The organism is Streptomyces sp. NPDC048600 (genome assembly GCF_055587025.1).
The window spans coordinates 326143-413647 of record NZ_JBVJGZ010000005.1 but is presented as its reverse complement, the minus strand read 5'-3'; the positions used below and the strand labels follow the sequence as shown (position 1 = coordinate 413647).

The 87505-nt window shown below is 72.7% G+C and carries 80 protein-coding genes; 42 read left to right on the top strand and 38 right to left on the bottom strand.

Translation table 11 applies throughout. The features are described 5' to 3' along the window. The 4 genes from ACZ6SQ_RS09920 to ACZ6SQ_RS09905 form a co-directional block, all read left to right on the top strand. The coding region (locus tag ACZ6SQ_RS09920) for an extracellular solute-binding protein (RefSeq protein WP_469558717.1) at positions 1-911 on the top strand (911 nt) is incomplete at its 5' end. Positions 912-925: 14 nt separating this feature from the next. After that, positions 926-1924, top strand: coding sequence for a carbohydrate ABC transporter permease (locus tag ACZ6SQ_RS09915; protein ID WP_386383950.1), 999 nt, complete (start codon positions 926-928; stop codon positions 1922-1924). Positions 1925-1955: 31 nt separating this feature from the next. Continuing rightward, positions 1956-2795 carry a carbohydrate ABC transporter permease gene (locus ACZ6SQ_RS09910; protein ID WP_386383956.1) on the top strand — a complete coding sequence of 280 codons (840 nt, stop codon included), beginning with the start codon at positions 1956-1958 and terminating at the stop codon, positions 2793-2795. Positions 2796-2982: 187 nt separating this feature from the next. Continuing rightward, entirely contained in the window at positions 2983-4353 is a 1371-nt protein-coding gene (locus tag ACZ6SQ_RS09905; RefSeq protein ID WP_469558713.1) for a GH1 family beta-glucosidase, read from the top strand. A 40-nt stretch (positions 4354-4393) separates the two neighbouring features. Here ACZ6SQ_RS09905 and ACZ6SQ_RS09900 read toward each other — a convergent pair whose 3' ends face one another. Further along, positions 4394-5413 (bottom strand): LacI family DNA-binding transcriptional regulator, encoded by a 1020-nt coding sequence (locus ACZ6SQ_RS09900; protein ID WP_469558710.1) that lies wholly within the window; start codon positions 5411-5413, stop codon positions 4394-4396. A gap of 235 nt (positions 5414-5648) precedes the next feature. Between ACZ6SQ_RS09900 and ACZ6SQ_RS09895 the strand changes: the two genes are divergently transcribed. The 3 genes from ACZ6SQ_RS09895 (at position 5649) to ACZ6SQ_RS09885 (ending at position 11652) form a co-directional block, all read left to right on the top strand. Next, positions 5649-7835: a galactose-binding domain-containing protein gene (locus tag ACZ6SQ_RS09895; protein WP_469558708.1), complete on the top strand. Its 2187-nt coding sequence runs from the start codon at positions 5649-5651 to the stop codon at positions 7833-7835. Between the two features lie 129 nt (positions 7836-7964). Continuing rightward, a complete protein-coding gene (locus ACZ6SQ_RS09890) occupies positions 7965-10124 on the top strand; it encodes a discoidin domain-containing protein (protein ID WP_469558705.1) in 2160 nt (719 codons plus the stop codon). Positions 10125-10275: 151 nt separating this feature from the next. Next, complete coding sequence (locus tag ACZ6SQ_RS09885) at positions 10276-11652, top strand: GH1 family beta-glucosidase (protein WP_469558756.1); 1377 nt, start codon at positions 10276-10278, stop codon at positions 11650-11652. A 33-nt stretch (positions 11653-11685) separates the two neighbouring features. On the opposite strand, the gene ACZ6SQ_RS09880 is transcribed toward ACZ6SQ_RS09885, so the two are convergent. Further along, complete coding sequence (locus tag ACZ6SQ_RS09880; RefSeq protein WP_469558702.1) at positions 11686-12135, bottom strand: alpha/beta hydrolase; 450 nt, start codon at positions 12133-12135, stop codon at positions 11686-11688. Continuing rightward, positions 12136-12456 carry a hypothetical protein gene (locus ACZ6SQ_RS09875; protein ID WP_469558699.1) on the bottom strand — a complete coding sequence of 107 codons (321 nt, stop codon included), beginning with the start codon at positions 12454-12456 and terminating at the stop codon, positions 12136-12138. A gap of 122 nt (positions 12457-12578) precedes the next feature. Between ACZ6SQ_RS09875 and ACZ6SQ_RS09870 the strand changes: the two genes are divergently transcribed. Next, a complete protein-coding gene (locus tag ACZ6SQ_RS09870; protein ID WP_469558696.1) occupies positions 12579-13031 on the top strand; it encodes an iron chaperone in 453 nt (150 codons plus the stop codon). A 16-nt stretch (positions 13032-13047) separates the two neighbouring features. On the opposite strand, the gene ACZ6SQ_RS09865 is transcribed toward ACZ6SQ_RS09870, so the two are convergent. Next, entirely contained in the window at positions 13048-14175 is a 1128-nt protein-coding gene (locus tag ACZ6SQ_RS09865; protein ID WP_469558694.1) for a sulfite oxidase, read from the bottom strand. 159 nt (positions 14176-14334) lie between these two features. On the opposite strand from ACZ6SQ_RS09865, the gene ACZ6SQ_RS09860 reads away from it, so the two are divergent. Next, positions 14335-14952, top strand: a complete 618-nt coding sequence (locus ACZ6SQ_RS09860; RefSeq protein ID WP_469558692.1) for a TOPRIM nucleotidyl transferase/hydrolase domain-containing protein — start codon at positions 14335-14337, stop codon at positions 14950-14952. Between the two features lie 90 nt (positions 14953-15042). Next, positions 15043-15654, top strand: a complete 612-nt coding sequence (locus tag ACZ6SQ_RS09855; RefSeq protein ID WP_469558689.1) for a hypothetical protein — start codon at positions 15043-15045, stop codon at positions 15652-15654. 51 nt (positions 15655-15705) lie between these two features. Here the strand turns inward: ACZ6SQ_RS09855 and ACZ6SQ_RS09850 are convergent, their stop codons facing one another. Together ACZ6SQ_RS09850 and ACZ6SQ_RS09845 are read right to left on the bottom strand one after the other, a co-directional pair. Then, positions 15706-16527, bottom strand: coding sequence for a dioxygenase family protein (locus tag ACZ6SQ_RS09850; RefSeq protein WP_469558687.1), 822 nt, complete (start codon positions 16525-16527; stop codon positions 15706-15708). A gap of 37 nt (positions 16528-16564) precedes the next feature. Continuing rightward, complete coding sequence (locus ACZ6SQ_RS09845) at positions 16565-17494, bottom strand: helix-turn-helix transcriptional regulator (protein ID WP_469558684.1); 930 nt, start codon at positions 17492-17494, stop codon at positions 16565-16567. 265 nt (positions 17495-17759) lie between these two features. On the opposite strand from ACZ6SQ_RS09845, the gene helR reads away from it, so the two are divergent. Next, positions 17760-19910, top strand: coding sequence for an RNA polymerase recycling motor ATPase HelR (helR, locus tag ACZ6SQ_RS09840; protein WP_469558682.1), 2151 nt, complete (start codon positions 17760-17762; stop codon positions 19908-19910). Positions 19911-19976: 66 nt separating this feature from the next. Next, entirely contained in the window at positions 19977-20426 is a 450-nt protein-coding gene (locus ACZ6SQ_RS09835) for a DUF6174 domain-containing protein (protein WP_469558679.1), read from the top strand. A 33-nt stretch (positions 20427-20459) separates the two neighbouring features. Here the strand turns inward: ACZ6SQ_RS09835 and ACZ6SQ_RS09830 are convergent, their stop codons facing one another. From ACZ6SQ_RS09830 to ACZ6SQ_RS09820, 3 genes are all read right to left on the bottom strand, one after another. Continuing rightward, positions 20460-21131, bottom strand: a complete 672-nt coding sequence (locus ACZ6SQ_RS09830; RefSeq protein WP_469558677.1) for a DUF2278 family protein — start codon at positions 21129-21131, stop codon at positions 20460-20462. A 171-nt stretch (positions 21132-21302) separates the two neighbouring features. Then, positions 21303-22070 (bottom strand): CbtA family protein, encoded by a 768-nt coding sequence (locus ACZ6SQ_RS09825; RefSeq protein WP_469558675.1) that lies wholly within the window; start codon positions 22068-22070, stop codon positions 21303-21305. 16 nt (positions 22071-22086) lie between these two features. Then, the gene (locus ACZ6SQ_RS09820; RefSeq protein WP_386383920.1) at positions 22087-22308 is read right to left on the bottom strand and encodes a CbtB domain-containing protein; all 222 of its coding nucleotides are present in this window, start codon (positions 22306-22308) and stop codon (positions 22087-22089) included. A 372-nt stretch (positions 22309-22680) separates the two neighbouring features. Between ACZ6SQ_RS09820 and ACZ6SQ_RS09815 the strand changes: the two genes are divergently transcribed. After that, positions 22681-23274 (top strand): histidine phosphatase family protein, encoded by a 594-nt coding sequence (locus ACZ6SQ_RS09815; RefSeq protein ID WP_469558672.1) that lies wholly within the window; start codon positions 22681-22683, stop codon positions 23272-23274. 80 nt (positions 23275-23354) lie between these two features. Here the strand turns inward: ACZ6SQ_RS09815 and ACZ6SQ_RS09810 are convergent, their stop codons facing one another. The 4 genes from ACZ6SQ_RS09810 to ACZ6SQ_RS09795 form a co-directional block, all read right to left on the bottom strand. Further along, complete coding sequence (locus ACZ6SQ_RS09810) at positions 23355-24023, bottom strand: DUF305 domain-containing protein (protein WP_469558671.1); 669 nt, start codon at positions 24021-24023, stop codon at positions 23355-23357. An 89-nt stretch (positions 24024-24112) separates the two neighbouring features. After that, complete coding sequence (locus ACZ6SQ_RS09805) at positions 24113-24535, bottom strand: DUF6153 family protein (protein WP_469558669.1); 423 nt, start codon at positions 24533-24535, stop codon at positions 24113-24115. Between the two features lie 77 nt (positions 24536-24612). Then, entirely contained in the window at positions 24613-26169 is a 1557-nt protein-coding gene (locus ACZ6SQ_RS09800; RefSeq protein WP_469558668.1) for an SMI1/KNR4 family protein, read from the bottom strand. Between the two features lie 119 nt (positions 26170-26288). Beyond that, on the bottom strand, positions 26289-26534 hold the full coding sequence (locus ACZ6SQ_RS09795; protein WP_469558753.1) for a LysE family transporter: 246 nt from the start codon (positions 26532-26534) through the stop codon (positions 26289-26291). 111 nt (positions 26535-26645) lie between these two features. On the opposite strand from ACZ6SQ_RS09795, the gene ACZ6SQ_RS09790 reads away from it, so the two are divergent. Next, positions 26646-27569, top strand: coding sequence for a LysR substrate-binding domain-containing protein (locus ACZ6SQ_RS09790; protein ID WP_469558666.1), 924 nt, complete (start codon positions 26646-26648; stop codon positions 27567-27569). A 101-nt stretch (positions 27570-27670) separates the two neighbouring features. Here ACZ6SQ_RS09790 and ACZ6SQ_RS09785 read toward each other — a convergent pair whose 3' ends face one another. The 4 genes from ACZ6SQ_RS09785 to ACZ6SQ_RS09770 all read right to left on the bottom strand — a co-directional run bounded on the left by ACZ6SQ_RS09785 (position 27671) and on the right by ACZ6SQ_RS09770 (position 32700). Further along, on the bottom strand, positions 27671-29398 hold the full coding sequence (locus ACZ6SQ_RS09785) for an ATP-binding SpoIIE family protein phosphatase (RefSeq protein WP_469558664.1): 1728 nt from the start codon (positions 29396-29398) through the stop codon (positions 27671-27673). A gap of 126 nt (positions 29399-29524) precedes the next feature. Next, complete coding sequence (locus tag ACZ6SQ_RS09780; protein WP_469558662.1) at positions 29525-30205, bottom strand: class I SAM-dependent DNA methyltransferase; 681 nt, start codon at positions 30203-30205, stop codon at positions 29525-29527. A gap of 82 nt (positions 30206-30287) precedes the next feature. Next, on the bottom strand, positions 30288-31016 hold the full coding sequence (locus tag ACZ6SQ_RS09775) for an RNA polymerase sigma factor (RefSeq protein ID WP_469558659.1): 729 nt from the start codon (positions 31014-31016) through the stop codon (positions 30288-30290). Positions 31017-31191: 175 nt separating this feature from the next. Further along, positions 31192-32700: a flavin-containing monooxygenase gene (locus tag ACZ6SQ_RS09770; protein WP_469558656.1), complete on the bottom strand. Its 1509-nt coding sequence runs from the start codon at positions 32698-32700 to the stop codon at positions 31192-31194. A gap of 124 nt (positions 32701-32824) precedes the next feature. On the opposite strand from ACZ6SQ_RS09770, the gene ACZ6SQ_RS09765 reads away from it, so the two are divergent. Continuing rightward, positions 32825-34042, top strand: a complete 1218-nt coding sequence (locus ACZ6SQ_RS09765; RefSeq protein ID WP_469558654.1) for a PucR family transcriptional regulator — start codon at positions 32825-32827, stop codon at positions 34040-34042. 184 nt (positions 34043-34226) lie between these two features. Here the strand turns inward: ACZ6SQ_RS09765 and ACZ6SQ_RS09760 are convergent, their stop codons facing one another. Further along, positions 34227-34463, bottom strand: coding sequence for a hypothetical protein (locus tag ACZ6SQ_RS09760; protein ID WP_469558651.1), 237 nt, complete (start codon positions 34461-34463; stop codon positions 34227-34229). Between the two features lie 311 nt (positions 34464-34774). Here ACZ6SQ_RS09760 and ACZ6SQ_RS09755 point away from each other — a divergent pair, with 311 nt between their 5' ends. Continuing rightward, positions 34775-35428, top strand: a complete 654-nt coding sequence (locus tag ACZ6SQ_RS09755) for a class I SAM-dependent methyltransferase (RefSeq protein WP_469558649.1) — start codon at positions 34775-34777, stop codon at positions 35426-35428. A gap of 47 nt (positions 35429-35475) precedes the next feature. Here the strand turns inward: ACZ6SQ_RS09755 and ACZ6SQ_RS09750 are convergent, their stop codons facing one another. Then, positions 35476-37866, bottom strand: a complete 2391-nt coding sequence (locus ACZ6SQ_RS09750) for an ATP-binding cassette domain-containing protein (protein ID WP_469558646.1) — start codon at positions 37864-37866, stop codon at positions 35476-35478. 277 nt (positions 37867-38143) lie between these two features. Next, positions 38144-38755: a hypothetical protein gene (locus tag ACZ6SQ_RS09745; protein WP_469558644.1), complete on the bottom strand. Its 612-nt coding sequence runs from the start codon at positions 38753-38755 to the stop codon at positions 38144-38146. Positions 38756-38789: 34 nt separating this feature from the next. Between ACZ6SQ_RS09745 and ACZ6SQ_RS09740 the strand changes: the two genes are divergently transcribed. From ACZ6SQ_RS09740 to ACZ6SQ_RS09690, 11 genes are all read left to right on the top strand, one after another. Beyond that, positions 38790-39221, top strand: a complete 432-nt coding sequence (locus tag ACZ6SQ_RS09740; RefSeq protein WP_469558641.1) for a hypothetical protein — start codon at positions 38790-38792, stop codon at positions 39219-39221. A gap of 97 nt (positions 39222-39318) precedes the next feature. Next, on the top strand, positions 39319-41493 hold the full coding sequence (locus ACZ6SQ_RS09735) for a hypothetical protein (RefSeq protein WP_469558640.1): 2175 nt from the start codon (positions 39319-39321) through the stop codon (positions 41491-41493). 233 nt (positions 41494-41726) lie between these two features. Beyond that, positions 41727-43073, top strand: a complete 1347-nt coding sequence (locus ACZ6SQ_RS09730) for a 6-phospho-beta-glucosidase (RefSeq protein WP_469558637.1) — start codon at positions 41727-41729, stop codon at positions 43071-43073. Between the two features lie 138 nt (positions 43074-43211). Beyond that, a complete protein-coding gene (locus ACZ6SQ_RS09725) occupies positions 43212-44171 on the top strand; it encodes a GlxA family transcriptional regulator (RefSeq protein WP_469558634.1) in 960 nt (319 codons plus the stop codon). A 222-nt stretch (positions 44172-44393) separates the two neighbouring features. Further along, on the top strand, positions 44394-45392 hold the full coding sequence (gene gap / locus ACZ6SQ_RS09720; protein WP_386383875.1) for a type I glyceraldehyde-3-phosphate dehydrogenase: 999 nt from the start codon (positions 44394-44396) through the stop codon (positions 45390-45392). Between the two features lie 1008 nt (positions 45393-46400). Then, positions 46401-47576 (top strand): sensor histidine kinase, encoded by a 1176-nt coding sequence (locus ACZ6SQ_RS09715; protein WP_469558631.1) that lies wholly within the window; start codon positions 46401-46403, stop codon positions 47574-47576. Then, entirely contained in the window at positions 47573-47974 is a 402-nt protein-coding gene (locus tag ACZ6SQ_RS09710) for a roadblock/LC7 domain-containing protein (protein WP_386383871.1), read from the top strand. The genes ACZ6SQ_RS09715 and ACZ6SQ_RS09710 overlap by 4 nt, the downstream gene beginning before the upstream one ends. Beyond that, the gene (locus ACZ6SQ_RS09705) at positions 47971-48348 is read left to right on the top strand and encodes a DUF742 domain-containing protein (protein ID WP_386383870.1); all 378 of its coding nucleotides are present in this window, start codon (positions 47971-47973) and stop codon (positions 48346-48348) included. Before ACZ6SQ_RS09710 ends, ACZ6SQ_RS09705 begins: the two co-directional genes overlap by 4 nt. Continuing rightward, entirely contained in the window at positions 48323-48916 is a 594-nt protein-coding gene (locus tag ACZ6SQ_RS09700; RefSeq protein ID WP_469558626.1) for a GTP-binding protein, read from the top strand. The genes ACZ6SQ_RS09705 and ACZ6SQ_RS09700 overlap by 26 nt, the downstream gene beginning before the upstream one ends. A gap of 10 nt (positions 48917-48926) precedes the next feature. Next, the gene (locus ACZ6SQ_RS09695) at positions 48927-50273 is read left to right on the top strand and encodes a cytochrome P450 (RefSeq protein WP_469558623.1); all 1347 of its coding nucleotides are present in this window, start codon (positions 48927-48929) and stop codon (positions 50271-50273) included. 353 nt (positions 50274-50626) lie between these two features. Beyond that, entirely contained in the window at positions 50627-51748 is a 1122-nt protein-coding gene (locus tag ACZ6SQ_RS09690) for a tryptophan dimethylallyltransferase family protein (RefSeq protein ID WP_469558619.1), read from the top strand. Positions 51749-51817: 69 nt separating this feature from the next. Here ACZ6SQ_RS09690 and ACZ6SQ_RS09685 read toward each other — a convergent pair whose 3' ends face one another. Continuing rightward, positions 51818-53110: a flavin-containing monooxygenase gene (locus ACZ6SQ_RS09685; protein ID WP_469558750.1), complete on the bottom strand. Its 1293-nt coding sequence runs from the start codon at positions 53108-53110 to the stop codon at positions 51818-51820. A 229-nt stretch (positions 53111-53339) separates the two neighbouring features. Here ACZ6SQ_RS09685 and ACZ6SQ_RS09680 point away from each other — a divergent pair, with 229 nt between their 5' ends. Continuing rightward, positions 53340-53852, top strand: coding sequence for a GNAT family N-acetyltransferase (locus ACZ6SQ_RS09680; protein WP_469558617.1), 513 nt, complete (start codon positions 53340-53342; stop codon positions 53850-53852). Between the two features lie 80 nt (positions 53853-53932). On the opposite strand, the gene ACZ6SQ_RS09675 is transcribed toward ACZ6SQ_RS09680, so the two are convergent. Then, the gene (locus tag ACZ6SQ_RS09675; RefSeq protein WP_469558615.1) at positions 53933-54178 is read right to left on the bottom strand and encodes a hypothetical protein; all 246 of its coding nucleotides are present in this window, start codon (positions 54176-54178) and stop codon (positions 53933-53935) included. Between the two features lie 273 nt (positions 54179-54451). Between ACZ6SQ_RS09675 and ACZ6SQ_RS09670 the strand changes: the two genes are divergently transcribed. Both ACZ6SQ_RS09670 and ACZ6SQ_RS09665 read left to right on the top strand, forming a co-directional pair. Continuing rightward, positions 54452-55405: a LysR family transcriptional regulator gene (locus ACZ6SQ_RS09670; protein ID WP_469558613.1), complete on the top strand. Its 954-nt coding sequence runs from the start codon at positions 54452-54454 to the stop codon at positions 55403-55405. Positions 55406-55532: 127 nt separating this feature from the next. Further along, positions 55533-56894, top strand: a complete 1362-nt coding sequence (locus ACZ6SQ_RS09665) for an alpha-lytic protease prodomain-containing protein (protein WP_469558609.1) — start codon at positions 55533-55535, stop codon at positions 56892-56894. 127 nt (positions 56895-57021) lie between these two features. On the opposite strand, the gene argG is transcribed toward ACZ6SQ_RS09665, so the two are convergent. Continuing rightward, positions 57022-58467, bottom strand: coding sequence for an argininosuccinate synthase (gene argG, locus ACZ6SQ_RS09660; RefSeq protein WP_386383855.1), 1446 nt, complete (start codon positions 58465-58467; stop codon positions 57022-57024). Positions 58468-58557: 90 nt separating this feature from the next. Between argG and ACZ6SQ_RS09655 the strand changes: the two genes are divergently transcribed. Together ACZ6SQ_RS09655 and ACZ6SQ_RS09650 are read left to right on the top strand one after the other, a co-directional pair. Then, on the top strand, positions 58558-58845 hold the full coding sequence (locus ACZ6SQ_RS09655; protein WP_469558607.1) for a hypothetical protein: 288 nt from the start codon (positions 58558-58560) through the stop codon (positions 58843-58845). Positions 58846-58861: 16 nt separating this feature from the next. Further along, positions 58862-59176 carry a DUF6191 domain-containing protein gene (locus ACZ6SQ_RS09650; protein ID WP_386383851.1) on the top strand — a complete coding sequence of 105 codons (315 nt, stop codon included), beginning with the start codon at positions 58862-58864 and terminating at the stop codon, positions 59174-59176. A gap of 13 nt (positions 59177-59189) precedes the next feature. On the opposite strand, the gene ACZ6SQ_RS09645 is transcribed toward ACZ6SQ_RS09650, so the two are convergent. From ACZ6SQ_RS09645 to ACZ6SQ_RS09635, 3 genes are read right to left on the bottom strand one after another with little or no spacing between them, the layout of a single operon-like run. Then, positions 59190-59798 (bottom strand): hypothetical protein, encoded by a 609-nt coding sequence (locus tag ACZ6SQ_RS09645; protein WP_469558605.1) that lies wholly within the window; start codon positions 59796-59798, stop codon positions 59190-59192. Positions 59799-59840: 42 nt separating this feature from the next. Further along, positions 59841-60845 carry a hypothetical protein gene (locus tag ACZ6SQ_RS09640; RefSeq protein ID WP_469558604.1) on the bottom strand — a complete coding sequence of 335 codons (1005 nt, stop codon included), beginning with the start codon at positions 60843-60845 and terminating at the stop codon, positions 59841-59843. Beyond that, positions 60842-62509 (bottom strand): serine/threonine-protein kinase, encoded by a 1668-nt coding sequence (locus ACZ6SQ_RS09635; RefSeq protein WP_469558602.1) that lies wholly within the window; start codon positions 62507-62509, stop codon positions 60842-60844. The genes ACZ6SQ_RS09640 and ACZ6SQ_RS09635 overlap by 4 nt, the downstream gene beginning before the upstream one ends. A 244-nt stretch (positions 62510-62753) precedes the next feature. Here ACZ6SQ_RS09635 and ACZ6SQ_RS09630 point away from each other — a divergent pair, with 244 nt between their 5' ends. Next, on the top strand, positions 62754-66128 hold the full coding sequence (locus tag ACZ6SQ_RS09630) for a pyruvate carboxylase (RefSeq protein ID WP_469558599.1): 3375 nt from the start codon (positions 62754-62756) through the stop codon (positions 66126-66128). On the opposite strand, the gene ACZ6SQ_RS09625 is transcribed toward ACZ6SQ_RS09630, so the two are convergent. After that, entirely contained in the window at positions 66118-66321 is a 204-nt protein-coding gene (locus tag ACZ6SQ_RS09625) for a hypothetical protein (RefSeq protein ID WP_469558596.1), read from the bottom strand. The two genes, ACZ6SQ_RS09630 and ACZ6SQ_RS09625, sit on opposite strands and share 11 nt — an antisense overlap. A gap of 189 nt (positions 66322-66510) precedes the next feature. Next, on the bottom strand, positions 66511-68556 hold the full coding sequence (locus tag ACZ6SQ_RS09620; protein ID WP_469558593.1) for a discoidin domain-containing protein: 2046 nt from the start codon (positions 68554-68556) through the stop codon (positions 66511-66513). A gap of 262 nt (positions 68557-68818) precedes the next feature. Between ACZ6SQ_RS09620 and ACZ6SQ_RS09615 the strand changes: the two genes are divergently transcribed. Then, positions 68819-69430 carry a hypothetical protein gene (locus ACZ6SQ_RS09615; RefSeq protein ID WP_469558590.1) on the top strand — a complete coding sequence of 204 codons (612 nt, stop codon included), beginning with the start codon at positions 68819-68821 and terminating at the stop codon, positions 69428-69430. Between the two features lie 57 nt (positions 69431-69487). On the opposite strand, the gene ACZ6SQ_RS09610 is transcribed toward ACZ6SQ_RS09615, so the two are convergent. Both ACZ6SQ_RS09610 and ACZ6SQ_RS09605 read right to left on the bottom strand, forming a co-directional pair. Continuing rightward, the gene (locus ACZ6SQ_RS09610) at positions 69488-70168 is read right to left on the bottom strand and encodes a TetR/AcrR family transcriptional regulator (protein WP_469558588.1); all 681 of its coding nucleotides are present in this window, start codon (positions 70166-70168) and stop codon (positions 69488-69490) included. A gap of 121 nt (positions 70169-70289) precedes the next feature. Then, on the bottom strand, positions 70290-70688 hold the full coding sequence (locus ACZ6SQ_RS09605) for a DUF4440 domain-containing protein (protein ID WP_469558586.1): 399 nt from the start codon (positions 70686-70688) through the stop codon (positions 70290-70292). A gap of 190 nt (positions 70689-70878) precedes the next feature. Between ACZ6SQ_RS09605 and ACZ6SQ_RS09600 the strand changes: the two genes are divergently transcribed. Then, entirely contained in the window at positions 70879-71292 is a 414-nt protein-coding gene (locus ACZ6SQ_RS09600) for a VOC family protein (RefSeq protein WP_469558584.1), read from the top strand. Between the two features lie 22 nt (positions 71293-71314). Here ACZ6SQ_RS09600 and ACZ6SQ_RS09595 read toward each other — a convergent pair whose 3' ends face one another. Next, positions 71315-72247, bottom strand: a complete 933-nt coding sequence (locus ACZ6SQ_RS09595; RefSeq protein ID WP_469558582.1) for a phosphotransferase family protein — start codon at positions 72245-72247, stop codon at positions 71315-71317. A gap of 161 nt (positions 72248-72408) precedes the next feature. Continuing rightward, on the bottom strand, positions 72409-73293 hold the full coding sequence (locus ACZ6SQ_RS09590; protein WP_469558747.1) for an aminoglycoside phosphotransferase family protein: 885 nt from the start codon (positions 73291-73293) through the stop codon (positions 72409-72411). A gap of 318 nt (positions 73294-73611) precedes the next feature. Here ACZ6SQ_RS09590 and ACZ6SQ_RS09585 point away from each other — a divergent pair, with 318 nt between their 5' ends. The 3 genes from ACZ6SQ_RS09585 (at position 73612) to ACZ6SQ_RS09575 (ending at position 77603) form a co-directional block, all read left to right on the top strand. Continuing rightward, positions 73612-74994 carry a hypothetical protein gene (locus ACZ6SQ_RS09585; RefSeq protein ID WP_469558579.1) on the top strand — a complete coding sequence of 461 codons (1383 nt, stop codon included), beginning with the start codon at positions 73612-73614 and terminating at the stop codon, positions 74992-74994. Positions 74995-75105: 111 nt separating this feature from the next. Continuing rightward, a complete protein-coding gene (locus ACZ6SQ_RS09580; RefSeq protein ID WP_469558577.1) occupies positions 75106-76347 on the top strand; it encodes an AAA family ATPase in 1242 nt (413 codons plus the stop codon). Next, positions 76344-77603 carry a vWA domain-containing protein gene (locus ACZ6SQ_RS09575; protein ID WP_469558574.1) on the top strand — a complete coding sequence of 420 codons (1260 nt, stop codon included), beginning with the start codon at positions 76344-76346 and terminating at the stop codon, positions 77601-77603. The genes ACZ6SQ_RS09580 and ACZ6SQ_RS09575 overlap by 4 nt, the downstream gene beginning before the upstream one ends. Positions 77604-77690: 87 nt before the next feature. On the opposite strand, the gene ACZ6SQ_RS09570 is transcribed toward ACZ6SQ_RS09575, so the two are convergent. Together ACZ6SQ_RS09570 and ACZ6SQ_RS09565 are read right to left on the bottom strand one after the other, a co-directional pair. Then, complete coding sequence (locus ACZ6SQ_RS09570; RefSeq protein ID WP_469558571.1) at positions 77691-78083, bottom strand: hypothetical protein; 393 nt, start codon at positions 78081-78083, stop codon at positions 77691-77693. After that, positions 78083-78316, bottom strand: coding sequence for a DUF7737 domain-containing protein (locus ACZ6SQ_RS09565; RefSeq protein ID WP_469558568.1), 234 nt, complete (start codon positions 78314-78316; stop codon positions 78083-78085). The genes ACZ6SQ_RS09570 and ACZ6SQ_RS09565 overlap by 1 nt, the downstream gene beginning before the upstream one ends. A 119-nt stretch (positions 78317-78435) precedes the next feature. On the opposite strand from ACZ6SQ_RS09565, the gene ACZ6SQ_RS09560 reads away from it, so the two are divergent. Together ACZ6SQ_RS09560 and ACZ6SQ_RS09555 are read left to right on the top strand one after the other, a co-directional pair. Continuing rightward, the gene (locus ACZ6SQ_RS09560; RefSeq protein ID WP_469558566.1) at positions 78436-80343 is read left to right on the top strand and encodes a glycoside hydrolase family 5 protein; all 1908 of its coding nucleotides are present in this window, start codon (positions 78436-78438) and stop codon (positions 80341-80343) included. 241 nt (positions 80344-80584) lie between these two features. Then, positions 80585-81562 (top strand): DMT family transporter, encoded by a 978-nt coding sequence (locus ACZ6SQ_RS09555; RefSeq protein WP_469558563.1) that lies wholly within the window; start codon positions 80585-80587, stop codon positions 81560-81562. A gap of 41 nt (positions 81563-81603) precedes the next feature. On the opposite strand, the gene ACZ6SQ_RS09550 is transcribed toward ACZ6SQ_RS09555, so the two are convergent. Next, positions 81604-83256, bottom strand: coding sequence for a cellulase family glycosylhydrolase (locus ACZ6SQ_RS09550; protein WP_469558560.1), 1653 nt, complete (start codon positions 83254-83256; stop codon positions 81604-81606). Between the two features lie 228 nt (positions 83257-83484). Between ACZ6SQ_RS09550 and ACZ6SQ_RS09545 the strand changes: the two genes are divergently transcribed. Further along, complete coding sequence (locus tag ACZ6SQ_RS09545) at positions 83485-84078, top strand: TetR/AcrR family transcriptional regulator (protein WP_469558557.1); 594 nt, start codon at positions 83485-83487, stop codon at positions 84076-84078. Between the two features lie 77 nt (positions 84079-84155). Here the strand turns inward: ACZ6SQ_RS09545 and ACZ6SQ_RS09540 are convergent, their stop codons facing one another. Further along, positions 84156-84656: a PaaI family thioesterase gene (locus tag ACZ6SQ_RS09540; RefSeq protein ID WP_389323561.1), complete on the bottom strand. Its 501-nt coding sequence runs from the start codon at positions 84654-84656 to the stop codon at positions 84156-84158. 95 nt (positions 84657-84751) lie between these two features. On the opposite strand from ACZ6SQ_RS09540, the gene ACZ6SQ_RS09535 reads away from it, so the two are divergent. Beyond that, complete coding sequence (locus ACZ6SQ_RS09535) at positions 84752-85219, top strand: winged helix-turn-helix transcriptional regulator (protein ID WP_469558553.1); 468 nt, start codon at positions 84752-84754, stop codon at positions 85217-85219. Positions 85220-85319: 100 nt separating this feature from the next. Here the strand turns inward: ACZ6SQ_RS09535 and proC are convergent, their stop codons facing one another. Both proC and ACZ6SQ_RS09525 read right to left on the bottom strand, forming a co-directional pair. Next, positions 85320-86147, bottom strand: coding sequence for a pyrroline-5-carboxylate reductase (gene proC / locus ACZ6SQ_RS09530; RefSeq protein ID WP_469558550.1), 828 nt, complete (start codon positions 86145-86147; stop codon positions 85320-85322). A 255-nt stretch (positions 86148-86402) separates the two neighbouring features. After that, positions 86403-87293 carry an NAD(P)-dependent oxidoreductase gene (locus ACZ6SQ_RS09525; protein WP_469558547.1) on the bottom strand — a complete coding sequence of 297 codons (891 nt, stop codon included), beginning with the start codon at positions 87291-87293 and terminating at the stop codon, positions 86403-86405. Positions 87294-87505: the final 212 nt, after the last annotated feature.

The following is an 87505-nucleotide window of genomic DNA, read 5'->3' as shown; positions in this document are numbered from 1 at the left end:
CCGCCCTCGCCTCCACCGGCGCCCCCGGCCAGGACCCCGCCGCCGTCCCCCTCTACTCCATGGCCTACGCCCTCTACTACAACAAGCAGATCCTCGCCGACGCCGGCATCACCGAGCCCCCCACCACCTGGGACGAACTCACCGCCGCCGGAAAGAAGATCCAGGCCGACGGCAAGCAGGTCCTCGGCGCCGAAGGCGCCAACCCCTCCGAGAACGTCCACCACGTCTTCACCTTCGCCAAACAGCACGGCGCCGACTTCTTCACCCCCGACGGCAAGCCCGACTTCACCAACCCCAAGATCGTCACCGCCGTCAAGCAGTACGTCGACCTCATGGCCACCCACCAGGCCATCCCCGCCGGCAACGCCGAATACGCCCAGAACCAGTCCGTCGCCGACTTCGCCACCGGCAGGACCGCCTTCCTCCTGTGGCAGTCCGCCTCCGCCAACCTCAAGTCCCAGGGCATGAACGAGGACACCTACGGCATCGCCCCCGTCCCCGTCCAGAACGGCACCCCCGGCACCGGCACCCAGACCAACTCCATGGTCGCCGGCATCAACCTCGCCGTCTTCAAGAACAGCCACAACCCCGACGGCGCCACCCAGCTCGTCAAATTCCTCACCAGCGACACCGAACAGAAGATCCTCAACCAGGCCTACAGCAGCATCCCCCCGGTCCGCACCGCCCAGGAGGACCCCGCCTTCAACACCCCCGCCAACGCCGTCCTCAAGCAGACCCTCGCCACCAGCGCCGCCGCCCTCCCCCAGGTCGCCGACGAATCCCAGTTCGAGACCGCCGTCGGCACCGCCGTCAAGGAACTCTTCGCCGACGCCGCCGCCGGCAAGAAGACCACCGACGCCACCGTCAAGGCCGCACTCGACAAGGCCCAGCAGCAGATGCCGAACAGCTGAGAGCGAAGCCCTCCATGACCACTACCGTCACCCCCCGAGAGCACGGGGCGAAGACGGTGCGGCCGCGGAAGCGTCCCGGAGCGAAGGGGAACGCCCCTCGCTCCGGGCGGCTGCGCCGCATCGGACTGCCCTATCTGCTGCTCCTGCCCGCACTCGTCTTCGAACTCCTCGTGCACCTCGTGCCGATGCTGATGGGCATCGTCATGAGCTTCAAGGAGCTCACCCAGTTCTACATCCGCGACTGGGCCGCCGCGCCCTGGTCCGGTCTCGACAACTTCAAGATGGCGGTGGACTTCGACGCCCCCGTCGGCGAGGCGCTGCTGCGGTCCTTCTGGACCACGTGCCTGTTCACCGTCTGCTCCGTGGGCCTGTGCTGGCTGATCGGCATGGCCGCCGCGGTCTTCCTCCAGGAGCAGTTCCGCGGCCGCGGCCTGCTGCGCACCCTGTTCCTCGTGCCGTACGCCCTGCCGGTCTACGCGGCCGTCATCACCTGGGTGTTCATGTTCCAGCACGACAACGGCCTGGTGAACCACGTCCTGCACGACCAGCTCGGCCTCACCGACGAGCCCTCGTTCTGGCTGATCGGCGACAACGCGTTCTGGGCGCTGCTGACCGTCTCCGTGTGGAAGGGCTGGCCGTTCGCCTTCCTGACCCTGATGGCCGGCCTCCAGAACATCCCCCGGGACATGTACGAGGCCGCGTCCCTGGACGGGGCGGGCATGTGGAAGCAGATCCGCCACATCACCCTGCCGGCCCTGCGCCCGGTCAACCAGGTGCTCGTGCTGGTGCTGTTCCTCTGGACGTTCAACGACTTCAACACGCCGTACGTGCTGTTCGGCAAGGCGGCGCCCGAGTCCGCCGACCTGATCTCGGTGCACATCTACCAGACGTCGTTCCAGACCTGGAACTTCGGCACGGGCTCGGCGATGTCCGTCCTGCTGCTGCTGTTCCTGCTGGTCGTGACCGGTGTCTATCTGCTCGTCACCAACCGAGGAAGGAAGGCCGGTGTCTGACACCACGCAGCAGAAGGCCGTCCGCTCGCCGATGGCCGCCCCGCGGTCCTTCCTGTGGAGCCGGCGGATCTTCCTCACCCTGCTCACCGGGTTCGTCCTGCTGCCCGTGTACGTGATGATCTCCAGCTCGCTGAAGCCGCTGCGGGACGTCTCGGGGAAGTTCCAGTGGATCCCGTCGGAGCTGACCATCAGGCCGTACTTCGACATCTGGGAGACCGTTCCGCTCGCGGACTACTTCGTCAACTCCCTGATCGTCTCGGTCGCGGCCACGGTCTGCTCGGTCGTCATCGCGATCTTCGCGGCGTACGCGGTCAGCCGGTACAACTTCCGCGGCAAGCAGGTCTTCACGGTCACCGTGCTGTCGACGCAGATGTTCCCCGGCATCCTCTTCCTGCTGCCGCTGTTCCTCATCTACGTCAACATCGGCAACGCCACCGGCATCGCGCTGTTCGGCTCCCGGGGCGGGCTGATCCTGACCTATCTGACCTTCTCGCTGCCGTTCTCGATCTGGATGCTGATCGGGTACTTCGACTCGATCCCGCGCGATCTGGACGAGGCCGCCAAGGTCGACGGCTGCGGCCCGCTCGGCGCGCTGTTCCGGGTGATCGTCCCGGCGGCGGTGCCCGGCATCATCGCGGTCTCGGTGTACGCGTTCATGACCGCCTGGGGCGAGGTGCTGTTCGCCTCGGTGATGACCAACGAGACCACCCGCACCCTCGCCGTCGGTCTCCAGGGCTACTCGACGCTCAACGACGTGTACTGGAACCAGATCATGGCCGCCTCGCTCGTCGTCAGCCTGCCCGTGGTCGCCGGGTTCCTTCTGCTCCAGCGCTACCTGGTCACCGGTCTGACCGCGGGTGCCGTGAAGTAGCACGGCCGCACGGCCCGGTCCTGCCGTGCGGAGACCCGGCCGGGCGCCGCGGGGCCGGGCCGGGGCCCGCACCGCCCCTGCCCCGCGCCGCGGGCAGCCGGCCGGCCCGGCCCTCGGCGGGAGCGCTCCCGCCGGGTGCGGCGCACCCCTTTCCCCTGCTTCTGCTCGCCTTTCTGAGAGGTTCTCCGTGTCCGATTCCGCAGCCCCGTTCGACCTCGACCTGGCCGCTTTCCCGGCGGACTTCACCTGGGGCACCGCGACCTCCGCCTACCAGATCGAGGGCGCGGTGGCCGAGGACGGCCGTGCCCCTTCCATCTGGGACACCTACTCGCACACGCCCGGCCGCGTGGACAACGACGACCACGGCGATGTGGCCTGCGACCACTACCACCGCTGGCCCGAGGACATCGCCCTGATGAAGGAGCTCGGCGCCGGCGCCTACCGGATGTCCATCGCCTGGCCCCGGGTCCTGCCCGGCGGTGACGGCCCGGTCAACGCGGCGGGCCTGGACTTCTACGACCGGCTGGTGGACGGCCTGCTCGAGGCGGGTATCTCCCCCTCCGTCACGCTGTACCACTGGGACCTCCCCCAGGCGCTCCAGGACCGCGGCGGCTGGCCCGAGCGCGACACCGCCGAGCACCTCGCGGCGTACGCCTCCGTCGTCGCGGAGCGCCTCGGCGACCGCGTCACCCAGTGGGCCACCCTGAACGAGCCGCTGTGCTCGGGCTGGATCGGTCACCTGGAGGGCCGGATGGCCCCCGGACTGACCGACCTCACGGCCGCCGTGCGGGCCTCCTACCATCTGCTGCTGGCCCACGGCCTGGCCGTGCAGGCGGTCCGGGCCGCCGCGCCCGGCGCGCAGATCGGTCTGGTGACCAACCACTCCACGGTCGAGCCGGCCTCCGCGAGCCCCGAGGACGCGGCGGCCGCCGTCCGGCTGGACGGCCACACCAACCGCTGGTGGCTCGACCCGGTCTACGGCCGCGGCTTCCCCGCCGACATGCGCGAGCTGTACGGCGTGGAGCTGCCCGAGCGCGCGGGCGACCTGGAGATCATGGCCACCCCCACGGACTGGCACGGTCTGAACTACTACTTCCCGTCCGTGGTCACCGACGACCCGCAGGGCCCCGTGCCGTACGCCCGTGAGGTGCGCGTTCCCGGCGTGCCGCGCTCCGGCATGGACTGGCCGGTGGACGCCGCCGGTCTGGAGGGCATGCTGATGCGCCTGACCGAGGACTACGGGGTGCGCCGCCTCTACGTCACCGAGAACGGCTCGGCCTACCCCGACACCGTCGCCGCCGACGGCAGCGTGCACGACCCCGGGCGCACCCGCTACCTGGAGGAGCACCTGGGCGCCTGCGCCCGCGCGATCCGCAAGGGCGCCCCGCTCGCCGGCTACTACGCCTGGTCCCTGCTGGACAACTTCGAGTGGGCGTACGGCTACGACAAGCGCTTCGGCCTGGTCCACGTCGACTACGCGACGCAGAAGCGCACCGTCAAGAGCAGCGGCCGCCGCTACGCGGACATCGTCCGGGCCCACCGCGGCGCCGCCTCCTGAAACCCCTGACCGGGGCGCGACACGGTCAGGGGCGCCCCGGTCAGGCCGACTCCCGCACCACCAGCTCCGGCTGGAACACCACCGAGGCACCCGCCTCGGTGGTGCCGTGCAACTGCTCCACGAGCAGCCGGGCCATCGCCGCGGCCATCTCCTCCACGGGCTGGCGGACCGTCGTCAGGGCGGGGCGGCACTCGGTCGCGGCGCTGGAGTCGTCGAAGCCCACCACCGCCACGTCGCCGGGCACCGCGACGCCCTGCTCGCGCAGATACTGGCAGGCGCCCTGTGCCATCAGGTCGTTGGCCGCGAACACCCCGTCCAGTGCGGGGTGTTCGCGCAGCAGCCGGGCCATCGCGCGCCGCCCGCTCGCCACCGTGAACAGCCCCTTGACCACGGGTACGTCGCTCACCCCGGCCGCGGCCAGGGCCTGCCGGAAGCCGTCCAGGCGCTGCCGGGCGGCCGGCGCGGAGTCGGGGGCGCCGATGGTGGCGAGGCGACGGCGGCCGCGGGCCAGCAGATGCCGGGCGGCGAGCCGGGCGCCCGCCGCGTTGTCCAGGTCGACGTAGCCGGTGCGCAGCCCCGCCGCAGGGCTGCCGAACAGCACGGTCGGCACGCCCGCGGCCACCAGCATCCCCGGCATCGGGTCGTCGACGTCGAGCGAGACCACCATGGCTCCGTCGGCGGCACCCTGCCCCAGATACTCCACCGCCTGTCTCCTGGCCTGCTCCGACTCGGCCACCAGCAGGACGGGCTGGACGCCCCGCTCGCGCAGGAAGCCGAGCGCGCCGTCCACCACGCGCCCGAAGAACGGGTCGGCGAAGACCCGCGCGGCGAAGGCGTCGCCCGTCGCGGAGAGCACCAGGGCCACCGCGCCCGTACGGCGCGTCACCAGTGACCGGGCCGCCTGATTGGGTGTGTACCCGGTGCGCTCGATGGCCAGCCGCACCGCTTCCTGGATCTCCGGGTCCACATTGCGCACACCGTTGACCACGCGCGACACCGTCGCCCGCGACACCCCGGCCTCGCGCGCGACGTCCTCCAGAGTCGGTCCCCTCTTCGCCACCCAGGCACTTTAACGCCCTGTCGCCGTCCGGGTACGCGCGGATGCCGCCCGAGCGCCGCGATGTGGATCTTGTCGGCGCCATGGCCTGATCCGGACGGCGCCCCCTAGATCCCTGAAGACTTAAAGCAAGCCAAAAGAAAAGTGCCGCACGAACCTTGACCGGCCACCGACAGGGCGGGCAAGGTTCCGGGAGAGCGCTCTCCCCGTTTCCGTTGTGTAAAAAGAGGAGCCCCCCATGCTTCCAGTCGGGACGCCGCCGGTCTTCCGGCGCTCCACCCCGGCAGCCAGACGCGCCGCCGCAGGCGCTCTGGTCTCGACCCTGGTCGGCACCCTGCTCGCGCTCGGTCCGACCACCCCGGCCGGTGCCGCCGAGACCCTGCTCTCCCAGGGCCGCACCGCCACCGCGTCCTCCACGGAGGGCACCTCCTTCGCGGCCTCCGCCGCCGTCGACGGCAATCTCACCGGCACCCGGTGGGCCAGCCAGTGGAACGACAACCAGTGGTTCCAGGTCGACCTCGGCCAGAGCGCCGCCGTCAGCCGCATCGTCCTCACCTGGGAGGCGGCGTACGGCAAGGCCTATGACATCCAGCTCTCCGACAACGGCACCGACTGGCGCACGGTCCGCTCCGTGACCGCAGGCGACGGCGGCACCGACGACCTCACCGTGTCGGGGACCGGCCGCTACGTCCGGTTGCAGGGCATCACCCGAGGCACCGGATACGGCTACTCCCTCTGGGAGTTCCAGGTCTACGGCGGCGGGGACACCGTCCCGCAGCTGCCCGGCGGCGGCGACCTCGGCCCCAATGTCCACGTGATCGACCCGTCGACGCCCAACATCCAGGGCCAGTTGGACGCGGTGTTCCAGCAGCAGGAGTCGGCCCAGTTCGGCAACGGCCGGCACGCCTTCCTGTTCAAGCCGGGCACCTACAACAACCTCAACGCCCAGATCGGCTTCTACACCCAGATCGCCGGTCTCGGCCTCAAGCCGGACGACACCCTGATCAACGGCGACATCACCGTCGACGCGGGCTGGTTCAACGGCAACGCCACGCAGAACTTCTGGCGTTCGGCGGAGAACCTCGCGGTCAACCCGGTCAACGGCACCGACCGCTGGGCGGTCTCCCAGGCCTCCTCGTTCCGCCGGATGCACGTCAAGGGCGGCCTCAACCTCGCCCCGGACGGCTACGGCTGGGCGAGCGGCGGCTACATCGCCGACTCCAAGATCGACGGCCAGGTCGGCAACTACTCGCAGCAGCAGTGGTACACCCGGGACAGCTCCATCGGCGGCTGGTCCAACTCCGTCTGGAACCAGGTCTTCTCGGGCACCGTCGGCGCCCCGGCGACCGGCTTCCCCGAGCCGCGCTACACCACGCTGAACAACACCCCCGTCTCGCGTGAGAAGCCGTTCCTCTACCTCGACGGCACCGAGTACAAGGTCTTCGCCCCCGCGCTGCGCACCAACGCCCGCGGCACGACCTGGGAGTCGGGCACCCCGCAGGGCCGGTCCATCCCGCTGAGCAACTTCTACGTGGTCAAGCCCGGCACCTCCGCGGCCACCATCAACCAGGCCGTGAACCAGGGCCTGCACCTGCTGTTCACGCCCGGCGTCTACCACGTCGACCAGACGATCCAGATCAACCGGGCCGACACGATCGTGCTCGGCCTCGGTCTCGCCACGATCATCCCCGACAACGGCGTGACCGCGATGCGGGTCGGCGACGTCGACGGCGTGCGGCTGGCCGGCTTCCTGATCGACGCCGGACCGGTGAACTCCGACACCCTGCTGGAGGTCGGCCCGCAGAACGCGAGCGCGGACCACACCGCCAACCCCACCACCGTCCAGGACGTCTACATCCGCATCGGCGGCGCGGGCGCGGGCAAGGCGACCACCAGCATGGTGGTCAACAACGACGACACGATCATCGACCACACCTGGGTCTGGCGTGCCGACCACGGCGAGGGCGTCGGCTGGGAGACCAACCGCGCCGACTACGGCGTCCGGGTCAACGGTGACGACGTGCTGGCCACGGGGCTGTTCGTGGAGCACTTCAACAAGTACGACGTCGAGTGGTACGGCGAGCGCGGCCGCACGATCTTCTTCCAGAACGAGAAGGCGTACGACGCCCCGAACCAGGCCGCCATCCAGAACGGCGCCACCAAGGGCTACGCGGCCTACCGGGTCGACGACTCGGTGAACACCCACGAGGGCTGGGGCCTGGGCAGCTACTGCTACTACAACGTCGACCCGACGATCCGTCAGGACCACGGCTTCAAGGCACCGGTGAAGCCCGGCGTGAAGTTCCACAGCCTGCTGACCGTCTCGCTGGGCGGCAACGGCCAGTTCAACCACGTCATCAACGACACCGGCGCCCCCACCGAGGGCACCGCGACCGTCCCGTCGACCGTCGTCAGCTTCCCCTGACGGTCCGCCAGGTCACACACCCCACTGGTGTGACCTGACTCCCCGACTCCTTCCCGGGCGGCGGTCCAGTCCCCGCTGCGCCGCCCGGGAGGGAAGACCCCCACGCGCTTCCCTCCCTCAGGAGCCGTCATGAACCCCACCACTCCCCTCGGCGTGCGACGCCGGACGGCCGGCTCGCTCATCGCCCTGGGCGCCCTGCTCGCCGGGTCCTTCACCGCCGCCACGGCCACCCCGGCCGACGCCGCCGAGACCCTGCTCTCCCAGGACCGCACCGCCACCGCCTCCTCCTCCGAGGGCGCCTTCACCGCCTCCGCCGCCGTCGACGGCGACCTCACCGGCACCCGCTGGGCCAGCGGTTGGAGCGACGACCAGTGGCTCCAGGTCGACCTGGGCCGCACCTCCGAGGTCAGCCGCGTCTCGCTGCGCTGGGAGGCCGCGTACGGCAAGGCGTACGACATCCAGCTCTCCGACAACGGCACCGATTGGCGCACGGTCCGCTCCGTGACCGCAGGCGACGGCGGCACCGACGACCTCACCGTCTCCGGCAGCGGCCGTTACGTGCGGCTCAAGGGCATCACCCGCGCCACCGGATACGGCTACTCCCTCTGGGAGTTCCAGGTCTACGGCGGCGACAGCGGCCCCGCTCCCGGCGGCGCCGTGCGCGTCACCGGCGGCCAGGGCGCCTGGCAACTGACCGTCGGCGGTCAGCCCTACACCGTCAAGGGCGTCACCTGGGGCCCCGCGATCGCGGACGCCGGACGCTACATGCCCGACGTGCGGTCCATGGGCGTCAACACCATCCGCACCTGGGGCACCGACGGCGGCACCAAGCCGCTCCTGGACTCCGCGGCCGCCCACGGCATCCGTGTGATCAACGGCTTCTGGCTCCAGCCGGGCGGCGGCCCGGGCTCCGGCGGCTGCGTCGACTACGTCACGGACACGACGTACAAGAACAACTCACTCGCCGAGTTCGCCAAGTGGGTCGAGACCTACAAGTCGCACCCGGCCACCCTCATGTGGAACGTCGGCAACGAGTCGGTGCTCGGCCTCCAGAACTGCTACGGCGGCGCCGAGCTGGAGGCGCAGCGCAACGCGTACACGGCCTTCGTCAACGACGTCGCCAAGAAGATCCACTCCATCGACCCCGACCACCCGGTGACCTCCACCGACGCCTGGACCGGCGCCTGGCCGTACTACAAGCGCAACGCGCCCGACCTGGACCTGTACTCGATGAACGCCTACGGCGACATCTGCGGGGTGCGCCAGGACTGGGTGGACGGCGGCTACACCAAGCCGTACATCATCACCGAGACCGGCCCGGCCGGCGAGTGGGAGACACCGAAGGACGCCAACGGCGTGGCCGAGGAGCCCACCGACGTGCAGAAGGCGGAGGGCTACACCCGTGCCTGGAACTGTGTCACCGGCCACCGGGGCGTCGCCCTCGGCGCGACCGTGTTCCACTACGGCACCGAGCACGACTTCGGCGGCGTCTGGTTCAACCTGCTGCCCGACGGCCTCAAGCGACTGTCGTACTACGCGGTGAAGAAGGCGTACTCGGGCTCGACCGCGGGCGACAACACCCCTCCGGTCATCAGCGACATGACCGTCACCCCGACCGGATCGGCGTCGGCGGGAGGCGAGTTCACCGTCCGCGCGAGCATCGCCGACCCCGACGGCGACGCCGTCACCACGAAGATCTTCCTGAGCGGCAACTACGCCAACGGCGACAAACGGCTCGTCGAGGCACCCCACCGCGCCCTGGGCGGCGGCGCGTTCGCCGTCACCGCGCCGGACAAGCTGGGCGTCTGGAAGGTCTACGTCCAGGCCGAGGACGGCCGCGGCAACGCGGGCATCGAGACCAAGTCGGTCCGGGTCGTGGCCCCGCCGGTCACCGGCACCAACCTCGCCCTCAACCGGCCCACCACCGCCTCCTCCTTCCAGCAGTCCTACGGCGACTGCCCCTGCCCCGCCACCAACGCCACCGACGGCAACCAGAACACACGCTGGGCCAGCGACTGGAGCGACCCGCAGTGGATCCGGACGGACCTGGGCTCCGTGCGGTCCCTCCGCACGATCCAGCTGGTGTGGGACCCGGCGTACGCCCGCTCCTACGAGGTCCAGGTCTCCGACGACGGCAGCACCTGGCGCACGATCCACAGCACCGCCGGCGGAAACGGTGACATCGACACCGTCGACGCGGCGACCCAGGCCCGCTACGTACGGCTCCAGCTCACTGCGCGCGGCACCGGCTGGGGCTACTCGCTCCACGAGTTCGGCGTCTACGGCTGATCCCGCCCCACCGGCTCTCCCGACCCTTCCCCGCGTCGGCCCGGACGTCCCTGACGGCGTCCGGGCCGACGCCTTGCCCCGAGGAGTGTGACCGTCCTTGACCACGACCGCCCCGTCCAGCGGCACCGGCAGCGCCGACGAGGAGTCGCTGATCGCGCGCCTGCCCCCGGACTTCCGCTTCGGCGCGGCGACCTCCGCCTTCCAGATCGAGGGCGCGGCCGACGAGGACGGCCGTACGGCGTCCATCTGGGACACCTTCTGCCGCGTCCCGGGCGCCGTCGCGAACGGGGACACCGGCGACCTCGCCTGCGACCACTACCACCGCATGCCCGAGGACGTGGCCCTGCTCGCCGGTCTCGGCCTGGACTCCTACCGGTTCTCCGTGTCCTGGCCCCGGGTCCAGCCCGGCGGCCGGGGCCCCGCCAACCCGGCGGGCCTGGGCTTCTACGACCGTCTGGTCGACGAACTCCTCGCGCACGGGGTGACACCGTGGCTGACCCTGTACCACTGGGACCTGCCGCAGGAGCTCCAGGACGCCGGGGGCTGGCCGGCCCGGGACACCGCGTTCCGCTTCGCCGACTACGCCGAGCTGGTCCACGAGCGCCTCGGCGACCGGGTCGAGCACTGGACGACGCTCAACGAGCCGTTCTGCTCGGCCGTGCTGGGCCATGTCGAAGGCGTGCACGCCCCGGGCGGCCGTTCCCTCGGCGAGGGGGTGCGGGCGGTCCACCACCTGCATCTCGGTCACGGGCTCGCGGTACAGAGGCTGCGCGCCGCCGCGAAGCGCCCGCTGGACCTCGCCGTCACCCACCTCCTGGGCACCGGCGACCCCGCCACCGCGCACCCGGCGGACGTGGCGGCCGCCCGCCGCGCCGACGCCTTCGGGTTCCGCTTCTACCTGGACCCGATCCTGCGCGGCGGCTACCCGGCCGACCTGATCGGCGACCTGGCCGCGCGCGGCATCGAGATCCCCGTCCGTGAGGGCGACCTGGAGACCATCGCCACTCCCGTCGACACCCTGGGCGTCAACTACTACCGCTCGATGCGGTTCTCCGGCACCGACGAGCAGGGCGCCACCACCGACGCCGAAGGCCTCCCGGTCACCCGCGCCCTCCCCCACGGCGGTCTGCCCCTGACCGGCCTCGGCTGGGAGGTGATGCCGCACGACCTCACGGCCCTGCTGCTGCGCGTCTCCCGCGACTACCCCGGCGTCCCCATGGTCGTCACGGAGAACGGGGCGGCGTACGAGGACCGCCCCGACGCGCACGGGTTCGTCGAGGACACCGACCGCACGGCCTATCTGTCCGCCCACCTCGCCGCCGTCGCCCGCGCCCACGCCCGAGGCGCCGACGTACGCGGCTACTTCGCCTGGTCCCTCCTCGACAACTTCGAGTGGGCGTACGGCTACGACCAGCGCTTCGGCCTGGTCCGCGTCGACTACGCCACACAGCGGCGCACCCCGAAGCGCAGCGGGCTATGGCTGGGCGAGACGGCACGGCGGTCTCGCGCCCGGCGGGCCGCCGACTGACCGGGCGCCGTCAGGAGCTCGCGCAGAAAGCCGTCAGAGGAGCTCGCGCAGAAAGAAGCCGACCGCGTCCGCGCCCACCCGCACGCGTGCGGTCGGGTCCGCGGGTTCGGGCTCGATGAAGTCGTCGTGGCGCACGGCGGGCCCGACCGAGCGGCCCCGGGCTCCGGGGATGTGCTCCATGTACGGCCCGGTGTCGGGCTCGTACGGGGCGATCGTGTCGGCGCCGCCCCAGCGCACCTCCACCGGCACACGCACCGCCCGCAGGCTCTCCGCCGTCAGAATCCCCCCGTTGCTGGGCGCGACCTGGAACACGGCACGCACCCGCGGGTCGGACAGGTCGGCCGCGGCAGTGGCCAGGAGGGTGTCGAGTTCCTCCGGCGACCACCCGGCCGCCGTCCTCAGCAGGGCCTCCTGAAGGCCGGGCGAGAACCCGGTGGCGCCGACCGGTCCCAGCGGCCGCTCGGAGGCCAGCACATCGAGCACCTAGGACAGGTCACGGGGCCGCTCCCAGAGGAAGCAGAAGCCCTCCGGCTCGTAGCCGTCGACGAAGTTGTTGCCGTGGTGGTCGACGGCGGCCACCCGGAACCCCACCTCGACGAGCGGGCCGACCAGCCATTCCATCGCCCCGCCGGAGCCACCGGTGGCGTGCGAGACGAGGACCAGCGGCGCGGGCTCGGCGACCGGACGCGGCGGCTCCCAGACATACAGCCGGACGGGACGGGCACGGCCCGGCTCGCGAAGATCGCGGCGCGAGTTGTCGTGGAGGGGTCGCGTCCACGTCGCCGCCGGTCCGATGATCGTCATGGCCACAGCGTAGGGCGGCCCGGCGGACTCGGTGGTGCTTTCCGTGGTGACCACGGATGCCGCCTCCCGCCGCACGCGAGAGGCTGTGAGCACCAAGGACGGACCACAACGAGGGAGACACGATGAGCGCCGCCGAGAAGGGCACGTACGAGGGGTTCACGGCCGAGGAGCGGGCCGCGATGAAGGAGCACGCCCAGGAGGCGAAGAAGGCCGCGCGCCGCGGCTCCCGCGCGGAGAAGGAGGCCGAGGCGGCCCGGGACGTGCTGGCGAAGATCGCCGAGATGGAGGGCCAGGACCGGGTCCTGGCCGAGCGCGTGCACGCCCTGGTCACCGAGAACGCCCCGCAGCTCGCGCCGAAGCTCTGGTACGGCATGCCCGCCTACGCCCTGGACGGCAAGGTCCTCTGCTTCTTCCAGAGCGCCGCGAAGTTCAAGGCCCGCTACGCCACGCTCGGGTTCAACGACCCGGCGCAGCTGGACGACGGCTCCATGTGGGCCACCACCTTCGCGCTGACCGACGTGACCGACGAGGTGGCCGGGCGGATCGCGGAGCTGGTGAAGCGGTCGGTGGGCTGACGGCCGTACGGCGGCGTCAGGGGGCGGGGAGGCAGTGGACGACGTGCCGGTGCACCTCGTTGTTGGCGAAGCCGCCGCGGTTCCACGGAGGCCGGTCGGGCTGCCGGTTGCCGCGTGCGTCGGTGGCCCGCGCGCCGAGCAGATGCCGCCCCGGTTCGGCGGTCCAGCTCAGCCGCCACCGGCGCCAGGCCCAGCGGTGCGCGCTGCCGGCGGGCGGGGGCTCCAGCTCGGCGGGCCGCCAGGTGGCGCCGTCGTCCGTGGTCACCTCCACGGCGGTGACGGGCGCCCGCCCCGACCAGGCGCGCCCCTCCAGCTCGACGGGGCCCGGCCGGACGACCCGGGCCCGTGACATGAAGTCGGGGAACCCGGGCGGCAGCAGCAGGGCGCGCGGCGCGATCCGGGTGACGGCCTCGCCCTCGTCCCCGGCCTCCCGCCGCAGCCGGTAGGCCACGGCCTGCTGGAAGCCGGTGAACGGGGTACCGCTGACGGTGACGGCGCGCAGCCACTTCACATGGGCCATGCCGTACCAGCCCGGCACGATCAGCCGCAGCGGGTGGCCGTGCTGGGGCGGCAGCGGAGCCCCGTTCATGCTGTGGGCGACGAGTACGTCGTCCTCCTCGCCCAGGGCCACCTCCAGGGGCAGCGCACGCCGGTAGTCCTGCTCGACACCGCGTTCGACGCCGTGGTCCGCGCCGGTGAACACCACGTCCACGGCGTCCTCGGCGACACCGGCCTCGGTGAGCAGGTCGCGCAGCGGAACCCCGGTCCAGTCGGCCGTGCCGACGGCGTCCGTCAGCCAGGGCTGGCTCACGGGCCGGGGAGACAGCAGGGCGCGGCCGTTGCCCGCGCACTCCAGGGTCACGCGCCGGGTGACGGCCGGGCGGGCCCGCAGCTCGGCGAGATCGAGGGTCAGGGGGTGGCGTACCCGGCCGTCGACGGTCAGGGTCCAGGTCCGGTCGTCCGCGGCCGGGATGTCGTAGTGGGTCAGGACGTAGTGCAGTCCCGGTGGGGTGACGTCGTAGCGCAGGGCTTCGAGCGGCAGTCCGTGATTGCGTGCGGCCAGGGCGAGTTCCTCCCGGCTGATGCCTTCCTCCGGGCCGGCCGTCCGCGCGGGAGCGCTGACGTCGCTGAGACGCTGCCCCATGCGTCAAGTCTGCGCCCGCCCGGCCGGGGTCCACCACCGCACGGGCCGGCGCGGGCCGTCCGGTCACGCGGGGTGCGCGACGTGGTCGGGGCCGGTCCGCCGCCTCCGGCCTGCGGAAATCCCTGGCGCGGCCGGGTGGGCAGGCCCGAGACTCGTCCCATGGCGGATATGAGGTCGTTCGGGGAAGCGGTCGTCGCGTGGGCAGCGGGCGGGCCGGGCGACCGGGCGCGCGAGCTCGCCGGACAGCTGGAGGTCCGCACGGTCGTCCTGCTCGAGGGGCCGAGCGACGCCGCGGCGGTCGACGTCCTCGCCGCCCGGCGCGGCCGGGACCTCGCCGCCGAGGGTGTCTGTGTGCTGTCGATGGGCGGCGCGATGAACGTCGGCCGTTTCGCCGGTCTCCTCGGCCCGACCGGCCTGGGGCTCGCGCTCACCGGCCTGTGCGACGAGGCGGAGCGCGGCTACTACGCCCGCGGCCTGGACCGGGCGGGTGCGGCGGACCGGCGGTTCTACGTCTGCACGGCGGATCTGGAGGACGAGCTGATCCGGGCGCTCGGCGTGGACCGGGTGACAGAACTGGTCCGCGCGGAGGGCGAGGTCCGCCCCCTGGAGACCTTCCTGCGCCAGCCCGCCCAGCAGGGCCGCCCCGCCGGCCAGCAGCTGCGCCGCTTCTTCGGTACGAAGAAGGGCCGCAAGATCCGCTACGGCTCGGTCCTGGTCGAGGCGCTCGACCTCGACGCCGTACCCGAACCGCTCGACGGGTTGCTCGCGGGTCTGTGAGCGGAGCGCACATCCGCGCCCCGATCCCGGGTCCGGGTCCGGGTCCCCTCAGGGTCCGGGTCCGATCCGATTCCGTAGCACAATCCGTCCATGGGAACCGACATCCACGGGTTCGTCGAGTACCGCGCCAAGGCCGGGTGGCGGACCGGCGGTTCGCTGGCCGCCCTCGGGATGGGCCGGGACTACGACGGGTTCGTCTGCCTGTTCGGGGTGCGGGACTTCGGCTGCCGGTGGCGACCGGTCGTCGGGCAGCGGGGGCTGCCCGACGACGTGTCGGACGTGGTCCGGGCGGAGCACGCGTCATGGGGTGACGCCGCGTTCGGAGCCACGTGGCTGGGGTGGGACGAGGTGCTCGGCGTCGACTGGGACGAACCCTCGCTGCCCCGGGGAGCCGGAGTCTCGCGCTACCGCCGCGAGCCCGACGGAACGCTGCGGCTGCTCCGTCGGCACGACTGGAGCCGGGCGTTCGGCCGGGCCAGCGGGGTCGACACCCTGACCACCGACCCGGACCTGGCCGGTGAGCTGTGGGACGAGGGTGCCGAGTGGGACACCGGCGGCACCGTGTTCCGCGTCGAACGGGCCCGCCGCCGCGACATGGTCCCCGCCGACGGCCCCTGGGGTCCCGTCTGGGACGTCATGCGCACCCTGGCCGGGAGCCACGGCGACGCCCGGGTCCGTCTGGTCGTCTGGTTCGACGAGTAGACGGACGGGCGTACGTCCGGGCTCCCGGCCGGGACCCGCTCCCCCTCGGGGTCAGGCGGCCTGCCACAGGGCAGGCACGTACGGGGGTTCCCAGCCCGGCTGGGCCGTGTGGGTCTGGAGGCAGAGGTACGTGCGGCCCCCGTAGGTGACGCGGTCGCCGCCGCGGTACGTGGCACCGACGGTCCATGTACCGCCCGGCGTCGGGGTGGGGCTGGGTCCGGGGCCGGGGTCCTGGGGTACGGGGAGGACGAAGTCGAAGGCGGCTTCCCGGCCGCCGCCGCCCGCGTCCCGTACGGCCATGATCAGCCGCGGGTCGAAGATCGTGTCGGTGTTGTTGCGCGGCTCGTTCGGGAAGTACAGCTGCGTGGTCAGCACGGGCCGGTTCGGCGCCTGGACCTTGACGTGGATGTGCCGGGTACGGCCGGGGTAGAGGCCGGGCACGATCGTGGTCAGGGCGAAGGAGCCCCGCGAGTCGGTGAACTGATGGCCGCGCAGCCGGAACCCGGTGTTGTCGTAGGCCCCGTTGGTGTCGGCCTGCCAGAAGTCCACCAGGGCGCCGGCGATCGGACGGCAGGCGAGGCCGAAGACATAGCCGGAGACGGTCAGCCGCGTGCCGGGCATGCCCGGCTCGAGGAGGCTGGTGCGCTGGGGCGAGCGGGGCTTGAAGTAGGGGCCCTCGGTCTGCGACGGAGTGGGGTCGTCGCCGTCGTCGCAGGGCGGGGTGAGCTCGGGCGAGGAGCCGGTCTCGGCGAAGGTGCGCGCCAGCGCCGGGCCGCCGAGCATGGCGGCGGGTATGGCGGCGGTCGCCGCGAGTGCCGCGCGCAGCACGGTCTTTCGGGGGATCGCGCGTTCGGGGTTCGTCTCGCTGTCCATTGCTGCTCCTTGTGGGGGCGGAGGATCGGCAACGAACCTAGGCGTGCGGCCTGGGAGCTTCGATGGACGGATGACGGCGGCTGTGGTGTTTTCGGAAGGCGCCGGGGCTGGTGCCCGTCTCCCTGCGGAAGAAGCGGCTGAAGTAGGCGGGGTCGGCGAATCCGGTGCGCGCCGCGACCTGCCGTACGGACAACTCGGTGTGGGCGAGCAGCTGTTGGGCCTGGTACGCGCGGGCCTCGATCAGCAGCCGGCCCGGGCTGCGGCCGGTCGCCGCCCGGACGGCCTGGGTGAGGTAGCCGGGCGTGACGCCGAGGTGTCCCGCGCACTCCCTCACCGTCCAGCCCGCCGCCTGGGGGCCGGCGATCAGCCGTGTGAAGGCGTCGGCCAGGGCGGTCGGCCGGCCGGGCGACGGCGGACGCTCGCCGACCCGTCCGGGCAGCCGGTCGGCGCGGACGACGAGGACGTGCAGCAGCGACCGCAGTACGCTCTCGAAGCCGGGGTCGCGCCGCCGGTGCTCCCCCACCAGCTCGGCCATCAGCCTCCCCGTGCGCGCGTCGTCCTCGGGGTCCAGCGCGAACCAGCAGCGCTCGCCCAGCCGCCGCAGCACCTCGCGGTCCTCGGGGTGGTCCACCAGGAAGTCGTCGGTGAACAGCACGAGCGTGCCGTCCAGGTCGCGGCCGCCCTCCCAGTGGTGCACCTGCCCGGGGCTGATCACGGCGAGGTGCGGCGGGCGTACCGGCCAGCGGGCGAGGTCGACCACGTGCGTGCCGGAGCCGGCGGTGACGTGCACGATCTCGTGGAAGGTGTGCCGGTGCGGGTCCTCGGCCCGCGACAGCGGGCCCACCTCGTCGAAGGACCCCGCGGCGAACGGCGCTGCGCCGGGGACGACCTCGAGGCGGTGCAGGGGCACGTCCCCGGGCGGCGGCTCGGGACAGGGAGTCCCCGGTAAGACGGTGGTGGCACGCATCGGCTCTCCTCGCCACGACAGGTACAGACCAATCGGCAAGGTTCACACGATCCCACGCCGCGCCCTCGCGGGAAACGGCCCCGAACTCGCGGGAAACGACCCCAAAAAGAAACGGCAAGGAGTGATCCACTCCTTGCCACTCTCAACGTATAGCGCACGGGGGGACTTGCCGCAAGGCCCCCGTCCTGCCGCACAATCACAGGCCGAAGACCACAAGCTGTGCGAAGAGGAGTTCCACGAGTTGCGTTCGCTGTCGTCAGGAATCGTGTCCGGCGCCGGGTCCACCGGCCCCTTCGACCTGCCCGGCCGGCTCGCCGCGAAGGCCGACCCGACCCTCGTCGCCGAGGACGAGAAGCACTTCGCGGCCGTCGCGGAGAGTCTGGAGCAGGCGATCGCCGACGCCTCGCACCAGCTCGACCTCGTGCTGAGGGCGCCCGGCGGGGTGGGCCGGGCGGCGATGGACCGGGACGCCGAGGTGCACCGGCTCGCCGGACGGCTGAGGGCCCTGCGCCGCTTCGGGCTGGATCTGTGCCTCGGGCGGATCGTCGGCGCCGACGACGCCGAGCCCCTCTACATCGGACGGCTCGGCCTCACCGACAGCACCGGACACCGGCTGCTGGTCGACTGGCGCTCCCCCGCCGCCGAGCCCTTCTTCGCGGCCACCCACGCGAACCCCATGGGTCTGGCGAGCCGCCGCAGGTACCGCTGGAGCGGCGGTCTGATCAAGGACTACTGGGACGAGGTGTTCACCGCCGACGGCCTCGACCGGCACGCGGCCCTCGACGACCAGTCGGCGTTCATCGCCAGCCTGGGCGGCAACCGGTCCGCCCGGATGCGGGACGTGCTCGGCACCATCCAGGCCGACCAGGACGCGATCATCCGGGCCGGTTCGAAGGGCGCTCTGGTGGTGGACGGGGGGCCGGGCACGGGCAAGACCGTCGTCGCCCTGCACCGCTCCGCCTATCTGCTGTACTCCGACCCCCGCCTCGGCCACCGCAGGGGCGCCGTGCTGTTCGTCGGCCCGCACCAGCCCTACCTGGCGTACGTCGCCGACGTGCTGCCCAGCCTCGGCGAGGAGGGCGTGCAGACCTGCACGCTGCGCGATCTCGTGGCGGAGGGGGCCCGGGCGGGCGGCGAGAGCGACCCGGAGGTGGCCCGGCTGAAGTCGTCCGCCGCCATGGTGAGGGCGATCGAGCCGGCCGTCCGGTTCTACGAGGAGCCGCCCACCGAGGGCATGACGGTCTCCACGCCCTGGGCGGAGATCCGGCTCGATCCCGAGGACTGGGCCGAGGCGTTCCGCGCGCCCGCGCCGGGTACCCCGCACAACGAGGGGCGTGACCAGGTCTGGGAGGAACTGGTCACGATCCTGCTGGACAAGGCCGGCGGAAAGGTCCCGGCCGATCTGTTCCGCCGGGCGCTGCTGCACGATCAGGAACTCGTCGACACCCTGGACCGCGCCTGGCCGCTGCTGGAGGCCGCCGACCTGGTCGGGGACCTCTGGACGGTCCCGGCGTATCTGCGGCTGTGCGCTCCCTGGCTCGACCGGGACGAGGTGCGCCGGCTCCAGCGCGCCGAGCCGCAGGCCTGGACGGTGTCGGACCTGCCGCTGCTGGACGTGGCGCGGCAGCGGCTCGGCGACCCGGCGGCCACCCGGCGCAGACGGCGGCGCGAGGCGGCGCTCGCCGCCCAGCGTGAGCGCATGGCCGGCGTCATCGCGAGCGTCCTCGCGGCCGACGACGACGGCGAAGGCGCGGTGACCATGCTGATGGGGGACGATCTCCAGAACAGCCTGGTCGACGAGGCCGCGCTGCCCGCCGAGCGGCCCGACCTGCTCGCCGGGCCGTTCGCGCACGTCGTCGTGGACGAGGCCCAGGAACTCACCGACGCCGAGTGGCAGATGCTGCTCCAGCGCTGCCCGTCCCGCAGCTTCACGATCGTCGGGGACCGGGCCCAGGCCCGGCACGGCTTCACCGAGTCGTGGCGGGAACGGCTGGAGCGGGTCGGTCTCGACCGGGTCGACATCACCTCGCTCGGCATCAACTACCGCACCCCTCGGGAGGTCATGGCGGAGGCCGAGCCGGTCATCCGGGCCGTGCTCCCGGACGCGAACGTGCCCACCTCGGTGCGGAGCAGCGGGCTGCCGGTCGTCCACGGCTCCGTGACGGAACTGGACTCGGTCCTCGGCACCTGGCTCGAGTCCAACGCCGAGGGTGTCGCGTGCGTCATCGGCGATCCCACGTTCCGGGACACACCTCGCGTCCGTTCGCTGACGCCGGAGCTGTCCAAGGGGCTGGAGTTCGATCTCGTGGTCCTGGTCGACCCCGAGCGGTTCGGCGACGGCGTCGCGGGAGGCGTCGACCGCTATGTGGCGATGACCCGCGCCACGCGGCAGCTGGTCGTCCTCACGAGTTCCTGAGCCACCCCGAACGTTCGGCGGCGGTACGGCGTCACAGGTGCAGTCGAGATCGAAAGGGACTCCGCCATGACCCCCGTACCCCGCCGTGCACTCGCCGTTCTCGCCGCCGCACTGCTGGTCGGGTCGCTGTCCGCGTGCGGCGGCGACGGACAGGAGGCCGCGTCGCGGCCGCACTGGTCCGAGCCGGCCTCGTACGCGTACACCCTCAATTCCGGTATGGGGGAACGCGCGTTGATCGGACGCTTCCGGATCACGGTCGAGAACCACGAGGTCGCGCACGCACGCGGCCTCGACGACAGCGGCCGGCGTCTGGTCGCGAACTCCCCCGGCCAGGTGCCCACTCTCGGCGACCTCCTGAAGGAGCTGGACCGGGCGCGCGGCGAGGGCGCCGACACCGCGGAGGCCGAGTACGCCCCCGACGGCCGCCCGGAGCACATCACCCTGGACTGGGACACGAACGCGCTCGACGACGAGGCGGAGTACGTGATCAGCGGCTACGAGCCGGTGACCGGGTAGGTTCGCCCGGCACGCTGCTGTCGTCGCCCGCGGTCACATCACCGGGTGGCCCGCGTTGTCCGTGTGGTCGGCCTGGCTGGAGAACTTGTTCAGGAAGACGTCGTAGCGGCCGTCGGGGCGGCGGGAGAGGGTGGCGCCGTCCTGCCAGATGCCGTTCTCGTCCCACCACGGGGAGCCGGCCGGATCGCCCTGGTTCTGGTGGACGTTGTGCATGCCGAGGTCGCCCTCCGGATCGTCGGTGAACGGCTCCCCGAACACCAGCACCCGCCGGCCGGGCACCAGCATCGGTTCCAGTGCCGCGGCGGCGTCGACGTTGGAGCCCGCGTGCCAGGGCCGGGCGCCGAACAGGTCGAGGAGGTCCTGGAGCCAGGACGGGGGACGACGCTGGAACAGCACGCCCGAGCGGTCCACGAGCGCGGGGTGCCGCAGATAGTCCAGCGCTCCGGAGCCGGGCGCGGACACGAGGTCGTGGTACCCGGCCGCGAGGGTGGCGACCGGTCCGAGGGCGCCGGCGTTCAGGGTGAACGTCTTCCACTGCACGCCCACGTTGGACTTGTGGCTGTCGACGTCCACGGCGCAGTGGTAGCGCCCGCCGGGCGCGTCCACCTCGATGTTGACGTGGAACCAACGGCCCTGGTTGTCGGCCTGGTCGCGGTAGTGGCGGTGGAGTGTCCCGGACAGCACACCGTACTTTTCGAAGGGCATGCGGCCAGTGAACCCGTGGCCCGGCGGGCCGGGCGCGATCCCCTGCGGGTGTCCCCTCCGGGTGACCCGAATGGGTCCCTGAACGGAACACCGGCACAGGGAACGCCTGGACCGGGCGGGCGCGCCCCCGGCCGGTCCGGGCGTGGGCGCCGTGCGCGGCGCCCTGGTGTGTCAGGCGACCGGGGCGGACAGCTCCGCTCCGCGACCGGCTGTCGCGGTGGCGGGCCTCGGCTCCAGCACGCGTTCGGCGAGGGGACCGAAGAGCAGGCCGAGCGTCGCCCAGAGGATCACCTGGACTCCGAGGGAGGCCATGCGGAACTCCCACAGATCGGTGGCGGGGAAGCCCTTGGGAGCGTTCTCGCCGGACGGCAGGAACACCATGGCCACGGTCACGGCCGCCACGAAGGCCACCGCGGCGGCGATCGAGGCGTTCCAGTTGCCCCAGGCCGGGGCGAGGCGGCGGCCCAGCAGGACCGCCGCCGCGCCGAGCAGGACGCTCAGCGCGATCATCAGGAAGTACAGCGAGGTCCGCTGCCCGATGGTGTCGGGGTTGCCGACGGCGGGCGGCTGCGCCGGGAACTTCAGGGTGGGCACCAGGTAGACGGTGAGGAAGGCGGCCAGCGCGGTCAGCGCCGCCGTGGCCCGGGGACCGAAACGGCCTATGCGGCCCAGCGCGAAGCAGAACGCCAGGGCGGCGATGCCGCCGACGGCCACGCCGAAGACGAGGACGCCGGTCGCCAGTCCCGCGGTCGACTGCATCGACCTGCTGACCAACTCCTCCCCGCCGTGGGCGTGGTGGGAGTTCGCCTCCTCGAAGGCGATCGCCGCGTCGACCGGACCCTCGCCCACCACATAGGCGAACGCGAAGGCCAGTACGCCGGCGCAGAGGCCCGCGAGCATGCCGCGTACCAACAGGGCACGCACGATTGCGGAGTTCATCGGTGTGCGCTCCCCGTCAGTGGCAGGGGAAGCCGAGCAGGTGACGGCCGTCGTGCACCCACTCGTGCACACCCTCACCGGAGAAGACCGCGAAGGCACCCTGCTCGGCGCCGACGAAGTAGAGCAGGACGAGCATCAACAGGCCGAAGAACACGGCCCAGGGCAGGACGGCCCGGACGGGCAGCGGAGCCGCGGCGGGCAGGGCGGCGGGGGCAGGGGCGGCAGTGGACTGCGCCATGGCGAGACCTCCTCGGGAACACGCGTCCCGTGTCTGTGGAGCACTCGACGACGGCTTCGGGTCTGACTCACCGCCATCCTCCCGCCCCCGGTGGGGAGCAGGAGCCTGCGGCACACAGTGGCGCGACCGTGCCGGGTTTGCACCGGACTTCCGAAGCGCCGTCGTCTTCTGTTGTCGCCCAGATCGTAGAGGCAAGGGGCCCTTCAGCCAACATGGCGTGCGCCACCTACGATGGGTCGGCCCCGCGCCCGTCCGGCACGGCCCGGCCGTGCCCGATTTCGGTCCGTCCGGGCCCGGTTCCGTTCGGCCGGGCTCGATTCGGTCCGGTCCGGGTGGGCCCGGACCGCCGCCGATCCGGTCAGGAGGTCCCGCATGACGATCCGGCTCACGCTGCTGTGTGCCGCGGCGCCCGCCGGGCGGGAAGTGCGCTTCGCCGATTCCCCGCCGGACGAGGGGGCGCTGAGGCACGCCCGTGCGACGGCCGCGCATCTGTCCGCCCCCGGCCTGCGCCTGTGCGCGCCCTCGCTGCGGTGCCGTCGTACCGTCGAGGCGTTCGGCTGGGAGGCCGTGGCCGTCGAACCGGCCCTGCGGGACATGGAGATGGGCCGCTGGCTCGGCCGTACGCCCGAGGAGGTCGCGACCGCGGATCCCGCCGGGTTCGCGGCCTGGCTCGGCGACCCCTCGGCCGCGCCGCACGGCGGCGAGTCCGTGGCCGAGGCGTGCGGCAGGGTCGCCGCGTGGCTCGACGGGCTGCCGTCCGACGCGGGGCGGGTGGTGGCGGTGGTCGAGCAGGCCGTGGCGCGGGCCGCGGTCGTCCACGCGCTGGCCGCGCCGCCCGAGTCGTTCTGGCGCGTGGACGTGCCGCCGCTCGGCGGCGTCCGTCTCACGGGCCGGGCGGGGCGGTGGAATCTACGGCTGGACGGTGCCGTCGCCGCTCCGCCCTCCGCAGGCGGGGACGGCGGCTGAGCCACGGGGCGGGACGGCCGCCCGGACCTCTCGGGGTGTCCTCGAGGCACGGGCGGCCGGTAGGCAGTCGGTGACGCGGATCAGAGGCGCTCGAGGATCAGCCGGAACTTCTCGACCTCGGCGGACTGGCTCTCGACCACATCCGCGGCGAGGTTCTTCGCCGTGGCGTTGCGGCCGTTCTTGCGCTGGTCCTCCGCCATGGTGATGGCACCCTCATGGTGCTCGATCATCAACTCGGCGAACATCCGGTCGAAGGCGGTGCCCTGGGCGGCCCGGAGCTTCCGCATCTGATCGGCGGACATCATGCCGGACATCCCGGAGTGGTCCGAGGCGCCGGAGCCGTGGTGCATCCCGGGCATGCCCTGGTCGGCGGACTCGGGCCTGCCCCAGGCCTTCAGCCAGGCCCGCATGGTCCGGATCTCGGGGTCCTGGGCCTGTTCGACGGCGGTGGCCAGGGTCTTGATCTCCGCGTCGGAGGCCCGGCCGTCCGCGAGCCGGGCCATCTCCAGCGCCTGCTGGTGGTGCGGGATCATCGCCTGCGCGAACGTGACGTCGGCGTCGTTGAAGGCGCCGGGCGCCCGGGTGCCGGCCGCGGTCGGCGTGACGGAGGCGGAGGCGGAGCTGTCGCTCCCGTGGTGAGTGCCCTCCGTGTCGCCGTTGCCGCAGGCGGAGAGCAGCAGCCCGCCGGCGAGGACGGCGGCCACGATCGCCGCACGGCGGCGGCTCGGGGCAGGGGTGTGGACGGTCATGTGCGAAGTACCTCTTTCGTTCAGGTCTGTTCGGTGGGTGCGGAACGCGCCGGGTGCGCGGGCAGGACGGGCCCGCGCCGCGGTCGGGCCTATATCCGCAGTACCGAGAGCTGAGCGAGGAGGGGTATGGAGGGTGGCGGGGCGGAGCGCCGCCAAACGGCCGGGGCCCGGGCGAGCAGTGCCGCCAGGCCGTCCCTGCGGCCGGCCGCCGCGCACAGGAACAGCCCGAGCAGCCATCCGGTGAGCACGGCCACGCAGACGGGCAGCACGTCCATCACCGTCACGGGCTCGTCCGCCGACGGCGTACCCGGAGCCGGGTCGTCGGCCGCCGCCGCCATGCCGTCGTGGTGCGCGGCGGACGCGGCGTGGTGGACGCCGCTCGCAGCGGGGCCGGACGAGTGCTCCGGGTGGCCCAGGGTGTGCATGGCGAACACGCCGAGGACGAGCGTGGCGATGAGCAGGAGGTACCCGAAGGCTCCTCCCAGGCGCAGTCGCGTGCTCGTCTCCGACATGCCGTCATGCTACAAAGCCGCCTCCAGGACCGCCGCCGGGCACCCCCGGGCGAGAACGACGTCGTCTCCTCTGCCCCTCACAGCCTGCCGTCGACGGCAAGGGCCCCTTCCGTGTCCAGGCCGAGGCGGGCGGCCCAGGCCAGGGCCTCCTCGAAGCTCGCGTCCTTGTCCGCGAGCCGGGCCGCGGCGAGGGCGGACGGGGCCTTGGCCTCGTCCAGGACGGTCGCCCACTGGTCGGCCGTCAGGGCGAGGTAGCGCAGGCCGGTCAGGTCGGCGAGCGTGGCCGGGTCCGTGGTCTCGGCCGCCGAGAGGTCGAGCCCGCGCAACTGCGGCACGCTCCGCAGGGGCGCGAGGGCGAGGGGCGCGGTGGTGGTGAGCTCGAGGGAGGAGAGGTGGGGGTGATCCGCGAGCGGGGACAGGTCGCCCTCCGCGAGGGTGACGCGCAGGGACTCCACCGGCAGGGTGCGCAGCGGCGTCAGGTCGGTCGTCGTCGAGCGGTTGAGGTGCAGACGGCGGAGGCGGGGCGCGGCGGTCAGGGGCGCGAGGTCGACCGTGCCGGTGGCGTCGTTGACATGGATGGCCTGGAGGGCCGGCGGCACCTCGTCGGGGACGGCGCCGATGATCTGCCGGGTGCCGGAGCCGTCGCCGGGTTCGAGCAGGGTGAGGTAGTCGCCGTCCCGTTCGTAGCGGCCCTGCTCCAGGAGTTCGAGGGAGCGGCCGAGGAGTGCGGTGATCGAGTCGGCGACGTAGGCGGGGCCCTCGTCGTAGTCACGTCCGGTTCTGATGATCTGACCGGGGCGCCCGTCGCGAGCGGGTGCCGTGTCCACGGCCAGGTAGTTGCCGTCCTCGCTGGTGGCGAAGCGCAGCCAGCCCGGGTGGGCGCCGCAGCGGCGCACGGTGTCGGCGGGTGCCGTGTCGAAGACGACCGCCTTCCATTCCAGGTCCCAGCCGTACCAGGGCCGCTCCCCCGCGCTCCAGTCGACGTGCTCGGCGACCAGGCCGCGCAGCGGGAGCCAGAGGTTGTCGGCGATCAGATAGCCGCTGTCGTGCCCGGCGGATTCGCCGTCGGCGATCAGGTAGAGGGCGCGCAGGTCCGCGGGCAGCGGGCGGCCGAGGCGCCGCTCCGCCTCGGCCAGCTCGGCGGCCGTGGCGGGCGGGTTCAGTTCGTCACGGCGGCCGAGGATCTCGGCGCGCCGGTCGAGATAGGCGTGGAAGCGGGCCACGGCCAGGTCCGGGTCGCCCGAGGGCGGTGCGGTTCCGGCCTCCTGGGACAGGCCGGGCTGGGGCAGCCGGTAGTCGGGGTCCAGGACCGCCTGGAAGCCGCTCATCCCTCCGGTGACGCAGGCGACGGCGTCGTGGAAGGCGGTGAGCCGGAACTCGCCGGAGGCCCGGCAGCGTATCTCCATGCTCACCGGCTCCCAGCCGCGCTCCTCCCGCAACACCTCGGCCAGGGCCATCAGTTCCGTGTGCGGGTTGGGCAGGCTGGGGCCCCACGAGGTGCCGCGCGGGGCGTAGCCGCCCGTCACCGAGGAGCCGCCGCGTCCCGCGCGGGCGTGCATGACCGCCTCGGTCCAGCCCTGCGGGGCCTTCGCGACGATCGCCTCGACGATGGGCCGTACCGCCTGCTCGACCATGAGCCGCTCCCGTGCTGTTGACGCCGATGTTGATCAACATCATCGCAGGCGGCACTGACAACGCGTCGGCGGCTTCGGACGGTTCAGACGGTGCAGGCGGTTCAGACGGTTCAGACGGTTCAGACAGCGGATGTCGCCACCGCCGGGCCGAAGCCGATCAGGACGGCACCGGTGATCCGCCCGAGAGCCCTGCGGGGGCGCGGCCCGTGCAGCACCGGACCCGCCCTGTCCAGCAGCAGTACGCAGGTGCCGAGCCAGGCCACGCTGAGGACGACGTGGAGGAGGACCAGGAGCGTCATGGCCCAGGCGGCGGGGAGCCGGGGCTGGGCCAGGGTGGGCAGCAGGCCGGTGTGGAAGACGGCGATCTTCGGGTTGAGTTCAGCCTCGTACGGCGGACTCCCATCGGTCCAGCGGACGTTTCCGGCCTATAGTCGTCGGGGGAACCGAAGATTCAGCATGCCACCGCGAGGACGGCCGTGTTCGATCTGCACCGACTGCGTCTGCTGCGCGAGCTGAAGCACCGCGGCACCCTGGCCGCCGTGGCCTCGGCCCTTTCCTACGCCCCGTCCTCCGTCTCCCAGCAGTTGGCACAGCTGGAGGCGGAGGTGGGGGTGCCGCTGCTGGAGCCGGTCGGGCGGCGGGTGCGGCTGACCGAGCAGGCGGAGATCCTGGTCGCCCACACCGAGGCGGTGCTGGAGCGGCTGGAGCGGGCGGAGGCCGACATCGCGGCGTCGCTGACGGAGCTGACCGGGACGGTGCGCATCGCCGCGTTCCAGACGGCCGCGCTGGCGCTGGTCCCCACCGCGCTGGGGGTGCTGCGCGACGAACACCCCCGGCTGCGGGTCCAGGTCACCCAGGAGGAGCCGGAGAGGGCGCTCCCCGCGCTGCTGGCGCGGGACTTCGACCTGGTCGTCGCCGAGGAGTACCCGGGCGGCCCACGCCCTCGGCCCGCCGGGCTGGAGGAGGCGGAGCTGCTCGACGACTCGCTGCACCTCGCCCTGCCGGGCGACGGCCACGGGAAGGTCCCCGACGGCCCGTCGGCGGCGCTGCGTTCGGTGGCGGGCGGCCCCTGGGTGATGGAGCCCGAGGGCACGGCCGCCCGTCACTGGACCATGAACGTGTGCCGCGACGCGGGCTTCGAGCCGGACGTACGGTTCGAGACCACGGATCTGCTGCTGCATGTGCGGCTGGTCGAGCTGGGCCACGCGGCGGCGTTCCTGCCGGGCCTGGTCTGGGCCGGGCAGCCGCCGACCGTCGTGCTGCGCCGGCTGCCCCGGGGGCAGCGCGTCCGGCGCGTCTTCACGGTCGTACGGCAGGGGCGCGGCCGGCATCCGGCGGTCGTGGCGTGCCGGGACGCGCTGCGGCGGGCGGCGCGTTCCGTGGAGGAGTGGCCGGACTGAGGCGCGTGGCCGGTGGCGAAGGGCCGCGCTGGTCGGGCCCGGCGGAGGGGTTCCCGGCTCCGGGTCACCTCCGGCGCGGAAGCCGGCCGAGTCCGTTCGGGTCACACCCGGCGCAGGAGCCTGCCCGGTGCGGGTCCTGGCAGGCGCTGCTCGAACCAGACGATCTTGCCGCCGCTGACCCGGGTGACACCCCAGCGCAGGGCGAGCTGGTCGACGAGGAACAGGCCGCGGCCGCCCTCGTCGTCGAGCCGGGCGTGGCCGAGCCTGGGCAGTTGCGGGGAGTCGTCCCGGACCTCGACGCGCAGCACGTCGGTGCGCAGCAGCCGCAGGGTGAGCGGCCGGGTGGTCACGCGTATGGCGTTCGCGACGACCTCGGTGACCAGCAGCTCGGTGGTGTCGGTGAGGGGGTCCAGGCCCCACCGGTTCAGGGTCCTGCGGGCGAGGCGGCGGGCCTGGCTCGCGGTGCGCGGATGCGGGGTGAGGTACCAGTTGGCGGCGGTCTCGGGCCGCAGTCCCTCGAAGCGCGCGGCGAGCAGGGCGACGTCGTCCTCGCGGTCGCCCTCCTCCAGGGTGCCGAGGGCGGCCTCGCACAGCGGTTCCAGGGAGGGTGGCCCGTCGGTGCCGAGGGCGCGCAGCCGGTGGCGCAGCCGGGTCATGCCGGACTGGATGTCGGAGCCGCGGGACTCGACCAGGCCGTCGGTGTAGAGCAGGAGGGTGGAGCCGGTGGGAGCGGGCATCTCGGTGGTCTCGAAGTCGCCTCCGCCGACGCCGATCGGCACCCCCGACGGGAGGGTGAGGATCTCCGCGCTGCCGTCGCGGTGCAGCAGCAGTGGGGGCGGGTGCCCGGCGTTGGCCGTCAGCAGGCGCCGGGAGACGGGGTCGTAGACGGCGTAGAGGCAGGTGGCGAGGTGCTGGCTGCCCAGGCGGCCGGCCTGTTCGTCGAGGTGGTGCAGGACCTCGTGCGGGGGGAGGTCGAGCCCGGCCAGGGTCTGGACGACGGTGCGCAGCTGCCCCATGATCGCGGCCGAGGTCAGGGAGTGGCCCATGACGTCGCCGATGACGAGGGCGACCCGGTTGCCGGGCAGGGATATCGCGTCGTACCAGTCGCCGCCCACCTCCGCGGTCCGGGAGGCGGGCAGATAGCGGCTGGCCAGCCGGACGCCGACGAGCGCGGGCAGCGAGGGCGGCAGCATGGTGCGCTGGAGGGTGTCGGCGACGGACGCCTCCTGGCCGTGCAGCAGCGCCTTGTCGACGCCGAGCGCGGCGTGCGTGGCGAGCTGGGAGGCGACCAGGAGGTCGTCGGCGGTGTAGGCGTGGCGGCCCCGGTTGCGCAGCAGGGCGAGGCTGCCGAGGACGTGGTGGCGGCCGCGCAGGGGGGCGATGATCATCCGCCGTCCGGGGGGCGCCTCCTCGGCGAGGTCGGCGGAGGCCAGCAGCTCGGTGGCCGCGGCGGCGCAGCCGGGACCGTTGGCGAACACCGGGCGTCCGGCGCGCAGCAGCTTGGCCAGCGGGCCGGACAGGACGTGGGAGGGGGGCTCGGCGGTGGGTGCCGGGGTCCGGTGGACGGTGTGCAGCTTGAGCTGGGGCGGGCTCTCGGGCGGTCCGTCGTCGAGCGGCAGCGGGTCGTACAGGTGGACGACGGCCAGGTCGGCGAAGAGCGGCACCGCCGCCCGGCACAGCTCGGCCAGCGTCTCTTCGACGCTCAGCCCGCGGGCTATCCGCCGGGTGGCGGTGTCGAGGTAGCGCAGCCGGCCGGTGCCGGCGTCGCCCAGGGGACGCCCGCTCCGCTCCCGCCGGCCGCGGCCGGAGCCGTACCGCGCGCCGATCATCACAACACCGCCGTGTCTGCCTGTGTGCACGGACTTCCGTCCGCCGGTATCAGGCCGAGTGCCCCTTCGGCCCCGGCCGCATCTGCTGACATCGGTACGTGCTCTCCCGCACCCCGGTCCGCCCTCTCAGTCGAGTCTCGTGCAGCGCAGGAAGATCTGCTCCTCCGGAGGGACGTCGGAGCTCTCCGGCGCGTAGGTGTACGAGGACTCCTCCTCGATCCGGAAGCCCGCGGACTCGACGACCTCGCGCAGGGTGTCGCGCAGATATCCGGTGACGCGGATGGTGGTGCCGAGGAAGGGGATCGCGAAGTCGTCCAGGTCGGCCTCGACCATGGAGACGACGAGGCGACCGCCCGGCCGGAGCAGGCCGTGGATCGTCTCCAGCGCGAGGGGGATCTCTGCGCGCGGCAGCATCAGCAGAGAGAAGAAGGCCGCGACGCCGTCGAAGCTGCCGAGGTCGACCGGGCCGCCGGAGCGCAGGTCGGCGATGTCCGCGCGGTGGAACAGGGCGCCGGGCACATTGCGCCGGGCCAGCTCCACCATGGCGTCCGAAAGGTCGACGCCGACGACCTCGCAGCCCGCGTCGGCGAGCTGTCGTGCGGTCGGCAGGCCGGTGCCGCAGCCGAGGTCCAGCACCCTGGCCCCGGACGGCAGCCGTCCGACCAGCCATTCGGCGGACTGGACCTGCCCCTCCTTGTGCGGGAAGGCCTCGTCGTAGCGGTCGCCGATGGCGTCGAAGGCCTCCGCCTGACCCGTTCGGTCGACCTTCAGGCCGTCGTACCCGACTCCCTCACCGGCACCGCTCACGCTGCGTCTCCCTTGGGCTAAGGCTTCGATCATCCTTGCACAGCGGACCCCGCCGCGGCGGGGTCTCGGGGGAGAAAGAACGTCAACCGCCGATGTGAACGAACACCCCGACGAGAACGGCGAGAAGCACCAGCGCCGCGGCCACCGAACGGGTCATCAGCCGCAGCCGCCGCTCGCTGCTCGCGCGCACCGACCGCGGATGCGCGAGGGTGGCCGCCGCCTCCTGCCCGACCCTCGCCCGCAGCGCCTTGCGGGCCGCCTCCGGGGTGGCGGCGAGTGCCGTACGGGCGTGCCGCAGTCTGCCGCGCACGGCGGCGGTGCTGGCCTCGGACTCGGCCGCTGCCTCGAAGACGGTGAGCCCGATACCGTCGCAGAGCACGGCGGTTCGGCGGTGTCGCGGGGGCAGTTCCAGCAGCGCGCCCAGCACCGGATCGGCCGGTGCCGGGCCGGGGCGGCCGGGGAGCCGGCGGAAGCGGTGCCAGGGCGACAGCGCGTAGTCGTAGGTCCGGGCCCGGGTCCAGCCGACGGGGTCGGGGTCCCTGGCGACCTCGGGCCAGTGCTCCCAGGCCTGCCGGAAGGCGTGCTCGACCGACTCGAAGGCCAGCCGGCGGCAGCCGGTCAGCAGATACGCCTGATGGACCAGCCCGGGGGCGGCGTAGACATAGAGCGCGTCGAACGCGGACTCGGGCGTGAGCGGCGCGGGAGCCGTCGCGGGCGCCGTCCCGGCGGTGTCGTGCAGGGCGCGCAGCAGGGTCAGACGCGTCGTGCTCCCGGAGCCGCCGCCTCGTTCCGTGGATGGGTTGGCGTACATGAGGCTCCCCTGTGTGACCGGCGTGAACGTCGGGCGGCAGCCCACGGCCCGAGCAGAACCGTCCCTGCTGCTGCACGCACGGCTACCCCAACGCGCGTTCCCGACGCGGGGTGGCGCGGGCGCGGAGTGGATCACACGGTCAGGCGAACGATCGAACCCACGTCCCCCGGCGCGCTCAGCGGGCCGGTTCCAGGGGGTGCGCGGCGTCGGCCCTGCTGAAGCGCAGTTCGGGGTCGGTGACGCTGTCGGCGCGCAGCAGCTTGATGTCGTCGCGGTAGCTCATGGAGGTCAGCCACGGCATCCGGTCGCCCTGGCGGGGCAGTTGGTCGACGACACGCTGGACGTATCCGGCGCCGAAGTCGAGGAACGGCCGGGTCGGCATCTCCGGATCGGCGGGCTCGGGGCGGCAGATGTCGAGGCCGTGGGCGTCCATGTGGGCCAGCAGACGGCAGAAGTGCTCGCAGAGCAGGCCGATCTTCAGCGTCCAGGAGGAGTTGGTGTAGCCGATCGCGTAGGCGAAGTTGGGCACGCCCGAGACCATCATGCCCTTGTAGGCGATCGTGTCGGACACCCGCACCGGGCGTCCGTCGACGGTGATCGGGATGCCGCCCAGCGCCTGTACGTTGAGCCCGGTGGCGGTCACCACGACGTCCGCCTCCAGTTCGCGGCCGGAGTCGAGCAGGACGCCCTTCTCGGTGAAGGTCCGGATCCGGTCGGTCACGATCGAGGCGCTGCCGTCCTTGAGCACCTTGAACAGGTCCCCGTCCGGCACCGCGCACAGCCGCTGGTCCCACGGGTCGTACGGCGGGTTGAAGTGCTCGTCGACGGGATAACCCTTCGGCAACTGGCGGGCGTTGACCCAGCGGATGATCCGGCGGGCGGCCTTCGGGTTGCGCCGGCAGAAGGCCCAGACGGCCCGCTGCTGGGCGATGTTCTTGCGGCGGGCCAGGGCGTAGCCGCGTTCGTCGCCGAAGGCCTTGCGCAGGGCGCCTGCAATCAGGTCCCTGCGCGGCACCGGCATGACGTAGCTCGGGGTGCGCTGGAGCATGGTCACGTGTGCCGCGGTGCCGGCCATCGCGGGGACCAGGGTGACCGCCGTGGCGCCGCTGCCGATCACCAGCACCCGCTTGCCCGTGTGGTCGAGGTCCTCGGGCCACTGCTGCGGATGCACGATCGTGCCGCCGAAGCGCTCCCGGCCCTCGAAGTGCGGGGTGAACCCCTCCTCGTAGCGGTAGTAGCCCATCGCGCAGAACAGCCAGGAGCAGGTCAGCGTCGTGCGCTCGCCGGTGCCGGCGCGCTCGACCTCGACCGTCCAGCGCGCCCGCTCGGTCGACCACGAGGCGCCGAGCACCTTGTGCCGGTAGCGGATGTGCGGGTCCAGTCCGTTCTCGCGCACGGCCTCGTGCAGATAGGACAGGATCCGCGGGGCGTCCGCGATCGACTCCTTGTCCCGCCAGGGCTTGAACTCGTAGCCGAAGGTGTGCAGATCCGAGTCGGAGCGGATGCCCGGGTAGCGGAACAGGTCCCAGGTGCCGCCGCAGTCGGCGCGCGCCTCCAGGATCGCGAAGCTCTTGCCCGGCAGTTCGGTCCGGAGATAGCGGCCGGCTCCGATGCCGGAGATCCCGGCGCCGACGATCAGGACGTCCAGATGCTCGACGGCGGGCTCGGTGGAGGCGGAGGACATGGGGCGGCTCCCGGTCGGCGGCGATCAGTTCCCCCATGGTGGAAGCCCCGCCCCCACAGGCATAGGAACAATCTGCCCCGGATTTCCTCCGGACTGGTGCACAGTGCACTGTTACCTTGAGCGCATGTCGTGGAGCACGCCCTCGCCCAGGATCCGGAGCCTGATCCGCCAGGGGGCCGAGATCGCCCTCAACCCCCGGCCGGAGTGGCTCGCCGAGCTGGACGCGGCCACCCTGGCCGGGGAGACGCGGAAGCCGATCGCCGCCGACCCCGTGCTGTCGGCCGGGATGCGGCGGGCCAACCGGGCCAATCTGCTCCAGTGGGCCGCCGCCAACGTCAGCGCCCCGGGCGCGCCCGTGCCCGCGAACGACGGGGAGCTGCCCCTCGTCACCGCCCGGGACATCGTGCGGCACGGACTCGACGAACCCGCTCTCGACGCCTTCCGCGCCGGGGAGAGCGTCGCGGTCCGGGTGTGGACGCAGATCGCGTGCTCGCTCACCGACGACGCCGAAGAACTGCGCGAGCTGCTCGACGTCTCCCTGCGTTCCATCTCCGCCTTCGTCGACGCCTCCGTCGCCGTGCTCTCCGCGCACATCCGCGCCGAGCGCGTCGAACTCGCCGGCGGTACGCACGCCGAACGCAGGCACATCGTCACCCTGCTGCTGGACGGGGCGCCCATCACACCCCAGCGGGCCGAGGCGGGACTGGGCTACCCGCTGGACACCACGCACACCGCGGCCGTCATCTGGGCCGACGACCTGGACGCGGACCTGCGCCGGCTCGACCGTGCCGCCGAGGCCCTCGCGTCCGCCGCCGGCCGGGCCCGTCTGCTCAGCGTCACGGCCAGCGCCGCCACCCGCTGGGTGTGGATCGACGCGCCCCTCGATCCCGCCGGGGTCCGGGCGGCCATCGGCCAGCTGCCCGTCGCGCGCATCGCGCTCGGCTCACCCGCCTCCGGCGTCAACGGCTTCCGCCGCAGCCATCTCGACGCCCTCACCACCCAGCGGATGCTCGCCCGGCTCGCCTCGGCCCAGCGCCTCGCCTCCCACGACGAGGTCGAGCTCGTCGCCCTGCTGTCCCAGGACCTGGAGGGCGCCGACCGCTTCGTCAGACGCACCCTCGGCGACCTGGACGGCGCGCCCGCCGACATCGTCGACGCCGTCCGGGTCTTCCTCGCCGAGCAGTGCAACGCCTCCCGGGCCGCCCTGCGGCTGTTCACCCACCGCAACACCCTGCTGCGCCGCCTCAACCGCGCCGACGAGCTCCTGCCGCGCCCGCTCGCCGAACACACCCTGGAGGTCGCCGCGGCGCTGGAGATCCGCCACTGGCGCGGCCACGACTGACCGACAGAGCGGCCCGGGTCGCCCAGCGCCGCGCGGGCCGCCGCGAGCGTCCCGGCGGGCAGTCGGGCGACGCAGTCGAGAGGGCGCAGGGTGTGTTCAAGGGCGTACGCCGAGCAGAGCCGCCCGGTCGCCGTACGCGGCGGCGAACCGGGTACGGGGCGGTCGAGGGCGTGCCTCCACCGTCTCAGCCCCGGCCGAAGAAGTCGGGCGGCTGCACCGGGCGCGGCAGCGCGGGTCCGCGCGGCGGACGGGGCACCTCGCGGCCCTGGGCCCGCCACAGCGCGACGAGTTGGGCGTAGATCGGCGTGTCCGTGTGCGCGGACCTCTCGTTCCTCTCGGTGTCCCCGGCGTCCGTCGCGCCCTCGGGGCTGCTTCCCGGCGCGGGACGCTCCTCGGGGGTGTCGGCTCCGTTCGACGTCATGCCCGGCACTCACGCCCCTCTCTCCGGGTCTCTGCGATCCTTACGACTTAACGTTTCTTCAGGCGCGTTTCGTGCGCCCTGTCCCCGTGCCGATGCGATGTCGCCCATGGCGCTCATGCCTGCCCAGCGCGGCCGGTGCGCATCCTCCGCCGTGGAGGTGAAACGGCGTACACGCGGCGCGCTCGGTGGCATACCGGTGGCATGTGCGCCCCCTCGGCGGGGTCACCGTCCGCCGCACGGTCCAGGTGCGTGCCCGCGCCGGTCCGGGTGCTGCCACTGATGGGGCCGGGAAGGCGTAGCAGGATGGCCCGGTGACCGAACCCTCGTATCTCGCCGCGATCAGGGAGTCGTACGACACCGTCGCCGCCGACTACACCGCACGCGTCAAGTCCCCCGACGAACTGGACCCCTTGTCGCGCGGCATGCTGGCCGTCTTCGCCGAGCTCGTGCGGGGCGACACCCGAGGGCCCGTCACGGACCTCGGGTGCGGTCCCGGAAAGGTGACGGCCCATCTGGCCGCCCTGGGCGTCGAGGTGTTCGGAGTCGACGTATCGCCGCGGATGATCGATCTGGCCCGAACGGCCCATCCCGGTCTGCGGTTCGACGTCGGCTCGATGACGGCGCTGGAGCTCGACGAGGGTGAACTGGGCGGCGTACTGGCCTACTACTCCACCCATCACACGCCGCCGGACGAACTTCCCCTGGCCTTCGCGGAGTTCCGGCGTGTCCTGGCCCCCGGAGGGCACCTGCTGCTCTCCGGCCACGCGGGCGGCGGTGAGACCCTGCGCCCGGAACGGGCCTACGGCGGTCGTCCGGTGTCGTACACGTCCTATCTGCTGCCCGCGGACACGATCGCCGGGCTGCTGGAGCGGGCGGGGTTCGAGGTCACGGCACGTCTGGTGCAGCCGGCCGGTGAATCCGGCAGGCGGCAGTTCGCCACTTTCCTCGCCGTCGGGCGGGGTTGACGCGGTGGAGGCGTGGCCGGGCGGGCGGCCACGCCTCCGTGGTGCGGTCAGGCGCCCACGTAGTCCGCGAGGTGCTCACCGGTGAGGGTGGAGCGGGCCGCGACCAGGTCGGCGGGCGTGCCCTCGAAGACGATCCGGCCGCCGTCGTGACCGGCGCCGGGGCCGAGGTCGATGATCCAGTCCGCGTGGGCCATGACCGCGGGGTGGTGCTCGATCACGACGACCGACTTGCCCGAGTCGACCAACCGGTCGAGCAGTCCGAGCAGTTGGGCGACATCGGCCAGATGCAGGCCGGTGGTCGGCTCGTCCAGGACGTAGATCCCGCCCTTCTCGGCCATGTGCGTGGCGAGCTTCAGCCGCTGCCGTTCACCGCCGGACAGCGTGGTCAGCGGCTGGCCGAGGGTGAGGTAGCCGAGGCCGACGTCGGCGAGCCGCTGGAGGATCTTGTGGGCGGCGGGGATGCGGGCCTCGCCGGAGCCGAAGAACTCCTCGGCCTCGGCCACCGGCATCCCGAGCACCTCGCTGATGTCGCGGCCGCCGAGGTGGTACTCCAGGACCGAGGCGTCGTAGCGCCTGCCCTCGCAGTCCTCGCAGACGGTGGACACCTCCGCCATCATCGCGAGGTCGGTGTAGATGACCCCGGCGCCGTTACAAGTGGGGCAGGCACCCTCGGAGTTGGCGCTGAACAGCGCGGGCTTGACGCCGTTGGCCTTGGCGAAGGCCTTGCGGATCGGCTCCAGCAGCCCGGTGTACGTGGCCGGGTTGCTGCGCCGGGAGCCGCGGATCGCGCCCTGGTCGACGAAGACCACGCCCTCCTCGCCGGGGATCGAGCCGTGCACCAGGGAGCTCTTGCCGGAGCCCGCGACGCCCGTGACGACGGTCAGGACGCCCAGCGGGATGTCCACGTCCACGTCCTGGAGGTTGTGCTCGCTCGCCCCTCGGATCTCCAGCGCGCCGCCGGGCTCGCGCACGGCGTCCTTCACCGTGGCCCGGTCGTCGAGGTGGCGGCCGGTGACCGTCTCGCCGGAGCGCAGGCCCTCCACCGTGCCCTCGAAGCAGACGGTGCCGCCCCCCGTGCCGGCGCCGGGGCCGAGGTCGACGACATGGTCGGCGATGGCGATGGTCTGCGGCTTGTGCTCGACGACGAGGACGGTGTTGCCCTTGTCGCGCAGGCGCAGCAGCAGGTCGTTCATCCGCCGGATGTCGTGCGGGTGCAGGCCGGTGGTGGGCTCGTCGAAGACGTAGGTGACGTCGGTGAGGGAGGAGCCGAGATGGCGGATCATCTTCACGCGCTGCGCCTCGCCGCCCGAGAGGGTGCCGGCCGGCCGGTCCAGGGAGAGATAGCCGAGGCCGATCTCGGCGAAGGACTCCAGCGTGTGCCGCAGCGACTGGAGCAGCGGGGCCACAGAGGACTCCTTGAGGGTGCCGACCCATTCCGCGAGGTCGCTGATCTGCATCGCGCAGGCGTCGGCGATGCTGATGCCCTTGATCTTCGAGGCGCGGGCGCCCTCGGCGAGCCGGGTGCCGTCGCACTCGGGGCAGGTCGTGAAGGTCGTCGCCCGCTCGACGAAGGCCCGGATGTGCGGCTGGAGGGCGTCGAGGTCCTTCGACAGCATCGACTTCTGGATCCTCGGGATCAGCCCCTCGTAGGTGAGGTTGATGCCGTCGACCTTGATCTTGGTGGGCTCCTTGTGGAGCAGGTCGTGCAGTTCCTTCTTGGTGAACCTGCGGATCGGCTTGTCCGGGTCGAAGAAGCCGCAGCCGCGGAAGATCCGGCCGTACCAGCCGTCCATGGTGTAGCCGGGGATGGTGAGGGCGCCCTCGTTGAGCGACTTGGAGTCGTCGTAGAGCTGGGTGAGGTCGATGTCCGAGACGGTGCCGCGGCCCTCGCAGCGCGGGCACATGCCGCCGGTGCGGCTGTACGTGGCCTTCACGGCCTTCTTGTCGCCGACGGCGATCGCGCCGCTGCCGCGGACCGAGGGCACGTTGAAGGCGTAGGCGCTGGGCGGGCCGATGTGGGGGGCGCCGAGGCGGCTGAAGAGGATGCGCAGCATCGCGTTGGCGTCGGTGGCGGTGCCGACGGTGGAGCGGGGGTCGGCGCCCATCCGCTTCTGGTCGACGATGATCGCGGTGGTCAGGCCGTCCAGGACGTCGACCTCGGGGCGCGCGAGCGAGGGCATGAAGCCCTGTACGAACGCGCTGTACGTCTCGTTGATCAGCCGCTGCGACTCGGCGGCGATGGTGTCGAACACCAGGGAGCTCTTGCCGGAGCCGGACACACCGGTGAACACGGTCAGGCGGCGCTTGGGGATCTCGACGCTGACGTCCTTGAGGTTGTTCTCGCGGGCGCCGATGACCCGGATCAGCTCGTGGCTGTCCGCGAGGTGGGCCGTCGTCCGGCCGTCCGGCTGCGTGTCCGTCTTCCTGGCCCTGCTCATCATGTCTCCATCTGTCGCGCGGGGCGCCGGGGGCGGCGGGCCGACCGGCGGCCGTCGGGCACATTAGCCCATAGCCGGGCATACCGCGCGCTGCGCGCAGGGGTGCGCCCGCGGGCGTACGAGTGCCACCACCCTAGACACCGGCGGGTGCGGGCGCTTCTCCATTCCTGACCGGGAGGGCGTTCCCTGGATGCCGCCGGATTCCTGACCGGGAGGGCGTTCCCGGGACGCCGCCGGGCGGCGACGCGGCCCCAGCAGGTCGGGCGCCCCCCGAGCGCTAGGAGCTGCCGTCCGGCCTCAGCGGAGTGCCGTCCATGGCGGTGTCCGTGAGCGTGGTGCGGACCTCGGTGATCACCTCGGCGCGGCTGACCGCGACACAGGTCAGGGCGTTCATCAGGAACCCGCTGCGATGCCTGCCGCGCACCATCCCGGTGCCGACGAGACGCGACACGCCCTCGTGCAGCCAGTCGTACAGCCCTTGGACGTCCTCCTCCCGCCAGCCCAGGAGGTCGGCCGCCCGGATGCCGAGGGCCAGTTTCTCGGCGAGGTAGTCCGGGTCGAGGGCGCTGCGGAACTCGATCCTCAGCTGCTCGAAGCGGTGGCCCGCGCCGAACTCCCAGTGTCCCGTGAGCGCTTCGACGCCCCGCGCGACGGGCCGGGCCTCCAGCAGCCACTCGTACCGCTCCAGATGGGGCGCGCGGCGCTCCAGCCAGTCGGCGAGATCCCACGGCGCGATCTCGTAGGGGAACGGTGTCTCGGTGAACGGCGGCCATTCGACCTCGGGGCAGTCCCAACGCTGCTGCCAGGCACGGACCTTGTCCCGGTTCGTGATGAACTTCGCCCGCAGCTCGTCCGCTTCGCGCCGCCGTCCCTGCCCACGTAAGAACATGCGCCACCACCTCTCCCCTACCTAGGGTGTGCCCATGTCACTCAGCCGCATCATCCTGTCGTCCGGCCGTCTCGTCGAGCTCTGCGCACTGAGCATGTCCTCGACGTACGGCGGGATGCTGGAGGGCTACCCCTGCAAGCCGGTCAACATGATGAGGACGAAGAACCTGCTGTACCGGGCGGGGCAGGAGTACCCCGGCACGCCGGCGCATCTGGTCCCGCCCGCCGTGGAGCGTCCGGACCCGACCCCGAGGGCGTTCGGCCCGGTCGAGGTGCTGCCGGCCGTGGCCTGCCTGGGGCTGTTCCGGTCCGCCGTGATCTCCCCGGAGCACGACCCCGTCCTGTACCGTTCCGCGCTCGTCGTCGCCTGGTTCCAGCCGGCCCCGACGGTGCCCTCGGACGAGGACGCCGACGACGCGCTGCGCGCGCTCGACTGGGAGACGCTCGCGGAGGACCACGAGCTGTAGACCGCGGCGAGCGGGCGGGCCGACGGCGGAGTGCCGCGCCCGCGGCCGTGCGGATATCCGCGTGCGGTGCCGCGCGGCGCTCTGCCAGCATGACCGGATGGATCACGGTCTCGCCCAGGTCGTCGTACGGCACACCCACCGCGTCCCCGTCCCGCCGTCGAGCGGGTCCGGACGTCAAGGCGAGGTCGCCGCACGCCAGTTGGACGCCGCGCTGATGACCGTCGGGTTCAAGCTCTCCGCCGAACTGCTGCAGTTGCTGGCGGGACTGCCCGAGGAGACGGTGGCCGAGACGGGGCGGTCCACGCTGCGGGCGGTCGCCGCGTTGGTGGGCGACCACGTCCGGCACAATGTGTACTTCCGCGACTTCCCCGCCAACGTGCCGGACACGTTCGACTTCTGGATGTCCTGCGTGGTCGACGCCCTCGCCGACCCCGCCGCCCGGGCGGGCACCCTGGACCAGCTGAGCGAGGGCGTGGTGAACCTGCTCACGCTCCCGGCGTACGGCTCCTACCGGCACGCCTACGAGGAGATGCTCGCGGCGCACGGTGAACTGATCCCCGCCGCGGGCGACCGCGTCACGGTGCTGCACGCGGGCGGCCCGCTGGAGGACGAAGCCGACGCGCTCTACCTGGCGTTGGCGGGCAGTACGACCCCGCTCGGCGAGGACCGGCTGGCGGATCTGCGGGTTCTCGCCGGGGTCTGCGCCGACGGCCCGCAGCCCGAGTCGATACCTGTCCGGGAGAGCCGTGCCGTGGTCAACCGGGCCCGGCTGGAGGCGGGTCGCCCGCTGCTGCTGGACACCGTCACCGATGTGCTGCGGCTGGCCTGCGCGATGTCGGAGGGCGATGTGACGCTGCGCGAGCCGACCCGGTTCAAGGCCCTGTCGCGGCCGGTGCGGCGCGCCCTGCTGGCCGGGCTGGACGCGGTGGTCGAGGCGTCCCCGGCCAAGCTCACGGACGTACCGGCGTACCGCGAGCCGTGGAAGCGCCTCGGCGAGCGGCTGCATCCGCACGAATACCCGCGGTGGCCGCACGCGGCGGCCGTGTTCGAGGTCGCGCGCGGCGAGCGCCGGGTCCGCTCCCTCGACAGCCACGTCGAGGAACTGCTCGAGCGGGGCCGGGTGGCCGAGGCGGCGGAGCTGCTGGCGGCGGCGCCCGGCCGGCTGTACCGCGCGCTCGACCGGCTGCTGCGCTCGGCGCCCGACCAGGAGCAGCGGGACGGCGTGGTCGCGGCGGCGCTGCGTACGGCCGGGCAGGTGTCCGGCCGGGTCGTGCTCTCCGTGCGCGAGCATCTGCACAACAGGGACGCGAAGTCCGGCCGACGCCGGGTGTTCGTCAACCGTGCCGGTGGCGGCTGGGTCGCGGACGACACCCGCGCGCCCGTGCCGGACCGTGAGCGGGAGGCGCTGATCGCCGCGCTGGACGCGGAGACCGCCCGCAGGCTGCCCGACCCCGGTCATCTGCTGGTCGACCCCGAGATGCTGGACGTCGCGCTGCCGCTCAGCGGCCGTGCGGCCCCGTCGGGGCTCGGGGTGCTGCCGCGCGGGTCGCTGTCGCGGGTCGAGGGCGAGCTGCTGCGGTTCTTCGTGTACTGGAAGGAGCGGGGCCGCACCACCGACTACGACCTGTCGGCGGTCATGCTCGACGACGCGTTCGACACCATGACGTGGCTCTCGTGGACCTCGCTCACGGAGGTGGAGGGCGAGCACTCCGGAGACATCACCGAAGCTCCGTACGGGGCCTCGGAGTTCATCAACCTGCGGCTGGGCGCGGTGCGCGGCACCTACCTCGTGCCGGAGGTCGACATCTACGCGGGCGAGGGCTTCGACGAGGTCGCGGAGTCCTTCTTCGGCTTCATGCTGCGCGAGGCCGAGCAGCAGGGCCGCCCCTTCGAACCGCGCACCGTACGGCTGAAGTCGGACCTGCGCGGGCCGGGCCGGGTCGCGCTGCCGCTCGCCTTCGTCCGGGACGCGGACGGCTGGCACGCCAAGTGGCTGCACGTGTACCTCAAGGGCGATCCGGCGCGGAACACCGTCGAGGGCAACCGGCTCACCGTGGGGGCGCTGCTGCGGGCCGCGCTGGAGCACGAGAGCCTGACGATCCGTCATCTCGTGGATCTGCTGACGGACCGGGCCGACTCCGTGACGCTGTGGGACGGCACGACCCTGCCCGAGGGCCCGGTCACCTTCCTCGGCCTGACGCGCCCCGAGGGCCTGCACCCGGACTCCCGCGTCCTGACCCCCGAAAACCTGCGCGACGCGATCCCGGCGTGACTGCTAGCGTGAGCCCCGGCGAGGCCATGAGGGGGCTTCCTTCTCAAACACCCGAATTGAATCGAGCTGAGTCCTCTCGCTTTCCTCACCGCACCACGTGACGCGCGGGGTGGCCGTACCGGCCCACCCCGCGCGCGTGCGTTCCCGGCGGCGCGGACCGTCGCCGTGACAGCCCACGTGGCTCCGGATGGCGCTCGTGGCGGGGGCCGGGGCGCGGCAGTACTGTTCACGGCGTGAAACTGACCATTCTGGGCGGCGGAGGCTTCCGTGTACCGCTCGTCCACGGCGCCCTCCTCGACGACCGCGCCGAGGGCCGGGTCACCCACGTCACCCTGTACGACCTCGACGCCGGACGGCTGTCCGCCATCGCCCGGGTGCTGGCCGAGCAGTCCGCCGCGTACCCGGACGCGCCCGAGGTGTCCGTCACCACGGACCTCGACGAGGCACTGGTGGGATCCGACTTCGTGTTCTCCGCGATCCGGGTCGGCGGTCTGGAGGGCCGCGCAGCGGACGAGCGCGTGGCTCTCGCGCAGGGCGTGCTCGGGCAGGAGACGGTCGGCGCGGGCGGTATCGCGTACGGCCTGCGCACCCTGCCGGTGGTGGACCACATCGCCCAGCGGGTGGCGGCGCTCGCTCCGGACGCCTGGTTCATCAACTTCACCAACCCGGCCGGCCTGGTCACCGAGGCCATGGCCCGGCGCCTGGGGGACCGTGTCATCGGCATCTGCGACTCCCCTGTGGGCCTCGGCCGCCGGGTGGCCCGCGCGCTGGGGGCGCCCCGCCCCGAGGAGGCCGTGCCCGACTACGTCGGCCTCAACCATCTCGGCTGGCTGCGCGGGCTGCGCATCGGCGGCCGCGACGAACTCCCCCGTCTCCTCGCCGACCGCGAACTGCTCGGCAGCTTCGAGGAGGGCAAGCTGTTCGGCCCGGAGTGGATCCAGTCGCTCGGCGCGGTGCCCAACGAGTATCTGCACTACTACTACTTCAACCGCGAGACGGTACGCGCCTACCAGGAGGCCGACCTGACGCGCGGCGCGTTCCTGCGCGACCAGCAGGCCCGGTTCTACGACCGGATGCGCGACCCGGCCGCCCCCGCGCTGCGGACCTGGGACGCGACCCGGGCCGAGCGCGAGGCGACGTACATGTCGGAGAACCGCGAGGCGGCGGGCGCCGGGGAACGCGACGACGCCTCGCTCACGGAGTCCGGCGGCTACGAGAAGGTCGCCCTCGCGCTGATGCGGGCCATCGCCCGTGACGAGCGCACCACGCTGATCCTCAACGTGCGCAACCGCGGGACCCTGTCCGTGCTGGACGCGGACGCGGTCATCGAGGTGCCGTGTCTGGTCGACGCGGGCGGCGCCCACCCGGTGGCCGTGTCACCGCTGCCCGCCCATGCGACGGGCCTGGTGTGCTCGGTGAAGGCGGTGGAGCGCGAGGCCATGGCGGCCGCCGCGTCCGGCTCGCGCGCCGCCGCGGTGAAGGCCTTCGCCCTGCACCCGCTGGTCGACTCGGTCGGCGTCGCGCGACGGCTGGTCGACGAGTACCGGGCCGTGCATCCGGGGCTGGCGTATCTCACCTGAATCGGTCGCGACGCGGTTGATCCGGGTCTCACCTGACGCGGTCGCGGCGCGGTTGATCCGGGGGTTGGGGCGCTTCCTCGGGGACCGTTTCGCGTGGTCACGGCCTTGCGCCGACGGGGCGGCTCGTAGGCTGGTGGCGTGTCCGCCTCCACTCCGCTGCGCCGGGTCGCCGTCCTCGTCCTCGAAGGGGCCAAGCCGCTCGACGTGGGCATCCCGGCGCAGGTGTTCACGACCCGGGCGAGCATGCCGTACGAGGTGCGGGTGTGCGGTGCCGCGCCCGGTCTGGTGACGGGCGGCGACGGGCTGTCGTACCACGTGGCGCACGGGCTGGAGGCGCTGGAGTGGGCGGACATCGTGTTCGTGCCGGGCTACCGGTTCCCGGACCGTGAGGATCCGCCCCGGACCGTGGTCGACGCGCTGATCGGCGCCCATGAACGGGGAGCACGGCTCGCCGCGATCTCGACCGGCGCCTTCGCGCTGGCCGCGACGGGGCTGCTGGACGGACGGCGGGCCACCACGCACTGGCACTACAGCCGCGCCCTCGCGGAGCGACACCCGCTGATCCGGGTCGACGAGAACGTGCTGTTCGTCGACGAGGGCAGCGTGCTGACCTCGGCCGGAGCCGCCTCCGGCATCGACCTGTGCCTGCACATCCTGCGCGGCGACCTCGGGGTGGGCGCGTCGAACCACGCGGCACGCCGGCTGGTCGCGGCGCCGTACCGCAGCGGCGGGCAGGCGCAGTACGTACCGCGCACGGTGCCCGAGCCGCTCGGCGAGCGCTTCGCGGCCACCCGGGAGTGGGCACTGCACCGGCTGGACGAGCCGCTCACCCTGGAGACGCTGGCCCGGCACGCGGCGGTCTCGGCGCGCACGTTCTCCCGCCGGTTCGTCGAGGACACCGGCTACACGCCGATGCAGTGGGTGATGCGTGCGCGCATCGACCGGGCCCGTGAGCTGCTGGAACGCTCGGAGCGGGGCATCGAGCAGATCGCCAACGAGGTCGGCCTCGGCACCGGGGCGAATCTGCGGCTGCACTTCCAGCGGATCCTGGGGACGACGCCCAGCGAGTACCGGCGCACGTTCACGCGGGGCGAGTGAGGCCGGATCTTCGCGGCGCCCGACGGGGAGCGGCCCCGGCGTCCCCGGGGACTGGCCGTCTGGCGTTGTCCCCAGGTCCCGGCCGTCTCGGCCGTGGCCTGATCCTCGCGTCCCGGCCCTGGCGCGATCCTTGCGAACCGTGGCGCTCTCGCCCCGGTCACCGGCCCTCGCCGCGAGCGAGGCTGGGGGCGCAGGGACGAGGGACGAAGGGACACCCCACCAATGACTCGCATCGCCATCAACGGATTCGGCCGCATCGGGCGCAACGTGCTGCGCGCTGTCCTGGAGCGCGACAGCGCCCTGGAGATCGTCGCCGTGAACGACCTGACCGAGCCCGCCACCCTGGCGCGGCTGCTCGCGTTCGACACGACCGCGGGCCGCCTGGGCCGCCCGGTCACCGTCGAGGGCGACACCCTCGTGGTGGACGGCCGCCGCATCAAGGTGCTGGCCGAGCGCGACCCGGCGCAGCTGCCCTGGGCCGAGCTGGGCGTGGACATCGTGCTGGAGGCCACGGGCCGCTTCACCGCCGCCAAGGCGGCGCGCGTGCACCTGGACGCGGGCGCGAAGAAGGTACTGGTGGGCGCTCCCTCGGACGGTGCCGACGTCACCCTGGCGTACGGCGTCAACACGGACGCGTACGACCCGGACCTGCACACCGTCGTCTCGAACGCCTCCTGCACGACCAACGCGCTGGCCCCGCTGGCCGCCGTGCTCGACGAACTGGCCGGCATCGAGCACGGTTTCATGACGACGGTGCACGCCTACACCCAGGAGCAGAACCTCCAGGACGGTCCGCACCGCGACCCGCGCCGGGCCCGTGCCGCCGGAGTCAACATCGTCCCGACCACGACGGGTGCCGCGAAGGCGATCGGTCTGGTGCTGCCGCGTCTGGACGGCAAGCTGTCCGGCGACTCGATCCGGGTGCCGGTCCCGGTGGGTTCGATCGTCGAGCTCAACACGACCGTCTCCCGTGACGTGACCCGCGACGAGGTGCTGGCCGCCTACCGCGCCGCCGCCGAGGGTCCGCTCGCCGGAGTCCTCGAGTACTCGGAGGACCCGCTGGTGTCCGCCGACATCACCGGCAACCCCGCCTCCTCGATCTTCGACTCCGAGCTCACCCGGGTCGAGGGCCGCCACATCAAGGTCGTCGCCTGGTACGACAACGAGTGGGGTTTCTCCAACCGTGTGATCGACACGCTGGAGCTGCTCGCCGGTCGCTGACCTCTCGATCGCCGAACTCCCCGTACCGGGCCCCTGGTTGCCCGGTGCGGGGAGTTCCGCTTTACGGCCGCGACTTTCCCGGCCGGGCCTTTCGACTTCGGGTCCGCGAACGCCTCGCACGGCACGCCTCGGGAATTCCGCCACACACGTCACGCGCGGGGTCCGGAATGCAACTCCGGCGATTGCCACCGGCATGACACGTATGACGTTTCGATTCGGCCACTCGCACGGCGAGACTCTTGCCGAACGGGCGGATCTCGAACGCGACTTCCTTTTGCGAACAGAAGCGCGATCGCGGGTGTGATGGGGTGTGCGATCGCATGCGCGCCGGAGAGCCCTACCGCACGCGCGTCGAGTGCGCGGCTCTCCGCCCGATGGACCGGACCGACTTCCACGCCTGAAGCGATCGACCGGTGAACAGTTCGCCGGGTACGAACCGAGCCCCCGCCTCGCACACCCCCAGCACCCTCCCGCCGGCCACCCTGCCGCGCCCCGCGGGGCAGGGGAGGGCGGAGTCCCAGCCACCCGGACGCCACCCGGACCCCATCCCGGACCCGCCGGCGCACCGTCCGGCGGCCGTCGGTGAGCCGACTCCACGGCGACAGCCGGGCCAACACCGGATGAACCGGACCCGTTGTCACGCCCGTCCGCCGTCCGTCACGTTAAGACCGTGCGAACTCTTGGGCCAGGAGCGGAAGTTGCCCCGCATCCCCGCCGACACCGCATCCGACGCATTTCTCCAGGATGCGACTGGCCCAACTCCCGTCCGGACGCCGAGACTTCGGGCCTGGTTCGCCCGTATTCGCCCCGAGCGACACAGAAGCGGCTTTACCGGCGGATCAAGCCGATCCACCAACCATTAACACATATTGACGGATCGTCATAACTCCCGGTGGTGATAGGATCACCGCGCACTTGCGGAGTGCGGACAGATAGGCGCACCGCTGGTTCACCCCCGCATTGACGGAGATTCAACTATCTGACCGTCAGTCGCTTGAAGAGAGTCTTATGACGTACATACAGAACCCACTGGTGTGGGGTCTCCTCGTCGCCACCCTCGTCGCAGTCGCCGCCTTTGTTCGCCAACGCAGAACGGCGCGGTCCCTGAGACAGGACGGTGACCGGCTCAGGGCTCACTACGCCGAGCTGGAGAACGACTACGCGAAGTCTGTCCAGGCAGCTCAGGAGCAAGCCGAAGAAGCGACGAAGACGGTTCTCAAGTCCGCCATGCGGACGCTTCAGGGTCTCGCCGCGGAACAGCAGCTCGTCGTCTCCGGACTGCAGAGCAAATACGGCGAGTCGGCGATTCTCCACGACCTCCTGGAAATCGACCACACCAATTCCCAGTTCGGCCGGCGCGCTCAGTCCATTGCCGTGCTGTGCGACGGCTGGCTCGGCCGTCAGCGTGAAGTCGCCTCGGTTTACGACGTGGTGCGCAGCGCTCAGGGGCGAGTCCGCCATTACCGGCGGGTGGAAATTCTCTCGCAGGTCGATTTCGCGCTCACGAGCCGTGCCGTGGAACCCGTCGCACTGGCCCTCGCGGAACTTCTCGACAACGCCACGAGCTATTCCAGCCCGGACACCATCGTCGAAATCAATATCCGCACCGTGCCCAAGGGCATCTGCATCGTCGTCGACGACGCGGGTGTCGGCATGAACGACGAGGAGCGGGCCAGGGCGACCAAGCTGCTGTCCACCGAGCGGGTCTCCGGCGTCTCGGGGCTGGGCAACCCGCCCCAGTTCGGATTCGCGGTGGTCGGTGTGCTCGCCGAGCGCTTCGGGTTCGAGGTGGCGGTCGACTCCAGCTCCCCCTACGGCGGCGTACGAGCCGTCCTCCTCCTCCCGCACGAGTTGCTGACGAGCATGCCGGAACAGCGCACCCCCGCGCCCAGCGCCCCGACCACCGCCGGGCTGACCCGCGGCGGCCCCGAGACAGCGGCTTCCGTCGCCTCGACGTCCGACGGTCTGCCGAAGCGGCGCCGCAAGCGGCCGATGGCCATCGTGCCGGGCAGCACCCCGGCGGCCGGCGGCCCGGCCCGCTCCGAGGCGGAGACGGCGGCGATCATGGGCGCGTTCCAGCGCGGTACGCAGTCCGGTCGCGCCACACCCACGGACCCGGCGGCCTCCGCGGATGAGACGAACCGCACCTCTGGTGCCGGCACTGAAGGACATGAGGTCTCGTGAACGACGATCTGGCATGGATGCTCGACAGCGCGCTGGAGATCCCCGGGGCCCTGCACGCGGTCCTGATCTCCGCCGACGGTCTGCTGATGGCCCGGACGAAGGACTTCGACAAGGACAACGCGGACCGGGTCGCCGCCGCGATGAGCGGTGTGCAGTCGCTGAGCCGCTCGCTGGGCTTCTTCTGCGAGGGTGACCACCAGCAGTGGCGTCAGACGCTGGTCGAGTTCGACGGCGGCTGGGTGTTCCTGATATCCGCCGGCCAGGGCGCCTACCTAGGTGTCTCCGCCGCGCCCGATGTCGACATGGCCGACATCACCTTCCGTATGCAGCAGTTGGTCGGTCAGCTGGGCAAGGCCCTGATGACGCCGCCCCGCGAGAACCTCGGCGCCTCGTCATGACCGCCGCCGACGAGTGGGAGACGGAGTCCGCCGAACTGGTACGGCCGTATGTGATCACCCGGGGCCGCGGTTTACCCGATGAGGGGCAGTTGTCGCTCATCACCCTGGTCACGGCGGCCGAGGACCATCACCAGCGGCCGACCCGTCTGTCCCCCGAGGAGCAGAACCTCCTGGAGATCTGCTCCGCCGGCTACCTCTCGGTGGCCGAGGTCGCGGGACACACACGGCTCCCGCTGGGAGTCGTGAAGATCGTCCTTTCCTCGCTCGTCGAAGGCGGCTATCTCATCACCCGCCCGCCGGTGGAGCGGGCGCCGGTCGCCGACCTGCGCATCCTGGAGGAGGTGCTGCATGGGCTCCGGGCCAAGTTTGGATGAACGGGCCTATGTCCGCGCCGGAGAGCAGCAGACGGCCGTCAAGATCCTGGTCGTCGGGCACTTCGCCGTGGGCAAGACCACGTTCATCGGGTCGATCTCGGAGATCGTCCCGCTGACCACCGAGGAGACGATGACCCGGGCCGCCGAGTCCATCGACGACCTCAAGGGTGTCAACGGCAAGACCACCACCACGGTCGCCATGGACTTCGGCCGTCTCACCATCAGCGACCGGGTGGTGCTGTACCTGTTCGGCACACCCGGCCAGCAGCGCTTCGTGCAGATGTGGGAGGACATGGCCCGCGGCGCGCTCGGGGCGCTGATCCTGGTGGACCCCGAGCGGCTGGCGGACTCCTTCCCGGTGATCGACCTGATCGAGCAGTACGGCCTCGACTACGCGATCGCCGTGAACCGGTTCGACCACACCAGCCGGCGGGAGGAGCACGCCCTGCGCGAGGCGCTCGACCTGCTCGACGACACCCCCGTCGTCTCCTGCGACGCGCGCGACGAGCAGTCGTCGGCCCAAGCACTCATCACCCTGGTCCGCTATCTGCTGGACCGCGCCTCCTAGGAGCCAGAACATGGACGACCGTTCCACCGCCCCCGTGCCCCCGCCGGGGTGCCCGGCGCACGGCTCCGGTGCCCGAGTGCCGCTGCACGGGCCGGAGTTCGCGGCCGACCCGCAGTCGTACTACGACTACCTGCGCCACTACGGGCCCACCGCGCCCGTCGAGATCGCCCCGGGCGTCGAGGCGACCCTGGTCACCGACTACGCCACCGCGCTGCACCTCCTCCAGGACTCGACGTCCTTCCGCAAGGACTCGCGGCGCTGGCGGGACCTCAACGAGGGCCGCATCCCGGCGGACAGCCCGATCCTGCCGGTGCTCGCCTACCGGCAGAACTGCATGTTCACCGACGGCGCCGAGCATCTGAGGCTGCGCCAGGCGATCACCGACACCATGGCGCGGGTGGACACGCGTAAGCTCAGCCAGAGCACCGAGCGTGTGGCCGAGTACCTGATCGGCCAGTTCTCCCAGCGCGGCTCGGTCGACCTGCTCGGCGACTACGCCAAGCAGCTGCCGCTGTTCGTCTTCAACGAACTCTTCGGCTGCCCCGCCGAGATCGGCGACCGGGTGCTGTTCGGCGCGACGGGCCTGTTCGACGGGATCAACGCCGAGAAGGCGGCCGAGGTGATGTACACCGCCATCGGCGAACTGATCGCGCTGAAGCGGGCCAGGCCGGGCGAGGACATCACCTCGTGGCTGATGCAGCATCAGGCCGACCTCACCAACGAGGAGATGGTGCACCAGATCGCACTGCTGCTCGTCGGCGGCAACGAGCCGCTGCGCAACCTGATCGGCAACACCCTGCACCGGCTGCTCACCCATGACGCGTACGCCAACGCCGGCGGTCTGATCGACGACGCGATCGACGACACGCTGTGGGAGAACCCGCCCATGCAGAACCTGGGCGCGCACTTCCCTGCCACCGACATGGAGTTCGGCGGGGAGAAGGTGCGCGCGGGCGATCTGATGCTGGTCAGCTTCGCGGCCGCCAACACCGGCCCCGCGCTGTCGACGGCCCGTCAGGCGGGCAGCAACCGGGCGCACCTCGCCTGGAGCGCGGGCCCGCACGCGTGCCCGTCCAAGGAGACCGCGCGTCAGATCACGATCACGGCGATCGAGCACCTGCTGAACCGGCTGCCCGACGTCGAACTCGCCGTGCCCGAGGACATCCTGACGTGGCGTCCCGGTCCGTTCAACCGGGGTCTGGCCACGCTGCCCGCGCGATTCACCCCCGTGCAGCCGGTGCGGCGGCCCGCCGCCCAGAGCGCGCAGGGTGAGCAGGTCCAGCAGCCCGCGCAGAGCGGGGCGCGTGGCGAACGGACCGGTCTGTGGAGCTCGTTCCTCAACTGGCTGGCCAAGTGACCGACCGGAGCGGGGAATCCAGCCACATGATCCGCAACTAAGCCATAAGTGGACGAGGTGATTCACACAACACTCATCGTCCACACAGGACTGCATGAAGCTTCAAGCGCCCGGGTAATGATCACCGCGTTTCCTCAACGGTTCTCGGCCCAAGGACGGTTCGTGTTTCGCATACCCGCCGGCTCCGCTGTGCTCCGCCCGGCCCCGTCAGGCCGGCCGGCCCACGGCACGGGCGCAAGAAGCCAACTTCACAGGCAGGAAGGGAAGATACCCGCCCGAGCAGGCGGGTATCTTCTTGGGTGCCCGGCTCCCTCCGCTCCGGTCGCGCACGGCGGCAGAAGCCGGAGGCACCCATGACGCCGAGCCGCAACGCCCTCGCCGCACCGGCTCTGGGCGACTTCACTGGCCGTCAGCTCCTCAGACTGTGCGAGGTCGCCGAGCTGCCGCCCGCCGACTCCGTGTCGTACGCGAAGGTGGTCACGCAGACCCTCGGGCACGTGGCCGAGCAGCCCTTGGACCAGCCGCCACCGGACCTCAGCTTCCTGTCCGACGACCACACCCCGGTGGAGTTCTCCCTCTCGTTCACCGCGGGCGCCGCGCCCGAGCTGCGGGTTCTGCTGGAGCCGGGGTGCGGAGCGGCGACCACCGAGCTGAGCGGCCGGGCCGGCCTGGACGCCGTACGGTCGATGGGACGGCGGTGGGGCTTCTCGACCCGGCGGCTGGACGAGTTGGAGGACCTGTTCTTCCTTCCCGACGCCCAGGGCCCGCTCGCGCTGTGGTGTGCGCTGGAACTGCGCGCGGGTGGCGTGCCGAAGGTCAAGGTCTATCTGAACCCGGCCGCGGCGGGCCAGGACCACGCGGCGGCGACCGTGCGCGACGCGCTGGACCGGCTCGGCCACCGGGAGGCGTACGCCTCGCTGCCCGACACCGGCCGCCCCCTGTTCTTCGCCCTGGATCTGGGCGACTGGGACGTGCCCCGGGTGAAGGTCTACCTCGCCCATCACGGCCTGTCGGCCGAGGAGTCGGCCGGTCTGCCGCGGATGTCGCCGGGACCGGAGCGGGCCGAGATCGAGGAGTTCTTCCGCACCGCCACCGGCAGCATGCCGGGTGAGGATGTGAGGCTCGGCCGGCGGCCCGGCCAGTCCTGCCACGTCCTGACCGACGCCACGACCGGGACGCCCGACGGCTTCACTCTGTATATCCCGGTTCGCGACTACGCCCGGCACGACGGGGAGTCCCTGGACCGCGCGGTCACCCTGCTGAACCGTTACGGCATGGACCCCGGGCCGCTGCACCGGGCCGTGTCCGCGGTCACCGGCCGACGACTGGAGGACGGTGTAGGCCTCATCGCCTATCTGGCGCTCGCCCACCAGCACGGACGGGCCCCGCGAGTGACCGTCTATCTCTCGTCCGAGGCCTACGCGGTACGCCCCCCGGCGACGATGCCCGTCCAGCGGACGGCGTCGGCTCACTGAGTGTCATGTGCACGTCACCGAGGGTGCGGTCGGATCCGCCCGCACCCTGCGCCCGAGGGCGGACCCGCATCAGCCGTCCGCGTCGAGCTGCCGCAGGTAGGGAACCACGTCGACCTGGATGGAGGAGCTCTCGCCCTCCCCGTACCTCTCGGCGACACCGCTCAGATGGGTGGCGATCTCCTCCCGCATGACGTCCACGGACGGCAGCCGAAGCTCACCGGACACGATCCTGGCGACCCAGGCGCACTGGGCCTCCACGAGCCGGGTGATCGTCCCCACCGGACGGATCAGACCGATGAAGTACAGCCCCGGCAGCTCGGGCGCGACGACCCGCTTGTACAGCTCGACCGACCCGCGCGGCCCTGTCGGCCAGCCGGCCGGCAGGAACGGGAACGACATCCGGTAGCCGGTGCAGTAGACGATCGCGTCGGCCTCCTCCTCGCTCCCGTCGGCGAACCGCACCACGTTCCCGGCCATCGAGTGGATCGCGGGCCGGGGGATCACCCCGCCATGACGTATCCGGCTGAGGATGTCGTCGGAGATGGTCACCGCGGAGGCGAAGATCGGGTGATCGGGCTCGGGCAGTCCGTAGTCGGCCAGTCTGCCCCGCGCCACCAGCAGGGCCTGCTCGATGAAGGCACGCTGCTCCGGCAGCGACATCCGGGTCCACCAGGGGGCGTTGGCTATATGGTCCAGCGCCAGGCCGTACAGCTGCTTCGGCAGGATGTGCAGCCCGCGGCGGACCGAGAGCACCGTCCGCGCCGCATGCCGGGACAGATCGGCGGCGATGTCGACGGCCGACGCGCCGAGTCCCACGACGACCACGCGCTGTCCGTCGAAGTCCCGGCCGTCGTGGTAGTCGAGGGCGTGCAGGATCTTGCCGCCGAAGGAGTCGGCGCCGTACGGCAGTGGATTCGGCATGTTCGGGAGCGTGTTGTGCCCCGAGGCGACGACCACGTGTCCGAACCGGCGCGTGCGCTCGGCTCCGTACGCGTCCCGGCTGACGACGGTCCATGTCCCGTCGGCCGCCTGCCGCACCGAGACGACCTCGGTGCGCAGCTCGATCCTGTCGCTCACCCCGGCCCAGTCGGCGAAGGACCGCAGATAGGCGGCCATCTCGCTGTGCCGCGGGTAGAGGGGGAGCGCGTCGTGCATCGGGTAGCCGGCGTAACCGGTCAGATCCTTGGCGGAGTTCAGATGCAGCGCCTGATACCCCGGCCCCCGCTCCCCCGCCTGCGGCTGGCGCCAGATGCCGCCCACGTCCGGTGCCTTCTCCAGGCACACGAAGTCGACGCCTCGCATCGCGAGGGCATGGGTGACCGCCAGCCCCGACAAGCCCGCACCGATCACACACACGCTCAAGAAGTCCCCCACAGGTGTCGAAGGTCCGCAGGCAAGATCCTTGCCCTCTCACTCAACCTTCACACGGTGATCTGCAACACCGCGCCCCGGGGGGCACCTTGACGACGCGGTGGACCGGGCGGCCGCGATGGAGGTGCTCCGCCGCATCCGGCCGCCGCGCGGCCGTGGACCGGCCGCTGACAGTCCGCTCAGGGCCGCGACGCGATCAATGGGCGTAGGCTTCGTCCGCATGACCGTGCTGCGCGGTACCCATGTCGTCCTGCGTCCCGCCACCCCCGCCGACGTCCCCGCACTGGCGGCCATCCGCGCCACGCCCGAGGTCAGGGCCCGCTGGCGCGGCGGCGACGATCTCAGCGCGGAGGTCGCCGCGGACCTCGACGACCCCGGCACCCACACCTACGCCATCGAGGTCGAGGGCGGGATCGCCGGGCTGATCCAGTGGTACGCGGAGGACGACCCCGACTACCGGCACGCCGGCATGGACCTCTTCCTCTCGCCCGACGTGCACGGCCGGGGCCTGGGCACCGACGCCGTCCGCACGCTGGCCCGCCATCTCGTCGACGACCACCACTACCACCGCCTGATCATCGACCCGGCCGCCGACAACCTCCCCGCGATCCGCTGCTACACCAAGGCCGGCTTCCGCCCGGTGGGTGTGATGCGGCAGTACGAACGCGGCTCCGACGGCACATGGCACGACGGCCTGCTCATGGACCTGCTGGCCTCGGAACTGGTGCGCTGAGGCCGACGGGTCCTGGAGCAGGGGCGCGCGGAGACACGCGTGCGCGCCCTGCTCCGGCATGCCGTCCCCGTGACGGTGTCTCAGAGCACCGGGCCGCCGAGCAGCAGGGCGGTCTCCAGCGGCAGCGGCGGCTGCTCCCGCAGCGGGGCCGGTGCTTCGGCGCGGCCGGTGTGGGTGGGCGGGACGACGCGCAGCGCGGCTATGCCGTCCGCGGCCCAGGGCGCGTCCGTGGCCGGAAGCGTCAGGGTCATGCGTCGTCCGTCGGCCAGAGTGGTCTCGACCTGCTCGTCCGTCCGGACCTGCCCGCTCGCGTCGTCGGCCTTCATGGCTGCTCCCCCTCCGTCGTGCACCGTGGGTCTTCTGAGGAGCGGGCCGTGACCTCGGGCGCCCCTTCGGGTACCCGGTCCCGGATCTCCGTCCTCGACAGGTAATACGTCCGGGCGGCGGCGGAAATTCCCCGTCGGCCCGCCGGCGTTCCAGGGATCCCGTGCCGCCGGGGCGGCCCCGGACACCGGTCCCACGACACGACTCGGGCACATATCGCCACTGGTCCGTACCAAACCCTTGCCGTCCCCGCCCCCGCGCCGCAAGCTCCCAGCATGGAGTTGGAGTTGCGGCACCTGAGAACCATCCGGGCGATCGCGGAGGCGGGCAGTCTCACCCGGGCCGCGGCGGAACTGGGGCTGGCACAGCCCGCGCTCAGCGCGCAGTTGCGCCGCATCGAACGGACCCTGGGCGGGACCCTTTTCGAGCGGGGGCGGTTCGGCGTGCGGGCGACCGCGCTGGGCGAACTGGTGCTGGAACGCACCCGGATCGTGCTGCCCGCGGTCAGCGAACTCCAGCGTGAGGCGGCCCGGTTCGCCCGGACCCGCCGTACGTGGGAACGGCTGCGGCTGGGCGGCACCCACGGCCCGCTGCTCGGCGCGCTGGTGGACCGGCTCGCCGACGCGGCGCCCGAGGCCACGGTCACGACCTGCGCCTCCTGGTCCGAGCGCGAACTCGCGGAACTGCTCACCGAGGGCCGCCTGGACTTCGCCCTGGCCGGCACCTGCGGCTCCGCTCCGCCGCCCGGCGCCCCGCAGCTGATCTGGGAGGAGATCGCCGTCGACCCGGTGTTCGTGATGCTCCCCGAGGGCCACCGGCTCGCCCTGGGACCGGAGGAACTCGACCTGGCCGCGCTGGCGGGCGAGGAGTGGGCCTGTGTGCCCGGCGACGGCTGCTTCGCGGACTGCTTCACGGCGGCCTGCGCCCGCGCCGGGTTCACGCCGCGGCGCATGTACGAGACGGACACCGCGTCCTGCGTGCATCTGGTGCAGGTGGGCCGGGCCGTGGGGCTGTGCCGGGCCACCTTCCCGCCGACGCCCGGGATCACTACCCGGCCGCTCGCCGGTACGCCGCTCAACTGGCGTCATCTGCTGGGCTGGCACCCCGCGACCCAGCAGCCGGACCGCGCCGCGACCGTGCTGGCGCAGGCCCGCGGCGCGCACGCGGGCGCGGCGGCGCGCAGCGACAGCTACGCCGAGTGGCTCGCGGTCCACGGCGCCCGGGACTGACCGACTCCCCGTCTACGCGGGGCTTCCATAACACCGGGGCAGGGGGTCGGCCGACGTCTTATGCGAGTCGGCGGCGCTTCCCTACGGTTTCGGCACCTCCCCCACCGATTCCGAGGAGACCTCCCCCATGCTCCGACGACATGCCAGAGCCCTGTGTGCCGCCACGGCGGCGGCCGGCGCCCTGCTCGTGGCCGGGCTCAGCGGCACCGCGAGCGCCGGCGCCGACGCCGACGCCGACGCGCCCTCCCGGGCCGCCGCCACCCTGCGGACCGCCGACGCTCCGCCCGCCCTGCTGCGCGCCATGCAGCGCGACCTCGGTCTCGACCGTGGCCAGGCGGAGCGCCGGCTGGCCAACGAGGCCGAGGCGGGTGCCACCGCGGGTGTGCTGCGCGCCGCGCTCGGTACGGACTTCGCCGGCGCGTGGGTGCGCGGCGCGGAGTCCGCGACGCTGACCGTGGCCACGACGGACGCCGCCGACGCGGCGGCCATCGAGGCGCGGGGCGCCCGGGCGCTCGTGGTGGGCCGCTCGCTGGCCGACCTGGACGCGGCCAAGGCCCGCCTGGACCGTTACGCGGCCCGGCACGACACCGCCGACACCCCGGTCTGGTACGTGGACGTCCGCACCAACTCCCTGGTCGTGCAGGCCGTACGACCGGACGCCGCACGCGAGGTCCTCGGGGCCGCGGGCGTCGACGCCTCGCTCGTCCGGACCGTGGTGTCCGCCGAACGTCCCCGCCCGCTGTACGACTTGCGGGGCGGCGACGCGTACTACATGGGCAGCGGCGGCCGTTGCTCGATCGGTTTCCCGGTGACCCGGGGCACCCAGCACGGCTTCGCGACGGCCGGCCACTGCGGCCGGGCCGGCGCCACCACCAGCGGCTCCAACCGGGTGGCTCAGGGCACCTTCCAGGCCTCGGTCTTCCCGGGCAACGACATGGCGTGGGTGGCGGTGAACTCCAACTGGACGGCGACGCCCTATGTGAACGGCTCGTCCGCCCAGGTGGCCGGCTCCACCCAGGCGGCGGTCGGCGCCTCCGTGTGCCGCTCCGGCTCCACCACGGGCTGGCACTGCGGAACGGTCCAGCAGCACAACACCAGCGTGACCTACCAGGAGGGCACCGTCTCCGGTGTCACCCGGACGACGGTGTGCGCCGAGCCGGGCGACTCGGGCGGCTCCTACATCTCGGGCAGCCAGGCCCAGGGCGTCACCTCGGGCGGCTCGGGGAACTGCAGCTCGGGCGGGACGACCTTCTTCCAGCCCATCAACCCGATCCTCCAGTCCTACGGCCTCACCCTGAAGACCACCACCAGCGGACCGGGCGAGCCGGGCGAACCCGGTGAGCCGGGCGGCACCTGGAAGGCGGGCACCGTCTACCAGGCGGGCGCGACGGTGACCTACGGCGGCGCGACCTACCGGTGTCTCCAGGGCCACCAGGCCCAGCCGGGCTGGGAGCCGCCGAACGTGCCGGCGCTCTGGCAGCGCGCCTGACGACGCCTGCTGGCGCAGGCCGGAGCCCGGGTACGGCATCGCCGTACCCGGGCTTCGTCGTCCGGGGGTCCCGGGCGGCCGGTGCGGTCGGTCCGCGCGGCCTGTGCGGTCGGTGCGGCCGGTGCGGTCAGTCCGTGCCGGACTCCATCGCCGCGCGGTCCAGCACCTCGTCCTCCTCGGAGACCTCGCCGCGGGAGGCGATGGCCTCGGCGCCGCCCTCGGGCATCGCGCCGATCAGACCGGTGGCGGCCGCCTGGGCGGCGCCGACCGCCGGGCCCGCGGTGCCGATCAGGCCGAGGCTCGCGTACTGCTCGAGCCGGGCGCGCGAGTCGGCGATGTCGAGGTTGCGCATGGTGAGCTGGCCGATGCGGTCCGACGGGCCGAAGGCCGAGTCCTCGGTGCGCTCCATCGACAGCTTGTCGGGGTGGTAGCTGAAGGCCGGGCCCGTGGTGTCGAGGATCGAGTAGTCCTCGCCGCGCCGCAGCCGCAGGGTCACCTCGCCGGTGACGGCCGCGCCGACCCAGCGCTGGAGCGACTCGCGGATCATCAGCGCCTGCGGGTCCAGCCAGCGGCCCTCGTACATCAGCCGGCCGAGGCGACGGCCCTCGCTGTGGTACTGGGCGAGGGTGTCCTCGTTGTGGATGGCGTTGACCAGGCGCTCGTAGGCCGCGTGCAGCAGGGCCATGCCGGGCGCCTCGTAGATGCCGCGGCTCTTGGCCTCGATGATCCGGTTCTCGATCTGGTCGGACATGCCCAGTCCGTGCCGCCCGCCGATGGCGTTGGCCTCCAGGACGAGATCGACGGCGGTGGCGAACTCCTTGCCGTTGATCGTCACGGGGCGGCCCTGCTCGAAGCCGATGGTGACGTCCTCGGCGAGGATCTCGACCTCAGGGTCCCAGAACCGTACGCCCATGATCGGCTGGACGGTCTCGATGCCGGTGTCCAGGTGCTCCAGGGTCTTGGCCTCGTGGGTGGCGCCCCAGATGTTGGCGTCCGTGGAGTAGGCCTTCTCCGGGCTGTCACGGTAGGGGAGCTCGTGGGCGAGCAGCCACTCCGACATCTCCTTGCGGCCGCCCAGCTCGGTCACGAAGTGCGCGTCCAGCCAGGGCTTGTAGATCCGCAGGTGCGGGTTGGCGAGCAGGCCGTAGCGGTAGAACCGCTCGATGTCGTTGCCCTTGTAGGTCGAGCCGTCGCCCCAGATCTGGACGTCGTCCTCGAGCATCGCCCGGACCAGCAGGGTGCCGGTGACCGAACGGCCGAGCGGCGTGGTGTTGAAGTACGCCCGCCCGCCGGAGCGGATGTGGAACGCGCCGCAGGCGAGCGCGGCCAGGCCCTCCTCGACGAGCGCGGCTCGGCAGTCCACGAGGCGCGCGATCTCGGCGCCGTAGGTCTTCGCGCGGCCGGGCACCGAGGCGATGTCGGGCTCGTCGTACTGGCCGATGTCGGCCGTGTAGGTGCAGGGGACTGCACCCTTGTCGCGCATCCACGCGACGGCGACCGAGGTGTCGAGGCCGCCGGAGAAGGCGATACCGACGCGCTCGCCGGCCGGAAGGGAAGTGAGGACCTTGGACATAGGAAGAGTATGCATGACAATGCATGACCATGCAACCGGGGGTGGAGTCGTCGCCGCGCGGGATCGGCCGGCCCTTCTTACGATCACAAGGTGGCGCACACCCTCGAAGAGCTGATCGAGAAGCAGCGCGCGGCCGACGCGGCGCACCTACGCGTCGAGGACCTGCGCGACCAGTACGGACCCCCGGCGCAGCACCCGTGGACCGGGCACCAGACCGAGGTCTACGAGACGGCCTGGCGCGCCTGGCGCGACCTGGCCCGTGACGTGCAGCAGTCGGTCACGGAGTACGCCCAGGAACAGGGCACCGCCCGCAATCAGGTCGAGGACGACGTGAAGAAGGCCGTACGTCATCCGGAGGAACCGGCCGCGGAGCAGTGACCCGCATACTGGGGCCATGGGATTCGCCGTGTTCATGACCCTGCCCGGTCTGGTCATCCTGCTGACCGCGCTGGCCCTGGTCGACCAGGCGCTGCTGCACGCCGGGCGCGCGGGGCTGCTGCCCTGGCGGAACAACGCGCGGGCGGGACAGGTCTCGGCGACCGGCTTCGAGCAGCTGCACGCCACCCTGTCCGCCGGCAAGGAGCACGAGCTACGGGAACGCCGGTCGTCGCTCGTCCTGCGCGACGACGAGGAGGACGGGGCCCCGCCGCACCGCACGACGGTCGACCTCGACGGCGGCACGGCCGTCGTCCGGATGCCCCGGCCCTGACGGCCGGCGCCCGCTACTCGGCGAGGCCCACCACCGCCCAGCCCCGGCGGGCGGCCTCGGTGACGACGGTTCCCCATCCCTGGAGCAGTTCCCGGTACGCGTCGAAGTCGCCGGCCCATCCTCCGGGGGCGGCGGCGTGCTCGGTGAACGCCTCGCGCAGGCCGCCGAGGGCCGGGTGTATCCGCCGCCAGCAATCGGCCAGCTCGCGCACGGCCCCGGGCGGCCGGGCCAGCAGCAGTCCGCGGGCGGACGGGTCGCCGCCGAAGACCTCCGGGTCGGTCTGCTCCGCGAGGCCGTCAGGACCCGGCCAGACCAGCCCGAGCAGCAGGGCGTCCACCTCGGCCCGCAGCGGCGGGTCGACGTGGCCGCGCAGCGCCTCCCAGCGGTGCCCCGCCCAGAAGTGCGGCTTGAACGACCCGGCGCTGTGCCGGAACTCATGGATCTCGAAGTGTCCTGGGCCGCGCGGCCGGACCCAGCCGGAGTCGGCCACCGGGGCGTCGGGGTCCCAGAGCCCCGTGGCGTCGTCGTACCAGGCGTCCCGGAGGCGCTCCAGCCGTTCGCCGGGCGGCACTTCGGTCAGCCAGGACCAGTCGGCGATCAGCACGGTGATGTCGAGCCCCATGGCGGTGACCCTAACCGGCCCTGCCCCGGCGTCCGGAGGCCGTCAGGGGCAGTCGTACGTCACCTGTGCCGTCGCGGTGCGCTCGGACGGGCTGAGGATGCGCAGTTCGGCCTGGCCCTGGTGACGGCCCTCGCCCTCGAAGGTCCAGCGCAGATGCAGGTTCGCGTGCCGCTGGCCCCGGGCGAGGCGTTCGCGCAGCACGGCGGAGGAGGTGCCGTCGCTGCGGACCCAGCGGTAGGTCAGCGTGCCGGGACGGCCGTTGGTGGACACACGGGCGGAGACGTCGGTCGTACCGCCGCACTCCAGCGCCGACGGGCTGGTCGTGACGGTGACCGTGCGCACCTCGATCGGCGCTCCGAGCCGCTGCCAGGCGAGGAAGGCCAGCACACAGAGGAACACCACGGCGGGGAGGGTGTGGCGGCGCAGGCGCCGGCGGAGGGGAACGCGGGGCGCGGGCACGACCGGCAGCGGCCGCTGGGTGCGCTGGGCGACGGCCGCGGTGACTCCGGGGCCGAACCGCAGCACGGTGCCCTCGACCCGGTCCGGCGCGGTCGCGCCGGGCCCGTCCGGCTGCGCCGGACCGCTGGGGTGCGCCCGTCGCGTCGGCTCGTCGGGGTACTCCCCGGCCGCCTCGGGCCAGGTCGGCGCCGCGGGGCCGGGCCCGCCGTCGCGGCGGGTCGGCTCGAGGGGGCCGGCTCCGGTCACCCTGCGGGTGGGCTCGGCCACGCCCGCCCCGGGCTCGCGCACCGTGGGCACGAACGGATCGGCCGGGCTCTCGCGCCGTGTGGGCTCGAAGAGGCCGGCCCCGGTCTCCCGTACGGTCGGCTCGGCGGGCCCGGCCGCCGGCTCGCGCAGCGTCGGCTCGACGGCGCCGACCGGATCCGCGGCGGTCTCCCGCCGCGGCGGCGCGGCCGCGCCCTCCTCCTCGCCGTCCGGGCGCTGGATCCAGTGGCTGGCCAGCACGGTGGCGCTGTACTCGGCCTCCTCGGACGCGGGAGTCGTGTCCTCGGGCTCGGGCTCGGGCATGCGGTCGTCGGTCCCTGTCATCGGATGTCACACTGCCTGGTCAGCAGTGTCTGCGACGCGCCGCCGTCGGCGGAGGCCGGGCTGGTCGTGGCCTGCACGGACCAGTAGCACCCGCGCGTCACGAAGGTGTGGTCCACGGTGATCGTGTAGCTGGTGGCGCCGCTGCGCTGGAAGGTCTCGCTGCCGTCCGGGGTGCCCAGCGCGGAGGTCGTGTCGCTCGTGGACCAGGACACCGTGACGGACACCGGTCCGGGTCCGTCCGTGGTGACGGTGAAGGTCGCCGTCGCGGTGACCGGGCCGGTCTGCCGGAACTCCACCACCGCCACGTCCTTGACCGCGGGCGCGACGGGCCCGGGCGGTGAGGTCGGCGGGTCCGTGGTCGGCGGGGCCGAGGTGCCGCCGCCCGGCGGGGGCGTCACCCCGTCCGGTGGTGTCGTCGTCCCGCCGGGCGGCGTCGAGGTCGCCGAGGCGGAGGGCTCCGCGGAGGCGGATCCGGAGACCGACTCGCTCGGTGAGGCCGAGGCGGACGGCGACGGGCTCCCGGAGGACGACGCCGAGGCCGAGGGCGCGGACGGGTCCGTGGTCTCCGTGCCCGGCCCCGCGCTCGTGGTGGCCAGGGCCTGCGCCGCCTCGCCGGGTGACGCGCCCGTGGCCGGCCGCGCCCCGTAGGCCAGCAGTACGGCCAGCACGATCAGGGCCGCGGACACGAGCGCTCCCGCCCGGCCCGGCAGCCACGGGCGCAGCCCGCCGCCGGCCGGGGCGGCCGGGGCCAGGACGGTGCGCGCGATGTCGGTCGTCCCCCGCGGTGCCGTGCGGGGCGAGGGCAGCAGCAGGGGCAGCAGGGCGACCAGGGCCGCGAGCCGGCCGCGGCCGCGCTCCTCCCAGTCGGGCCCGTAGGCCGCGCCCGCCACCGTCTCCAGCTCCCGTACGAAGTCCTGGGCGCTCGTCGGGCGTTGGTCCGGGTCCTTGGCCAGTCCGCGGCGCACCAGGCCCTGGACCGGCGCGGGGACCTGCTCGGCGGGGATGGGCGCGTCGACATGGCGCAGCGCCAGCTCGGCCAGGTTCTCGCCGGTGTACGGCTTGCGGCGGGTGAGGCACTCGAAGAAGGTGGCCGTCGCCGCGTACACGTCGGCGGCGGGCGAGGCCGGGGCGCCGGTCCACTGCTCGGGGGCCATGTAGGCGGGCGTGCCGGCGATGCCCGCGCTGATCCCGGAGTCGACCGCGATGCCGAAGTCGACGAGGCGGGAGGTGCCGTCCGGGGCGACCAGGACGTTCTCGGGTTTGTAGTCGCGGTGGACGACGCCGAGACGGTGGGCGTCGGCGAGGCCGAGCAGGGAGCCCTTGAGGAGGACGAGCGCGGCCTCGGGTTCCAGCGCCTCGGTCTGGCGGGCCAGCAGGGTGCGCAGGGAGACGCCGTCGACCAGTTCCATCACGATGGCGGCACCGTCGGGGCTCTCGACGTACTCGTAGAGGCCGACGACGTACGGGCTGTCCAGCCCGCCGAGCAGCCGGGCCTCCGCGCGGAACTCCTGGACGAAGCCGGGCCGGGTGCGCAGCGAGTCGTTGAGGTACTTCACCGCGACGGGCACACCGGAGTCGCGGTGCACGGCCTGTACGACCCGTCCGCTCGCCCCGGAGCCGAGTTCCTGCGACTCGGCGTATCCGGGCACCGTCCATACGTTCATTCCGACCCCCCAGGCCGCCGTGCCGCCGCGGGCGTTCCAGAGCGGCGGACGCGATGAGAGACACAGTTTCGGCCATGGCGGTTGCGGTGAGGCAGTCCCCTGGAGGTCTCATCTCGGAAACTCCGCGGAGGAAATCCCGACGGGGCCTCATGTCAGCAATGCTGTCCGTGGGCCGGGTCACATAGCGTCCGGACGGTACGGAAGCCACCATGGGCGGGTCATCGCCAGGCTGAAGGGATCCCGAATGTTCCGCAAGGTACTGGTCGCCAACCGTGGCGAGATCGCGATTCGCGCGTTCCGCGCCGGCTATGAGCTGGGCGCGCGGACGGTTGCCGTCTTCCCTCACGAGGACCGCAACTCTCTGCACCGGTTGAAGGCTGACGAGGCCTACGAGATCGGCGAGCCGGGACACCCGGTGCGGGCGTATCTCTCGGTGGAGGAGATCGTGGGCGCCGCCCTGCGCGCGGGGGCCGACGCCGTGTATCCCGGCTACGGCTTCCTCTCCGAGAACCCTGAGCTGGCGCGGGCGTGCCGGGAGGCGGGCATCACCTTCGTCGGCCCGGACGCGGAGATCCTGGAGCTGACGGGCAACAAGGCCAGTGCGGTGGCCGCGGCGCGCGCGGCCGGGGTGCCGGTGCTCGGCTCCTCGGCGCCCTCCGGGGACGTCGACGAGCTGGTGCGGGCGGCCGGGGAGATCGGCTTCCCGGTGTTCGTGAAGGCCGTCGCGGGCGGTGGCGGGCGCGGTATGCGCCGGGTCGAGGACCCCGCGCAGCTGCGGGAGTCGATCGAGGCGGCCTCGCGGGAGGCGGCGTCGGCGTTCGGTGACGCGACGGTGTTCCTGGAGAAGGCCGTCGTCGACCCGCGCCACATCGAGGTGCAGATCCTCGCGGACGGCGAGGGGAATGTCATCCACCTGTTCGAGCGCGACTGTTCGGTGCAGCGCCGCCATCAGAAGGTGATCGAGCTGGCGCCCGCGCCGAACCTCGACCCGGAGCTGCGGGACCGGATCTGCGCGGACGCCGTGCGGTTCGCGCGGCAGATCGGCTATCGCAACGCGGGCACGGTGGAGTTCCTCGTCGACCCGGCCGGCAACCACGTCTTCATCGAGATGAACCCGCGCATCCAGGTCGAGCACACGGTGACCGAGGAGGTCACCGATGTCGACCTGGTGCAGGCGCAGTTGCGCATCGCCTCCGGGGAGACGCTGGCCGACCTCGGCCTGGCCCAGGAGAGCATCACGCTGCGCGGCGCCGCGCTCCAGTGCCGTATCACCACCGAGGACCCGGCGAACGGCTTCCGCCCGGACACCGGCCGGATCAGCGCCTACCGCTCCCCCGGCGGCTCCGGCATCCGGCTGGACGGCGGTACCACGCACGCCGGTTCGGAGATCAGCGCGCACTTCGACTCCATGCTGGTCAAGCTGAGCTGCCGGGGCCGGGACTTCACCACGGCCGTGAACCGGGCCCGGCGCGCGGTCGCGGAGTTCCGTATCCGCGGTGTGGCCACCAACATCCCCTTCCTCCAGGCGGTGCTGGACGACCCGGACTTCCAGGCGGGCCGGGTCACGACCTCGTTCATCGAGCGGCGTCCGCATCTGCTCACCTCGCGCCACTCCGCGGACCGCGGTACGAAGCTGCTGACGTACCTGGCCGATGTGACGGTGAACAAGCCGCACGGCGAGCGCCCGGTGCTGGCGGAGCCGGCGGGCAAGCTGCCGCCGCTGCCCGCGGGCGAGCCGCCGGCCGGCTCCCGGCAGCGGCTGGCCGAGCTGGGCCCCCAGGGCTTCGCGAGCTGGCTGCGCGAGTCGCGGACGATGGGCGTCACCGACACGACGTTCCGTGACGCCCATCAGTCGCTGCTCGCCACCCGGGTGCGCACCAAGGACATGCTGGCGGTCGCCCCGGTGGTCGCCCGTACGCTGCCCGACCTGCTGTCGCTCGAGTGCTGGGGCGGCGCGACGTACGACGTGGCGCTGCGGTTCCTCGCGGAGGACCCGTGGGAGCGGCTGGCCGCGCTGCGCGAGGCCGTGCCGAACATCTGTCTCCAGATGCTGCTGCGCGGCCGCAACACCGTCGGCTACACCCCGTACCCGACGGAGGTCACCGACGCGTTCGTACGGGAGGCCGCGGCCACCGGCATCGACATCTTCCGTATCTTCGACGCGCTGAACGACGTCGACCAGATGCGGCCCGCGATCGACGCCGTGCGGGAGACGGGGACGTCGATCGCGGAGGTGGCGCTCTGCTACACCTCCGACCTGTCGGACCCCTCCGAGAAGCTCTACACGCTGGACTACTACCTGCGGCTGGCCGAGCGGATCGTCGACGCGGGCGCGCACGTGCTGGCGGTGAAGGACATGGCGGGCCTGCTGCGGGCCCCGGCCGCGGCGAAGCTGGTCTCGGCGCTGCGCCGGGAGTTCGACCTGCCGGTGCATCTGCACACCCACGACACCGCGGGCGGGCAGCTCGCCACCTACCTCGCCGCGATCCAGGCGGGCGCGGACGCGGTGGACGGGGCGGTGGCGTCCATGGCCGGCACGACCTCGCAGCCGTCGCTGTCCTCGATCGTCGCCGCGACGGACCACTCCGAGCGGCCGACGGGTCTGAGCCTGGCGGCGGTCGGCGACCTGGAGCCGTACTGGGAGAGCGTGCGCAAGGTGTACGCCCCCTTCGAGGCGGGCCTGTCCGCGCCGACCGGCCGGGTCTACCACCACGAGATCCCGGGTGGTCAGCTGTCCAACCTGCGCACCCAGGCGGTCGCGCTCGGTCTCGGCGACCGTTTCGAGCAGATCGAGGCGATGTACGCGGCGGCCGACCGGATGCTGGGCCGGCTGGTGAAGGTCACGCCGTCCTCGAAGGTGGTGGGCGACCTGGCGCTGCACCTGGTGGGCGCGGGCGTGGACCCGAAGGACTTCGAGGCGGAGCCCTCGCGGTTCGACATCCCGGACTCGGTGATCGGCTTCCTCCGTGGTGAGCTGGGCACCCCGCCCGGCGGCTGGCCCGAGCCGTTCCGCACCCGGGCGCTCCAGGGGCGGGCCGAGGCCAAGCCGATGGCACAGCTGTCCGCGGAGGACCGAGAGGGTCTGGAGAAGGAGCCGCGCCCCACACTGAACCGGCTGCTGTTCCCGGCGCCGACCCGGGAGTTCGACACCCACCGGCAGGCGTTCGGCGACACCAGCGTCCTGGACAGCAAGGACTACTTCTACGGTCTGCGTCCCGGCCAGGAGTACTCCATCGATCTGGAGCCCGGTGTGCGGCTGCTCATCGAGCTCCAGGCCGTCGGTGAGGCCGACGAGCGGGGCATGCGCACGGTGATGTCCTCGCTGAACGGCCAGCTCCGTCCGATCCAGGTCCGTGACCGGGCGGCGGCCTCCGACGTCCCGGTGACGGAGAAGGCCGACCGCGCCGACCCGGGCCATGTCCCGGCGCCGTTCGCCGGTGTGGTCACGCTGGTGGCCGCGGAGGGCGACGAGGTGGAGGCCGGTGCCACGCTGGCCACCATCGAGGCGATGAAGATGGAGGCGTCCATCACCGCGCCGAAGGCCGGCCGGGTGTCCCGGCTGGCCGTGAACCGGGTGCAGCAGGTGGAGGGCGGCGATCTGCTGGTGGTCATCGGCTGAGTGCGGCGGTGACCCCGTCGGGCTTCGGCGGGCGCGGGGCCTGGGGTCCCGTGCCCGCCTGCCGCGTTCCGCGCAGTTCGGGCGTGGTCGCCGCCGCCGAGGTCACGGCGGCCGGACACAGCAGGCCGCCCGGGACGAGAGCGGTGGCGCCCGAGGTCCAGCCCGCGACGAGGCCGCCGCGCGGATGGCCCACTCCCGCGCGGCTCCGTACGACCGCCCCTGTGCGACCGCCTCGCGCGACGCGGTGGGCCGCCGTCGCCCTGGTGGCGGGGGCGAGCGTGGGGGCGGTGCGGTCCGGGGCACGGTGATCGCGGCCGGGCGGCCGCGGTCGCCCGGCCGCTCGCGCGAGGGTCTCCCCGCGACCGGCCTACCCGAGGTGATGTCAGGCGCTGTGCACCGTCACCTCGTGCAGTGAGTAACCCCAGTTGGTGGCCCGGCCGAGGAACTGGAGGCGGACGTAGCGGGCGGGTGTGCCGGCGAAGTCGGCGATGTCGAGGCCGCCGTCGCCGCCGGTGGTGGACCAGACGGTGCGCCAGTCGACACCGTCGGTGGAGAGGTCGACGCGGTACGAACGGCCGTACGCGCGCTCCCAGTCGAGGGTGACCCGGCCGACCCGCCGGGTCGAACCGAGGTCGAGGCGCAGCCACTGGCCGTCGCTCCAGTCGCTGGCCCAGCGGGTGTCACGGGTGCCGTCCACGGCCCGGCCGGGCGCGTAGCTGGTGAACAGGCTCCACTCGCTCGAACTGGCCGTGGCCGGTGCCCCCTTGGCCAGGTTGACGGAGGCCTGGTGGTGTTCGGCCGCGCCCCAGGTGCCGAGGTAGGACTCGGCGCCCCGGAACAGGTCGTCGACGACGTCCTGGCCGCCGGTCACCCGGATGTCCTCGATCCAGTCCGGTACCAGGCCGTAGTGGGCGGCTCCGTCGGTGTTGAGGTCCCAGGTGCGCTGGCCGGTGGTCTGCCGGTCGATGACCGAGCCGCCGTCGGTGCTGCGGAAGGGGTACTGCACGGGGTCGGGGGTGTTCGCGCCGCGCGGGCCGGGCCAGCCGCCGACGCCGTTCATGTCGGTGCCGTAGCCGTAGCCGACGCCGTACTTGTCGCGCAGCGCCTCGGTGCGCCGTGCCTCCGCGCTGAAACCCTCGGAGCCGTGCATGTACTGGGCGATGAACCCTCCGAGGGCGTAGACGCGTTCGGTCCAGTTGAGGTCCATCCAGCTGTGCGAGGAGATCACGCCGGGGTAGGACTCGGCCTCGAAGATGTCGAGGACCCGCCCGGTGGCCTTGACGCTCATGTGGTCGACCTCGAGCATCATCTTGCGCTTCATCATGCCGCGCACGGCGTACTCACCGAGATCGGTCAGCCCGCGCACGTTGCACTGCGCGTCGCCCGCGTACGAGGGCACCGACACGCCCGCGGGGAGCTTGCTCTCGGCAGCGGCCGCGGAGGCCGAGCCGATGGGGTTGTCGGCCTGCGGGCCGGTGCACTTCTCGGTGCGCCAGAAGGTCCCGGTGGACAGGAACTGGCCTACGTTGATGGCCGTTCCGAGCGTGCCGGAGTCGAAGCGGACGCCGCACAGCGCGTTGTCGAACTTGTGGCACAGGAACATGCTGCGCACCCCGAGCGCGTGCAGTTCGTCGAGGCCCTTGTCGATGTCCTCCCGGCTGCACTGCGCGATGTCCAGGATCATCTTGCAGCCGAACGGCTCGGAGGTCTCCACGCCGAGCACGACGGCGAGTTTGCCCTGCTCGATCACCTGCCGGGCCTGCGCGCTGTCGGTGACGACCCGGAACCAGCCCTTTCCGGCGCCGCCGTACTGCTTGTCGATGTACGCCTGGAGGTCGTAGGTCAGCTTCGCCTGGAGCCGGATGGAGGTCATCTCGTCGCAGGAGCGGTCCTTGAAGAAGTAGACCGAGCAGATCACACCGTTGGTGACCAGGTCGTTGACGAGGACGCGCTGCCCGCCGCGCCAGGCGCGCTCGATCCAGGCGTAGTAGTTCTGCTGGTGGGTGAGCGAGTCATGGGCGGGCCAGTCCTTGAACGTGGGCCAGCCGACGGGGTCGTGGCGGCCGTCGCCGCCCTTGGTGATGAAGTCGAAGACCGCCAGCGAGCCGTCCGGGTAGTGCTCGGGACAGTCCTTCAGCGCGTCCGCGACACCGGCCTCGGAGAACGGCTTGCCGCACAACAGGCGCCCGCCGAATGCCTCGTTGGAGAAGATGTGGTCGTGGGCGTCGACGAACCCGCGCACCTCGCCACGGGAGTCGGTGCCCTTGAACGGTTCGCCGGTGACACCGATCCCGGAGTCCAGGGCGGGCCGCGCGGACGGGTTCCACCAGTCGTCGGCCGCCGCGGCGGAACTCGGCGCCGGGCCGAGGGCCATGGCCAGCAAGAGCAGCAGCAGCGAGACGACGGCGACGTGAGGGCGTCGGTGCATGGCCACATCCCTAGATCGGACAGCTGAAATTGTCATGCCCAGCGAAAGTTACCGACGAGGATCGAATGGGGGGTCCGAGGAGTCAAGAGCCGTGCGGCATCCGCCGAACGCCCCGGACGGACACGGATGTTGCCCTTCCGTGAAGAATGGGACCCTTTTGTGGCGGAACACGGGGCAACGGTCGGGGGTGTCCACAGGTCGTACAAGGCACAGTCACTGCCGTGGCACCGCATCCGCACACGACCCACCCATGGGGGAAGCCATGACCTTCCGTCCTCGACGCATCCAGCTGGCACTCGCCACGGTGGCGACCGGCACCGCCGTGGCCCTCACCGCGGCCGTACCCTCGGCGACCGCCGCCACCGGCCCGAAGTTCCTCAAGCCGGCCGAACTGCCGCCACACGCCTCCTCTGCCTGGTACGCCGGTCCGGTCAAAGCCGGACAGCCCGACCCGCTCCCGGTCTGCGTCGGCGAGGCACTGCCGTCGACCTCCCGCCACCGCGCCTTCTGGACCGAGTACGACACCAACGCGCTCCAGGTGACCGTCGTGGCCCGCAACGCGACGAAGGCCGCCGACTTCGCCGCCCTGCTCCGCAAGAAGATCCGCGACTGCGCGACCGCGCTGGAGAAGCAGTACCCCGACGTGTCGGCGACCGGCAGGTACTACGGCAAGCTCGCCGTCGAGGAGGGCGCCCACGTCTACGGGCTGCACACCCGCACGACCTGGGGTGCCTCCGACATCGCCCTGATGTCGGTCGGCCGTGACGGCAGGACCGTCACCTTCGTGAAGTGGGCCCAGATGGGCAACTTCCGGCATGCGCAGGTGGCGGACTTCAAGCGGACGACCAAGACGGCGGTCAACAGGCTGTACTGATCGCGGCGGACGGGGCCGGGCCCGGCCCAGGTGTTCTCGGGCACGGGCCGTCGGCCTCTACACGGACGGGCCCGGCCCAGGTGTTTCCGGGCGCGGCCCGTCGGCCTCCACGGCAGTCCCGTCAGCAGGGCTCCAGGGCGTGCCGGCCGCGTTCGGCCAGTCCCCCAGCAGGCGCTCGACCGCTGCGTCGACCAGTTCCTCCCGCTCGCGCTCCGAGAGCACGTCCGGGAGGGTGAGCTGCTCGACGATCAGCCAGTTGAGCGCCAGGTACAGCAGCTTGACGGTGAGGGCGTCGCCCGGCAGACGGCTCGCCTCGTGGTACGCGATGTTCGCCTCCAGATCGCCCCGCACCTGCTCGGTCAGCAGTCTGCGCAGACCGGGGCGCCGGGTGGCCTCCAGGCGCAGTTCGAGCAGCGCCAGGTACCCGGAGCGGAACCCGCCGACCCGGTCGACCAGGGCGTACATCGCCTGCCGGTACAGGTCCCGGTCCTGGTCCCGCTCGACCGCGCGCAGCCGGTCGAACTCCGACGGGTCCGGCTGGAGCCGCTCGTAGACCCGTCCACCGGTCTGGATGAGCAGGTCGTCGCGGTGCGAGAAGTAGTTGGAGGCGGTCCCGACGGGCACACCGGCCTCCGCGTCCACGGCCCGGAAGGTCAGACCGCGCGCCCCCTCCCGCGCCAGCACCTCGATGGCGGCGTCCACCAGGGCGGCCCGTCGCTGATCGTTCCTGCGCACCAATCGAACCACTCCATTTGCAGTACTACGGCCACCGTGGTGTCGGTAGACTACTACAGGTGCAGTGAATTGACCCTGGCGCGATGGAACGGCGCGGGCGTGAGGCGGGGCGCGGCGGGCCGGGTCAGTCCATGGGAGGGCTGGTCGGCGTGCCCTGGTTGTGGAACATCTGCCAGTGCCCCGGGGCGGCCCGGCGCCACAGGGAGGTCCGGTGGGACCAGCGGCCGTCGATGTTCACCGTGTACTTGAGCATGACCAGTCCGTCGACCAGCCGTACGCCCCGCATCCGCTCGACCGCGATGGGCTCTCCCTCCGGATCGGTGTCGGAAGCGACGCGTTCCGCGGTGCCCTCGAAGACGATCTCGCCGCCCGAGGCGCCGAACTCGTGGAAGTCCGGGGCCAGGAAGCTCCGCAGCCGGTCGGCGTCGGCCCGGCAGCCCGGGGACAGCGTCTCGTACTCGGCGGCGATCGCCTCCGCCACCTGCGGATCGTCACTGCCCTGATCGATGCTGATCGTCGTCATGCACCCAAGCACTATCACGCGCCCCGCGAACGGGTGAACGCGTTTTCGGGAGACCGCCGGGACCGCGATCGTCCGGGCCGGAGCGGGCTGGGGCGGCGCGGGCCGTGGCGGGTGCGCCCGGCGGGCCGCTGTCAGTGGCCCGCGCTACTGTGCGCGTAATAGACCGATCTGCCCGTTCCGGGAGGTTCTCATGGCGTCACGCCTCAACCCCTACCTCAGCTTCGACGGCACTGCGCGGGAGGCGATGGAGTTCTACAAGGAGGTCTTCGGCGGCACGCTCAAGCTCAACACGTTCGGCGAGTTCGGCCAGACGGGCACACCGGACGAGAACAAGATCATGCACGGCATGCTGGAGACCGACGCCGGCTTCACGCTGATGGGCGCCGACACCCCGCCCGGCATGGAGGCGACACGGGGCAACTACTTCTCGGTGAGCGTCAGCGGCGAGGACGAGGCCGAGCTGCGGGGGTACTGGGACAAGCTGTCCGCGGATTCCCAGGTCTCCGTGCCGCTGGAGAAGCAGATGTGGGGCGATGTGTTCGGCATGTGCACGGACCGCTTCGGCGTCCCCTGGATGATCGACATCGTCCAGCCGCGAGGCTGAGCCGCGCCCGGTCCGGCGGAGGTCATGCCGTGCCGAACCACGCCTCCGCCAGCGCCGGCAGGTCGCCCTCGGCCGGTACGCCCAACTCCCTGATGTACCAGGGGAGATGGCTGTAGACATGCAGCAGGGTGTAGGCGAGCAGCACGGCGGGCTCGAAGGTGTGCCCGTACGCCTCGCAGAGGCGGGCCAGCAGGGCCGGGTCGCCTCGGGTGACGAACAGGCCGACGCCCACGAAGTCGTAGGCCCGGTCGCCGATCATCGCCGGTTCGAAGTCGAACAGGCCGGTCAGCCGCGGGCCGTCGGCGTCGGCGAGGTCGACGAGCAGGTGCTGCCGCATCACCTCGGTGTGCAACAGGCTGGGCTGTGGGGCGCGGGGCAGCGGGACCGAGGCGAGGTAGTCCGGGATCCGCTCCAGCCAGGCCTCCGACAGGCCGTGGCCGCGCTGCTGTTCCACCGCTGCCGCCGTCCGGCGGTCCACGAACGCGCCCCAGTCGCCCGGACCGAGGACGTCCGCGAGGGGTTGCGCGTCGAGGGAGTGCAGCACCGCGAGGGCCTCGCCGACCTCGGTCACCAGGCGCTCGCGCTGCCGGGGCGTGACGCGTTCCCAGGCGGCGGCCAGGTTCTCGCCGGGCAGCCGGGACATCAGCACGTACCGCCAGCCGTTCTCGTACGTGCCGTGCTCGCGCACCCTGGGCGTCGGGATCGGCAGCCGTCCCTGGAGGTGGGCGAGCACCCTGCCCTCCGCGAGGCCGTCCCCGGCGACGGCCGCCGGGAACAGCTTCAGGACGTGCTCGTCACCGACGGCGTAGACGGGCTGCGACCCGTCCGGGAAACGGCTGAGCGGCACACCGTCCAGGCCGAGCCGGGCGGCCAGGGCCTCGACCCCGGGGCGCATCACCGTCTCGTCGGGGACGATCGCGTCCCACTCCTCGTCCGTCTCCACCAAGGGCAGCATGATCGCGACGGTAGGTGGAGGGACGCCGGGGGGGCAACGGCTTTGTCGGAGGGGGTTGAGCCAACGGCACTGTCGGAGAGGTCTGAGGCAACGCCTTCGTAGGGGTGGCCTGTTGGGAGGGACGGCCGGCGGATGAAACCGTCCGGGACCCGCTCCCACTCTCAGTCGTCGTCCAGGACCGCGCGGATCACGTGCCGGGCGTTGTCCGCCATGGCCGGGTTCGTGTCGCGGTAGTACGGCAGGGCGATGAGCGCCTGGGACAGCGTGCGGGCACGGCCGCGGCGCCAGGTGACGTCGTCGACGTCCAAGGCCTCGCGGAAGACCCGCCGGGCGGGCGGCGGGAGCAGGTTCCAGGCGGGGAAGAGGTCGCAGGCCGGGTCGCCCAGGCCCGCGCAGCCGAAGTCGATCACCGCGCCGAGCCTGCCGCCGTCCAGAAGGAGGTTGCCGGGCATCAGGTCGGCGTGCAGCCACACGGGAGGGCCGTCCCAGGTCGGGGCACGCATCGCCTCGGCCCACCGGGCGGCCACGGCGTCGCAGTCCACGCCCTCCTGCGGCAGGGCGCGCAGTCGCTCGATCGCCGCGCGGGTCTCCGCGTCCTGCTCGGCGAGCGGACCGCCGCGGTGGGCCCGGGGCGCCCCCGGAAGGCCGACGCCACGCATCGCGGCGACGAACAGGGCCAGCCCCTCGGCCAGTTGCGTCGGTTCGGCGAGGGTTCCCGCGCGCGGGTTCTCGCCCGGCAGCCACCGGTAGACCGACCAGGGCCACGGGTATCCCTCGGCGGGCCTCCCCGCCCCCAGCACCTCGGGCACGGCCATCGGCAGCCGGCCCGCGAGGCGGGGCAGCCACTCCTGCTCCAGCGCCACGTCGGCGACACCGCCCCGGACCAGCGGCAGCCGTACGACCCGGTCCTCGCCCAGGCGGTACATGGCGTTGACCGTGCCGCCGGACGCGATCCGCTCGAGCGGCAGCCCGTCCCATTGCGGGAACTGTCCGGCGACCAGCCGCCGTACGAGGTCGCCGTCGACGGCCTGCTGACCGGGATGCATCCGCACTGAGTCCATGGCGTCCCATCCGACCCGTGTCCCTCGCGGGCGGTCAAACCCTTTTGCCCGCCGGCCCGTGCGTCGGGCCTCACCTCGGAGGTCATCGACCGCGACCGGGGCGCGTGCCACGCTCGCCGGCGTCGGCGTCGGCCCCCCGCAGCCCGCAGCCCGCAGCCCGCAGCCCGCAGCCCGCCGAGCGCCGAGCGCCGAGCGCCGGAATCAAACCACCTGACACATCCACGGTTTCGTGGTTAGCATCGCCGCGATGACTACTTCCTCTCTTCAGAGTCTGGGGGAACCGTCCGCGCAAGGTGAGTGCTGATGACCACTCACATCGCGAACGGCGATCCCCGTCTTTCCCTCTGGTTGCGCGTGCGTGAGTACGCCGTGCCCACGTCCATGATCGAGACCGCGACCGTCCGCCGTCGCGCCGGTGACTGGGCCGGGGCGTGCGCCGCCGCCGGTGTCGACGTCGATCTGAATCTGCGGTCCGCGGCGGACCTCCACGGGCGCGAGTTCGCGGCCCGGGTGCGCGCGGATCTCCGCTGCCTGGCCCCCGATCTGCTGCGCTGGCACATGCCGCGCGTCGCGCCCGACGGGCTGCTGCGTCCTGGCCTGACCGTCTCCCTGGCCCGCTACGAGGGCGCGGGACGGGACGGTGCGAGTCCGGTGCATCTGGTCGTGCGGACCCCGCCGGCCCGTGCGGACGCCGGGCAGCGGATGAGCCTCGCCCTGTGGGACGGGGCCCGCCCCGCCTCCGGGACGGGCGGGCATCCACACGCCCGGCCGAACAGGCGGTTCCGCCTCGATCTGCACCGGCACCTGTGGGACGTACGCAGGTCGGCGGAGCTACGGGCACGGTCCGGGTCCGACGAGGCGCCCTCCGCCCTGACCGCCCTGCCCGCCATGGCCGATCCGCCCGCGCCCGGCATCGCGCGCTGTGCCGTCGGCCGGTGGGCGGCGGAGGCGGAAATCCTGCTGGACGCCGAGCAGCGGCCGGCCGAAGCGGTCGCCGTACGTCTCGGCGCCCGGCAGCGGCTGCTGGTCCGGCCCAGGGGACCGGCGGCCGTCAGCGTCACCGCGGCTCCGGCCGACGGGCGGCTGTCCGCGCTCCCCGTGCTGCCCGAGGCGGCGACCTGGGTACCGCCCGACCTGGAACTGCTGCGCGCCGGACTGATCGAGCCCGGGCTGCTGCATCCCCTGGTCGCCGAGGCTCTGGCACCGGGACACGCGCCGGGCCCGCCGCCCGCCGCGGACCCGGTGGGAGGGGCGCGGCTGGTGGAGTGCCGGGGCGCCCGGCACCGGATCGGGCTGGTCGACGGCGTACTGGCCCCGCTCGACCACGACCCGGGCGAGGTCCGGCGCGAGGAACTGCTCGCCGCGCTCTCCGGACCGCCGCTGCCCTGTCTGCGGGCGATCGACGAGGCCCACCGCAGGCCCGACTGCCTCCCCGGTGTCCGCGAACGTCTCGCCCACGGTGACATCGCCGGGGCACTGGCCGTGGTGGAGGGGCTGCTCGGGCCCGAAGCGGTGCTGCGCAGCGGCCCGTTGCTGGACGAACTGGAGGCGGCCGCCGGACGGCGGGTCGCCTACGGGCTGTTCAGGGCAGGCCTGGCCGAGCCGTCACCGCACCGGTCGGCCTGGCCCGGCCCCAAGCGGCCCGGCGGCCACCGCTCCCATCCGCGCCACACGACCGCGCGCTGACAACTCCCCTCCTCTTCTTCTCGCTTCCTCTTCTTCTCGCTTCTTCTCCCTTCCGGCTTTCCGGGAGCCGGGCCGTGCCCTGCCCCGACGACCTTCCCCAGGTGATGACGCATGCCCCAGACTTCTGTCTCCTCCTCCCGGCTCGACGTGGCAGGCGAGCTGTTGACCCTGCTGCGTGACACGACGACCGAACCCCGCGCTGACACCCAGTTGGAGGCCCTGACTCTCGCCGTGGCCGCCGATCTGCCGGTGCTGCTGTGGGGTGAGCCCGGCATCGGCAAGACCGCCGCGCTCAACCAGCTGGCCACTTCCCTGGATCTGCCGCTGACCACGGTGATCGCGAGCGTTCACGAGCCGTCCGACTTCTCCGGGCTGCCCGTCCTCGGCGACGACCCCGCGCAGCAGGGCGTACCGATGGCGCCGCCGGACTGGGCCGTGCGCCTGGTGCGGGCCGGCCGGGGGCTGCTGTTCCTGGACGAGCTGTCCACCGCGCCGCCCGCCGTGCAGGCCGCGCTGCTGCGGCTCGTCCTGGAGCGGCGGATCGGCGAGCTCCGGCTGCCGCCCGGGGTACGGATCGTGGCGGCGGCCAACCCGCGTTCGTCGGCCGCCGACGGCTGGGAGCTGAGCCCGCCGCTGGCGAACCGGTTCGTCCACCTCCAGTGGGCGCACGACCACGAGGTCGTCGTACGGGGCCTCGCCGGGACCTGGCCCCGGGCCACCCTGCCCCGGCTCGACCCGGCCCTGCTGAGCGAGGCCGTGGCCTTCGCGCGCCGCGCGGTGTGCGAGTTCCTCACGGCCCGGCCCACCCTGGTGCACCGGCTGCCGAGCGGGGAGACCCGCCGGGGCGGCGCCTGGCCCTCGCCGCGCAGCTGGGACATGACGCTGACCCTGATCGCGTTCGCAACCGCCGCCGGGGTCTCCCGGGACGTGCTGTCGCTGCTGGTCAGGGGAACGGTCGGGGACGGCCCGGGATTCGAGCTGCTGGCGGCGATGGACCGGATGGACCTGCCCGACCCCGAGCTGCTGCTCGCCGACCCCGGCCGGGCCGAGCTGCCCGAGCGGGGGGATCTGCGGCAGGCGAGCCTCGAGGCGGTGGTGGCGGCGGTCAACGCCCGGCCGGAGCGGGCCCGTTGGGACGCCGCGTGGGCGCTGCTGGTGCGGGCCCTCGAAACCGGGGCGCCCGATCTGGTGGTCGCCCCCGCCACGGCGCTCGCCGGGCTGCGCCGCGAGGACTGGGACGTGCCGGAGGCCATCGAGCGGCTGGCCGGGGCGGTGTCCCTGTCCCGCCGCGCGGACCGGGCGGCCGACCGTGCGGCCGTCGCGGCCCCGCTGGCCGGGCAGGGTGCCCGATGAGCGCGGCGACGGCCGTGGCGCTGGATCTGGACAAGCTGTTCGCGGCCCGGCTGCACGCGGCGCGGGCCCGGCCCTATCTCGCCACCGCCCTGTTCGCCCTGCATGTCGTCGAGTCGCGCGGGGTGCCGACGATGGCGGTCGACCGGCACTGGCGGTGCTATGTCTCACCGGGGTTCGTGGACCGGATGCCGGTGGAGGACCTGGCCGCGGTGTGGGTGCACGAGGTGTCGCATCTGTTGCGCGATCACCACGGCCGCAGCGACCGGCTCGCCCGCGACCGTGGCATGACGGGCGCGGGCGACCGGCTGCGGATGAACCTCGCGGCGGACTGCGAGATCAACGACGATGCGTTCGGCGACGGACTCGTGGTCCCGAAGGGCGCGGTGTTCCCGCATCATCTGCTGCTGTCCGGCGGGCTGCTCATGGAGGAGTACGCGGGGAAGATCCGGCTCGGGCCGATGACCCAGTACCTGGCCTGGCTGGACTGCGGGAGCGGCGCCGACGGCGTGGCCCGGGAGTGGGAGCTGGGCCCGGACGGGGCGCACGGACTCAGCGAGCAGGAGCGGGACGCCGTACGGTTCCGGGTCGCCCGGGGGATCACGGGCCGGCCGGGGGACGCGCCGCAGGGGTGGCGGCGGTGGGCTGAGGAGGTGGTCCATCCGCCGCAGCCCTGGCGGGAACTGCTGGGTGCCGCCGTCCGCTCGGCGGCGTCCGCGGCCGGGGTGGGCGAGGACTACGTCTACGGCCGCCCGGCCCGGCGTTCGGCGAGCCTGCCCGGTGTGGTGCTGCCGAGTCTGCGCCGCACGCCGCCGCGTGTCACGGTCGTCGTGGACACCTCCGGTTCGGTCAGCGACGCCGAACTGGGCAGCGCCCTGCTGGAGATCGCCGCGATCTCCCGTGCCGTCGGGGGGCGGCGCGACCTGGTGAGCGTGCTGTCCTGCGACGCGGCGGCGAACGTGGTGGGGCCGTTGTGCCGGGCCGAGGACATCCCCTTGCTCGGCGGTGGGGGAACGGATCTGCGCAGCGGTTTCGCCAGGGCTCTCGCGGCACGGCCCCGCCCGGACGTCGTCGTGGCCCTCACCGACGGCCAGACCCCGTGGCCGGCCGTCCGGCCGCCCTGCCGCACGGTGATCGGGCTGTTCCCGCGCGGTGGGACGTCGGACTCCTGGCGGGAGGACAACCCGGACTACGTCCCCGAACGCCCGCCCGCCTGGGCGCGGGTGGTGGACATCGGGCCGAGGGGCCCGGGGGGATGAGCCGGGCCGCCTTGGTCGTCAGCCCCCGACCAGCGCGTGGACGTCGGGCCGAGGGGCCCTGGCGGATGAGCCGGGCCGCCGTGGGGCTCAGCCCCCGACCAGCGCCACGAGTCTGATGAACACCAGGTCCGGTTCGGCCGTGAGGTCGATCTGCTCGTCGAGGTGCTCGATCTGCCGGTCCCCGGTCAGCACGAAGTACCCGTTGGCCAGGAACGCCTGCTCGGCTATGTCGGCCTGGCGTTCCCAGTCGATGCGGCGGGGCTCGCGCAGCCGGTAGCCGTTGAGCTCGGTCTCGGCGTCGTCGGGCCGGACCAGGCCGTGGAACCGGTCGCCCGGCCGGGCGTTGTGGCGGGTGACCTCCTCGCGCACGCGCAGCCGGATCAGCTCCCGCACGCTCATCCGGTCGGGGAGCCCCTCGACCGCCAGCTCGGCGACGGCCTTGCCCGTCGCGGTCTCGTCCCGGAAGGTCACGGTGGCCATCAGGAACCTCGCTCGATCAGTCGGAGAATGCTCGGGTCGGTGATCTCACGGTCGGCGGCGAGCGGGAAGGCCTCGCCGAGGATCAGCGCCTGCCGTTCGTCGTCGAACGGCAGGAGCACCTCGCGCCGAGCCGCGCGGCCGCCGGGAACAGGGGGCGCCGGCCGGCACGGGGCGGTGGGGCCGCCGCGCCGGCCGGTGACGCGGGGCTGGTTCGGCCGGTCGTCGTCGGACATGCGGGGATCATGGCAGAGGCCACTGACAACGCCGTGCCGTGGCCGACTCCGGCCCCCCGTCCCGGGTCACTCTGGCCTTCTCCCCGCACATCCGCCATCATGGCGCGACCATGACAAATATGCCTGTGCTCCGGATGCTGGCCGCCGCACTGCTCTGCACCCTCGCGGTCGTCCCCGACGCCTCGGCCGAACCGGCCGCCGCCCCCACCCCGCCCTCGGCCGCCTCCACCGGGGCGGCGGACTGGACCGGCCCGCTCAGTACACGCGGGCGCTGGATCGTGGACGCCGACGGCGAGCGCTTCCGGCTGCGGTCGGGCAACTGGCACGGAGCTAGCGGCACTTGGAACGGCTCGGGCAGTCAGGACGACAACGCCCAGCACCACGCGGGCGAGAACTCCGGCCGGATGCCGCTCGGCCTCGACCGGGCACCCATGGCGGACATCATCGCGGGCTTCCAGGAGTTGGGGATCAACAGCATCCGGCTGCCGTTCTCCAACGAGATGATCCACGACAGCCGCCCGGTCACCGACGCCTCCGTCGCCGCCAACCCCCAACTGCGGGGCAGCACCCCGCTCCAGGTGTACGACGTCGTGGTGCGCGAACTGACGGCGGCCGGGCTCGCGGTGATCCTCAACAACCACACCAACACGACCCGTTGGTGCTGCGGGGTCGACGGCAACGAACGCTGGAACGCGAGCCTGTCCACGACGGCGTGGGAGAACGACTGGGTGTTCATGGCCCGCCGCTACCGCGACAACAAGCGCGTCGTGGGCGCCGACCTCTACAACGAGGTGCGGCGCTCGGTCTGGGACGACCCCAACTGGGGCCTCGGCGACGACCACGACTGGTTCGCCGCCTCGCAGCGCGTCGCCGACCGCATCCTGACCGAGGCCGGCCCCGACCTGCTGATCATGGTGGAGGGCATCAACTGGTACGGCATCCCGGTGGACGGCCTGCCCCACGGCCGCCCCACCCTGGAACCGGCCCGCAACCTCTCCCACACGCTCCTGAGCTCCGACAAGCTGGTGTACTCCGCCCACTTCTACGACTACACGGGCCCCAACCACACCGGCGCCACCGGCATGGGCGAGACCACCGACCCGCGCTACCGCGACCTCAGCCCGGCCGACCTGATCTCCGTGCTCGACCGGCAGGCGTTCTTCGTCACCGAGGGCGACCGCCACTACACCGCCCCGCTGTGGATCAGCGAGTTCGGCGTCGGCGGCCGGGAGGAGACCGGGCAGAAGCCGCGCGCCTGGTTCGAGAACTTCGTCGACCAGCTCATCCGCGCCGACGCCGACTTCGCCTACTGGCCGCTGGTCGGCTGGCACGAGAACCGCGGGGGCAACGGCTGGGCCCTGCTGCACTGGGACGCGCGGGGCCACCGAATGGGCCTGTACGACGGTGACGACTGGCGCGCCGCGGCCTGGACCCGGCTGATGTCCGCCCCCAGCCGCACCGGCCACATCGCCCCGGCGACGCACTGGCCGATGCTCAGCCCCGACCACGGCGACTTCGTCCAGTCCCGCAGGATGCGGGCCGTGGGCGACTGGGACTCCGGGGCGCGCAAGGCCGCCTGTCCCGACGGACAGCGGCTGATCGGTCTGAGCCACACAGGCAACCGGGGCCTGTGCACCGACGCGGCGGCAGGCCCGCGCTGGGACTCCGCCCGCGCCCACGAGGTGGTCAGGGACGAGCGCCATGTCCGCTCGGACTGGGCCTCCGGCTACAGCAAACTCCAGTGCGCCGAGGGCCAGTTCCTGATCGGCTACAGCGTCCGCGGCGCCGCCGTCTCCGCCGCCCTGTGCGCCCCGGCCGTGGCGGGCACGATCACGGGCTCGGGTGCCCGCACCCTCTGGTTCGACCGGGGCGACAACCGCGGCCCGGCCCCGAAGGGCGGCGACTTCGCGTACGGCCGCTACAAGGGCCAGTGCGCCGACGACGAGTACGCGGCCGGCATCGCCTACACGGGCCGCCTCGGCTCCTCCCGCACACCGGACGCGCTGTACTGCCGCAAGCTGCGCTGACCCACGGCGCCGGGTGCCGCGCGGCCGGGGCCCAGGGCCCCGGCCCCGGTGCGGTTATCATCGCCGGGTGAACACCCACTGGCACGTCGTCCTTCCGCCGCCCGGCGTCTGACGGGCGCGCGGACCTCGCGGAAGCGGATGTCTTCCCGCCTCCCACCGGCCTGAGCCGGTCAGGAGGCTCTGTCGTGCGCCTGTCGCGGATCGATTCCCTGACGCATTCGACGACGGAAGACCCACGACTGTGCCGAACCGCACCACTGTTCCGACCCCCGCGCGCCCGAAGGACACCGGCGCGCCCCTCTCCCGCCCCGGACTCCTCGGCGGGCCCGCCCCGATCCTCGTCTCGGCCGTGCTGTGGGGCACGACCGGAACGGCGAGCTCCCTGGCCCCGGCCGGTGCCCCGGCGGCGGCCATCGGCTGTGCCGGACTCGCGCTCGGCGGCCTGCTGCTGTTCCTCACCTCACGCGGAGCCCGCTCCCTGCCGGGCGCCCGCACACCCCGGGAGCGAGCGCTGCTCGCGCTGGGCGCACTGGCGGTGGCCGGGTATCCCCTGACCTTCTACCCCGCGGTGGCCCGTACCGGCGTGGCCGTGGCCACGGTGATCGCGCTCGGCAGCGCCCCGGTGTTCACCGGGCTGCTGGCCTGGGGCACCGGCCGGGCCCGGCCGACCGCGCGCTGGACCGCCGCGACCGCGTCCGCCGTCCTCGGCTGCGCCCTGCTGGTGCTGGGCCCTGCCCTGTCCGGGCGCGGCACCCCGGTCGACCCCACGGGCGTGGCGCTCGCCGTGTGCGCCGGGCTGTCGTACGCCGTCTACTCGCTGATCGGCGGCGGCCTGATCACCCGGGGGCACTCCTCGGACGCCGTGATGGGTGTGCTCTTCGGCGCGGCCGGGCTGCTCGTCGTACCGCTCGTGCTGTACGTCGGCACCGACTGGCTGCTCACCGGGCGCGGGGCGGCGGTGGCCGGGTATCTCGCGGTGTTCACCGTGTATCTGGCCTACCTCCTCTTCGGGCACGGGCTGCGCCGCACCCCGGCGTCGGTGGCCACGTCACTGACCCTGGCCGAGCCCGCCGTCGCGGCGGTGCTGGGCGTCGGCGTCCTCGGCGAACGGCTCCCGGCGGCCTCCTGGTGCGGACTGGCCGTGCTGGCGTCGGGCCTGATCGCGCTGACCCTCCCGGCCGGGCGCCGCAAGGGCCGGGGCCCGGCCGGGAGGGTCTAGCCGACCGTGCCCGGCCGCGGCCGGCCGGGCACGGGAGAGCGTCAACCGGTGGTGCAGGCCGAGCCGTTGAGCGTGAAGACGGTCGGGGCGGTGTTCGTGCTGCCCTTCGTTCCGATGAAACCGAGGGTGACCGAGCCGCCCGCGGGGACGGTGGAGGTGTAGGACGCGGGGGTGACCCGGACCGAGCCTCCGGTCTGGGCCGGGGTGCCGCCCCACATGGTGGAGATCGTCTGGCCGTCGGCGAAGGTGAAGCCGAGGGTCCAGCCGCTGATCGCGGCGGCGCCGGTGTTGCGGAGGGCGATCTCCCCCTGGAAGCCGCCGGGCCACTCGTTGACCACGCGGTACGTCACGGCGCACGAGCCGGCCGGGGTGCTCTGTGTGGTGACGTTCACTGTGGCCGAGCGAGCGGAGCGGTTGCCGGCGGCGTCCTTGGCGTAGACGGCGAAGGTGTACGCCGTGCCCGCCGTGAGCCCGGTGACGGTGGCCGAGGTGGTGGTGGAGGCGGCCGCCGCGGTCTCGGTGGCGCCGCTCACCCGCACGACCTCGTAACCGGTCACACCGACGTTGTCCGTGGCGGCGGGCCAGGTGAGGGTGGCGGAGGCGGAGGTGACGGCCGAGGCGGTCGGGGTGCCCGGGGCGGTGGGCGCCTGGGTGTCACCGGGCGCCGTCCCGCCGAAGACGGTGGCCTCCTTCGAGGTCTGGGCGATGCCGTTCGTCCCGTGGAAGATGCGCTGCCCCCACGCACTGAGCCGGGCCGGGTCGAAGTCCGTCGCCAGGTCGAGGACCGGGTCGGTGTTGCCGCTCCAGGACCAGGCCAGATAGCCGAGGTCGAGCCGCTCCGCCTCCGCCAGCATGGTGTCCTCGTCAGGGTCGCCCCACTGGTCGGCCGGGCCGCCGAACTCCCCGATCACCAGCGGGAGTTTCGCGTCGACGAAGGCGTCGAGATAGTCGGTGATCTCCTGCGCGGTGTCGAACACGCTGTACATGTGGATGGAGAAGATCAGGTTGCCGGTGGTGTCGGCGTCGTAGACGGTGCGGGCGTTGGCACGCATGACGCCCTGCCAGTCCTGTCCCCAGTTGGGCGCGTCCACCATGATGGTGTGCTCCAGCCCGGCGGCGCGCAGCTTCTTCACCGCCGCGACGGTGGGGGTGGTCCAGCCGGCCGGATCGGTGTTGCCCCAGGGCTCGTTGCCGATGTTGACGACGACGTAGTTCTCCTGGCCGACGAGTACGTCCTTCAGGCCGATCCAGTAGTCGGCCGCCTGGTCGAGGGTGGCGGCCGCGGACTCCTCGCCGTAGCCGGTCGTGTCGTGCACCTCCAGGACGCAGATCAGGCGGTTGGCCTTGCACCGATCGATGACGGCGGCCACGTCCGCGGCGCTGTTGCGGGTCCAGCGGTGGCCGTTGGAGAGGACCACGCGGACGGTGTTGGCGCCCAGGGCCTTCACATCGGCCCAGGACTGCGTCTCGCCGGTGTACCAGGTGTGGGCGTGGTTGACGCCGCGCATGACGAAGTCGTTGCCGTTGCCCTCGACCAGCCGGCCGTTGCTGATGTGCAGGCCGATGGCCTGCGCGGAGGGCGCCTGTTCCTGCGCGGCGGCCGGCGCGAGGCCACCGAGGAGGACCAGGCCGAGCAGGGCGGCCAGGGCGGTGAGTAAGCGGCGGAGGGGACGGTGGGGGGTCGTGCTGCTCATCGGGCTCACTGCGGCTCCAGGTCTCACGGTGACTCCAGGAAGCGGTAGGGATTCACTGACATGCAGCGTGGGAGCGCTCCCATGAACCCATTGATGCCAAGTACACGTCAAGATGCGGGACGGGACGAGCTCCGCCGGACCGGGGCGGGCTGCCTTAAAGTGACCGTGACCTGCCTAACGGATTCAGGCGGGGAGGCACACACTTCAGGAACAGGGAAGGGGGCCGCCGTGGCGCGCGCCGGACTCACCGCGGAGCGCCTGACCCGGGCCGGGGCGGAGCTGGCCGACGAGGTCGGCTTCGAGCAGGTCACCGTGTCGGCGGTCGCCCGGCGCTTCGACGTGAAGGTCGCGAGTCTGTACTCGCACGTCAAGAGCTCCCAGGACCTCAGGACCCGGATCGCCCTGCTCTCCCTGGAGGAACTGGCGGACCGCGCGGTCGACGCTCTCGCGGGCCGCGCCGGCAAGGACGCCCTGCGCGCGCTCGCCGACGTCTACCGCGACTACGCCCGCGAGCACCCGGGCCGCTACTCGGCGGCCCAGTTCCGGCTGACCCCGCAGGCGGCCGCCGCCAGTGCGGGGGTACGGCACGCGCGGCTGACCCGGGCGATCCTGCGCGGCTACGACCTGGCCGAACCCGACCGGACCCATGCCGTCCGGCTGCTGGGCAGTGTCTTCCACGGGTACGTGACCCTGGAGATGGGCGGCGGATTCAGCCACAGCGCGCCCGACACCCAGGAGACCTGGACCCGGATCATCGACGCCCTGGACGCACTGCTGCGGAACTGGCCGGACCCCGCGCCGGAGGACCCGTCGGCCGGCTGACCCGTCGGCCGGCTGACCCGTCGGTCGGCCGACCCGGCGTCAGGTCGTATCGCGTTCAGCCGGGGCCGCGTCACACGTCACGCCTCGGCCGAGGGAACCGGGAACAGCAGGCAGCTGCTGGTGGCGTGGGCGAGCAGACGGTCGTTGCCGTCCACGAGCGTGGCCTCGGCGAGCGCGGTCTGCCGAGTGCTGTTGACGACCCGGCCGATGGCCCGCACCCGGCCGGTGTCCACGGTCACCCGGCGCAGGAACTTCACGCTCAGATCGAGCGAGGTGTACCCCATCCCCTCGGCCAGCACCGACTGCACGGCGCAGCCCGCCGCCGAGTCGAGCAGGGTGGCGAAGACGCCGCCGTGCACACTGCCGATCGGGTTGTAGTGCTCCTCGCCCGGCTCGAGGGAGAACACCGCGTAGCCGTGGTCGACCTCGTCGAGCGTGAACCCGAGCGTGGCCGTGATGGGCGGCGAGGGCAGCCGTCCGGCCACCATGTCGCGCAGCAGGTCCAGACCCGTGCCCTTGCCGACGGCCCCGGCCGTGATCCCGGGGTCCTGCCACTCGTACGTACGGGTCCGTCCCATGGGTGCGCTGCCTCCCTCGGCTGGCTTCGTAGATCGAAGTTAGCCGTGCCGTGCGCTGACTGTCAACGACGAAGTCAGGCGCCTACGATGACGCCATGCAGTGGCTTGAGACGAGCACGGAGAACTGCCCCGTCCAGCGGACGCTCGAAGTGGTGGGCGAGAAGTGGACGTTGCAGATCCTGCGCGACGCCGCCAACGGGGTGCGCCGGTTCGACGACTTCCGCCGTCATATGAGCCTGTCCGAGGCGGTGCTCAGCGACCGGCTGCGCAAGCTCACCGCGGCCGGCATCCTCTCGGCCGTGCCCTATCAGGAGCCGGGCAGCCGGGCGCGCAAGGAGTACCGGCTGACGCGCAAGGGCTGGGATCTCTGGCCGGTCCTGATGGCACTGGGCCAGTGGGGCGAGACGTACGCCGGTGAGCCGGAAGGGCCGGTGCTGGACATCCGGCACCGGGACTGCGGGGCCGAGGTGCGGGTGGTCGTGGAATGCCGCGCGGAGAGCGTCGCGCTGACGCCGGGGGATGTCGTCGCGCGGCCGGGGCCGGGGGCTCGGCGGCTGGGGTGAGGGGCGGTGCCGGGGCCGACGCGAGGCGGGGCGATCTCGGCCGTGGCACGGCTCCCGGGTGTCTCGGGCGTCGAGTCCGGCTCCCGGCTTTCCTGGCGATTCAGGCGTCGGGCCCTGCGCCCGGCTCCCCCGCGTAGCGCTCGCCCAGTTCGCGGCTGCGTCGGGCGGCGGCTTCGACCGCCTCGCGGACGGCCCGGCCGACGCCCTCGTCGACCAGGGTGGTCACGGCCGCCTGGGTCGTGCCGCCGGGGGACGTGACGGACTCGCGGAGCGCGCCGGGCGGCTCGCCGGTGCCGCGGATCATCGCCACGGCGCCCTCGGCGGCCTGGAGGACCATGTCCCGGGCGGCCTCCTCGGGGACGCCCAGTCCGGTCCCGGCCTTGATCATGTTCTCGATGACGTAGAAGAAGTAGGCCGGTGCGCTGCCCGAGAGGGCGGTGGCCGCGTCCTGGCACTCCTCGTCCAGGAGGATGACCCTGCCGACGGGGCTGAGCAGGTGCTGGGCCCGGCGCAGATGCTCCTCGGTGGTGTGGCGGCCCGGGGAGATCACGGACATGCCCGACTCGACGAGGACGGGAGTGTTCGGCATGACACGGATGACGGGCCGCTCCCCGCCGAGCCGCCGCTCGACGAACCGGCTCGGGATGCCCGCCGCGGCCGAGACGATCAGGCAGTCGGGGGCGAGGTGCGGGGCGATCTCGTCGAGCAGGTCCGCCACATACTGCGGCCGGACCACGATCAGCACGGTGTCGGCCGCCTCGGCGGCGCGCCGCGGTGCCACGGCCGTGACGCCGTACTTCCACTTCAGTTCCTCGGCGCGTTCCGTGCGCGGTTCGACGACGAGGATCTCCTCCGGGGCGTGGCCCGAGCGCACGAGACCGGCGAGGAGCGCCTCGCCCATCTCTCCGGCGCCGAACAGCGAGATCATGGCTGCACCGTAACCCGCGGCCCGGGGACGTGCCCGCCGAGCGCTCGGCGCCGGGTCCGGGCACGACGAAGCCGCCCGCCGGATTTCCCCCGTGGCGGGCGGCTCGTGTCCCAGTCGCCCAGAGGTCATGGCCGGCGGCGGCACAGAACCGTTGCAAGGAAGTAGCCGCAGCCTTCACACCTGGACGACCGTGAGCCTATGCGGGACGGCGCGGCGCGCGCACCCGGTTTTCCGGGCGGAGGGCCGGGGGCCGTGTCAGGCGTCGGTCCGGTCGTCGAAGCTCGCGAAGTAGGCCGCAGCCATGTCCTCGTCGCCGTGCCCCTGCTCGGCGGCGCGGGCCAGCCGGGCCGCGCTCGCCTCGGCCACGTCCAGGCGGACGCCCTGCCGCTGTCCGGCCTCGACGATCAGCCGGGCGTCCTTGGCCGCGGTCGACACGGCGAACTGGGCGGGCGAGAGCCGCCCCTCGCGGACGAGGTCGCTCTTGACGCGCAGGTAGCCCATGTCCAGGGGGCCGCCGGCGATGAGGTCGAAGAACTTCTGCGGGTCGACGCCGAGCGCCCCGGACAGGGCGAGCACCTCTCCGGCGGCGTTGGTCGCGGCGAGGACCCAGCTGTTGGCGACGAGCTTCAGCCGGGTCGCGGAGCCCTCGGCACCGTCCTCGCCGGTCCACACCGTACGGGCGCCGACGGCCTCGAAGACGGGCGTGACGCGGTCGCGGCCGTCCTCCGGACCGGCGGCCAGGACCAGCAGCTGTCCGGCCTCGGCGGGCTGGCGGGTGCCGAGGACGGGGGCGTCGTAGAAGACGAGGCCGTGCTCCTCGGCGAAGGCGGCGAGGTCGGCGATCCCGTCGAGGCCGGCCGTGGTGGACTGCACCCAGGCGGTCCCGGCGCGCAGGCCCTTGGCGGCCTGGCGCATGACGTCGAGGGTGACGGGGCCGTCGAACAGCATCGTGAGGACGACGTCGGCGCCCTCGACGGTCTCGGCGGGTGTGTCCGCCACGCGCACGCCGTCGGCGGTCAGTGGCTCCGCCTTGTCACGGCTGCGGTTCCAGGCGCGGACGGTGTGTCCGGCGCGGGCGAGGTTGCGGGCCATCGCGGCACCCATGATGCCGGTGCCGAGCACGGCGACGGTGAGTTCGTCGGTCATGACCTCCACCCTCCCGGGTCCGCGGGGCGCGGAGCAAGCCGCTCCGGGGGGCCTTTTGACCTGGAGGGGTCAGAGCCCCGCGGGGGGGGGGGGGCCGCCGGGCCGGGGGGGGGGGGGGCGGGGGAGGCAGCGGCAGGACAGGCGCGGCGGGGAAGGGGGGGGCGCCGCCCCAAAGCGCACCCCTACGAAGTAGAGGCAGCAACAAGAGAGAG

Excerpts from the sequence above, each read along its gene's own strand:
- ACZ6SQ_RS09915 (WP_386383950.1), top strand. The coding sequence starts at position 926 with ATGACCACTACCGTCACCCCCCGAGAGCACGGGGCGAAGACGGTGCGG.
- ACZ6SQ_RS09910 (WP_386383956.1), top strand. The coding sequence starts at position 1,956 with ATGGCCGCCCCGCGGTCCTTCCTGTGGAGCCGGCGGATCTTCCTCACC.
- ACZ6SQ_RS09895 (WP_469558708.1), top strand. The coding sequence starts at position 5,649 with ATGCTTCCAGTCGGGACGCCGCCGGTCTTCCGGCGCTCCACCCCGGCA.
- ACZ6SQ_RS09890 (WP_469558705.1), top strand. The coding sequence starts at position 7,965 with ATGAACCCCACCACTCCCCTCGGCGTGCGACGCCGGACGGCCGGCTCG.
- ACZ6SQ_RS09875 (WP_469558699.1), bottom strand. The coding sequence starts at position 12,456 with ATGACGATCATCGGACCGGCGGCGACGTGGACGCGACCCCTCCACGAC.
- ACZ6SQ_RS09870 (WP_469558696.1), top strand. The coding sequence starts at position 12,579 with ATGAGCGCCGCCGAGAAGGGCACGTACGAGGGGTTCACGGCCGAGGAG.
- ACZ6SQ_RS09865 (WP_469558694.1), bottom strand. The coding sequence starts at position 14,175 with ATGGGGCAGCGTCTCAGCGACGTCAGCGCTCCCGCGCGGACGGCCGGC.
- ACZ6SQ_RS09860 (WP_469558692.1), top strand. The coding sequence starts at position 14,335 with ATGGCGGATATGAGGTCGTTCGGGGAAGCGGTCGTCGCGTGGGCAGCG.
- ACZ6SQ_RS09855 (WP_469558689.1), top strand. The coding sequence starts at position 15,043 with ATGGGAACCGACATCCACGGGTTCGTCGAGTACCGCGCCAAGGCCGGG.
- ACZ6SQ_RS09850 (WP_469558687.1), bottom strand. The coding sequence starts at position 16,527 with ATGGACAGCGAGACGAACCCCGAACGCGCGATCCCCCGAAAGACCGTG.
- ACZ6SQ_RS09845 (WP_469558684.1), bottom strand. The coding sequence starts at position 17,494 with ATGCGTGCCACCACCGTCTTACCGGGGACTCCCTGTCCCGAGCCGCCG.
- ACZ6SQ_RS09835 (WP_469558679.1), top strand. The coding sequence starts at position 19,977 with ATGACCCCCGTACCCCGCCGTGCACTCGCCGTTCTCGCCGCCGCACTG.
- ACZ6SQ_RS09830 (WP_469558677.1), bottom strand. The coding sequence starts at position 21,131 with ATGCCCTTCGAAAAGTACGGTGTGCTGTCCGGGACACTCCACCGCCAC.
- ACZ6SQ_RS09825 (WP_469558675.1), bottom strand. The coding sequence starts at position 22,070 with ATGAACTCCGCAATCGTGCGTGCCCTGTTGGTACGCGGCATGCTCGCG.
- ACZ6SQ_RS09820 (WP_386383920.1), bottom strand. The coding sequence starts at position 22,308 with ATGGCGCAGTCCACTGCCGCCCCTGCCCCCGCCGCCCTGCCCGCCGCG.
- ACZ6SQ_RS09815 (WP_469558672.1), top strand. The coding sequence starts at position 22,681 with ATGACGATCCGGCTCACGCTGCTGTGTGCCGCGGCGCCCGCCGGGCGG.
- ACZ6SQ_RS09810 (WP_469558671.1), bottom strand. The coding sequence starts at position 24,023 with ATGACCGTCCACACCCCTGCCCCGAGCCGCCGCCGTGCGGCGATCGTG.
- ACZ6SQ_RS09805 (WP_469558669.1), bottom strand. The coding sequence starts at position 24,535 with ATGTCGGAGACGAGCACGCGACTGCGCCTGGGAGGAGCCTTCGGGTAC.
- ACZ6SQ_RS09800 (WP_469558668.1), bottom strand. The coding sequence starts at position 26,169 with ATGGTCGAGCAGGCGGTACGGCCCATCGTCGAGGCGATCGTCGCGAAG.
- ACZ6SQ_RS09785 (WP_469558664.1), bottom strand. The coding sequence starts at position 29,398 with ATGATCGGCGCGCGGTACGGCTCCGGCCGCGGCCGGCGGGAGCGGAGC.
- ACZ6SQ_RS09775 (WP_469558659.1), bottom strand. The coding sequence starts at position 31,016 with ATGTACGCCAACCCATCCACGGAACGAGGCGGCGGCTCCGGGAGCACG.
- ACZ6SQ_RS09770 (WP_469558656.1), bottom strand. The coding sequence starts at position 32,700 with ATGTCCTCCGCCTCCACCGAGCCCGCCGTCGAGCATCTGGACGTCCTG.
- ACZ6SQ_RS09765 (WP_469558654.1), top strand. The coding sequence starts at position 32,825 with ATGTCGTGGAGCACGCCCTCGCCCAGGATCCGGAGCCTGATCCGCCAG.
- ACZ6SQ_RS09760 (WP_469558651.1), bottom strand. The coding sequence starts at position 34,463 with ATGACGTCGAACGGAGCCGACACCCCCGAGGAGCGTCCCGCGCCGGGA.
- ACZ6SQ_RS09750 (WP_469558646.1), bottom strand. The coding sequence starts at position 37,866 with ATGAGCAGGGCCAGGAAGACGGACACGCAGCCGGACGGCCGGACGACG.
- ACZ6SQ_RS09745 (WP_469558644.1), bottom strand. The coding sequence starts at position 38,755 with ATGTTCTTACGTGGGCAGGGACGGCGGCGCGAAGCGGACGAGCTGCGG.
- ACZ6SQ_RS09740 (WP_469558641.1), top strand. The coding sequence starts at position 38,790 with ATGTCACTCAGCCGCATCATCCTGTCGTCCGGCCGTCTCGTCGAGCTC.
- ACZ6SQ_RS09735 (WP_469558640.1), top strand. The coding sequence starts at position 39,319 with ATGGATCACGGTCTCGCCCAGGTCGTCGTACGGCACACCCACCGCGTC.
- gap (WP_386383875.1), top strand. The coding sequence starts at position 44,394 with ATGACTCGCATCGCCATCAACGGATTCGGCCGCATCGGGCGCAACGTG.
- ACZ6SQ_RS09715 (WP_469558631.1), top strand. The coding sequence starts at position 46,401 with ATGACGTACATACAGAACCCACTGGTGTGGGGTCTCCTCGTCGCCACC.
- ACZ6SQ_RS09705 (WP_386383870.1), top strand. The coding sequence starts at position 47,971 with ATGACCGCCGCCGACGAGTGGGAGACGGAGTCCGCCGAACTGGTACGG.
- ACZ6SQ_RS09700 (WP_469558626.1), top strand. The coding sequence starts at position 48,323 with ATGGGCTCCGGGCCAAGTTTGGATGAACGGGCCTATGTCCGCGCCGGA.
- ACZ6SQ_RS09695 (WP_469558623.1), top strand. The coding sequence starts at position 48,927 with ATGGACGACCGTTCCACCGCCCCCGTGCCCCCGCCGGGGTGCCCGGCG.
- ACZ6SQ_RS09690 (WP_469558619.1), top strand. The coding sequence starts at position 50,627 with ATGACGCCGAGCCGCAACGCCCTCGCCGCACCGGCTCTGGGCGACTTC.
- ACZ6SQ_RS09680 (WP_469558617.1), top strand. The coding sequence starts at position 53,340 with ATGACCGTGCTGCGCGGTACCCATGTCGTCCTGCGTCCCGCCACCCCC.
- ACZ6SQ_RS09675 (WP_469558615.1), bottom strand. The coding sequence starts at position 54,178 with ATGAAGGCCGACGACGCGAGCGGGCAGGTCCGGACGGACGAGCAGGTC.
- ACZ6SQ_RS09670 (WP_469558613.1), top strand. The coding sequence starts at position 54,452 with ATGGAGTTGGAGTTGCGGCACCTGAGAACCATCCGGGCGATCGCGGAG.
- ACZ6SQ_RS09665 (WP_469558609.1), top strand. The coding sequence starts at position 55,533 with ATGCTCCGACGACATGCCAGAGCCCTGTGTGCCGCCACGGCGGCGGCC.
- argG (WP_386383855.1), bottom strand. The coding sequence starts at position 58,467 with ATGTCCAAGGTCCTCACTTCCCTTCCGGCCGGCGAGCGCGTCGGTATC.
- ACZ6SQ_RS09650 (WP_386383851.1), top strand. The coding sequence starts at position 58,862 with ATGGGATTCGCCGTGTTCATGACCCTGCCCGGTCTGGTCATCCTGCTG.
- ACZ6SQ_RS09645 (WP_469558605.1), bottom strand. The coding sequence starts at position 59,798 with ATGGGGCTCGACATCACCGTGCTGATCGCCGACTGGTCCTGGCTGACC.
- ACZ6SQ_RS09640 (WP_469558604.1), bottom strand. The coding sequence starts at position 60,845 with ATGACAGGGACCGACGACCGCATGCCCGAGCCCGAGCCCGAGGACACG.
- ACZ6SQ_RS09635 (WP_469558602.1), bottom strand. The coding sequence starts at position 62,509 with ATGAACGTATGGACGGTGCCCGGATACGCCGAGTCGCAGGAACTCGGC.
- ACZ6SQ_RS09630 (WP_469558599.1), top strand. The coding sequence starts at position 62,754 with ATGTTCCGCAAGGTACTGGTCGCCAACCGTGGCGAGATCGCGATTCGC.
- ACZ6SQ_RS09620 (WP_469558593.1), bottom strand. The coding sequence starts at position 68,556 with ATGCACCGACGCCCTCACGTCGCCGTCGTCTCGCTGCTGCTGCTCTTG.
- ACZ6SQ_RS09615 (WP_469558590.1), top strand. The coding sequence starts at position 68,819 with ATGACCTTCCGTCCTCGACGCATCCAGCTGGCACTCGCCACGGTGGCG.
- ACZ6SQ_RS09605 (WP_469558586.1), bottom strand. The coding sequence starts at position 70,688 with ATGACGACGATCAGCATCGATCAGGGCAGTGACGATCCGCAGGTGGCG.
- ACZ6SQ_RS09600 (WP_469558584.1), top strand. The coding sequence starts at position 70,879 with ATGGCGTCACGCCTCAACCCCTACCTCAGCTTCGACGGCACTGCGCGG.
- ACZ6SQ_RS09595 (WP_469558582.1), bottom strand. The coding sequence starts at position 72,247 with ATGCTGCCCTTGGTGGAGACGGACGAGGAGTGGGACGCGATCGTCCCC.
- ACZ6SQ_RS09590 (WP_469558747.1), bottom strand. The coding sequence starts at position 73,293 with ATGCATCCCGGTCAGCAGGCCGTCGACGGCGACCTCGTACGGCGGCTG.
- ACZ6SQ_RS09585 (WP_469558579.1), top strand. The coding sequence starts at position 73,612 with ATGACCACTCACATCGCGAACGGCGATCCCCGTCTTTCCCTCTGGTTG.
- ACZ6SQ_RS09580 (WP_469558577.1), top strand. The coding sequence starts at position 75,106 with ATGCCCCAGACTTCTGTCTCCTCCTCCCGGCTCGACGTGGCAGGCGAG.
- ACZ6SQ_RS09575 (WP_469558574.1), top strand. The coding sequence starts at position 76,344 with ATGAGCGCGGCGACGGCCGTGGCGCTGGATCTGGACAAGCTGTTCGCG.
- ACZ6SQ_RS09570 (WP_469558571.1), bottom strand. The coding sequence starts at position 78,083 with ATGGCCACCGTGACCTTCCGGGACGAGACCGCGACGGGCAAGGCCGTC.
- ACZ6SQ_RS09565 (WP_469558568.1), bottom strand. The coding sequence starts at position 78,316 with ATGTCCGACGACGACCGGCCGAACCAGCCCCGCGTCACCGGCCGGCGC.
- ACZ6SQ_RS09560 (WP_469558566.1), top strand. The coding sequence starts at position 78,436 with ATGCCTGTGCTCCGGATGCTGGCCGCCGCACTGCTCTGCACCCTCGCG.
- ACZ6SQ_RS09550 (WP_469558560.1), bottom strand. The coding sequence starts at position 83,256 with ATGAGCAGCACGACCCCCCACCGTCCCCTCCGCCGCTTACTCACCGCC.
- ACZ6SQ_RS09540 (WP_389323561.1), bottom strand. The coding sequence starts at position 84,656 with ATGGGACGGACCCGTACGTACGAGTGGCAGGACCCCGGGATCACGGCC.
- ACZ6SQ_RS09535 (WP_469558553.1), top strand. The coding sequence starts at position 84,752 with ATGCAGTGGCTTGAGACGAGCACGGAGAACTGCCCCGTCCAGCGGACG.
- proC (WP_469558550.1), bottom strand. The coding sequence starts at position 86,147 with ATGATCTCGCTGTTCGGCGCCGGAGAGATGGGCGAGGCGCTCCTCGCC.
- ACZ6SQ_RS09525 (WP_469558547.1), bottom strand. The coding sequence starts at position 87,293 with ATGACCGACGAACTCACCGTCGCCGTGCTCGGCACCGGCATCATGGGT.